We start from the raw sequence: 115,343 nt of genomic DNA, 5'->3' as shown, positions 1-115,343 counted from the left end.
ACCACTTGGTGACGCCTTCATCAAGTTGATCAAGATGATGATCGCTCCGGTGGTGTTCTGCACGATCGTCACCGGTATCGCCGGCATGAGCGACAAACGCTCACTCGGGCGTCTGTTGAGCAAGACCATGCTGCTGTTCCTGGCGCTGACCGTGATCAGCCTGATCATCGGCCTGGTGTCGGTCTACCTGTTCAAACCCGGTGTGGGCATGAATATTGACCCTGCCCACTTGAGCACCGAGGGACTGTCGCAGTACACCGATTCTGCCGCGAAGCTGGGAGTGGTCGAGTTTTTCATGCACATCATCCCGGAAACCTTCATTGGTGCTTTCAATAAGGGTGAAGTGCTGCCGGTGTTGTTCATCGCGGTGCTTTGCGGTTTTGCGCTGTCGGCCATCGGCGAGCGCGGCAAGCCGGTACTGGATGTACTGGAATCTGCCTCGCACATGGTGTTCAAAATATTCTCCTATCTGATGCGCTTCGCTCCGATCGGTGCATTTGGCGCTTTGGCGTTCACCGTAGGCCAGTACGGTATTACATCGTTGGGCTCCTTGGCCAAGCTGATCATGACCTTGTACGTAGCCTGTGCCTTCTTCGTCTTTGTGGTGCTGGGGAGCATTTGCCGGGCCAATGGCTTCAGTCTCTGGAAGTTGCTGCGCTACTTGCGCGAAGAGTTCCTGGTAGTGCTCGGGACTTCCTCCACCGAGCCGGTGATGCCGCGGATGTTGGAAAAGCTGCAAGCCCTGGGTTGCAAGAAAGGCGTGGTGGGGTTGGTGCTGCCAACGGGATACTCGTTTAACCTCGACGGTACGGCGATCTACCTCTCCCTCGCAGCGGTATTCATTGCTCAGGCCTGCAACATCGAGCTAAGCCTGACACAGACCGTGACCATGCTGGCCATCATGCTGTTGTCCTCGAAAGGGGCCGCAGGTGTGACCGGAGCCGGTTTTGTCGCACTGGCTTCGACACTGACTGTGATCCATGACATTCCCTTGGCCGGCCTTGCCTTGCTGATCGGAATCGACCGCTTCATGTCGGAAGCCCGGGCCTTGACCAGTCTGGCAAGCAATGCGGTGGCTACCGTGGTGATGTCCATCTCGGAGAACGCTTGCGATCGCGAGACACTGATGCGGACTCTTGACGGCGAACCGTCGTCCGCCCAGACCCAGACCCAGAGTGAAAACTGGGATGGTCGCAAGGCCACAGAACACGTCTGACCGGACACGGCTAAAAAACCCAGCAATTATTTCATTCAATTCCCCGCCAGGTTGATCCTCCCGTCTGGCGGGTTCGAGGCCGTGCGCCTGCGCATCGGCCACGCTACTGATAAGAACAAGAGAACTGACCTATGCTCGCATTTCTTGGTTTGGCCATGGTGGTGGTTTTCACCTACCTGATAATGTCGAAACGCCTATCGCCGATTGTCGCCCTGACTGTGGTGCCGATTGTGTTTGCGGTGATTGGCGGTTTTGGCGGCACTACGGGCAAGATGATGCTCGACGGCCTGAAGATGGTTGCGCCTTCGGCTGCGCTTCTGCTGTTCGCCATTCTGTTCTTCGGACTGATGATTGATGCCGGGTTGTTCGACCCGTTGATTCGCAAAATCCTCAAGCGTGTAAACGGCGATCCAATGAAAATCGCTATCGGCACCGCGCTGCTGTCACTGGTGGTCGCCCTCGACGGCGACGGCACAACCACCTACATGATCACCTGCGCGGCAATGCTGCCGTTGTATAAGCGTATCGGCATGAACCCGATGATTCTGGCGACCATCGCCATGTTGTCCTTGAGCATCATGAGTGGCATGACCCCATGGGGTGGGCCCGCAACAAGGGCGATCGCGGCGCTGGGCCTGGATGCCGGCGAGTATTTCGTTCCCTTGCTGCCGACCATGATCGGCGGCGCGATGTGGGTGGTGTTCACCGCTTTCCTCCTGGGCCGTGCCGAGCGTAAACGCATCGGCAATGTGCAGCTACAGAGCGGTGGCGGTAATTGCTACATCGACGCGATCCTGGGCGATACCCCGCACAAGCGGCCTAAACTTGCATACGTGAACCTGTTGCTGGTGATCGCGGTCATGGTCGCGCTGGTAATGGGGGTCATGCACTCGGCGATCCTGTTCCTGATCGGCTTTGTCCTGGCACTGATGATCAACTACCCGCAACTGGATATTCAGAAAGAGCGCATTCTCGCCCATTCCGGCAACGCCATGACCGTCGTACTTTTGGTGTTTGCTGCCGGTATCTTTGCCGGGATCTTCTCGGGCACCAAGATGGTCGACTCCTTGGCGCAAACGCTGGTGGACTGGATTTCGCCATCCTGGGGTCACCTGTTCCCACTGGTGGTGGCGATCACCAGCATGCCGTTGACCTTTGTTCTTTCCAACGATGCTTACTACTTTGGGGTGGTACCGATTCTGGCTAACGCGGCCGCAGCCTATGGCATCGACCCGGTTGAAATCGCCCGGGCCTCGATACTCGGACAACCTGTGCACCTGATGAGCCCTCTCGTGGCTTCGACGCTGTTGCTGGTGGGGATGGTTGACCGCGATATCGGCGATTTCCAGAAAGCCACCGTCAAATGGGCTGTGCTGACTTCCCTGGTGATCACGGCGATAGCTCTATTGACCGGTGCGATTAGTCTCTTCACCTGATTCAACCACGCCACCTGTTTCTCCTGACGCGCCTCACCAGTGAGGCGTGCGCTGTTCTGCACTCCAAATAACAACAATGAGTAGTTCGCTATGACCACTTTGTTTACCCAACGGGCGCTGTTTTCCTTTCTCGGTTTGTTGCCGCTGACCAGCGCCAGTGCAGAAGGGCTTATCAATGACAGCAAGCTTAAGCTGCAATTGCGCAACGTCTACTTCAATGAGAATTTCCGCGACGAGCATGGTTTAAGTGCCAGATCAGCAAGGACGGCGAAGAGCGAACGAACCGAGTGGGCCCAGGGATTTCTGTTGGATTACCAGTCGGGATTTACGCCTGGCACTATCGGGTTTGGTGTTGATGCCCTCGGCCTGCTCGGGGTCAAGCTCGATTCCGGCCGTGGTCGCAGTGGCACTGGCTTGTTGCCCGTGCATGATGACGGTCGTGCGGCTGACGAATTCGCAAGTCTGGGTATGAGTGCCAAAGCCCAATTGGCCAAGACCACAGTTAAATACGGCACCTTGTTACCCAAGACACCAGTGCTGATCTACAACGATGCGCGTCTGTTGCCGCAAACGTACCAAGGCACACAGATCAGTAGCGTCGACATCGAGAACCTCACCCTCACCGGGGGCTACCTGGATCGATTCAAACTGCGAGATTCCAGCGACAGCATGCCGATTGTGCCCGACGGTTACGGCGGAGATAAATCAGGCGACTTCAGCTATGCAGGCGCCGAATACAAGCTGGGGAAGAGCATTCGTTTGAGTTACTTCTACGGCGAACTGGAAAACTTTTACCGACAGAATTTCGCAGGTATCCAGCACGACCTACCCCTGGGAGGCGGCGTACTGACCAGTGACTTGCGCTATTTCAACAGTGTCGATACCGGCTCCGCCTACGGCGGCAAGATCGACAACAACATGCTGAGCGGGCAGCTGTCCTACGCCATCTCTGGTCATACCTTCGGTGGCGGATACCAGACCCTCGATGGCGACGCCAGTTTGCCCTATATCAGCGGTGCAACGGTTTACTCGTTCAGCAACGCCGGTATAGGCAAGTTCATCGAGGAGGACGAGAAGACATGGATGCTCAACTACGGCTACAACTTTGTCGCTCTGGGCGTACCCGCTTTGACGTTTTCCACCCGGTATCTGAGCGGCAACGACGGTAAGTCCACCACCACGGTAAAAGAATGGGAACGTGACGCCGAACTGGCTTACGTCGTGCAACAAGGCACCTTCAAAGGTCTGGGTGTGCGGTTGCGTAACTACGTTTACCGCTCTGAGTATTCCCGTGGCCGAGATAGCAACCGGATCTACTTTACCTATGACATCGCCCTCTGGTGATCCCCTGATTGCTGCCTCCCGATTTTCCCAGGCCGCCTTTTCAGTGGCGGCTTCATAGGATTGGGTGAAGAGGGTCGGCTTTGCGGTCCGGACACCTCAGATCGTACAACGTGGACTTGGTAAAATTGATTTTCATGGCCATAAGGGTGCCTCATTTCCTAAGTGATTGATTCTGGTTTTGTTTTAGGGTTAAATCGGCGCCTGCTTTTGCATTTCCCATGCCCCGATGGTGAAATTGGTAGACACATCAGACTTAAAATCTGCCGCCGCAGGGCGTGCCGGTTCGATTCCGGCTCGGGGCACCACTTCAAATCCGCTGCATTTTTCCAATCCCATCCCTGTCACTAGCGTCTAACCGACTCTGGTGTTTTTTTGCTGCGGTCTGAACGGAATCAAAGAGCGCGAGGGATTTTACTGCGCCGCGATGGATGTCTTGGCGCTGGGCCAGTATCGCTTCAATCAGCAATTGCAATGAATAGAGCTACGCTTGTTTGCAGTGGAGGGACTTCGCACGGTCCTTCATTGGGCAGCGGAGCCAAAAGACATGGGTATTGAACAGGATGTTTATCCTGCCGCCACCGTTCTGGTGGTCGATGACACGCCAGACAATCTGATGCTGTTGGCCGACCTGCTCAGCGACAGGTATCGGGTCAAGGCTGCCAACAGTGGCGATGCGGCGTTGCGGGTATTGCAAAACAGTCCACTGCCGGATCTGATCCTTCTCGACATCATGATGCCAGGGCTGTCGGGTCATGAGGTCGCCCGGCAGTTGCAACAGGATCCTCGCACTCGCACTATCCCAATCATTTTCCTGACCGCAATGGCGTCAATGGAAAACGAAATCCAGGGCCTGGAGTTGGGCGCGGTCGACTACATCACCAAGCCCATCAGCCCGCCATTGGTCCTGGCTCGGGTGCAGACCCAGCTGAAGATCAAGGCCGCAGCTGACTTTCTTCGCGATCAAAACGATTTTCTGGAGCAGGAGGTCCAGCGCCGCACCCGTGAGGTGGTGGCGATACAGGACGTCACGATCCAGGCCATGGCTTCGCTGGCGGAGACACGCGACAACGAGACGGGCAACCATATCCGTCGCACCCAACATTACGTCAAGCTGCTGGCCGAACTGCTGCGCAATCATCCTCGTTTTAATCCATTCCTGAACGATGACAGCATCCGCCAGCTGTTCAGGTCGGCACCGCTGCACGATATCGGCAAAATCGGTATTCCTGATCACATCCTGCTCAAGCCGGGGCGTTTCACCCCGGAAGAATTCGAGATCATGAAGACCCATACCACCCTGGGCCGTGATGCTATTCAGCGTGCCGAAGATCAGTTGGGAATTTCGGTGGACTTCCTGCGCGTGGCCAAGGAAATCGCCTACAGCCACCAGGAAAAGTGGGACGGCAGCGGCTACCCGCAGGGGTTGGCTGGCGAACAAATTCCGATCAGCGCCCGATTGATGGCAGTGGCGGATGTGTATGACGCGCTGATCAGCCGGCGCGTGTACAAGGCGGGGATGCCGCATGAACAGGCCCTGGACATCATTCGACAGGGGCGCGCGACTCACTTCGATCCAGATGTCTGTGATGCATTCCTTGCCAGTGCCGAGCAATTCCACGTCATTGCGGAACGTTTTCAAGACAGCGATCAGGACATGGCCATGCTGATGGACCTGCACCGCACTGCCCAGAAACCCTGAACGGTCGACTCGCCGGTTTTTCATCAACAGGAATTGCTATGACCAGAGTGCTCGCTTTGCTGGAACGACTGCCGCTGCGAATCAAGTTGATCCTCGGCTTCGCGGCGTTAGGCGCGCTGGTTCTGGTGCTCGGCGTGCAGAGCCTGCGAACCCAGGACTCTTTGAAAGCGGATATGCGGCGGCTGTATCAGCAAGAGTTGGCGGGCATGGAACACTTGCAGGAAGCGAGGGTGCAGATGCCGCATCTTGTGCAGGGTTTGCAGCATGCCGTCAACGGCGACAGCGAAGTTGTTCGTAGCAAGGGCGTCGAGCAATTTCGTGAGGCTCGAAAAAATCTTCAAGAAGCGTTGCAGCTGGCACAACCGACCCTCTGGCGCCAGGAGAACCAGGAGCGGTTCGCCACGTTCGAGGTTTTGTTGAAACGTTTGCTGCAAGACGGTGAGGCAGCACTGCAACTGGCCGGTGCAGGGGATCAAGCGCAAGCCTCGCGGCTGATCAATAGCGTCCTGTTCCAAGGGCTGGATGAGCGCGTGGACGACTTGCTCAAACAAATGGCGAGAGCCAAACAAGCCTCCATTCATGACACAGCTAAACAGATCGCAGAATTTGCCGGGCGCAGCACCCGGCTCACTTATCAATTGTTACTGGGCGGCCTGACTCTGGCGTTGCTGATGGGCTGGTTGATCAGTCGCTCGATTCGCCTGCCCCTTTACCGGGTTCGCGCCGCCGTTGACGAGCTGACCGCCGGCCGACTGGACGGGACGATTCCCCATACCGATCTGCAAAATGAAACTGGCGATCTGGCGCGTGCCATCGCAACGCTACAGACCGAGTCGCAACAATTGGAGCGCCAACGCTGGGTCAAGGCGCAAGCCGAACTACTTCAGACCAACCTGCCGCAAGCAGAAACCCCTCACGAGCTGGCTCAGGTCTTTTTGCGGCATATGGCGAGCATGCTCGGCATCGGCCGGGGCGTGCTCTATAGCGTGCAAGAACATAATGAAAGCCTGCAACTGATTGGCAGTTACGCGACCGATCCTGATTCCCCGCCGGCGTCCACGGTGACTTTCGGAGCCGGTCTCCTGGGGCAATGTGCGCTGGATCGAGCGCCCCGTGAATTGCAGGGGCTGATGCAGTCATTCGGACGCTTGCATTCGCAGCTGGGGGAAGTGCCCGCCAGCTATCTGCTGGTGCAACCAGTTGTGCGTGGTGAACGTCTGCTCGGCGTGCTCGAACTGGCGGGTCATCAACCGCTGGGCCCCCGTGAACAGTCGCTTTTGCAGGAGGCCATGCCACGCCTGGCCGGGGCCATGGCGGTGATGGAGCGTCATCTGGCGGTGCAATCCTTGCTGGTCGAAACTCGGCGCCAGGCCGATGAAATGGGCGAACAGGCTTTGCGGCTGGAGCTGCAATCGAAGGAACTGGAAGCGCAGCAGAGCGCATTGCGTGCCACCAAGGCCTGGTATCGCGCGATTCTCGAGGCAGCACCGGACGGCATGATCGTCATCAATGCCGAAGGCGAGATCCTGATAACCAACCCGCAGCTGGACACGCTGTTCGGTTATGCCCCGGGCGAATTGGTGGGCGAGGCCATCGAACGGCTGGTGCCTGACGCGGCGCGCGGGCAGCATGTGGCTTTGCGCAATGGTTTCATCGCCCATGGCAGCACCCGGCAGATGGGCGCGAAACTGGATGACCTCAAAGGCCTTCGCAAGGATGGCAGTCTGTTTTCCGTAGAGATCGGCCTGTCGCACTTGCCGCTGCTGGAGGGGCGTGGCACGTGCATTTGCGCTTCGGTCCGCGACGTCAGTGAGCGACGGCAAATGCAGGCGGCGCTCAAGTCCAGCGAAACGCAGTTGCGTGCGGTATTGGACAGTAGCCCGGTGGCTATGCTGATCCGTGACGATGAGGGTCGCTTGAGTTACTGCAACCCGGAACTGGAGAGTCTGTTCGGCGTCGACCGCGAGCAGTTTGGTGAGATGGATGAAAATCTCTTCTGGTGCGATGCACAAGCCCACAGCCGATTCCTGGACGCTGCCGCCAAAGGGGCGGTTATAAATTTCGAGGCCAGCCTGCAGCGCAGCGCAGGAGAACGTTTCGACGTTTTGCTCTCGGCCGTACCCTTGATTCCCGGCGAACGCAGCAGCGCCAGTTGGTATTACGACATCACGGACCGCAAAGCCGCCGAGGCGCAGGTTCAACTGGCCCGGGAAATCGCCGAAGAAGCGACACGCGCCAAGAGCGAATTCCTCGCCAACATGAGTCATGAAATCCGCACGCCCATGAACGCCATTATCGGCATGAGTCATTTGGCACTGCGCACCGAGCTCGATAATCGACAACGCAACTACATCGTGAAGGTGCATCGCTCGGCGGAGAACCTGTTAGGAATCATCAACGACATCCTCGATTTCTCCAAGATCGAGGCCGGCAGGATGGATCTGGAACTAATACCTTTCCGTTTGGAAGACGTGCTGGAGAATTTCACCAATGTGGTGGGCCTGAAGGCCGAGGATAAAGGCCTGGAGCTGCTCTACAGCACGGTCGCCAATCTGCCGACCGCACTGATCGGCGACCCGTTGCGGCTAGGCCAGGTCCTGGCCAACCTGGGCAACAACGCGACGAAGTTCACCGAACACGGTGAAATTGTTCTGGGCATCGAACGAGTTGGGAGTGAGGAGGGCAAGGTCGAGCTGCATTTCTGGGTGCGCGATACGGGGATCGGCATGAGCGAAGAGCAATGCCAGAGGATTTTTCAGTCCTTTATCCAGGCCGACAGTTCCACGACTCGCAAGTACGGAGGGACTGGTTTGGGCCTGTCGATTTCCAAACGTCTGGTGGAACTGATGGACGGGCGCATCTGGGTCGAAAGTACACTGGGCGTCGGTTCGACGTTTCACTTTTGCGTGAGTCTGGGCATCCAGGCAGAGGCGCCTGTGCGGCGCATGTTCACCGCCGATGAGCTGCTAGGCATCCGCGTGTTGGTGGTCGACGACAACGCAAGTGCCCGTGAGATTCTTTCGGTCATGGCACACAGTTTCGGTGTGGAGGTGGATGTGGCCGAAAGCGGTCGCATGGCGCTGCGCATGTTGGTGCAGGCCGAGAAAGCTTCGTTGCCTTTCGACCTGGTTCTGATGGACTGGCGGATGCCAGGCATGGATGGGGTGGAGACCGTCCGCCAGATGCGTTCCAGCAACCTGACGCGCACGCCGTCAGTCATCATGGTCACTGCCCTTGATCGCGAAGAGTTGCTTGAACAGGCCAAGCTCCAGCACGTGCAGTTGCCGGTGGTGCTGACCAAGCCGGTGACTCCGTCCACCTTGCTGGAATCCATCGGCACGGTGTTCGGCAAAGTGCCGCAAACCGGTACCCGCGCCAGTGAGCGCAACGAGCAGAGCGCTGACCACATGGCGCGCTTGAAAGGCGCGCGCCTGTTGTTGGTGGAAGACAACGAACTGAACAGGGAGCTGGCGTGTGATTTGCTGCAAGGGGCCGGCATCGAGCTCGAACAGGCCTTCGATGGTCAGCAGGCACTCGATTTGCTGGCGCGTGACAGCGATTTCGACGGCGTACTGATGGACTGCCAGATGCCTGTGATGGATGGCTACACAGCGACCCGCAGGATTCGCCAGCAATCGAACTTCGCGGCATTGCCGATCATCGCCATGACCGCCGACGCCATGGCAGTGGATCGCGAACGCGCCCTGGCCTGTGGCATGAATGACCACCTGTCCAAGCCATTGGACGTAGACGCCATGTTTGCCACGCTGGCCAAGTGGATCAAACCACGGCTCGGTCGTAGCGGGCAGGCGCAAGAGTTGAACGATCCCCAAATATCCGCATCGTTGCCCACTGAGCTCGAAGGTATCGATAAGGTCGCCGGGCTGACCGCCTGTTCGGGCAAGGAGGCCCTTTACTTGCGACTGTTGCGCAAATTCCATGCGACTCAATTTTGCTTCGTCGAACAATTTCAAGCGGCACTCGCTGACCCTGATCCAACAGCAGCCACGCGCATGGCTCATACCTTGCGCGGTAACGCCGGGAACATCGGGGCCAAGTCTGTGGCGCAGGCGGCCGCACAGCTTGAGCAAGCGTGCCGGGCCGGCGAACCGAGTAAGGTCGTGCAGTCGAATTTATCCGAGGTTGAGCAGCACTTGATGCCCGTGTTGAGTGCGTTGTCGCGGTTGGGTGAGGTAAATCCAGCATCAGTCGAGCAGGCGCTGCCGTCCGGGCCGACAATCAGTGGACGGCTCGCCAGGCTCCGGCGGCTATTGGCTGACAGCGACACCGCTGCCATTGGAGCGCTTGGTGAGATGCGTGGCCTGTCGCTCGGTGATGCGCTAGCCCAGCGTTTGGACCTGGTCGCTCAGCAACTTGAGCGCTTTGACTTCGAGCGTGCCTTGGAATTGCTGCAAGGCGAAATACAACACTTCGTCTCCACCGACGACGATAACGTGGGGGAGATTGAATAGATCCCAGCCGTTTGTACGCGGCTGAGTGCAACTGCCGTCACTGGGTCTGAGTGACGGCTGTCTGCTTGACATACCCTTAGCGCATTGTTGGTGCCGATCATTATTTACTCTGGATCCTGATCGACGGTCACTTCCTTCCAGCTGTTATCCGGATCAAACAACTTCATCGATTTCGCCAGCTTGTCACTGTCGGGACCTAGGTCCTTCTCGAACACTTGGCCTTCATGGCTGATCAGGAAGCTCATCACGCCGGTGTCATCGTATTTCGCCGGCCAGGCGACCAGCGCGAAGCCGCGGCTCATTTTGTCCCCGATCATATAGCTGTAGGCACCGCCCGGCGCCGAGGGGCCTTGTCCCTTGAGAATGCGAAAGTGGTAACCGTGCCAGTCGTCACCGCCGGCGGCCTCGCCGAACAATGGGCCAAGCGGGCTGACCTGACCACTATCGTCGTCCGCCCAATAGAGTCCGTCGTGTGTGCCGGGTGTACTCAGGATGTTCTGTGCGTATTCGAGCGCACCGTCATCGTCATTGTCCACCGACGCATAGTCCATCTGGGCATCGTGATAGGTCAGCACAGATTGCACCGTGTAGAGTTCGTTACGGCCGATACGGCGTGCGCGGATTTCATTGCTGCCGGCCTTCATGTCGAACTGCCAACCGTTTGCCCCTTTGACCAGGGGGATAGGCAGGGTCCAGCGGTCACTGCCGACCGACAGAGTTGCCTTGCGGTCAGTGGTTTTTTCGATGTGGTGTTGCTCGTGATACTGCTTCAAAAACTCATCGACATCGCTGCGTTGTACACCTTCGCGGGGAATGACCTGGCGCCAGTCTTTTCCCAGCAACTCTGTCAGGCGTACCTGATCGGCCTTTTCCTTTCCCAGTGCCATGACGAACGCTTCAACAGCCTTTTCCGGCGTTGAGAATGCCTGCTGCGCCATCGCCATGCACGACCACGCCAAGCCCGCGATGATCGCCAAAGCCGGAGGCAACAGATTCATGAATATTCTTCCTCGACGTTGGCTTTTCACCGACGACCCCCTCTCGAACGCGCTGGACTGGATGGCCGACTGATTTGATTGCCGGAAGAACGCATGCTGCTGGGACGCTGGGCGGAAGCCTGGCTAGTGCGCCCGCGAGAGGCTTGGGCATTGGACTGGGACGGTGAACGCACCCCGGCGAATGCATTGTTTTTGGCACTGCCTGGGCTGGCAGCCGGTCGTTTTGTCGTACTCTGACGCGCCTGAGAGGTGTCCTGCCTACGTTGATTCACCTGGGCAGTCTGTTTGCGAGGCTGCTCGTTTTCGCGAATATTTCTGGCGTTACCCTGGCTTCTGTCAGCCGTTTTCGGTCTGTCCGCGCCTGCCTGCGTTCGATTGCCTGCCGAGATTCCCGACTGCGCCTGGCGTGCTTGTTCACGGGCTTGTCGGTTGCTGGTGGCGGGTCTCTCGACACCGCTCCTGTCCATGGCGCTACGCGCATTCTCACGAGCCTTGGCGCGCTGGGCATCGTCTCCGCGATAAGCCTGGCGCTGGTTGGCACCGTTGAGTTGACGACCATATTCCTGCCGGCTTCTGTTGTCTCGATAGGGAACGCCATCGCGATGTACTGCGTTGTGCTGCCACTTGTTCTGATTATTGGTTATCTGGTTGTTGCGATTGATGTTGTTGTATCGATCGACGTCGATGTCGATGTCGTTATTGCCCCAGTCACAGTCGCCCCATAGCGAGCCGATTATCGCTACGCCGGTGCCGAACGCCAACCCGGCCAGCAAAGCCGAACCCGGATAATAAGCGGGTGGCGGTGGATAGTAGACAGGGGGCGATTCTGGATAAGCCCAAGTGCCGTAGGTGGTTGTCGGGTTGTAAGTGGGAACGTACACCACCTGCGGATCTGCGGGCTGGATGATGATGGTGGAGGAGCTGGCTGGGGCTGAGGATGCGGCCGTCGATGGCGATGCAGTTGTTGGGGCGGGAGCGGTCACATTTTGAACAGTCACATTCTGATACTGATTGCTCTGCAGGTTGCCGGCGGCCTGCGCTTGACGCCGCAAGCGTTGCACGCCCTCCATCACCTCATCGGGCTGCGCCAGAAAGGCATCGCCCAGTCGCTGAACCCAGACAAGATCCTGCCCCACGGTCGCCAGCAATTGGGGAAAGGCGACCAGCGCTTGAACACTTGGGTCCCAGGGTTGGGTTGCCACTTGTTTGACCGCCTCATCGCCTTTGGCTTCAGGATGCGCTTTCGACCAGTTAACGGCCTCGGCGACTTCCCCAGGGTAGGTGCTGGCCATCAGCATCTGTGCAAGAAGCGGGTCTGGATAAAGCGCAATGGGAGCCAGCATCTGATCCAGTTGCTCTTGAGTAAAGACTGCATCCTTGACTGCCGCTGCAGCGGGTGGCGTTTGGGCAGCGGTGGCATTCGATGGCTGCGCCTGGGCGGCAGAACCATGCAAAAACAGTACAGCTGATATCGCGTAAAACAGAGGAATGCGCATTGCGCCCTCCATGTGCCAGCCAGGCTGGCGAAGATCGGATTAGGCTGCGTCATCATCAAAAAGACAGATACTGTCATTTGATCTGTCATCTCGAACTGAAGCCCTGTTTTTCGAGCCCAAGGTTTATCCGCGTATACCGCTTGGTTTCATGGCGTTGCATTCCTTAATAGTTGTCTACGAGCCAAGGCTGTTGTGGGGCCTGGGAATCCCGTTGTTTTCGGCAGTTATTGACCCTGGCTGCTAATCCCTGGATTTGCGCCGCGTCGATCTTCGCCTGAAGGGTTGCCGATATTGAGAAGCCGTCTCTCGATCAAGACATTTTGAAGGGCCTGGCGGGCTTCAGCGTCCAGCTGGTGCTCTCTCTCCTTGAGTTCAAGCAGGATTGGGCTGGACCAGGTGCGATAGGTTTTCTCTGTCTTGCGAATTGATGTCATCTGTCCCCTCCTTGATCAGTGCCCGCCAACACCGTTGGCGTAATTTGGATTCGATAGAATCCTAGTTGAAGAATCTGTTCGCCGCCAAAAAATAGCAGGGCAATGTAAAGCCCCCCATTGCAGACATCGCTATTGTTCTTATCGTTAAAAAATATATCGATCAGTTCGGGGGGAGCTAATCTTAAAAGTTGCGTTGCCTGTATATAAGCAATTATCAGTGGCTGCCATTGCTATAACGTTCTTTCTAGTAGCCCTACGACTCCAAATAACGCCCATGCCCGTGCCTGCCTGCAGGGCGAAGCGATTGCAGGAGGCATTCATCAGGTGTTGAAGGGGCGTGATCTCAACAGGAAAGCCGTCAAAGACGAGCCGCTCCCGGAAACACTGAATGCTGGTAGAGCAGTGTTAATAAAACCTCTGCCTACAAAGATTTAGAGCAATTGTAAGTTGCAGGTGATGTGATCTACGTCACCTATAAAGCTAGGGGAAGTCATGCGCAGTGACGGCGTTTCAGTTTGTCTTGCAGATCAATTACAAAGATAACTAACAATAAACTCAGTATCCAATATCTATGTCTTGTGCGCCCCGAGGCAGGGCGAGTTCTGGTCGAAGCTTTCAAGTGTTGGATGTCATGCGCCAGCGGCTGGCCCGAATGAATTCGATTCAGCCGCCGATGCTGTCAGCTAAACGAAAGGCTGACCGGTAAAACCACGAGGCAATCGTTGCAGTCCTTTCATGGCAGTGAGCCGTTCGACCCAGGCCGCTCGCCAGTCATTGGCGCTATGCGTAACTTTGGCTTTGCGTGCGGCGCGGCGTGCAGCGTTGCGCTGGTCTTTGCGCGCATCCTTGAACGCATCGGTGTTGCGGCAGCTTCTGCATTTCACCCGGGTCAGTTCGCTGGTTGAAACGAGTTTGCTGCCTTTGTGACCGCAGGCCAGATGCCCGCCTACTTTGAAGTGAGTAACCATCAGACGCCTCCTTGGTGACGTGTGATCGTTTGACCTCAAGCGTACGGCGACGTTCGTTGTCTGCGTAATAGTCAAAAAAAAGCCCGCGTGCGGGCGGGCCAGGGGATTCTTCAAAGGAGTCCGGTCAATGTAAAGCCTGAGATGTGAATGCCGTGTGAAATGGATTGCCCAGGCATAAAAAAACCCGGCGCCAGGCTGGGTTGGGGATGTAGCAAGAAACGCTCAGGCAAGGACGCACCCGGTGACGATAAGGTCGCCGTTCATGCGTCCTGAAGCAGGCCGTGTCCTTGAGGATGTCCAGATCGAATCATCTGAACCGCGGCAGGGGGCGGTCGACAGGTTTGAGCGACGACAGCGTATTGCGAATCAGTGGTGTGTCCTTCTCGATGTCGTTCAGGCGATCACGGATTCTGAGGGCTGTCGGGTGCCCGCCTTGATGATCGACCCAGTCGGCGATTTCCTTGCATGCCGCTGCCAGGCGAACCTGACGGGAGTCGAGCAGGGTGAGCAGGGTGGTGATGGACTCTTTTTCGGACATGGCAAACACCTCCGTTCAAGAAACCTGTTACTGGCAGCAAAAAGCCCGCAGGGGAGCGAGCTGTTTGCTGATGGGGTCGCTGATCCTTCAGCTGTTTTTCAGTATAGACCCGCGCAAGGCAGGTAGCATCAGCCTTCCCGGGCCGTCACTTGCGACCTGGCATTCAGCTGCCGGCATTCGCGCCGGGCGTCTTCTTCACGATCGAAACCGTCGCCGATGAAGCCGCGGGTTCGAGTATCGGCGATGCGATACCAGACGGCGGCGGCAGGTGGTGGATGATCGGTTTCTCCGGCTCGGCGACCATGGATGATGATCTTGTTGCATCGTTTCACAACGAAAATGTCTTCCATGGCGTCACCGTAGCTAATTCAGGTTCACAACTACTATAGAAGCCATTTGCGATCGTGCAAAAAATAGACAGGTCAGTTCGTCGCTTCAACACTAGCGATCATCTTCTCTAAAAACACCGCAAGCCCGACTTCCTCGGCCCTCAGCCCTTTACGCGCTCGAGGACGGGGCAGGTCAGCCAACGCTCCCAAAAGAAAGCCATCGAGCACCGCCGGGTGGATGTAGCACTTGCGGCAGACGGCCGGTGTGTTACCCAGTTGTTTGGCGACGTTCTTGACCATCTCCACCACATGCCGCTTCGCGTCCGACTCGGACTCCCACTGCAGTTCCCGCAGAACCGCCAGCGCCAACGCGCTGCCAGCCCAGGTTCGGTAGTCCTTGGCAGTGAAGTCGGCACCGGTGAGTGTCTTCAGGTAGGCGTTGACGTCGGAGGAACTGACGGTGTGTCGCTCGCCGTTTTCATCCAGGTACTGAAACAGGTTTTGCCCGGGAATTTCCAGGCAGCGTTTGATGACCCGCGCCAGGCGTCGGTCTTTCACGGTGATCTGGTGCTCGACACCGCTCTTGCCACGGAACTGGAACTGGATTGCGTTGCCGTTGATCTCGACGTGACGGTTACGCAGGGTGGTCAAACCGTACGACCGATTGTCCCGAGCGTATTGGGAGTTGCCGACCCGGATCAGCGTCGCATCGAGCAAGGTGATGACCGTGGCCATGACTTTGTCGCGACTGAAGCCGGGAGCCGCCAACAGCGTTTCAAGCTGTTTGCGCAGTTTCGGTAGCGCTAACCCAAAGTCCCGCAAGCGTGAATATTTGTCGGCATCGCGCACTTCTCGCCAGCGCGGGTGATAACGGTATTGCTTGCGACCTCGGGCATCACGACCGGTAGCTTGCAGATGGCCGCGCGGGTCGGCGCAGATCCACACATCCGTGTAGGCCGGGGGCACGGCGAGGGCATTGATACGTTTGATCTCATCCTGATCGGTAATGCGTTGGCCCGCAGGGTCGAAATAGCAGAACTTGCCGCGCAGTTTCTTGCGGGTGATGCCGGGCTGGGTGTCATCGACGTAATGCAGGTCGGATGGCAGCACATCGGGCAGCGCGGTATCGGGCATGGCAATAGTCCTGGGCGGTGGATCAGGGGCCGTTACAGCCATTGACCGCACGTTGTTGCAGTCGTGCCAGCGGATTTACGCCAGCACCGCCACCGCCTTGATCTGTGCCCAGAGTTGCTGGCCAGGGTGCACGCCCAATTGGTCCCGGGAGTAGCGGGTGATCCGCGCCAGCAGCGGTGTGCCGGCAGCGTCCAGACGGATCAGCGCGTGGGCGGCATTGTCCGCGCCCATTTCACTGATCACGGTGACCGGCAGGCGATTGAGGATGCTGCTTTGCTCGACACTTTGCAGGCTCAGGCTGACATCCCGTGCCTGAACCTTGCAGCGCAGCGCCTGACCCGGGGTCATCAGTGAGTGAGCCACGCGAATGTTCAGGGTCGTGTTCGGCAGTTGCAGGGTCAGCAACTGATAGTCGGCGTCATAGGCAATGACGTGCCCCTCGATCACCACGCCGGCATCGTCGCCCAGCGCCAGGGGCAGGTCCAGGCGGGCCAGCGTTTCGCCAATAGCGCCGCTGGCCAGTGCCTTGCCATTGCTGAGCAGAACAAGGTGATCGGCCAACCGCGCGACTTCATCCTGTGAGTGGCTGACGTACAGCACCGGGATGTCCAATTCATCATGCAGTCGTTGCAGGTAAGGCAGGATTTCGTTTTTGCGCTGGCTATCCAATGCCGCCAGCGGCTCGTCCATCAGCAACAGTTTCGGGCTGGTGAGCAGGGCACGAGCGATGCCAACCCGCTGCCGTTCACCGCCGGAAAGGTGCTGCGGATGGCGATCCAGCAAATGGCCGATTCCGAGCAGTTCAGTCACGTGTGCCATGTCGACCCGCCGCTGTTGGCGAGGAGTGCGCTTGAGGCCGAACTGCAGATTGGCCAGCACCGACAGATGGGGAAACAGGCTGGCTTCCTGGAAGACGTAACCCAGCGCCCGCTTGTGTGGCGGCACGAAAATCTTCCTGTCGCTGTCCTGCCAGACTTCATCGTTGACCTGGATGAAGCCCTCATCGGCCTTCTCCAGGCCGGCAATGCAGCGCAGGCAGGTGGTCTTGCCCGAACCGGAATGACCGTAAAGAGCAGTGACACCGCGGCCGGGCAATTGCAGGTCCACCTCCAGGGCGAACCCTGAGTACTTCAGTTTCAGACGCGTATGAATCATCGGTCAGCTCCAGCCTGCTTTGGTTTTACGGCTGGAGTAGAGCGCCAGCAACACAATAAAAGAGAACACCAGCATCGCCCCGGCCAGCCAATGGGCCTGGGCGTATTCCATGGCTTCGACGTGATCGTAGATCTGCACCGAGACCACCCGGGTCTTGTCGGGAATGTTGCCGCCGATCATCAGCACCACACCGAATTCCCCGACGGTGTGGGCGAAACCGAGAATGGCAGCGGTGATGAACCCAGGGCGGGCCAGCGGCAGGATCACGCTGAAAAACGTGTCCCAGGGATTGGCACGCAAGGTCGCAGCCACCTCCAAGGGGCGAGTGCCGATGGCAGAAAAAGCATTTTGCAGCGGCTGGACCACGAACGGCATCGAGTAGAGCACCGAGCCGATCACCAGCCCCGCAAAACTGAAGGTCAGGGTCCCGAGCCCCAGTGATTGGGTGAAGTGGCCGACAAACCCGTTAGGGCCGAGCGCCAGCAACAGATAAAAGCCAATCACCGTTGGCGGCAGCACCAGGGGCAGGGCGACGATCGCCCCGACCGGGCCGCGCAACCACGAGCGGGTGCGCGATAGCCATAACGCAATCGGAGTGCCGATGACCAGCAGGATAACTGTCGTCAGGGACGCCAGTTTCAGGGTCAGCCAAATGGCGGAAAAGTCGGCACTCGATAGCGTCATTAGAGTTGGTAACCGTAGGATTTGATGACAGCGGCGGCTTTCGGACCTTTGAGGTAGTCAACCAGCGCCTTGGCAGCCGGATTGTCCTTGCCTTTATTGAGGATCACCGCGTCTTGTTTGATCGGATCGTGCATGTCGGCTGGAACGATCCAGGCCGAGCCGCCGGTGACTTTGCCGTCTTTGTAGATCTGCGACAAGGCCACAAAACCGAGTTCGGCATTACCGGTGGAGACGAACTGGTAGGCCTGGGTGATGTTCTGGCCTTCAACGATCCTGGTCTTGACCTTGTCGGTCAGGTCCAGCGTGGCCAGCACCTGCGTGGCGGCGAGACCGTAAGGCGCGGCTTTCGGGTTGGCGATGGACAGATGCTGGTATTCGTTCTTTTTCAGCACTTCGCCCTTGGCATCGACATAACCTTCTTTCGCCGACCACAGCGCCAGGGTGCCGATGGCGTAAGTGAAGCGCGAGCCTTTGACGGTGTCGCCTTCGGTTTCGAGTTTTTGCGTGGTGGTGTCGTCCGCCGAGAGGAACACTTCGAACGGTGCGCCGTTCTTGATCTGGGTGTAGAACTGGCCGGTTGCACCAAAGGAGGTGACCAGTTTATGCCCGGTGTCTTTTTCGAAATCCGCGGCGATCGCCTGAATCGGCGCAGAGAAGTTGGCTGCGACGGCGACCTGGACTTCGTCCGCCAGGGCGGAGCCGACAGCGAACACTGCGAACAGGGTTGCCAGGAAGGTGGGGGCAAAACGTGAGGCACGAATGATCATGAAACGGCTCCGTTGTAGGCAGATGCAACGAGGAGGGCAAGCGCTATATAGTGGAATATATAGCGAAATGCCTGCAAACGGAACGTGTTGAATGCGCGTTATTGAGGTCACGCAGGTGAATGCGTTACCGACGAACTAACCTGGCCAATCCTTCCTCAGCCAGCTTCCGCGTCAGTTCAGCCGTGGTCATTTCAACGCCCAGGGTGAATGCCTGGCCCGCCCAGAGATTGCTGAAATCCGCTTCTCCCTTGGCCCGCAACGGCATCAGCGCACCACCCGCAAGCGGGAAGGCCGGTGCTTTTGCACTCATAGGCCCGAGTTCGCGCATTACCCGATTGAGAATGCCGCGTGCCGGGCGTCCGGTGAAAATGTTAGTGATGGCCGTTTCGCTTTCCTTGGCCGTGCGCAACGCCTTGTGATGAGACGCGCTGACCTTGGCCTCCGGTGTGAACAAGTACGCCGTGCCCACTTGCACCGCCGAAGCCCCCAACAGGAACGCTGCCGCGACGCCTCGTGAGTCGGCAATCCCGCCCGCAGCAATCACCGGCACTTTCACCGCATCGACGATCTGCGGCACCAGCGCAAAGATCCCTACCTGGGTGCTCAGATCATCACTGAGAAACATGCCCCGATGGCCGCCGGCTTCATAGCCCATGGCAATGATTGCGTCGCAACCGTGCTGCTCGAGCCAAATGGCCTCTTCGACCGTGGTAGCCGAGGAGAGCACTTTCGCTCCCGTGGCTTTCACACGGTCGAGCAAGGACTTTTCCGGCAGGCCAAAGTGGAAACTCACCACTTCGGGACGAAATTCCTCGACCACTTCGCAGGCCGCATTATCGAACGGTGCTCGATTGGACACCGGCGTCGGCGCGTCGAAGTCCACGCCAAGTTCCCGATAGTAGGGCTCCAGCAGATTCTTCCAGTCTTGAGCGCGTTGCTCATCGGCGGCGGGTGGCTGATGGCAGAAGTAGTTGACGTTGATCGGGCGCTGCGTGTGCTGGCGAATCGTTTTCAGCTCTTCGCGCAACTGATCGATGCTCAACATGGCTGCCGGCATCGAACCCAGGCCTCCGGCGTTACTGGCTGCGATAACCATGGCCGAGTTGGTCGCGCCGGCCATGGGCGCCTGGATGATCGGCAGTTCAATGCCGAGCAGGTCAAGAATGCGGGTATCTGGCCATTTGCTCATTTGAAGGGTTCTCCGACGTCATAACAGGGCAGGGACGGTTGGACCGATTTTGTATCAGCTATGACGGACATAAGGCCAGCCGAGTTTTCCTTTCGTGTGCCACTCTTGGCTTAATGTCGAGTACGGTGAAAAATTGCGATGTGTTTTCAACTGCACGACAACTGAGTGATTCCATTAGGAGGCCGTAATGTTCAAAGGCATTTTGATCGACAAAGACGACAGCGGTTACCGGGCCACGCTGCAAGAGATCAATGACGATCAACTGCCCGAAGGCGATGTGACTGTGCGTGTGGCGTATAGCACGTTGAACTTCAAGGATGGCCTCGCGATCACCGGCAGCAGCCCGGTGGTGCGAAAATTCCCGATGGTGCCGGGGATCGATCTGGCAGGTACCGTCGAAGTCAGTACGCACCCGGACTACAAGATCGGCGATCAAGTCGTACTCAATGGCTGGGGTGTTGGCGAAGGGCATTGGGGCGGACTGGCGCAGAAGGCTCGCTTGAAGGGCGACTGGTTGATTCCACTACCCAAGGCGTTCACCGCGGCCCAAGCAATGGCGATCGGCACGGCGGGTTACACGGCGATGCTGAGCATCCTGGCGCTGGAACACAATGGCGTGACGCCCGAGCAGGGCGAAGTATTGGTCACCGGCGCCAATGGCGGCGTAGGCAGTTTCGCCATTGCACTGCTGAGTAAGCTCGGCTATCGGGTGGTCGCGTCCACCGGCCGACCTTCCGAGTACGACTACCTCAAGCAGTTGGGCGCCAGCGAAATCATCGAGCGCGCCACGTTGTCCGAGCCGGGCAAACCCTTGGCCAAGGAGCGTTGGGCGGCAGTTATCGACTCGGTCGGCAGCCACACGTTGGCCAACGCCTGTGCCAGCACCAAGGCCAACGGCACGGTCGCCGCGTGTGGCCTGGCGCAGGGCATGGACTTTCCGGCTTCAGTCGCGCCGTTCATTTTGCGCGGCGTAACCCTGGCCGGGATCAACAGCGTGACTCAGCCCAAAGCCAAGCGGATACTGGCCTGGAGTCGTCTGGCCAAGGATCTCGACTTCGCTTTGCTGCCGTTGATCAGTCACGAAATCGGTTTGAGTGAAACGATCGAGGCCGCACCGCGTTTGCTCGCTGGTCAGTTACGTGGTCGGGTGGTGGTCGACGTTAATCGTTGACTGTTGCACCATAATTCAAACAGACAAATGACAGAGACAAGGACTATCGACCATGGATGTTAAGCAGCGTGAAGTGCGGCCCTTTAGCGTCTCGGGCCTGCAAGTGCGCACCTGCAATGCCGCCGAGCAGCAGCCAGACACTGCGCGCATCGGCCCGATGTGGGAACAGTTTTTCGTTGAGGACATCTTCGACAAGATCCCCCACAAACAGCCGGACTCCTTCATGTACGGCGTCTATTCCAACTACGAGTCCGACGCTTCTGGCCATTTCGATGTGACCGCGGGTGCGGCGGTCACCGCGCCCTCCGAGGACTTTGCGCAGATTCAGGTGCAAGGAGGCGACTACCTGGTGTTCAGCGCCAACGGGGCGATGCCGGACTGTGTCATTCAGGCATGGGGCCTGATCTGGGCTTACTTTAAGGACAACCCGCAGGTTTGCCGCTCGTTCGCTACAGACTTTGAGGTCTATACCAGTCCGGATTCAGTGTCGGTCTATATCGGCATTCAGGACTCAGACGGGTTTTCGCGCTCAAGCAACTGACGCTTGCGTTCCACACCCCAGCGATAGCCCGACAGGTTGCCGTCGCTGCGCACCACGCGGTGGCACGGAATCGCCACGGCGATATTGTTCGCGCCACAGGCTTGAGCCACGGCGCGCATCGCTTTTGGCGCGCCGATTCGTTGAGCGATATCGGCATAGCTGGCGGTGCAGCCGACGGGAATTTCCCGCAGGGCTTGCCAGACCCGTTCTTGAAAAGCGGTGCCACGAACATCCAGCGGCAAGTCGAGGCCAAGGGCCGGTGCTTCGATAAAACCAACCACCTTGGCGATCAGTTGCTCGAACGCTTGGTCGGCGCCAATCAGGTTGGCTCGCCGAAATTTGTCCTGTAGATCGCAAACCAGTTGGTGCGGGTCATCGCCCAGCAGGATCGCGCAAACACCACGCTCACTCTGCGCCACCAGAATCGCTCCCAGGGAGCACTGGCCGACGGCAAAACGAATGTCATTGTTCTGACCGGCGGCGCGGTAATCACCGGGTTTCATGCCCAATAGCTGATCGGCGGCTTCATAGAAACGGCTGTTGGAGTTGAAGCCGGCGTCATACAGCGCATCGGTCACCGAGTCTCCGTCCGCGAGGCGCTCCCGGACCCTGCGTGAACGATGGGCCGCAGCGTAACCTTTAGGCGTCAGACCGGTAATCGCTTTGAACACCCGATGGAAGTGAAAGCTGCTGAGGCCCGCGGCAACAGCCAGTTCGCTCAGAACAGGCAGACTTTCCGCGGTTTCGATCTGGCGGCAAGCGGCCGCCACGGTCGCAGCATGTTGCGCGGCGATCTCACTTTGATCTTTCGCGGCGCGCTTGCTTGGGCGATAACCCGCCGCCTGGGCCTGTTCGGCCGTGTCGAAGAATTCGACGTTCTGTGGTTTTGGCAAACGCGCCAGGCTGCTGGGGCGGCAGTAAATGCCGGTGGTTTTCACGGCATATACAAACTGCCCGTCTGCCCGGGGATCACGCGCGATAACGGCGGCCCAGCGAGGGTCGTTCTCGGTGGCAATCTTTGTCGAATGGCTTGTCATGGCTTCATGTCCGTTGATCCGTTTCATGCAGATTAACCAGCCGACAGGGTCGCCGCACTCCGGGTCTTGCGGTCGAATTCGAAGGCTTCATCCGGCGGTGCGAAAGGTGAAGTTGATCCGCTGTTCGCCCAGTCGCGGGTGTTGGCCATCCTTGATCGGCAGGACCCCGTGATAACGCAAACGATCCACGCCACCCCAGACCACGATGTCGCCATGCAACAGCGGCACGCGTTGGCTTTTATCGCTGCGCTCGAAGCCGCCGAACAGGAACATCGCCGGCAGTCCAAGGGACACTGAAACAATGGGCGCTGCGTAGGAAACTTCGTTTTTGTCCTGGTGCAACGACATCTTCGCTCCAGGAACATAGCGGTTGATCAGGCAGGAATCCGGCACGAAATCCGCAAACCCCGCTTGCCGCGCCGCCGCTTGTGCCAGTTCAAGAAACAGCTCGGGCATTTTCGGCCAGGGTTGCCCGGTCAGCGGATCCTCGCGGGTATAGCGATAACCGCTGCGGTCGGTGGTCCAGCCAAGCGTGCCGCAACTGCTCAAGGCGACCGACATGGTAAAGCCCCCGGGCGTGATCATCTGCCGAAACGGTGCGGACGCCAGAACCGCGTCCAGCGCGGGAAGCAACTGATCCAACCAAGGCAGGGCAAAGCCTCTGAGGACGCAGGACTGGTCGCCGATACGATCGAGCCTGGGTTGCTGCTCGGGTTCCACGTCGGCAAACAAGTCGAAGGTGGTCGGGTTCATGGGGTCATAACGCGTCGTGAAAGATGATTCCGAGGGTATGCCGTTTTCCGCTGTGCAGGCGACTCACGCCGTGGCGCAGGGTCACTCGGTAATAGCCACGAACGCCTTTGACCGGTCGTTGGTTGACGGCAAAGATCAGAGCGTCGCCTTTCTTCAGGCCGATGACCTGGGGGCGCGACTGCATTCGCGGGCGCTGCTCCGTCAGCACGAACTCACCACCGGTGAAGTCGTCTTCCGGCTCTGACAGCAGAATTGCCGCTTGCAGCGGGAATACGTGTTCGCCGTACAGGTCCTGATGCAAGCAGTTGTAGTCCTGCGGTCCATATTGCAGCAACAGCGGCGTCGGGCGTTCCTGACCGGCGGCATGACAGCGGTCGAGAAATGCTTCATGGGTTTGCGGGAAACGGGTTGGCAGGTTCATGTGCTCATACCAGCGATTGGCAACGGGCACCAGTCGAGGATAGAACGCACTGCGCAAACGGGCGACGACATCTGGCAACGGGTATTTGAAGTATTTGTACTCGCCACGGCCAAAGCCGTGACGAGCCATGATGACTTGCGAGCGAAACGGTTCGGGACGGGCATACAGCGCGCTGATTTCATCGCACGTCTCGTGGCTTAAAAGCGACCTGATAACCGCGCAGCCATCCTGATCGAGCTGCTGCTCTAGCATGACCCAGTCCAGTCCATCGAGAGAGCGCTCGCTCATCGCTGCGCTTCACGATCCGGCAATTGCCGTTTACGCTCCAGCCCCCAACGGTAGCCGCCAAGGCTGCCATCCGAAAGATCGCGTTCCAGCATTACCAGGTCATCACCGATCAGCAGCGCACATAAACCCTCGGCGCTGAACGCCAGCAGCAAGACGCCAAGGCTGGAAGTGCCGCTGATGAAGCGAATCGAGGAAGTAGGCATGTTCTGACTCCTAAACCAAAGGTTGAGGTGGCCAGTCTGGGGAGCTGGGATTGCGTTGACACTCCGGCGCTTGCGGTTGAATTCCGGAGGCAGGAGCAGACGTCCATGTTATCGCTCCGGATCCCGTTACAGCGCTTTGCTGACATTGATGTCGCTAATGACATCGTCGCTCGAACCATGAAGAGCATTCAGCGCAGCCTTGGCTTCTTCTTCGGTGCCGTTTTCAAGCTGGGCAAATTCGAAGCGGCGCTCACCGTTGAGTTTGTATTTGATGACGTACTTGGTCGTTTGGGCCACGGTCATACCTGCTTTTCCTGGTGTCTGGATGTCACTCAGCTCAGTTTCGTGCTGGAGCGGCGGATGATCTTGATGGTGTGAGTCAGGGTCGGTTTGCGAGTAACGCTGATCGGCCGACGGTTCACCGTGTCGATGGTGATGTTCCAGAAGCCGGTGCTCGGCGCGGTAATCCGGGCCGGGAAGGTGTCGAACGCACCGCCGTGGTAAGTGTGGCGGCCGCCATTCTTGAAGCTGCGAAAATTGGCGTCGTTCATCAAACGGATATTGCATGTTTGGGAGCATTGAATGACGACGATGTCGTCTTCGTTGAGGTGCTCGCGCTGGTGGATAAATTTCATGAGGCGCCTCCAGAAGGGCTTTTTCTACAAAATCAAAACGATAGCATGTGCGATTGGCGCAGTTTATCAGCCCGAACGGGTTATTATCCGGCCGTCGAGGTCTGGTTTGACAATTAAAAACAGTTATACGGAATTCTATGAGCGATAAACCCAGCATGCCTCGGAGAAAAACAGCATTTGTACTGTCGGAGTGTCTTTATCGGAGGTGTTGTATGAAGTGGGGTGTGGTGTTCCTGCCTATGGCGATAGCGATGAGTGGTTGTGCGAATGTCTCGGAGATCAATGAGTCACTACCGACCATGAGCGTGATTTCAGGCAAGAAGCCTCACGAGTACGCGCAATGCCTCACCGAAAAACTGTCCAGCAGCCGGGGAGCGCTGCAAGTCGAGCCGCACAAGGACGGTGTGCGAGTCATCGTGCCGCAGAAGTTCTCCTCGGGGCCGGCCGCGGTATTTGATATTGAAGACCGCTCCACTGGCAGCAGCATCAAGTTGCACGAGCGCATTTCCAATGTGCCGTTGCGCCCCATGGATGTACGCAATGCCGCTACGGCGTGCATTTCCGGCTGATAGACTGTCGCCCGTCAGCACCGATGCCGCCAAAGTAGCGCTTTGGCGGCATTGTCATTTCTGGAGTCGAGCATGAAGCGAGAGCAGGTACAGGAGCGCCATGCAGAGGGTCACATCTCTGCCACCCACGTGATTCAGAATCCGGCGAATCCGGGAGAATGGATCGTGTTTTTCAAGAAAAGCGCCGGGCGCAGTTATTTTTTGGTCGATGAGAATGATGAAGTCGAATCCTTCAGCAGCCTCGACGATTTGATCGAGACGGTGCGCAGCCTCGGGATCAAGTTCGCCGAAATTCACATGTAGGGCAGAGCGCCTTACTTGCAGACCACCACGACGCTGCGGTTCTTGAAGTTGCCGACGTCAACGCCCAGGGTCTTGTCGCTTTCCTTGGTCGAAGGTGTTCCGTCGGTTCCTACGATCCGATAGCCGGTGCCAGCGCATGAGGCATCGGCTTTTTCGTAGCAGGTGGCCCAGGAGTTGGCTTCCCCGGAACAGTCGATGGTCAGGCCTTGCTCGCCGTTGTTCAGGTAGGTCGTTTCGGAAGTGGCGCAGCCGCTCAGGGCCAATGCCGCAATCAGGGGCAAAAATTTATTCATGTCGTTGTCGTCGTCAGGATGAAGGGGCTGAGCCTATGACAGCGCTGGCATCAAAAGGTTATAGCGAATGGCCACTTGTTTGCGGGCAATCACAAAAAAGCCCTGCGCAAGGCAGGGCTTGGGTCGAGTCCGGTGCTTCTCAGGACTTGTCCTTGCCGCGACGCTTCGGAGCTGGGTGTTCGAGCTCCAGAACGGATGCCACTTCAATCGCCGACGCTTCGGTGGGAAAAGGCCCGGCGATATTTTCGCCGCCTGCACTGTCTACCCACCACTGACCGTCTTTCGCCTGATTGATCAGGAACCCATTGACACTTTTTGCTTCCGACATCTATCTGCCTCGTTGACTGGTTCAATCGCGCAATGATAGCGCCAAATGCACTCAACGGGTGCTGATGGTGTAGGATTCGCAGCCGTGCAGAACTGATGGTCTGTGCTATCTATAAGGCTGCGGAGTTATCTCGGGAACTATCCGCGAGAATATTTCTCTATGATGGCATCGGTTAGCCAGCGCGGGGGCATTGTAAGGTGCACGCCGCCTGATTAGACTGCGCCGAAACTCGTACACACAGCCCTATCAAGGACTTTTATGATCAAGAAATGCTTGTTCCCAGCAGCCGGTTACGGTACTCGCTTCCTGCCAGCGACTAAAGCCATGCCCAAAGAAATGCTGCCGGTGGTAAACAAGCCACTGATCCAGTACGGCGTCGAAGAAGCACTGGACGCTGGGTTGACCGAAATTTCCATCGTTACCGGTCGCGGCAAGCGCGCTCTTGAAGATCACTTCGACATCAGCTACGAGCTGGAAAACCAGATCAAAGGCACCGACAAGGAAAAATACCTGGTCGGTATCCGCAAACTGTTGGACGAGTGCTCGTTTTCCTACACCCGCCAGACCGAAATGAAAGGCCTGGGCCACGCTATCCTGACTGGCCGTCCACTGATCGGTGACGAACCGTTCGCGGTAGTGCTGGCGGACGACTTGTGCGTCAACCTCGAAGGCGACGGCGTCCTGACCCAGATGGTCAAGCTGTACGAGCAGTACCGCTGCACCATCGTTGCGATCCAGGAAGTGGATCCGATGGAAACCAACAAGTACGGCGTGATCGCCGGCGAGCTGATCGCTGATGATTTGTATCGCGTTCGCAACATGGTCGAAAAACCAGCTCCGGAAGACGCACCGTCGAACCTCGCGATCATCGGTCGTTACATCCTGACGCCGGATATTTTCGAGCTGATCAAGCAAACCGAGCCAGGCAAAGGCGGCGAGATTCAAATCACCGACGCCCTGATGAAGCAGGCGAAAAACGGTTGCGTGATTGCCTACAAGTTCAAGGGCAAGCGTTTTGACTGCGGTGGCGCTGAAGGCTACATCGAAGCTACCAACTTCTGCTTCGAGAACTTCTACAAGACTGGCAAGGCTTACTGATAGCCTCTGACCCACTTGTATTGAAAAGCCACCTTCGGGTGGCTTTTTCATTTTCCGTCCCCATATCGTTCGCAGCGCTTGCCCAACGGATGTCTGCGGGTATGCTTGTGGACTGCCGAGGAGATTGAAAATGGCCTACGATTTTGACCTTTATGTGATTGGCGCCGGTTCCGGCGGTGTGCGGGCTGCGCGTTTTGCTGCCGGTTTTGGCGCGAAAGTGGCCGTGGCCGAGAGCCGCTATCTGGGCGGCACTTGTGTGAATGTCGGCTGTGTGCCGAAGAAGCTGCTGGTCTACGGCGCACACTTCGCCGAAGACTTCGAACAGTCGCAAGGTTTTGGCTGGACGCCGGGCGAAGCGAAGTTCGATTGGGCGACACTGATCGCCAACAAGGATCGCGAGATCAATCGACTGAACGGTATCTATCGCAATCTTCTGGTTAACAGCGGCGTGACCTTGCATGAAGGCCACGCCAAAATCATCGACCCGAACACGGTCGAGATCAATGGCGAGCGCCACACCGCCAAGAACATCCTGATTGCTACCGGTGGCTGGCCACAGATTCCGGAAATTCCGGGGCACGAGCACGCGATCAGTTCCAACCAGGCGTTCTTCCTTAAAGAGTTGCCCAAGCGCGTTCTGGTGGTAGGCGGTGGTTACATCGCCGTCGAATTCGCCGGGATCTTCCATGGTCTGGGCGCTGAAACCACGTTGCTGTATCGCGGTGAGCTGTTCCTGCGCGGCTTCGACGGTGCGGTGCGTAAACACCTGCATGAGGAGTTGATCAAGCGCGGCATGAACCTGCAATTCAACGCCGACATCGAGCGTATCGACAAGCAGTCCGATGGCAGCCTGAAGGTGACCCTCAAGGATGGCCGTGAGCTGGAAGCGGATTGTGTGTTCTACGCCACCGGTCGACGTCCGATGCTCGATAATCTTGGGCTGGAAAACACCGGCGTCAAACTCGACAAGAAAGGTTTTGTCGAAGTTGACGAGCAGTATCAGACGGCTGAACCGTCGATCCTGGCGCTTGGCGATGTAATCGGTCGGGTTCAGCTGACGCCAGTCGCTCTGGCCGAAGGCATGGCCGTGGCACGACGTTTGTTCAAGCCTGAGCAATATCGGCCGGTGGATTACAAGATGATCCCGACCGCGGTATTCAGCTTGCCGAACATCGGCACGGTCGGTTTCACCGAGGAAGAGGCCCGGGAGGCCGGTCACGATGTGGTGATCTTCGAAAGCCGCTTCCGTCCAATGAAGCTGACCCTGACCGAATGCCAGGAGCGCACCCTGATGAAGCTGGTGGTGGACGCCAAGACCGACAAGGTTCTGGGCTGTCATATGGTCGGTCCGGATGCTGGAGAAATTGTGCAGGGCTTGGCAATCGCCTTGAAGGCGGGTGCCACCAAACGCGATTTCGATGAAACCATCGGCGTGCACCCAACTGCCGCCGAAGAGTTCGTCACCATGCGCACGCCGGTCGCGGGTTAATCGTCCTTTTGAGGCTCTGATGCGTCTGGCGCTGTCGCAATGACGGCTGCCAGGCGCACGGTCTCATCAAGGCTCGCCTGAGTCTTGATCAGCTCAATTTCCAGCGCTTTGTTTATCTGCGACTGCTCATCGACGTTCTGTTTCAGTGACTGGCTTTCCAGTAGGGCAGCGCGCAAGCGTTCCTGGAGGAGGGTGCGTTCGCTGTCGATGCGGTTGACCTGTTCCAGCAGCTGATCCTGTCGAGCGTTGGTTTGCTTGAGTTGATCTTGCAGCAGGCTCAACTCTCTCAGGGTGCCACGGTTCTCCGTCAACAAACGTTCGTTGTCGCGGTGCAGTTGTGTGATCTCATCCTGGCGCACCAATGCGCTTTGCTGGGCCTGGCGCAACTCCATTTGAATCTGCTGCACCTGGCCTTCGTGGCGGCGCTGCTCCTGCTCGCGCTGTTCTTTGACGGCATTGCGGTAATGCTCCAGGGCATCGCGAGCGTGCAGGTGCTTTTCTTCCAATGAGCGGATCTGCTCATCCTTGTCTTGCAAGCGTAATTCGAAATCGGCCAGTGCCTGGTTCAGTCCGGCGTTGCGGGTTTGCTCGGTCTGCAGCATGGCGCTTGTTTCCAGCAGGGCTTCGGACTCTTGAGTCAGTGCCAGGCTTTGAATCTCGTACTGCTGCTGTAGTTGCGTGTTGGCTTGTTGGGCCTCATGCAACTGCGTGTCCAACGCTTTCTTTTGTTTATCGAATTGTTCGCGGGCCTGATCGATGGGCTCCTGAGCCTGCTCCTTGAGTCTTTGTGCCAACCGCGAGACCAGTCCCGCCAACTCGTCATCAATCGGTTCTGGCGCTACCTCGATGCGCTCGGCACCGTCATCCAGCTCCTTCAAATAGCGATGAATCGTGGTTTTCGAGCCAGTGTTGCCCATCTCGATCCGTACCGCATCGATGCTTGGGTTTTCACCACGCGCCAGAATTGCCAGGCGCGCCGCTTGCACCACCGCTTTGTTTACACCGCCACGAGCCATGAGTTCTCCTACGATTTCGTACTGTGGTACATGCCACTTAAGTACGCAATGTACCACGCCAAACCAAAACTTAAAATACGACAAGTATTCATGCGGGATATACTGGTATTACCCCGTGTGATGAGCCCTGTGGCGGGTTTCACCCGCCAAAGCGGTACGTTTTAGAGAGTTGAGCCCATGACTGAGCTGGATCGTTACCTGCAAGCCGCCACTCGCGACAACACCCGTCGCAGCTACCGGGCGGCCATCGAGCATTTTGAAGTCAGTTGGGGCGGTTTCCTGCCGGCGACCAGTGACAGCGTGGCGCGATACCTCGTTGCGCATGCGGGAGTGCTGTCGATCAATACCCTTAAGTTGCGTTTGTCAGCGCTGGCGCAATGGCACAACAGTCAGGGTTTTCCCGATCCCACCAAGGCGCCGGTGGTGCGCAAAGTCTTCAAGGGCATTCGCGCGCTGCACCCGGCTCAAGAAAAACAAGCGGAGCCATTACAGCTTCAACATTTGGAGCAAGTGGTTGCCTGGCTGGAGCAAGAAGCGCACACCGCAAAATCTGAACAGGATCAACCGGCTCTGTTGCGGGCCAGGCGCGACAAAGCGTTGATCCTCTTGGGCTTCTGGCGCGGTTTTCGTAGTGATGAGTTGTGCCGGTTACAGATCGAGCACGTGCAAGCAGTTGTCGGCTCAGGCATCACCCTGTATTTGCCGCGAACCAAGAGCGACCGCGAAAACCTCGGCAAGACTTACCAGACGCCAGCGTTGCAGCGCCTATGCCCGGTGCAGGCGTACATCGACTGGATCACCGAAGCCGCATTGGTCCGTGGACCGGTATTCCGGGGTATCGACCGTTGGGGCCATCTGAGCGAGGAGGGACTGCACGCCAATAGTGTGATCCCGTTATTGCGCCAGGCGCTGGAACGCGCCGGCATCCCGGCCGAGCATTACACCAGTCACTCCTTGAGGCGCGGCTTTGCCACATGGGCGCATCAGAGCGGGTGGGACTTGAAGTCGTTGATGAGTTACGTGGGTTGGAAGGATATGAAGTCCGCCATGCGCTATGTTGAAGCCAGCCCGTTTCTCGGGATGACACCGCTCGCGGAAAAAACCATTGGCGCCGCCAAGTAAGTTTTCTTCTATTAATACGTTCGGCTAATAGCGAAAACCAATGAGCAGCATGAGCTTTGCCAATGAGCCATCCGGCAATCGAGTCGGTAGGATTCACGCCATCAACTTCTCAACCAAACTTTTCAACCCTGACGGAGAGTCATCGATGCCTATCATCAACAGCCAAGTTAAACCGTTCAAAGCTACCGCCTACAAAAATGGCGACTTCGTACAAGTGTCGGACGCTGACCTGAAAGGCAAGTGGTCTGTCGTGTTCTTCTACCCAGCCGACTTCACCTTCGTTTGCCCGACCGAACTGGAAGACCTGGCTGACAACTACGACGCGTTCCAGAAGCTGGGCGTCGAGATCTACAGCGTTTCCACCGATACCCACTTTGCCCACGCTGCCTGGCACAACACCTCGCCTGCCATCGGCAAGATCCAGTACACCATGATCGGCGACCCGACTCACGCCATCTCCCGCAACTTCGACGTGCTGATCGAAGAAGCTGGTCTGGCTGACCGTGGCACCTTCGTGATCAACCCTGAAGGCCAGATCAAAATCGTTGAGCTGAACGATGGCGGCGTTGGCCGTGACGCTTCCGAGCTGCTGCGCAAAATCAAGGCTGCTCAGTACGTCGCTGCTCACCCAGGCCAGGTTTGCCCAGCCAAGTGGAAAGAAGGCGAGGCCACTCTGGCTCCGTCCCTGGACCTGGTCGGCAAGATCTAAGTCTGTGGATCGCATCATCAGGGCGGGTTTCCGCACCTAAGTAAGCTGCAACCGCCCAATAAAAACGCCCGGGCGAGATTCGCTCGGGCGTTTTTTTTACGAAATGAAAAAAGGAAATCGCCCGTATGTTGGACGCCAATCTTAAAGCCCAGTTGAAGTCGTACCTGGAACGGGTCACCCAGCCGATCGAGATCGTTGCCTCCCTCGACGACGGTGCGAAATCCCAGGAAATGCTCGCTCTTCTGGAAGACGTTGCCAGTCTTTCCAGTCAAATTACCTTGCTCGATAACGGTGACGATGCACGTAAACCATCGTTCTCGATCAACCGCCCGGGTGCCGATATCAGCCTGCGTTTTGCCGGCATCCCGATGGGCCACGAATTCACATCCCTGGTGCTGGCCTTGCTGCAAGTCGGCGGTCACCCTTCGAAAGCCAGCGTTGAAGTGATCGAACAGATCCGCTCGCTCAAAGGTGAGTTCAGCTTCGAGACTTACTTTTCGCTTTCCTGCCAGAACTGCCCGGACGTGGTCCAGGCACTGAACCTGATGGCTGTGCTGAACCCGAACATCCACCACGTCGCCATTGACGGCGCGCTGTTCCAGGCGGAAGTCGATGACCGTCAGATCATGGCTGTGCCAAGCGTTTACCTGAACGGCGTGACCTTTGGCCAAGGCCGCATGGGCCTGGAAGAAATTCTCGCCAAGATCGACACCAGCGGCATCGAGCGTCAGGCCGAGAAGATCAGCGCCAAAGAAGCTTTTGACGTATTGGTCGTCGGCGGTGGTCCGGCCGGTGCTTCGGCCGCGATCTACGCTGCCCGCAAAGGCATTCGTACCGGTGTGGCGGCTGAACGTTTTGGTGGGCAGGTGCTCGACACCATGGCCATCGAGAACTTCATCTCCGTGCAGGAAACCGAAGGGCCAAAACTGGCCGTAGCACTGGAAGAACACGTCAAGCAATACGACGTCGACATCATGAACCTGCAACGCGCCGACAAGTTGCTGCCGGGCAAAAATGGTGAGTTGCACGAAGTCCACTTCGCCAGCGGCGCGACCCTGAAAGCCAAGACCGTGATCCTGGCGACCGGTGCGCGGTGGCGTGAAATGAACGTCCCGGGTGAGCAGCAATACCGCAACAAAGGCGTTGCGTACTGCCCGCACTGCGACGGTCCGCTGTTCAAAGGCAAGCGCGTGGCGGTGATTGGCGGCGGTAACTCCGGCGTCGAAGCGGCCATTGACCTGGCGGGTATTGTGTCCCACGTAACGCTGCTGGAGTTCGACGTACAGCTGCGCGCCGATGCGGTCTTGCAGCGCAAGTTGCACAGCCTGCCGAACGTCACCGTTATCACCAGTGCGCAAACTACTGAAGTGTTGGGCGACGGCCAGAAGGTCAACGGCTTGCGTTACAAGGATCGTCAGTCGGACGAGTTGCGTAGCGTCGAGCTGGAAGGGATCTTCGTGCAGATCGGTTTGCTGCCCAACACCGACTGGCTCAAAGGCACAATCGAGTTGTCGCCTCGCGGCGAGATCATCGTCGATGCCCGCGGTGAAACGTCGATGCCGGGTGTGTTCGCTGCCGGTGACGTGACTACCGTGCCGTACAAGCAGATCGTGATTGCGGTGGGCGAGGGCGCCAAGGCTTCCTTGAGCGCATTCGATCACCTGATCCGGACCTCGGCTCCGGCATAAATCCTCGGTGCTGAAAACACAAAAAAACCCATGAGCGATCATGGGTTTTTTTTGTGCCTGAAACTGATCGTGGGAACGATCAGTGGCAGCAAACTTTTTACATTGGTGCGGGCTGGATGATCTCGACCCAGTAAGCATCCGGGTCTTTGATGAACGCCAGGCTCTTCATACGGCCGTCATTCAGGCGTTTCTGGAAGTCGCAGCCCAACGCTTCGAAGCGCTCGCATGCAGCGACGATATCCGGCACCGAGATGCAGATGTGGCCAAAACCACGTGGGTCGGTGTTGCCGTTGTGGTAAGCGAAGTCCGCGTCGTTTTCGGTGCCATGGTTGTGGGTCAACTCGAGAATGCCGGGAATCGACTTCATCCACTCGGTGCGAGCAGCAGCGTCGGCCGGAATCTGGTTTTTATCAACCAGTGCCAGGAAGTACAGGCTGAACTCGGCTTCCGGGAAGTCGCGTTTTTCCACCAGCGAAAAACCCAAAATGCGCGTGTAGAAATCCAGCGACTTGGTGATGTCCTTGACTCGCAACATGGTGTGGTTGAAGACGAACTTCTGGGTGGCGGTGTCAGGTTGGGCAGTCACGCCTGGGAAGGTGTTCAATTCGTGCAGGCTCATGGGCCCTCCGGAAAATAAGTGGGGCTAACGAATGGCGACAATGATACGCAAGGGTTCTGACATCACCAAACTCAAACAGTCGGCTCTTGCCTGACCGACGGGCGAGGCTCAGACTTTGCGGCTCAATCCGTGAGTGTTCATTGCAATGATGCGTATCTGTAAATCGATGTTCGTCCTGATCTGCGTGCTTGCAGGTATTAACAGCGCTCATGCAGGCGAGCCAATCATGACCTGGCCCAACGGCTGGGAGGTTGAAGCTGTCCCGCAAGCTGACGCCAAAACTCAGGTGTCCCGTCAGCGCGCGGTGAAAAACGATCAGGACGGCACGCCGGTGATGGTGATGGAATTGACCATGTCCCAAGTGGAAAGCGGACATCACGTGAATCTACAGGGCGTGTTGCTGGAGATGCGCAAGTCGGTGCAAAAGGATTTCTTTCAAGGCGGTTATCAAAGTGTCTGCAACAAGATTCACCCGACGACCTTGAGCCGCTTATCAGCGCTGGAAACTACCTGCACGATCACGCAGAACGGGAGGCATGTGCTCTCTCAAACATTGGTTGCCGCCGTGGACGGCGATAAGGCCTATGTTCTTTCCTACGCGGGGCAGGCAGAGGTTTATAAGGCAAGTCAGGATGAAATAGAGGCGGCCCGTAACAGCCTGAAACTTTAGTTAAAGATTTCAATGGCTGCCGATTTCAGCGCATTCTGAAATTTTTAGATACCCAAATGGATTAAGCACAAAGTTATTCAACAAGTAGCGAGTTGATCGACGCCAATCGTTGCATTTAGAAGGCGTCCATGAAAAAGCCCTGCATCGGCAGGGCTTTTTTGTCACCGCGAGTGCTTAGCCACGCAGCCAGGAATCAACGGTAGCTGCACCGTACTGTTCCTTCCAGGCTTTCAGGCCGCGGTGGTTGCCACCCTTGGTTTCAATCAGTTCACCGGTGTGCGGGTTCTGATAAACCTTGACCACGCGAGCGCGGCGGGTTTTGGGTGTTGCCTGTTGCAGACCGGATTTTGCCGGGTTCGGATCGAGAATGGCGATGATGTCGCGCAGGCTCTTGCCGTAGGTTTTCATCAGCCCCTGGAGCTTTTCTTCGAATTCGATTTCTTTCTTGAGCCCGGCATCATTCTTCAGGGTTTCCAGCTGTTTTAGCTGCTCTTGAAGGGCCTTTTCAGCTGCACGAAATTCAGCGAGTCTGGACAATATCTTTACTCCAATAGTGTGTTTGGCTGATACCAACCGCAAACAAAGCTATAAGCCAAGAGCCTTGAAGCGACCCGGTGATAATGGCTCACCTGCCAATCTAGCGCAGGCATGAAAAATTGTAGTAGTTAATTGGCCAAGAGTAAATCCTGTCTTTTTCTTCATGTAACAACAGTAGTCTTTTGATTCAAATTGGTGCGTGATTTCTTGTCAGCGTCGCTGAGCGCCACTAGTTAATGGTGACTTAATGCGTTAATGAAGACCGTGCCAGCATCGGCCGGCCGAACAGATAACCTTGCAAGAAGTTCACGCGGTGAGCGGTCAGATAATCGGCAGGACCGGACGCCTTCCAAAAAGAGTTCAGGTAGAGGCCATGATAGTTGGCCCTCGGTAAGTGTGCCGCTTAGCGGTAGTTCAGACGTTCGGCCAGCTTGATGAAAGCCAGCGCCGCAGGGGATGACTGGCGTTGATCGAGGACTGCCAGACCGACCTGACGGGCGACCGCTGGCGACAGCGGTTTTTTCACGTAGCGATTGTCGCGGTCGTCCGGCAATGAGCTTTCGGCGACGACCGTCAGCGCGTCACCTCGCCCAACGGTATCCAGCGTGCTCAGTAGCTGTGAGCAGCGATAACGGATGTTCGGTGTCAGCCGCGCGGCACTGAATAGCCGCGATACCAGTTCCGACGAACCGGCCTCGGTCAAGACAAAGGGGTCGTTGCACAAATCGCTCAAGCTCAGGCTGTCGTGGTGGGCCAGCGGATGATCGGCGGGCAGCAGCGCGACCATTTGGTCCTCGATCAGCGCAAAGGTGTCGAACCGTTCCTCGGGCAATACCACGAAGCCGATATCGATACGCCGCTCCTCCAGCCATTGGATCACCTGCCGGTCCGGGCCTTCATCTATATGGACCTCGATGCCCGGGTGAGCCGCGCGATAGTGCTGCAGGATCTGCGGCAGCAGTTTGATCGATGAGGTCGGGCCGAACGAGCCGATACGCAACGTGCCGCGTTTCATTCCGCGTGCATCGGCCGCTTCCTGACGCAAGGTATTGGCCAGGCCCAGCATCGCCCGGGCGCGCAGCAAAAGCTGTTGGCCGATGTCGCTGAGTTCGACCCGGGACTGATGTCGGCGCAGCAGCTCGACGCCCAGTTCCTGTTCCAGAGACTTGAGGGCGTGAGAGACCGCGGATTGGGAAATCCCCAAGCGATTGGCTGCAGCGGTAAAACCGTTCAGCTCGGCGACCAGGGAAAATATCTCCAGTTGAGTAAGGGTCATGAGTTTTTGCTCATTTTACAATGAGAGGGTATTAGTCGAATGATACGTCATCTCTCCCAATTCTCCGTCCTGGAAACTTATGACGACTTATGAGCAAAGCTTGTCCAACCCGTCGGACATCCCGGTTTATCTGAAACTGGCTGCCGTCACCATGATCTGGGGCGGCACCTTTGTCGCCGGGCGGTTTCTGGCCGACAGCCTCAGCCCCTTGTTTGCCGCCAGCCTGCGATTCTTGCTGGCCAGCGGGGCGTTGCTGGTGTTTCTGCTATTGGCCCGGGTGCCACTTGCAAGGCCCGCCCCCAGGCAATGGCTGCAATTGGCGCTGCTGGGGTTCTTCGGGATCTTTTTCTACAACCTGTGCTTCTTTTATGGCCTGCATTACATCAATGCTTCACGGGCGTCGTTGATTGTGGCGTTGAACCCAGCCGTGATCGGGCTGGCGTCGTGGCTGTTGTTCAAGGAACGCTTGAGTCGCATAAAGGTTTTCGGAATCGTGATCTGTATTGCCGGGGCGAGCCTGGTGATCGTCAGCCGTAACCCGCAATTGCTCGCCGGCAATCCCGATGCCTGGATCGGCGATCTGTTGATCTTCGGCTGTGTGCTTGGCTGGGGCGTTTATTCGCTGTTCTCCAAAGATTTGAATCAAACCCTGGGGCCGGTGCAAACGGTGACGTATTCGATTCTGTTGGGCACGCTGATGCTGTGGGCGACCACTGCGGTTCGCGGTGAGTTGAGTGTGGCTGCACTCGCCAGCCTCGGACCAACCCAATGGATGAGCCTGATGTACCTGGGCGTGTTGGGTTCGGCGCTGGCCTATATCGGCTATTACGACGGCATTCGCAAAATCGGCGCGACGCGTTCAGGCGTGTTCATCGCCCTGAACCCGCTGACGGCGGTGATCCTCGGTGCACTGTTGTTAGGCGAGCAGTTGACCCTGGCGATGTGCCTGGGGGGAGGGCTGATCCTCGTGGGGATTTTCCTGTGCAACAAACCCCTTGCGCGAGCAGGGAAAAAGGGGATTTGATACAGAAGGCGGACAAACCTATTTACGCTGTGTAGAATCGTGTTACGCATATAAGAATAATCGTCTTCTGCAAAGCAGAAGCCTCGCCCGCAAGAGCCTTGGGTCGACAATGAAGAGTTTTGGGTTTCAATTGATCTACGGTGACTTCCTCGCCCGCAGCGTGCGGGGCATCTCCTGCGCGCCACCCGCCGTTCTCAGCATTGCTAGCAACTAACGATCCGTTAATTGACAAGAAAATGATGAGGCGCCAACCATGGCAGATTTATACGAAAACCCAATGGGCTTGATGGGCTTTGAATTCATCGAATTCGCATCGCCGACCCCGAACACCCTGGAGCCGATCTTCGAGATCATGGGCTTCACCAAGGTCGCGACCCATCGTTCCAAAGATGTGCACCTGTATCGCCAGGGCCAGATCAACCTGATCCTCAACAACGAACCCCACAGCGTTGCTTCGTACTTCGCGGCCGAGCACGGTCCGTCCGTGTGCGGCATGGCATTTCGCGTCAAGAATGCCCAGCAGGCGTTTGCCCGCGCCCTGGAACTGGGCGCCCAGCCGATTCACATCGAAACCGGCCCGATGGAACTGAACCTGCCCGCGATCAAGGGCATCGGCGGCGCGCCGCTGTACCTGATCGACCGTTTCGGCGAAGGCAGTTCGATCTACGATATCGACTTCGTGTTCATCGAAGGTGTCGACCGCAATCCGGTCGGTGCTGGCCTGAAAATCATCGACCACCTGACCCACAACGTTTATCGCGGTCGCATGGCCTACTGGGCCAACTTTTACGAGAAGCTGTTCAACTTCCGCGAAATCCGTTACTTCGACATCAAGGGCGAATACACCGGCCTGACCTCCAAGGCCATGACCGCGCCAGATGGCATGATCCGCATCCCGTTGAACGAAGAATCGTCCAAGGGCGCCGGGCAGATCGAAGAGTTCCTCATGCAGTTCAACGGCGAGGGCATCCAGCACGTTGCCTTCCTGTCCGATGACCTGATCAAGACCTGGGATCACCTGAAAAGCATCGGCATGCGCTTCATGACCGCGCCGCCGGAAACCTATTACGAAATGCTCGAAGGTCGTTTGCCGAACCACGGTGAGCCGGTTGATCAACTGCAGTCGCGCGGCATTCTGCTGGACGGTTCGTCCGAATCAGGCGACAAGCGTCTGCTGTTGCAGATCTTCTCGGAAACCCTGATGGGCCCGGTGTTCTTCGAATTCATCCAGCGTAAAGGCGACGATGGTTTCGGCGAAGGCAACTTCAAGGCGCTGTTCGAATCCATCGAGCGCGATCAGGTTCGTCGTGGTGTACTCTCCACCGACTAAGCCATTTCAGATGTAAAAAAGCCCGGTCAGCAGCAATGCTGGCCGGGCTTTTTCGTGCCGGTTCTACATCGATTTACGTCGATGCCGGACCAGATGCTTGAACCCTTCGAACACCAACACAACCACCGCCAACCAGATCGGAATGTAGGTCAGCCACTCACCGGGCTTGATGCTTTCCCCCAGCAGCAACGCAACGCCGAGCAACAGCACCGGCTCGACGTAACTCAACAACCCGAACAGGCTGAACGGCAACAACCGGCTGGCGATGATGTAAACCACCAGCGCCGAAGCACTGATGATGCCAAGCACCGGGATCAGCAGCGAGAGCCACGGGTATTGATCGAACACGTTGAAACCCTGTTCACCGCCCTGAACGAACCAGAGCGCCACCGGCAACATCAAGGCCATGTCCATCCACAAACCGCCAAGGTTGTCGGTCGCCAGTCGTTTGCGCAGGATGAAATAGAGCGGATAACCGATGACGACCAGCAAGGTCGCCCAGGAAAAACTGCCGACCTGATACAGCTCGTTGAGCACCCCGAGGGACGCAAAAAACACGGCAACTTTTTGCAGGTAAGACAGGCGCTCGCCATAGGCGAACCGCCCGGTCAGCACCATGGACAGCGGCAACAGGAAGTAGCCCAGGGACACGTCGAGGCTATAGCCATTGAGCGGCGCCCACATGAACAACCAGAGTTGCAGGCCAAGCAGGGTCGCGGAAACGATCAGGCCGGCAAGCAATTTTGGTTGAGCAACCAGCCGCCGGAAAAGGGCGATTACGAGTTTCCATTCACCAGAGACCACCATGAACACTGTCATGCAAGGCAGGGTCAGGAGCATTCGCCAACCGAAGATTTCCACGCCGCTCAAAGGCGTGAGCAACGATGTGAAGTAATACATGACGGCAAACAGCACCGAGGCTGAAACCGATAGAGCGATACCTTTAGACAAACTGTCCTCGCGAAGTTGAACGTGAAACGGCTGCGGAGGATACGTGGTTTTCGAGTTGAATATTGATCAACAGAGCCTGATCGTTCCCACGCTCTGCGTGGGAATGCAGCCCGGGACGCTCCGCGTCCCTTTCGAGAACTGGAACGCGGAGCGTCCCTTGAGGCATTCCCACGCAGAGCGTGGGAACGATTAAGCATCAAGTGATCAAGGGATAAATCTCAAGCCAGGTGTGATTTGCGTCCCGATACAAAGTGGCTCACATCATTAAACCCCGGTGTCGACGCGTGCCCAGGCACAACCAGCGAATCAATGAACGCTTCATCCTCAGCCGTAATCTTCACCGCTTGCGCCTTGGTGTAGGCATCCCATTGTTCTTCAGTACGCGGCCCTACGATGGCCGAGGTGACGGCGCTGTTATTCAGCACCCAGGCGATGGCGAATTCGACGATGCCCACGCCGCGATCCTGGGTGTACTGCTGGATCTGCTGCGCAATGCGCAGGGATTCGACGCGCCATTCGGTTTCCAGAATGCGCTTATCGGCGCGGCCGGCGCGGCTGTTGGCGTCTGGCTTTACGTCCGGGGCGTATTTACCGCTGAGCACACCACGCGCCAGCGGGCTGTAAGGCACCACGCCCAGGCCATAGTTTTGCGCGGCGGTGATCTGCTCGGTTTCCGCCTGACGGTTGACGATGTTGTACAGCGGCTGACTGATCACCGGCCGGTCGACGCCCAGTTGATCGGCCACACGAATCACTTCGGCGATGCGCCAGCCACGGTAATTTGACAAACCCCAATAGCGAATCTTGCCCTGGCGGATCAAGTCGCCGATGGCCGACACCGTGACTTCCAGCGGCGTGTTGTGGTCTTCGCGGTGCAAGTAATAGATGTCGAGATAGTCGGTGCCTAAACGCGTCAGGCTGGCGTCGATGCCATTGAACAGGTGCTTGCGGCTCAGGCCGCTGCGGTTCGGAACGCCGTCCACCGGGCCGAAACCGACCTTGGTCGCCAGCACCCATTCGTGACGGTTACCGGCAATCGCTTCGCCGACGATCTCTTCGGAGCGGCCGTTGGTGTAAACGTCCGCGGTGTCGATGAAGTTGATGCCCTGGTCCCAGGCCTTGTCGATGATCCGCAGGGAATCTTCGGTGCTGGTCTGTTCGCCGAACATCATGGTACCCAGGGTCAGGGTGGAAACCTGTAAACCCGAATGACCCAGCGTGCGGTAGCTCATGACGAAATCCTTTTACCGGTGGGAGAAAGGCTCAATCAAATACCAGAACGACTGTCCAGAGCAAACGCAAATCTCGAACATCCGGTGCCGATCGTTCCCACGCTCTGCGTGGGAATGCCTCAAGGGACGCTCCGCGTTCCAGCTCTCGAAAGGGACGCAGAGCGTCCCGGGCTGCATTCCCACGCAGAGCGTGGGAACGATCAATCAAGGGACCCTCGTCAGACGCGCAGGGTGCGGGTCATGCGTAGCGCCAACAAACTCCCGCAAACAATCACGCCCGCCAGCAGGTAAAGCGCGGCATCGGTCGAGCCGGTGCTGTCCTTGACCCAACCCACCAGATACGGACTCAGGAACCCGGCCATCTGCCCCATGGAGTTGATCAGCGCCAGACCACCCGCCGCAGCGCCCGCGCTCAGCAGCGCAGTCGGCACCGGCCAGAACATCGGCAGGCCGGTGAGGGCGCCCATGGTGGCGATGGTCAGGCCAAGGATGGCGATGGCTGGCGTAGTCGCAAAGTTCACCGCGATCAGCAAACCGACCGCGCCCATCAGCATCGGCACCACCAAGTGCCAGCGACGTTCTTTGCGCAGGTCCGCCGAGCGGCCGACCATCAACATGAACAGCGCTGCCAGCAGGTACGGAATTGCACTGAGCCAGCCGATTACCAGGTTATCGCTGAAGCCCAGGTTTTTGATGATCGACGGCAGCCAGAAGTTGATCGCATAGACGCCGCTCTGGATGCAGAAGTAGATCAGACCGAAGGCCCAGATAGCGGGATTCTTGAACACGGCCAGCAGCGAGTCGGTAGTGGTTTTCGGTTTATTGGCGAGGTCGATAGCGTGGTCGGCTTCCAGCACGGAGCGCTCGAACGGTGTGAGCCATTTGGCGTTGGCGTAACTGTCGCTGAGCAGGAAGTAGGCGAGGGCACCGAGGATCACGGTCGGAATGCCTTGCAGCAGGAACATCCACTGCCAACCTGCCAAACCACCTTGGCCAGCAGCGAAGTGGTTGAGAATCCAGCCGGAAAACGGGCTGCCGAGCAGGCCGGACACTGGGATCGCGGACATGAACAGCGCCATGATGCGGCCACGGCGGAAGGTCGGGAACCACTGCGAAAGGTAGAGCACCACGCCCGGGAAGAACCCGGCTTCAGCCGCGCCCGTAAACAGACGCAAGGTGTAGAACTCGGTCGGGGTGGTGACGAACAGCAAGCAAGTCGAGAGCGAGCCCCAGACGATCATCATCAGCGCGATCCAGCGTCGCGGGCCGAATCTGGTCAGGGCCAGGTTGCTGGGGACGCCGCACAACACGTAACCGATAAAGAAGATCCCGGCCCCGAGGCCGTACACGGTTTCGCTGAATTTCAGCGCATCGAGCATCTGCAGCTTGGCAAATCCAACGTTCACCCGGTCGAGGTAGTTGAACAGGTAGCAGATGAAGATGAAGGGGATCAAACGCAAGGTAATGCGTTTGTAGACGGCGTTTTTTTCGTCAACGATGGCCTGGGTAGCGGCGGCGCTCTGTGACATGGCGGGCTCTCTCTTTATTATGATTTTTTGCGATGCAAGGGTAACGTTGACCGCCCGGTGAGTCTCGGCCACCGCTTGGGTCATTGTCTTTGTGCCTGAGCACAGGGTTTGCAACCAAGGCCTGTGCGGGTGAACAATCCGCTCCATCACGCTTTCAAGGATCCGCGCTATGTTCGAACTCGATCACGACCTGGCCCAGGACATCGTCGACCGGGCAATGGCTATCCTGCCGTACAACGTCAACGTCATGGACAGCCAGGGCCTGATTCTTGGCAGCGGCGAACCGGAGCGGGTCAACACCCGGCATGAAGGCGCGCAACTGGTGCTGGCCAATGGGCGGGTAGTGGAAATCGACGCCCAGACGGCGATTCATTTGAAGGGCGTGCAGCCGGGCATCAACCTGCCGCTGTTGCTCGATCAGCGTTTGATTGGCGTGCTGGGCATCACCGGTGAACCCGAGCAATTACGCACCTATGCCGAACTGGTGCGGATGACCGCGGAGATGCTGGTCGGCCAGCGCAATCAGCAGGCCGAACAGCAATGGCGGCGCCAGCGATGCGACGATCTGCTGGCATTGCTGCTCAGCGAGGCCGGGGATTCGCCACGGTTGATCGATGAAGCGCAGCAGCTGGGGCTCAAGCCGCAGATGACGCGGGTGCCTTATCTGTTCGAGTTAGGGATGGAGCATGGTCCGGGGCAAACCGTCGAGGCACTCAGCGCCTGGCTGACCTCGCGCTACCCGGACAGTTGGTGCGTGAGTTCAGCCAAGTCATCGTTGCTCTGGTGCCGACCGGCGGCGCAGGCGATCGAGAATGACCGGTTGCTGGAAAAACTCGACGGCCTCGGCTGGAACATTTTGCGCATCGCCGTAGGCGGGCAGGCGGATGGATTGTCCGGGCTGCGTCGTTGCTATCGACGCGTCGGCGACTTGCTGGCCTATGGGCGAGAGGTGTTGCCACACTCGCGTTTGCTGACGCTCAACCGTTATCGGTTGCCGGTGATGCTCTGGCGCCACCGCAACGACGACGCGCTGGACGAGTTGCTCAAACCGCTGCGTAAAGTCATCGCCAAGGATGGCAACGGCCAACTGCTGGCGACTCTGCGCTGTTGGTGCGATCACGATGGCCAGAGCCAGGCTTGTGCCGATGCGCTGGGCATCCATCGCAACAGTTTGCGTTACCGGATGGAGCGGATTGCCGAGCTCAGTGGTGTTGATCCGCTAAGACTCGACGGGATGCTTGCGCTCTACCTAGGTGTCCAGCTACTCCCACAAACCGACGCACCGAACACCAACCTGTAGCAGCGCCACAACGGCAGCTGCTACAAGGAATGTGTAGGGACAGATAGGTTTTGTGGAAATGAACAATAAACGCCACACCGGCTTGTGCAGCGGACCGGCGTTATTGTTCTTGCCTGCTGGCAGCATGGAACGCATTGGAACTGGAGAATTCGCATGAAAATCGTCATCGCCCCCGATTCGTTCAAGGACAGCCTGAGTGCCCAGGGTGTGGCCGATGCCATTGCGCTGGGGTTGGCGCAGGTTTGGCCCGATGCGCTCCTGGTCAAATGCCCAATGGCGGACGGCGGGGAGGGAACCGTCGAGTCTATTCTGGCGGCGTGCGAGGGCGAACGGCGCCGCACCCAAGTCCGTGGGCCGCTCGGCGCAACGGTTGAGGCCGCTTGGGGCTGGTTGCCCCAGAGCCACACCGCGATCATCGAAATGGCCGAGGCCAGTGGCCTGCAACTGGTTCCGCCGGGCAAGCGTGATGCCTGCATCAGCAGCACGTACGGCACCGGCGAGTTGATCCGCGCGGCACTCGATGCCGGGGCGCAAAGGGTCATTCTGGCGATTGGCGGCAGCGCCACCAACGATGGCGGGGCGGGTGCGATGCAAGCTTTGGGTGTCAAGCTGCTGGACGCCCAGGGCCAAAAACTGGCACCGGGCGGCTTGGCCCTCGCGCAACTGGCGCGAATCGACATAAGTGAAATCGACCCGCGACTGGCCGAGGTGCAATTCGACATCGCCGCCGACGTCAACAATCCACTGTGCGGCCCTCACGGTGCCTCAGCGATTTTCGGTCCGCAAAAAGGCGCATCGCCCGAGCAAGTCCAACAACTGGATCGCGCCCTCGGGCACTTTGCCGAACGCTGCGCTCAAGTCTTGAACAAAGACGTCCATGACGAACCGGGTAGCGGTGCGGCAGGCGGTCTGGGGTTTGCTGCCAAGGCGTTTCTGGGGGCGCAGTTCAAGGCCGGGATCGAAGTGGTCGCCGAACTGGTTGGCCTGAACGATGTGGTCAAGGGCGCCGACCTGGTGATCACCGGTGAAGGTCGTTTCGATGCCCAGACCTTGCGTGGCAAGACGCCGTTTGGTGTGGCGCGTATTGCTCGGCAGCACGGCGTTCCGGTGATCGTCCTCGCGGGGACACTGGGCGAGGGTTATCAGGCGCTGTACGAACATGGCATCGATGCCGCGTTTGCCTTGGCCAGTGGGCCGATGACGCTGGAACAGGCGTGTGCCGAGGCACCACGGTTGTTGCGGGAGCGGGCGAGTGATGTAGCGCGGGTCTGGCAAGTGGCCGCTCGCAAAACCTGAAGACCCCCGCGATCCTGTAGCAGCTGCCGAGCTTGCAAGGCTGCGTTCGGCTGCGCAGCAGTCGTAAATCCGGTAGCCGGTTTTTCCTGACACAACGCGGCGCATGACTTCACGACTGCTTCGCAGCCGAACGCAGCCTCGCAAGCTCGACAGCTGCTACATGGAGCTAGAGTGTTTCATGGATGAAACACTCGCAACCTCCTGAAATTTATTTCTCAACGCCCCGCAGGAAACCTCATCCCCCGCCGATACAACCAATAGGCCCACACAAACCTATTCCAACAGTGGCGCCAAACTGACGCGCGTGCGCCGCCGCCCGCCCTTCAGCGATCACGCAAGGATGCTCGTAGCCTCATCACCCGAGAATCATCCTATGTCACTGCGTAATCTGAATATCGCGCCTCGAGCTTTCCTGGGTTTTGCCTTCATTGCCTTGCTCGTCATCGTGCTGGGTGTGTTTGCCGTGAACCGCATGACGAGCATCCACCAAGCCTCCATCGAAATGGAAACCACGCAGCTGCCCAGCGTCGGGTTTCTCGGAAACCTGACGGAAAACGTCCTGCGCATGCGCATTCTCTCGTTTCGGGTGTTGGTCAACCGTGATCCGGCCGCGTTGCAGGAAGCCCAGACGCGTATCGGCGTGCTGGTCGACAAGGTTCGCAGCGCCCAAGCCAGTTATGCCGCGTTGTCGGCCTCGCCGGAAGAAGCTGCGCTGTACAAGACGTTCACGGTAACGCTGGACAACTACATGCAAGCCCAGAACCAGATGCTGGAACTGTCGCGGCAGAACAAGCTCGACGAGATGCGCACGCTGATCAACACCCGGATCAAGGAAGGTACGGACCAGATGGGCGAGCAGTTGAACAAACTGGTGGCGCTGAATAATTCCGATGCGAAAACCGCATCGGCCGCAGCGGGCGATCTGTACCGCAGCGCGATTACCGGCATCGTCGCCGTGGCGGTCATCGCGGCGCTGATGACTGTGCTGCTGGCCTGGTTGTTGACCCGCAGCATCGTCACGCCGCTGAACCGCGCGTTGCTGGCGGCGCAAACCATTGCCGACGGCAACCTGACCAATGTCATCGAGGTCGACGGCACTGACGAACCGGCCCGCTTGCTCAATGCCTTGTCCGCGATGCAGGCCAGCCTGCGCAAAACTATCGAACAGATCGCCGGTTCCGCCACCCAATTGGGTGCGGCCGCGGAAGAACTCAGTACGGTCACGCATGAAGCGTCCCGCGGTCTGCAACAGCAGACCAACGAAATCGAACAGGCCGCCACTGCGGTCAACGAAATGACCGCCGCCGTGGAAGAAGTGGCGCGCAACGCAGTGTCGACGTCCGAAGCCTCGAACCAGTCGACCCAGGCCGCCCGCGAAGGTCGCGACCGTGTGGTGGAAACCGTCGGCGCGATCCAGACCATGACCCACGATGTGCAAAACACCTCGGTGATGATCGAAGGCCTGGCCGCTCAGGGGCGCGACATCGGCAAGGTGCTGGACGTGATCCGCGCCATCGCCGAGCAAACCAACCTGCTCGCACTGAACGCCGCCATCGAAGCCGCCCGTGCCGGTGAAGCCGGGCGCGGTTTTGCGGTGGTGGCGGACGAGGTCCGGGCGCTGGCCCATCGCACCGCGCAATCGACCCAGGAAATCGAAAAAATGGTCGCCGGCATCCAGAACGGTACCGGCCAGGCCGTCTCGTCGATGCAACAAAGCAATCAACGCACTCAAAGCACCCTCGAGATGGCCCGCGCCGCGGGTGTGGCGCTGGAGCAGATCACTCAGTCGATCCAATTGATCAACGAACGCAACCTGGTGATCGCCAGCGCGTCCGAAGAACAGGCCCAGGTGTCCCGCGAAGTCGACCGCAACCTGGTGAACATTCGTGACCTCGCTACCCAGTCTGCCACTGGCGCCAACCAGACCAGCGCCGCGACGCACGAACTGTCGCGCCTGGCCGTGGATTTAAATGCCATGGTGGCGCGTTTCGTGATTTGAAGGCCTAAAGCTGGAGCGACTCAACGCTCCAGCTTTAGTGGAACAGTAGCGGTATAAGCTGGAAGAAATGAAAGAGTGCTGTTAGTTCTACAAGGCTCTCTACAACCGTTTTGTTTTTACATTCCACTCACTCTGATTGGCTGATACCGAGAATTGCGTCCTTCGTTACCGGCGCGGTCGTTCAGCGAATAGAACGCGAAGTGGTCTCCATCGCCTTTCGCACGAATAATGTCCCCTTTGAGTTTGAAAACCGTGTCGGAAGCTGAGTCATGGACGGATATCTGCAGACCATTATTTTCGGTCGCAGCGCCAAAATAGAACGTGATGACGTCGCACGGCCGTTGACCTAAATAACGTGCGATGGTGACTTCCACCTCGTCGTTGTGTGCTACCAGGTATTCGGGAGTGATGGTGCGTTCAATCAAATCCTGTGGAAACAAAGGCAATGGGCCAGGATTACCTAAGTTTGGTGGAGTCCTATCGACGGTGAAGGTGTTGAGGTGCGACACGTACTCATTTCCTCCGATATCTAACTTATAGTGGACTTCGTATTCGCCCTCCTGCGAAAAAAGCTGGGGTGCAATTTCTGCGGTATAGGGGAACAGGCCGGGGTTGATTGGTGGTTCGAAATAGTATTCTGTGACTGGCAGGGTTTGCCCATTCCAGCCTAACCAGAGTGTCAGAAATGCGGGAGATTCCAGCTCTTGCCAGGTGGGAATGGCCACTTTAAGCGGCTCGAAAAGCAATGCCCTTGGCAGCAGATTATTTTCACTACCTGGAAAATTGGGCAATGCTCCAATAATTTCGGGGCGCGCCAGTTCAAGGACTCCATCATTCAAATTCGACATGTCGATGCTCCATCGTTAGGTAGTTTTCGGCAGGAAACTGCATCGGGAAAACGAAATTCCTGACGTCATTGAGCCGCCCGATAACACCCTCGTCTACTGTCAGATCTGTCAGGTAGACGGCCCACGAGAATGCAGCCAGATTAGTGGGTTTTACACCGCGAGCTGCGGGTGATGCCAAATAGCTGGCGCGTTTCGTGATTTGAGATAGGGTTGTGGCTTGGAACCCGCGCGACTGGAGAATTACATGCGCTATTCAGCCTTGACCAAACGAATCGCCGGTGACGGCGCTGCGGCCTGGCAGATTCATGATCGAGCACTGGAACTAATTGAGCAGGGTGTTGATGTGCTGTTGCTATCGATCGGCGATCCCGACTTCGATACACCGCAGCCTATCGTTCAGGCGTGCATCGATAGCTTGTTGGCCGGTGACACCCACTACCCGTCAGTACGTGGTAGTCGGGGCTTGCGCGACAGCATTGCCAACCGTCATCGACGTCGCAGTGGTCAAGCGGTGGAGGCCGATCATGTGATCGTGTTGCCGGGCGCGCAGTGTGCGGTGTATTCGGTCGCGCAGTGCCTGCTCGATCCGGGCGATGAAGTGATCGTCGCCGAGCCGATGTACGTGACCTATGAAGGCGTGTTCGGTGCCTGTGCCGCCAAAGTGGTGCCGGTGGCAGTGCGCCCCGAGAATGGCTTTCGGGTCGATCCGGCGGACGTCGCGGCGCTGATCACACCCAAGACCCGCGCCATTTTGCTCAACAGTCCGAACAATCCTTCCGGCGCCAGTTTGCCGCTGATGGTCTGGCAGGAACTGGCATCGCTGTGTCTTCGTCATGACCTGTGGCTGATCAGCGACGAGGTCTACAGCGATCTGTTGTACGAAGGCGAGCACATCAGCCCGGCGAGCCTGCCGGGCATGGCCGAGCGCACGGCGACCATCAATAGCCTGTCCAAATCCCACGCCATGAGCGGTTGGCGCGTGGGCTGGGTGATCGGGCCGAAACCTTTGGCCGAACACTTGGTGCACCTGTCGTTGTGCATGCTGTTTGGCATTCCGGATTTCATCCAGAACGCCGCGCAATTGGCGCTGGACGAAGATCTGCCGGAAGTGGCGTTGATGCGCGAGGAGTATCGCCAGCGTCGCGACCTGGTGTGCGCGAGCCTGAGTGATTGCCCGGGCATCCGGCCGATCCGGCCTGATGGCGGGATGTTCGTGATGATCGATGTACGCCAGACCGGGTTGTGTGCCCAGGGTTTTTCCGAGCGGCTGCTGGAAGGTTATGGTGTGTCGGTGCTGGCGGGTGAAGCGTTCGGCCCGAGTGCGGCGGGGCATATTCGATTGGGGTTGGTGGTGGATCAACTGAAACTGGCGGATGCGTGCCGACGGATTGCGTTGTGTGCGGCGGACCTGCTGGAGGCGCGTCGGGCCTGAAAGTCTGTATTGCCATTGCCGGCCTCTTCGCGAGCAAGCCCGCTCCCACAGGGATCTCTGGCGTTCACAAAACCCTGTGGGAGCGGGCTTGCCCGCGAAGGCTGCCTGACAGGCGCCGAATTTCTTAAGCCTTCCACGCCCCGACATTCACCAGATTCTTCGGCCGCTCACCCGCCAGCGCCGCCAGTAGATTGTCCACCGCGCACGTGGCCATCGCCTCCCGCGTCTCATGGGTCGCCGAACCAATATGCGGCGTCGCCACCACATTGTTCAGCTGCAACAGCGGCGAGTCGGCGTTAAGCGGCTCGCGTTCGAACACATCCAGCCCCGCTGCGCGAATCTGCCCCTCACGCAAGGCCCGGATCAGCGCCGACTCGTCCACTACCTTGCCCCGTGAAATGTTGATGAAGATGGTTTCCGGGCGCATCAGAGCGAATTGCTCTGCGCCGATCAGCCCTTCGGTTTCAGCGGTCAGCGGCAAGGTCAGACAAACGAAATCCGCCTGCTGCAACAGCTCCGGCAAGCTGCGGTATTGCGCATTGAACCGCTGTTCCACCGCCGGTTTCGGCGAGTGACTGTGGTAAATCACCGGCATGCCAAACCCGAAATGTCCACGCTGGGCCAGGGCCTCGCCGATCCGCCCCATGCCAATGATGCCCAGGGTTTTACCGTGTATATCGGTACCGAATTGCGCGGGACCGACATTGCGCGTCCACTGGCCGGCACGAACCATGTTCGCCAGTTCCACCACGCGCCGGGCGGTTGCCAGGATCAGTGCAAAACCGGTATCGGCCGTGGTTTCGGTGAGTACGTCCGGGGTGTTGCTGAGCAGGATCCGTCGTTCGGTCAGGTAGTCGATGTCGTAGTTATCGACCCCCACGGAGACACTGGCAATGGCTTCCAGGTCCGGTGCCAGATCCAACAATCCGGCATCCAGTTTCAGGCTCGCACCGAGCAACCCGTGGGCGCGGGGCAGGGCTTCGCGCAGCGTTGCCAGGCCATCGGCATTGAGGTTGTCGATCAGCGTGACCTCGGTCTGCTCGTGCAGGCGAGCCATCAGCAGCGGCGAGAGTTTCTTGTACAGCACAACCTGCTTTTTCATCGTCATCATCTCAACTTCAATTCAGGAATGAGCGGCCGTAGACCGTTGCACAGCGGCCTTGGCCACGACCCGGTCACTGGCGCCGGGCTTGAGGAAAATCGTCAGCACCACCGAGAGCATCAAGGCGCCGCTCATCAACAGATAAGAAGCCCCCGGCGAGCCGGTGGAGCTGTTCAGGTAACCGACCAGATACGAACCACCAAACGAACCGAGCGCGCCCATGCTGTTGATCAGCGCCATGGCACCCCCGGCCACGTTGGCTGGAAGGATTTCCGGAATGATTGCGAAGAACGGACCGTAAGGCGCGTACATGCAGGCGCCAGCGATCACCAGCAGGGTGTAGGACCACCAGAAGTGTTCAGCGCCCAAGGCGTAGGAGCCATAGAAAGCAATCGAGGCGATCAGCAGCGGCGGCCAGACGAAGCGTTTGCGCTTCTGCATTTTGTCCGAGCCCCAGGACACCAGCAGCATGCCAATCACCGCCGCCAGATACGGCAGCGCCGAGAGCCAGCCGGCTTCGATCATGTCCATCTGTGCGCCAGCCTTGAGGATCGACGGCAGCCACAACACGAAGCCATAGACGCCGATGCTCCAGCAGAAAAACTGCAAGGCGAGGATGATCACCTTGGGCGAACGGAAGGCCTCGGCGTAGTTTTTCACCGCTTTGATGCCCACCTGTTCGGCGGCCAGGGCGCTTTCCAGATCGTGCTTTTCCTGGTCGCTCAGCCACTTGGCCTGGGCAGGACGGTCATCGGCCAGACGCCACCAGATAAACGCCCAGAGCACCGCCGGTAAACCTTCGATGATGAACATCCAGCGCCAGCTGTAATGCTGCACCAGATACCCCGAGACCACCGACATCCAGAGCATGGTCACCGGGTTGCCGAGGATCAGGAAGGTGTTGGCGCGCGAGCGTTCGGCACGGGTGAACCAGTGGCACAGATAGATCAGCATCGCCGGCATCACCGCCGCTTCGACCACGCCGAGCATGAAGCGAATCACGATCAGCCAGTAGGCGTTGGATACGATCCCGGTCAACGTGGCCAGGCCTCCCCAGAGAATCAGGCTGACGAAAATCAGCTTCTTCACGCTGTGCTTCTGGGCGTAGATCGCGCCCGGCACCTGGAAGAAGAAGTAGCCGAGGAAGAACAGTGCGCCGAGCATCGACGACAGGCCCGGTGTGATCATCAGGTCGGCAGCCATCCCGGAGGCGGCGGCGAACCCGTAGTTGGCGCGGTCCAGGTACGCCAGGCTGTAGGTGATGAACACGATCGGCATGATGTACCACCAGCGGCGGGCGGCGAGTGTTGCGGTTTTCATAGTGGTGCTCCTGAGCTTGTTGTTTTTGTCGCAGCAGGTAACGGTATTCAGTGATCGTTCCCACGCTCCGCGTGGGAATGCCTCTAGGGACGCTCCGCGTCCCCTGTGACGCGGAGCGTCACGGGCTGCATTCCCACGCAGGAGCGAGGGAACGATCGGTTAAGGGGAGTGGCAGTTCTTCCCGGGTCGGCAACCCCTCCATATCCCCACGGCTCTGCACCGCGCGGCTGCCAATCCAGTTGGCACGCTTCACGGCGTCGGCAAAGCTGTGGTTTTCCAGCAGGGCGCTGATCATGCCGACGGCAAAACCATCGCCGGCACCGACGGTGTCGACCACCGTTTTCACCGGCACGCCCGCCACGAAACCCTGGTCCAGATGAGTGCGGTAATACGCACCGTGCGGGCCCAGTTTGATCGCCACGGCTTCGGCGCCTTGGTCGAGGTAGAACGCTGCGATGTCGGCCGGGTCTTCGAAACCGGTCAGCAAACGGCCTTCACTCAACCCCGGCAGCACCCAATGGGCGAGGGCGGCGAGACGGTTGATCTCGGTAATCATCTGTTGCTCGCTGGCCCACAGGCTCGGGCGCAGGTTCGGGTCGAAAGACACGCTGCGCCCGGCATCGCGCATGCGGGTCATTAATTCGAAAGACATTTCCCGAGCCGTTTCGGACAGCGCCGGGGGAATGCCGGTGGCATGCAAATGACGGGCATTCAGTAATTCAGGCGCGATCGACTGCCGCGACAGATGACTCGCCGCCGACCCACGGCGGAAATACTCGACCACCGGATCGTTGCCATCGTCGGTGCGCGACTTGAGTTGAAAACCGGTGGGGTGCGCGGTATCGATGGCGACGTTACTGCAATCCAGGCCTTCTTTTTCCAGGGTGTCGATCACGAACCGTCCCAGCGAATCAGCGCCCACCCGGCTCAACCAAACCACGTTGAAGCCCAGCCGCGACAAGCCAATCGCGACATTGCTGTCAGCGCCGGCAATGCGCTTGTGGAAACGATCTACATCGGCCAAATCACCGTTCCGCTCGGCGACGAACATGGCCATGGTTTCGCCGAACGACAGGATATCGATCTCAGACATGAGCGCTCTCCAACCGGGTTTGACCGAGGCGGGCGAGGGTGGCGACGTGCTCGGTGGTCAGCTGCACCAGGTCGTCGCCTTGCAGCGGATATTCCGCCGCCCGCATCACGCCTTGGGCCATGTGCCGCAGCAGTTGCTCCCACAGATGCAGGTCACTGACGGCCGGCGGTATGGCGACCAGTTTGCCGTCCGCCCGGCGCGTCACGGCTTTGCAGTGCACATAACCGACGTGGCGACCGAGCAACCGCGCGGCGCTGGCGGCGGACTGGTCTTGCCAATGCCAATTGCCGATGTCGAAGGTCATTTTGACCGGCAGCTTATGTTGCTCGATTTCAGTGAAAAAGCGCTGGAACGGTTCGATGCGGCCACCGTGCAGGGTTTGATCGTTTTCCACCAGCAACTGCACCGCACTTTTGCCCAGTACGCGGGACAAGGCCTGGAGGTCGCTGTTGTCGGTGAAATATCCCAGGGACACTTTCAGCCATTTGGCACCGAATGCCTGGGCGCGCTGGAGCGCAGAGATCAGTTCGGGATTGGGTCTGGACTGGCCGGCCAGCCACAATTCCATCGGTGAGGAATACACGCTTTCGAGGCCTTGGGCCTGAGAAGCTTCGGCCAGTTGCGCGGGGTCTTCGACCGTCAGCAGCTCTTCGCGCCATTCGATACGCGTGGCGCCCGCGGCGGCCAATACGTCGATGAAGCTGCCTTGGCCGCGTTGACGAACAAGGTCGGCGCCGTAGCTCGACAGGCTGATGGAAACGGGTGGTTTATTCATTGTTGTATACCTCTGAAACCGGTTTCATTTTTGTTCAAAAAAAAGGTTGATGACCTTTAGGACTCTTCGCGAGCAGGCGCACTCCCACACTGGTTCTGTGAGCGCCGTAGGCCCCTGTGGGAGCGAGCCTGCTCGCGATGAGGCCAGAACTGTCACCGAGAATTTCCAAGGGTCGACCCCCGCACAATCAACCGCGCCGAAAAATCCAGGGTCCGCACCGGCCCGTCATCACCGCGCAAACGCTTGAGCAAACACTCAAACGCGCTGGCACCAATCTCGGCCGTCGGCTGGGCGAGGGCGGTGATCCCGCTACCCACCAGCGGATACCAATCCAGATCATCGAGGGCGATCAGGCCGACATCCTCGAAAAGATTGCACTTCAGTTCACGCAACGAATGGGTGCTGGCCAGCGCGGCGATACCGTTGGCGCAGAACAGCGCTTTCGGGCCGGGGCCGGGTGTGTCGAGGAAGGTTTTCAAACGTGTGCTCAGATCGCTGCCGGTCTCGGCGATGGTCCCTTGAAGCGTCGGACGTTGCTCGATCTGCGCCTTGAAACTGCTGACCCGCTCGATCCGCGAACTGGTGCCGTCATAGGGTTCTGTGACCAGCAGCACATCGCGATAGCCGCGTTCTTGCAAATGAGCGAGGGCCATTTCAACGGCGGCCGGATTGTCCAGGCCGACCAGATCACTCTCCAGCTGCTCGACCTTGCGATCCACCAGCACCAGCGGCATTTCCCGGTGCAGTTCACGTAACTCGTCGCGGTGATGGCCGAGGGTGTTCACGATCAAGCCTTCGATGTTGTACGAGCGCAACAGGGCCAGGTGCTGGCGTTCCTGCTCGTCATCGCGGTCGGTGTTGCACACCACCAGGCTGTAGCCGTGCTGACGGCAGGCGGTTTCCACCCCGTGCATCACGGCAATCGAATAAGGGTTACGGATATCGGCCACCAGCATGCCGATCAGGCGAGTGCGTCCGCGCTTCAAGCCACGGGCCATCTGGTTCGGGCGATAGCCGAGTTCGGCAATCGCCTGCTCGATGCGCAAGGCAATGGCATCGGAAAGCAGAGCACGGTCATCGCCGATGAAGCGCGAGACGCTGGCCTTGGAGACGCCGGCGTGTTCGGCGACGTCGAGCATGGTCACGCGGCTGCGTTGGGCGGCGGAGAAATCGTTCATGGCGTTGATTTTCTTATTGTCGGAGTCTGTTGCGTAAATTCATGAAACCGGTTTCAGGAAACATCAATCCACACATCGCCGTCAAGAAGGATTTGATGTGGGAATGGACAAAAGCCCGTTCAAAACCGACGAACGGTATCTAAACCTGTCACATCTGACAGTAGGCAAGTGCAGAGTCTGAGCGCTTAATCTCCCCAGAAGCATCTCAAGTCTTTCGCATAATTAAAGTGAATGGGCGAGTACATCATGACGATGAAGAAGGCGACCGATAGAAGTATAGGGATTCTAGCGAGCCCGCTATCGGTGGAAGGTATTGACGATAATGATCTCGACGGATACGTGCCGCGCAATATTTTGCTTAATGGTACTCGAATCATTATTCCTTACTGGCCAGGCCCGGAGCCACTGGACGAACTTTGGATTGAACTGGATCAGGGTGGCACTGTTACAAGGCTCTACGAAAAATTCTACAGTCCACCACAACCACCTTTTCTCTATTTCAATTTGACGCCAGCGCACCTCGCAACTGACGGCGTTGCGCTTTTGTCCTACCTGGTTTGGAAAGGAGGTGGGGGCATCCCGGATTGTTCACCAGAAAGAAAACTGACGATAGATCACACGCCCACCCTTGTTCTGAATGAACCTACGTTTTGCCATGCAACGATTTGGGGTTACTTGAATAATAAGACAGTACCGCCATTGACCTCGGGAGCAACCGTTCTGATACCTACTGCCAATAGCCCTGCGGCAGTTGGTGATAAAGCCAAATTATATTGGCAAGGGTATTCAAGTTTGAATGGAAGTGGTCCACCAGTGCCGGATACTTACGGTGACTGGGAAATAACGCTGGAGCAGAAGCATATGAATGGACATTGGCTGTTTGTTGTTCCGTTTGACTCCAATCTCAGACCACTTATTGAAAATGCTTCAGCTATTGCACACTGGCAGTTGTTTAAAGGTGGGCGACTTGTCGGTGAGTCGAAAAAAGGTTTGGTGAAAATAGACAGGGTAACACCTGGCGAAAGCGGCCCTTTCGGCCTAAATACACAAGGAGATGGAAACATGGCTATAAAAATCGTACCGAGAACTCCAAGACCTGAATTCAACGGTGTCAAGAATATTGGCCCTTTGGCTGATATTGCGATAGACACACTTGCAGACGGTCTGATCGCCAAAAGCGTACTGGATACCGGGTTTGTGACGATTAACTTTACCCGCGCTGCAGAAGAGTTTGACGAGGATGAGCTGGAGCTGGAACACGGTGTTAAAGGCCAGGCGCTGACATTGTGGGATCAAAAAATTCAACTTGGTCCGATTGCTGGTCGGCCAGTTGGGACTATACCGATCCAGTTGCCAGCAAGCTTGTTTCCAGAACGTCCAACGCCGGCAACCCCTACCACTTATGAAGTTATGTTTCAACTCTACAAACAGGGGGCGGTATTAATGAACCCTCCAATGTGTTGGAGTTTGTTATCGACAAGACTGCACCGTTTGGTTCGAAAAGGTCAGATCTCAATGGGAATACCGTGGTCTCGCTAGTCGCACCAACGCCAACCCCTGTGTTCGTTAATCAACCCTCGGATGCGCAACGCACAATTACCGAAGCCTGGTTGGCGGATCCGGCTAACGCCGAGCTGAAATTCACCGTGAACGTTGGTTATCCGCTGCGTCGTCTTGACGATAATCTTCGCGTCTGGTTGATTTCTGGCACTCAGCGAGTCGAGGTGTGGAACGATGCAGTGCCCGCTAGCGGCGAATTCACTATCGCCAACACCGTGTTACGCACATTTCCAAACGCCCGCGTCAGAATTCAGTATCAATGGAAAGATCTGCCTGGTAATGAAAGTCTGGCGTCTGCCACAATTGACGTGCTGACACTGGCATTGGCACAACCTCCAGTTTCAACAAAAGGTCCTCTGGTACCGAAAACCGATCCGAACTATACCACGGCACTTTATCTGGACGATTTTGCCGGCGGGATAACCGCGATCGTTGAAAGCGCCTTCATCACGAACGCAGAGCCAGGTGATGAAATTTTCATCACCATTGAAGACGCCACTGACGCAACTAACTCTGTAAATCTCACTTCCCAACCGTGGGTCGCCAATACCAATTTAACGTTTGCCCTGACATACACGGATCTCTCCAAAATATTTAACGATGCCGATAAGCCTAAAATGGCCAATATCTGGTATGAGATCGTTCGAACCGGTATTCCAAACGCTGAATCTCCGGTTCAACTCATCACGTTGGCATTCGACTATGCGGGACCCACGAACCCGGACCTTCCGGATCTTACTAACCGAGATATGGTGTTGCCTGTAGTGACGGGTGCCTCGAACACGCCTAACGACTTGCGGCCCGGTGACAGAAACAGTCCGGGAAAATTTAAAGTTACCCTTGCAATCGGTCAGCCTCCTGTTACTTCGGCCGAGTTAGCGAAGTGTTACATTAATGGTCTGCTTGTAGGTGAATTTAATCCATTTGTTGATGTGGATGAATTTGAAGTTACTATTAAGGCAGATATCATATCCAGGCTGCCCATTGGCACAGTAGATGCCTACTGGACCATTCAGAAGGCAGATAGTGATAAAAACGTAATGAAATCCCGTAACCAACCGGTGACCGTTGCTGGTGCAGAAGTACCTTTGCCTCTACCTACAATCCGGGTCCGCACTCCAGCCTTGCGTGATTACATCGAATGTTACGGCATGATCAGTCCAACCAGTAACATGGTTCTAGGCTTGCATATTCCAAAAGACCCGATTCTACTGCCTCCAGGCAAAACGATTACAGCACGGTTCGCAGCTTACAGGGATCAGGCAGGGACTGATCTGATTTCTGGTACTGAAGACTCGAAAGATTATGTGATAAAAGCTGCAAATGAACCTGATGTCGCGCCAGTGGCCAGTTCTGCCATTTTCAAATTGGCGCAACCTTTCGTCGGAGCAATAGCGTACGGCAAATATTGGTACACGACCGATATCAATGGACAGCAATCGTCTAAGCCAATAATCAAACGAGTAGACAATATCACCAGCAATTTTAACTATTGCGATATGACACCTGTTCCGACTGCTCCTTAGTTGGCGTATTAGCTGATCGATATTGCGAAAGAGACACGGATGTTTCTTTCGCGATTACCCGTGTTAACGGCAAGGGAACGGTAAACACGCTACAGTCGGCGAGGATAATTCCTCTTTTGATGAAGACTTTTCCTACATTAAAGTCTCGATTTTCTCATTAAGGTGTCGAACGTTTTTTTGGTGGGAGCTTTCAATACTGCCAAAAAGCAATGTCAGTAGTTGCGCAGTTTGAGGAATTCCCCATGCATTTTTGTTTTAAATCTCCGCCCTCTGTGACTTTTCAGAAGTTAGTGATTGCTGCGGCACTTCTATCCTCCAGCGAGGCCTTCAGTCGAACGCTAAATCCAGGTGAGAGCGCAGTCGTCACGAACCCACCCGCACCGGAAGCCTGGGCGGTATCCCAAGGGGGCACGCTAACCATTGATAACGCACAGGCACTGACCATCTCGTCGTCAAATGCCAACGTCGTTTTCAATGGCGGTCAAAGCGCCCGTATCGATGCCAACACTTCAGTGGTAAACCTCTCTGGTGCGACTGTAAACAGCGCGGCTGGCAGGGGGGCGATACAACTGATCGACAGCAGCGCCATCATCGACAACAGCACCATCGTCAGCACCAACAGTTTCGGTCTTCTCTTGGGTCGCAATACCACTACCCCGGCGTCTTCGAGCGCGACGGTCAAAGGAGGAAGCACGATCATCGGCCTGAATGGCGCGGATGCGGTGGGTTTTGCCGTATTAAACGTCGAGAACTCCACCATCCGAGGTACGGGTTCGGACAGTTATGGTGTGAGGCTTGGCGGGGCGACGCTTTCGGCCAACGGCAGCGTTCTGTCCGGAGAGAAGAACGGCCTGCAAATCAACACTGATTTAACCGGTGTCAATGCCAACACTGTGACGTTGAACAGTACCCGTGTAACGGGGGGAACAGGATCAGCCATCTTATTGGGCTCTTCGGGTGCTGCCGGTACAGTTGCGAATATCAATATTTCTGGCACCAGCGAGCTGATCGGTGGCAACGGTAACCTGTTGCAAGCGACCAATCGCTCCACCGCCAATCTCACCATTGAAGGCAGTGCTCTGGATGGCAATGTCGTTGCCGATACCGGCAGCACCGTTGCGCTGTTGATGAAAAACGCAGCCTCCATCAATGGCAATTTGCAGAATGTCACTCAGGTCAGCCTTGATTCCAACAGCACGTTGAATGGCAATGTGCAGGCTGTTGCAGGTACCGCTGCGACAGTGAAACTGGATAATGGTGCGGCGATCAATGGCAATGCTGTCAATGTTGCTACTGTCTCGCTGGATAACAATTCAGCCTTGAATGGCAACGTTGAAAATGTTTCCAGTCTGGTATTGAACAACGGCAGCCGTCTGACCGGTGATGTATCGGGCGCGGCCAATGGCAACGTATCAATGGACAACGGCTCGGTGTTAACCGGGCAAATCAATAACACTTCCAACGTGTCCATCAGCAATATGGCGCAATGGCAGATGACCACGGATAGCACCGTACAGCGCCTTGCTCTGGATAACGGCGTTGTTCGCATGGGCACAAACGAGCAGTTCCAGCAACTGAACGTGGGTGATCTTTCCGGTAAGGGCACGTTTGTGATGGGCACCGATCTGGGCAATGGTGACACCGATTTCCTGAACGTCACCGGCAACGCGAGCGGGCAACATCAACTGCAAATCACCGCTACCGGTACGACACCTGTCACGGCCGAAGCGGTGAAGGTCGGTAATATCGCCACTGGCGACGCGAGCTTCTCGCTGGGCGGTCGTGAAACCGTGGACGCAGGTACGTTTGTGTACCGATTGGCCAAGGAAGGGCAGGGCTTGTACCTGAGCCCGGACAAGGAAACCGTCAGTACTTCAAGCAATACCGCACTGGCATTGGCCGGCAGCGCCCGCAGTGTGCTGAACGCCGAGGCCGCGATGCTCAGTGATCAGTTGGGTGACCGCAGTCTCAGCATCCGTCCCGAAGCCTCGTTGCGTGCGATGGATGACAGCTCGGTGAAGCTGAGCAACAGCGTATGGGTTCGCAGTTACGGCAACCAGTACAACGTCGATAACGCTTATGGCGATGGTTATACCCAGAACCAGACCGGCATTACCGGCGGTGCCGATACGGTCGTGGACTTCGGGGGGCGCGCTTGGGTGCTGGGTGGCTTCGTCGGGGCGAGCCATACCAAAATGGATCTCAAATACGGCTCCAGCGCCACTGTCGACAGCCTGAATGCCGGTGTTTACGGCAGCACGTTCGATGTTGAAAGCGGTGTGTTCGTCAATGTCATGGCCAAGATCAACCAGTTCGATAACAAGGCCAAAGTGACTATGAGTGATGGCACCCGGGCCAAGGGTGATTACAAGGCCTTGGGCGCGAGCGGCTCCGTGGCGGTAGGCAAGCATATTCGTCTCAAGGATGACTATTTTGTCGAACCTCAAGTCCAGCTCTCGACGGGGGTCACCCAAAGCGATAGCTACAGGCTCGACAATGGTCTCGAAGTAAAAGCCGATACCATGCGTTCCTTTCAAGGCAAGGTGGGTGTTCGTGGCGGGCGTGTCATCACGCTCGATAATGGCAGCCTGCTAGAGCCGAGCTTGTCCACAGCGGTCAATCATGAGTTTGTGAAGACCAATGAGGTCAAGATCAACGACGACAGCTTCGATGATGATCGCGCCAGCAGCGCTATCGAATATGGCGCCGGCTTGAAGTGGACACCGGCGCAACGCAACTGGCAGGTTTCCGGTCAGGTGGGTGGCAGCAAAGGTACAACGGTTAGCCAGGATTGGAGCGGGAGCTTGAGGCTGAGTTACTTCTTCTAATAGAGGGAGCGTCTTTCCAGTCATTCAACACGAAAATGCCCCGAATGTTTCGGGGCATTTTTGTACCTGTTGTGCAGGCGCAGGGCGTCAAGTCAGCGTGAACCAGGCAGAACCGAGTAGCAGCAGTGCCATTGCCTGATTAAAACGCTGGATAGCTTTTGCCGAACCAAACCACCTCTTTGCTCCCTTTCCCAGCAATGCCCAAACACCCAGGCACGGCAGCGAGACCAGGAAGAACGCCAGCGACAGGCAGACAATTTGAAGTTGACGATTATCGCCGGATCCGGCAAATACGCCGACCACGGCAAATGCCATCATCCAGGTCTTGGGATTGACCAGTTGTAAGCCAGCGGCCGCCCATAATCCAAACCTTTGCTTGCCACCTTCATCAACATCGAAGGTCGTGACTGGTGCATGAAATATTTGCCAGGCCAAGTAACTAAGCCAAGCGATTCCGCACCATTGCATGAGCGATTGCACTCTGGGTAGCCCGGCAAGCGACTGACCAACACCGCTGCCTACTAACAACACAATCAATGCCGCGCTCGTGCAAGCTCCAAAAATAAATGGCAATGCGGCTTTGAAGCCGTACCTCGCGCTGTTGCTCAGCACCAAAATGTTTGTCGGCCCCGGCGTAATCGAGGCGACGAAAGCGAACAGTAAAAATGGCAGCAACGTGGGAAAGGTGGACAACATGGCAGCGGACTCCGTGAATGATCTCAGGAGCTGATGCTCACAAAGTCCGGGTCATGCGTCTGGAAGATTTGAGCAGCGCTTGCGGTACAACGCCGGCGTCAAGCCATAGGCCCGGACGAACCAGCGGCCCAGGTGGCTCTGATCGGCAAACCCCAGCTCCATCGCCACCGTCGCCGGTTGCTCGCCACGGGCAAGCATCCGTCGGGCGGTCGCCAGGCGCAATTGCACGAGGTAAGCGTGCGGTGCGATGCCATAGGCGGCCTTGAAGGCGCGGGTCAGGCGGAAGCGATCAACGCCCGTTGCTGCGGCCAGGTGGTCGAGGCCGATGTCGTATTGTGCGTTGGCGTGCAGGTACTCCCGCGCCTTCTGCGCCACCAGCGGCAGGCGCGGATCCTCGCCATAGCGGGCGCGCCAGTGCAGGTGACTGGTCAGGCGTTCGAGCAAACCGTCGAGGGCGGTCTGGCGGACGATTTTCAGCTCACCGTGATGCAGGGTTTGAAACGCCAGGCTGGTGGCATGGGCGAGTCGCGAGTCGCTGGCCAGGGTGTTGGCGAAACTCAGTTCACTGTTGTCGGGGGCATTGTCGAAGACTGCGCTGAGTTCACGTTTCAGCCACTGCGGGTCGAGGTACAGCATGCGGTAGGTGAAACCGTCTTCGGTCGGTGCTTCGCCGTCGTGGATGTCGCCCGGTTCGAGCAGAAACACCTTGCCCGGCGTGCTTTGATGCTTCGCCCGGCGGCAATTGAACTGCTGAACGCCTTGTTCGGTGACGCCCACCAGGTAGCTGTCATGCCAGTGCGGGTCGTAGGCATGGCCTTCGAAATGCGCACGCAGGGTCTCGATGCCGGTGTCGGCGTCCTGGGCCAGGTCGATCCAGTTGTGAGAAGTCATGCTGCACCTGCGAGACGGGTTACCGACTTATTTAACGCCGCACCAATGGGGATGACTAGAACGTTTGTGCAGGGATCAATTGAACAGTCCCGCGGCGATGTTGATCGAGAACCCCAGAATGGCCGTGTTGAACAGGAAACCGATCAGCGTCTGCGCCAGGACAATCTTGCGCAAGTCCCGGGTCGCCACGCCGACATCGGACGTCTGGACCGCCGCGCTGATGGTGAAAGAGAAATACAGGAAGTCCCAGTAGTTGGGCGTTGTCAGATTTTCAGCAAAACGCAGCGCAGGGTCTTTGCCGGCCCAGGTGTAGAACAGACGGGCGTAGTGCACACTGAAAATCACCCCGATCAGCAGCCATGAACCGATCACGGTCAATGCCGTAAAGCCGTAGTGCAACAGTTTGCGGGTGGTTTCCAGTTCTCTGCTGCCGGCCAGTTCAATGGCGATGGTCGCCAGGCTCGCAATCGCGGCGATGCTTACAATAAACAGCACCAACCCGGCGTTTTCGTCTTCGACCTCGGCAATGCGTTTCACATCCGGCGCTTTTGCGCGTGTAGTGAGCCAGAACATCAGGACCAGGTAAATCCAGACCCCGGCGTTCCAGCCGAAGAGGATTTTGCTGATGATCGAGTCGGACGGCGCCAGGATGCCCACGGCAATGCCAAGCGCGGCGGCAGAGGTGAGGCGAGGGTGGGTGCGGGCGAGGAAGAACATGGAGGCTCGATGCGTCAGGGCTTTGCAAACACCTTAGCCCAGCGCGTCCTGTTGTGACCATCAAGGTGAGATCGAATGTGAGCAAGCTTGTTCGCGATGGCGGCCTTAATCGCAGTAACAGATTTACACTCCCATCGAAATCACCCTTGCGAATGCCTTTTCATTCACCCACACCCGTTATCCCCTCAGTTAACAAAACATAACGTGGCGTCGATTGTCAGACCTTTCCAAACCCCGATAGGATAAGCCCAGCTTCCGAAGTGGCTCTAGATTGCGTATTTCAGGACTATGCTCCAGAAAAGGCAATCCAAAACAGCAGCCCTTACGGCGCCCAGAAAGGTTGAACGACCTAACAATAATAATGGGGGAAGGTCTATGAGTGAGCCTGTCATGGGTGTGGGTATCTGCCGCCCGCCGGCATTACGCAAATTCGCGTTGCTGGCTACAGCGCTCTCGCTGTTGGGCTGTGCCATGCTGTCGGCACCTGTGCTGGCCGCTGCTGCGCCAGCATCCGACATTGTCTATTCCGTTGAATCTGCCAAAGCCAGCAAAAGCCTGATGCTCGACGTCGTTCACGCCGGCAAGCGTCTGGTGGCGGTCGGTGATCGCGGGCACATTTTGTATTCCGATGACCAGGGCGCGACCTGGACCCAGGCCAAGGTGCCGACGCGGCAACTGCTGACGTCGGTGTATTTCGTCGACGACAAGCACGGTTGGGCCGTCGGCCATGATGCGCAGATCCTCGCGAGCGAGGACGGCGGCGTCACCTGGGCCAAGCAATTCGAAGACCTGAAACGCGAATCGCCGCTGCTCGACGTCTGGTTCCAGGACGTCAACAGCGGCTTTGCCGTAGGCGCTTACGGCGCGTTGTTGGCCACCACCGACGGCGGCAAGAACTGGGAAGATGTCAGCGATCGCCTCGACAACGAAGACCAGTACCACCTCAACGCCATCACCGCGGTCAAGGATTCCGGTCTGTTCATCGTCGGCGAGCAGGGCAGCATGTTCCGCTCCGCCGACTGGGGCCAGAGCTGGGAGAAGCTTGAAGGTCCCTATGAGGGCTCACTGTTTGGCGTGATCGGCACAGCTCAAGCCAATACGCTGCTGGCCTACGGACTGCGGGGCAATCTGTTTCGCTCCACCGATTTCGGTACCACCTGGGAGCCGATTGAGCTCCAGGCCGCTCGCGGCGCACTGGAATTCGGTCTGTCTGGTGCGACGCTGCTCGACGACGGTTCCATCGTGATCGTCGGCAACGGTGGCTCGGTGATCCGCAGCAACGACGACGGCGAAACCTTCAGCGTGTTCAACCGACCGGATCGCATTTCCGTTTCGGCAGTCACCGCAGCGGGCAACGGTAATCTGATCCTGGCAGGACAGGGTGGCGTTCGCGTCACTTCGCCAACCGGCGCCGGCGCAGAGAACGGAAAAAATGGGTCGTCCAAATGAGCCGGGCAAATAATAAGAAGGCGGGTCTATGACATCCTTGAGCACTCATCATCAAGACAAGGCGACGTTTCTCGAACGCCTGATTTTCAACAACCGTCCGGCAGTGATCTTCATCTGCCTGCTGGTCAGTATCTTCCTGTTCTGGCAAGCGACGCTGATCCGGCCGTCCACCAGTTTCGAAAAAATGATCCCGCTCGAGCATCCGTTCATTCAAAAGATGATGGAGCATCGCAACGATCTGGCGAACCTGGGCAACACGGTGCGCATCTCGGTGGAAGCCACTGATGGCGACATTTTCTCCAAGGAGTACATGGAGACTCTGCGTCAGATCAATGACGAGGTGTTCTACATTTCCGGTGTTGACCGTTCCGGTCTGAAGTCACTTTGGAGCCCCAGCGTACGCTGGACTGAAGTGACAGAGGAGGGCTTCGCCGGGGGCGAAGTAATTCCGCAGAGCTACAACGGCTCCCAGCAAAGCCTCGACCTGTTGCGCAACAACGTACTCAAGTCCGGCCAGGTCGGACGTCTGGTGGCCAACGACTTCAAGTCGAGCATTGTCGATATCCCGCTGTTGGAGTCCTACCCGGACCCACAGGACCAAGGCAAGTTGCTGGCGCTGGACTATCGCAAGTTCTCTCACGAACTCGAAGACAAGATCCGCAACAAGTTCGAAGCCCAGAACCCTAACGTGAAGATCCACATCGTCGGTTTCGCCAAGAAAGTCGGCGACCTGATCGATGGGCTGGTCATGGTGGTGATGTTCTTCGGCGTCGCCTTCGTCATCACGTTGGTCCTGCTCTACTGGTTCACCAACTGCATGCGCAGTACCGTGGCGGTGTTGAGCACCACGCTGGTGGCGGTGGTCTGGCAGCTCGGTTTGATGCATTTCTTTGGTTTCGGGCTCGATCCCTACTCGATGCTGGTGCCGTTCCTGATCTTCGCCATTGGTATTTCCCATGGTGTGCAGAAGATCAACGGTATCGCCTTGCAGTCCAGCGAGGCAGAAAACGCCTTGACTGCGGCGCGGCGCACGTTCCGTCAGCTGTTCCTGCCCGGCATGATTGCGATCCTTGCGGATGCGGTAGGTTTCATCACGCTGCTGATCATCGACATCGGCGTGATTCGTGAACTGGCCATCGGCGCGTCGATCGGCGTGGCGGTCATCGTGTTCACCAACCTGATCCTGCTGCCAGTGGCTATTTCCTACGTTGGCATCAGCAAACGCGCAGTCGAACGCAGCAAGAAAGACGCGCACCGCGAACACCCGTTCTGGCGCCTGCTGTCGAATTTTGCCAGCCCGAAAGTGGCGCCGGTGTCGATCATCCTGGCCTTGTTGGCCTTCAGCGGCGGCCTCTGGTACAGCCAGAACCTGAAAATCGGTGACCTGGACCAGGGCGCTCCGGAACTGCGTCCGGACTCGCGTTACAACAAGGACAACAACTTCATCATCAGCAATTACTCCACCAGTTCCGACGTGCTGGTGGTGATGGTCAAGACCAAGTCCGAAGGATGCTCGCGCTACGAGGCCATGGCGCCGATCGACGAGCTGATGTGGAAGATGCAGAACACCGAGGGCGTGCAGTCGGCGATCTCGCTGGTGACCGTGTCCAAGCAGATGATCAAGGGCATGAACGAAGGCAACCTGAAATGGGAAACCTTGTCGCGTAACCCGGACGTGCTGAACAACTCGATCGCTCGGGCTGATGGTTTGTACAACAACAGTTGCTCCCTGGCGCCGGTGCTGGTGTTCCTCAACGATCACAAGGCCGCCACGCTGGATCGCGCCGTGCATGCGGTGCAAGACTTCGCCAAGGAGAACAACAAGGAAGGCCTGGAATTCATCCTGGCGGCCGGTAACGCCGGGATCGAAGCGGCCACCAACGAGGTGATCAAGGAGTCCGAGCTGACCATCCTTATCCTGGTGTACATCTGCGTGGCGACCATGTGCATGATCACCTTCCGTTCCTGGGCCGCGACCTTGTGCATCGTGCTGCCGCTGGTACTGACTTCGGTACTCGGCAACGCCCTCATGGCCTTCATGGGCATCGGCGTGAAAGTCGCGACCTTGCCTGTCGTGGCGCTCGGGGTGGGGATTGGCGTGGACTACGGGATCTACATCTACAGCCGTCTGGAAAGCTTCCTGCGTGCAGGTCTGCCGTTGCAAGAGGCGTACTACCAGACGCTGAAATCCACCGGTAAAGCCGTGCTGTTCACCGGCCTGTGCCTGGCGATCGGCGTGTGCACCTGGATCTTCTCGGCCATCAAGTTCCAGGCCGACATGGGCCTGATGTTGACCTTCATGCTGCTCTGGAACATGTTCGGCGCGCTGTGGCTTTTGCCGGCGCTGGCACGCTTCCTGATCAAACCGGAGAAACTGGCGGGGCAGAAAGGCAACTCGCTGTTCGCTCACTGATTCCAGGCTGTAATAGAAAAGCCGCAACCTCAGGGTTGCGGCTTTTTTATGGGTGCCAAACGCGGATCAGCGTGGTTCCAAGGGTAGAAAGCTTTGCTCGGCCAAGGATTTAGTGATGAATCCATGATGTATTTCGATCTTTTGTTTCGGGTCCTTGGCCTTCGCCAAGGCCGATTCATAGGTTTCGTAGCGTTGTTCCCTGGTTTTCAAGTGTGCCTGGGTGTAGTTCGCCTTGGCATCGTTGGCCTTTGCATAGTGAAAATGACCATACCACCAGGGTTGGTTTTCACGGTTGAGCAAGACGTACTCCTGCACGAAATCCTTGCGCCCGGTTTTCAGCTGGACCCGTGCGCCAATGATTCGCGCGTAAAGTTGGTTGTGATGTTGCAGGTATTCCAATCCCTCGCTGGTGGGAGCCTGGTACAACGTCATGCGGGTGCGCAGTTCCGTTGCCTTGTTCTCCAGAACCCGGGCCTTGTCCCGCAGTTCGGTGAGAAGTGTGGCGTCTTTTTCGCCGGTTGACGGGGCGTGCTCATGGTTTTCCAGCTTGTCGGCGAAATGCATGAGCTTTTGCGCTTCACGTTGCAACTGCTCTTCGATTTCCTTGGGTGAGCTTGCACGTTGTGCGTAGCCCTCGATCTTCCTGACCTGCTCATCGACTTTCGCCAACGCTTTGCGGGCGTCGCCCTTGAGTTGCGGGTAGGGGCGGGAGGTGGCTTTGGGTTCCGGTGTTTTGGCTGCAACCATTTCGACCCAGACATCGGGCGAGTCTTCACGGAAAGACGTCAAGGGGCTGTCTTCCATAGGCCCTTTTATGTCAACGATTTCGCCGCCCTGATTGTCGGTGTTCGGGCGAACGTCGCCAATCAACATACCTTTGGACGTTTTGATCACCTTTTTCCGGCTGGCCGTGGAAGGCTTCCTGCCACCGGCTGTTCCTTTCGAAGTACCCGCTTCTTGCGTGGATGATTGCGCCTGTGCGGGTGACGACCTTTGAAGTTCATCGGCCAGGCGCTGCTCGGCATCGACGCGCAATTGCTCGATGATCTCGCGCAAGCGGTTGAATGCCGGCATATGTAACTCATCGGCGCTGAAGATTTCGATACTCCCCAGGGCGTCCTGCGCCTTGTTGTAGCGGTCGACCAGGTTGTCGAGCACAGCGATGCGGTCCGAGGATTCATAAACATGGGCAGACTGTAATTCCGCATGGGACCGGGACAGCATCACCAAGGGGTCGATGGCTGCTTCCAGGGCGGTGGTGGTGTCGCTCAGGAGTGTCTGGACGCTGAGGATTCGCAGGGTAATCAGTTGAAAAATCTTGACCCTTAGGGCTGTCAGCTCGTTTTCCGGTCGACCCTTGTTCAACTCTTCCAGCGCTTGCGCACCCAGCTGGGGGATCTGTTCAAGTTCTTGCAGCCGCTTGTCCACTTCTTCATAGGACTTGATCATGACTTCATTGATTTCGCTGGTTGTGCGTACAAAGTCGAGGTAGCGATCCCAGAGTCCTTCGTCCCCGGTAATCAGCGCCTCATAAAGTCGCCCTGCAGTGCTGAACTCAGAGGAGTTCGCGTTGGCGGCTTCACGATCATGGTCAGCCATGACAATCCGTTTACGTTCATTTTTGATGATGTTGCCCAGCAATACGCTGCGCATTTTTTCGTCGACAGGTAGGCCCGTCAAAGCGCTTTTTTCCTTGATGCCGGCGATTAGCGTTACGTAGCTTTGAGTCTGGATGTCCAGCTCCTGGACGTACCGCTGGCGGAAAGTGGAGCGCTCTTGCTCAGTGCTGGAAGGGCTCTTGAGTTTCAACTGTGCCAGGTTGTCGGCAATGTCGACGCGTCTTACCGTGCGATCCTGCTGATCGAGAAAGTCCTGAAACTGCTGCTCCAGCTCCCCGATTCGCTGTTGTTGTTGCTCGCGCAACGCATCAATTCTTTTCTTGCGGCCACCGCCGAGCAGTTTCAGCCCTTGGTCCAGGGTCCATCTGCCTTGGCCATCGGACTTCAGTTTGAAACCGGGATGATCAGGATGTTCAGGGTGTACCAGATAGACCTCGCCAAATCCCGGTACGGTGCTCACGCGAAAAAACAGGGCTGCGACGGTGGCGTGCCATTTGTCGTTGATTCGGTACAGCCCTTTGAATGGGCCGGAGGCAATCGGGTCTGGCAGCTTAGCCGGCCACGGAACCCGCACGGCCTTGAGTTTTTCGAACAATCGGGCCGAGGCTGAATCGCGAGCGGTAGACAGGTTGAAGTCCAGCAGGGTGTTGCCACTGCCCGGTGGCTCGGAGGGTAATCCCGGCGAAGCCTCGGTGATTTCAGCCCTGGTTGTATCGAAGGGGTGCGCGGTGGGCTGACGCAATGGGGCCAACACCTGCGCAAACTCTGGGGCAGCGTTGGGGGGGAGTGCGTTGGGGCTGGCTTCGCGAAGTGGCGCATGCAGCAGTAACAGCCCAATGTTAAGCAACACATCGACCCAGGCTTGCTCCCGCGACATGGCGTCATTGCTGTCCAGCGCTGGCAGGTCCTGGATCAGGCTATGGGTAATTTGCAGCATCCAGCCCACCAGCATGGCGGGGCCGCGCGCCAGGGGTAAAAGCAGGTTGTTGAACAGCAGCCAGCCACCTTCGAGGATGATCGCCCAGCGGCTCTCGGCATTGGACACCGATTGCCGGTCAGCCAGTTCGACCAATGCACGGGCATTACTATCGAACAGTTGCATTAGCAACCGACCGTGTTCCAGCGCCGCGATCCAGTCGGCGGCGGCTTCGTTGCCTGCCAGAATCGCCGGTTTCGGCTTTTGAAGTGGTACGAAATCATCGCCAACGTGGAAGTGAATAATGTGTGGTTCGTTGAGTCCGTTGTTGTCGTAGACAGGTCGTGCACGGTCCGTCAGCCACGTCAGTACGCTGCTCTGCAATTGACCCGGTTGCGCAATGGCGCGCCACAGGGCCTGGCGGGTCGGGAATTGCTGGAGCGCCGGAACATACAGCGGCCGGTAGAGGATGTGCGGACCATCGGCGCGCAGATCACGGGGCTCGATGATGAACATGTTGCTGACCACGTCGCATTCGGCCTGTGGCTTTCTTTGGAAAGCCAGGGGGCGCAGGACAACTTCCTGCTCGTCCACGAATCGCTCAGCCGTGGTGCCGTGCATCAACGCTTCGACGTAGCGATAGCCCTGACGAGTGAAGCCTTGTTCAGCCTTGATCGCCTGTTCCAGGGCCAACATCGGCAAGTGAACGGCAAGCTCCAGGCCGAACAGTCGCTGGCGTTCCCGCGCTTGCGGGGTGTCGTCAAGCAATTGGGCCTGAATTAACTCAGGGTACTGTTTGCCGATATTCACCCGGTTGACCAAATCCAACAGATAAGCCTCGGTGACCCAGTCTTGAATCACCAGGCCTGCGGTGTGACGGATGGTTATTCGGCCATTGGGTCTACTGGCCAGGTTATTGATTGCCAGTTGGGTCAACGACATTTTGGTCCGGTGAATATAACCGCTGCCCAAGTCGCCGACGGGTACATGGAAGGTGAGCTCCAGCTGATCGGCGTCATAGTCGGGGGCGGTGGGTCGATCTTCGCTCATCTGCTGACGCAGGGCTTTTTTGGCGAAGGTATGAAGGTCGTCGATACCCGTCTGAAACGAGCGGCCTGCCGCCTGTTGCTTGAGGCTTGCGAGGGCCAGCACCTGTTTGCGATAGGCCATGCGGTCGGTAGCTTCGGCCTTTTGCAACCACTGGGGAATCGTTTCCTGTATCAGGGGAAGGTGAGTGAGGTCTGTTCCAATGCTCGCCTGGGCGCCAATGAATCGCGTGGCCGGATCGGTGATGGCCTCGTAGCGTTTTTCCAGGTCGTCCAGGCTAGTGCGTGCCGGCAGCGTCAGCGCGGCCAGGTCTTCGAGCTGTTGGTTCAGCAGCAGGGCTGCCTGGGTGTCGAAAAGGTTGCCGTCAGGTTCGTAACGTTTCCAGGCAATGGCATCGGCCATCAGGCCCGGTTCAAACCGTGCGCACCAGGCCCGCCCGAACGCCTCAAGGGACGGAAATGATTCGATGTCACCGGACACGCTGCACAGCAGACGGGTTTCACCGCAGATCAGCAAAATGTCAGGACTTTGCAGGCTGACCGACAGCTGATCTTTGCTCAACGTGGTTTCGATGAAGCAGGCGTGGATCCTGCCTTTGGACCCGGGAGCCTCAAGGCGCTGCTGTTTATCGGGGTTGTTGCAGAGCTCGGTGAGGAGGTCGGCTTGCAGGCTGTTGGTTGACGAGTGGCGAACAGAGGAGGTTTTCAGCACGCCGGCCAGCAAATCAGCAATCCATTGCCAGCGACTGACGCTATTGTCGGTCGCTGCGTTCCAATAGGCACTGAGGTCTTCCTGGAAGCCGATATGAACAGTGGCAGTCAATTCAGCCATGATGCCCGCGATAATTTGCATATCAGGTTCACGACGGCGGGTGCTATCGACCGACAGGCGCACGGGCGCTTTGTTGGTTAGAAAACACTGGCGACCGTACTGTTCGTCCAGCCGCGGTGCAGTGCCGCTCGCCAGGTAGTTGAGCGCCACGTCGAGCAACAGGGTGAGCGTCCAGCCGCCCCCGGAGAACGGCTGTGCGAGACGAGTGCGCTCGGGATCGAAATCCAGTGACGGATATTTTTCCAGTAGGCTGCTCTGGAGCAGGCGGGCGGTTACCGAGCGTAAGGTCGGACGAGTGCCAAACTGTGCACTGACCGCGCGGGCTGTGACGTCGGTATACGCCGTGGTGTCCGGCGATGGAGCTGTAGGCATGATGCAATCCTTTGCATGATTGGAATCATGAGCCTACGGGACAGGCGATTGCCGGGTGCGGTAGCCGCATACCGCACCCTCATTGGTTGAACAGGGTCGTGCCCCTGACTGCTGATTACTCGGGATCAGCGCCCAACACCGCATTCAACGCACTCCGCGCATCATCCAGCTGCACCAGCGTCGCATGCCGCGCACCCAGCGCATCCCGGTTCTCGATCGCCGTCAGAATCGCCTTGTGCCGGGGCAATGCCAATTCATGCAGATTCGGTCGCTGGTTGGAATGCTTCAAGGCTTCGGCAATCGCCACCGATAGCATGTTGCACAGGTTGGCCAGCAAGTCGTTATGGGTCGCATCGGCAATCCGGCTATGGAAATCCAGGTCCGGTTGCAGCAGCGCTTCCGGTGTCGGCGCCGCTTCCATGCGTTGGTAGGCTTCACCGATGGAGGCGATGTCCGCGTCCGTGGCGAACTGTGCGGCGAGGGCGGCCGCGGCGGGTTCGATGATGCTGCGTACGCTGGTCAGCAGGTCGAAGAATTCATTTTGCGGGCTGCTTTGCATCAGCCAGTGCAGCACATCCGGATCGAGCATGTGCCATTCCTTGCGCTGCTTGACCACCGTGCCCACGCGCGGACGGGAATACACCAGGCCCTTGGCGACCAAAACCCGGGTGGCTTCGCGCAGGACTGGGCGACTGACCGCGTACTCTTCGCATAACAAGGCTTCGGCAGGCAGTTTGTCGCACGGCTTGAAGCGTCCGGAAACGATCTGCATGCCCAGTTCCTGGACGATGCGCGAGTGCATGCTTTTTCGGTCGGAGGGTTTGCGGTAATCCATGGGGAGCGGCGCGATCCTGTGGGGTGGGGTGCCGCGCATGATAACAGGCGCGCGGTGATCGTTCCCACGCTCTGCGTGGGAATGCATCAAGGGACGCTCTGCGTCCCACGCGGGAAGTGACGCGGAGCGTCACGGGCTGCATTCCCACGCAGAGCGTGGGAACGATCAACGGAAGGTGTTAGTGGGAGTGGCGCGGTACTTCAGAGCCACGGCAGCCGACCAGGAAGTCGAAATCGCACCCCTGATCCGCCTGCAACACATGATCGATGTACAGCTGACGATAACCCCCCACGATCAGTTGCTGCGGCGGTTGCAGATCGGCCATGCGCGCCGCAAGTTCGGCGTCGGGAATGTCCAGGTGCAGACGACCGTTTGCGCAATCGAGTTCGATCCAGTCACCTTCTTTCACTGTCGCCAAAGGTCCGCCAGCGGCCGCTTCCGGGGCGACGTGCAGAACGACAGTGCCGTACGCCGTGCCGCTCATGCGCGCATCGGAAATGCGCACCATGTCCGTCACACCCTGGGCCAGCAACTTGGCCGGCAAGCCCATGTTGCCGACTTCGGCCATGCCCGGATAACCCTTTGGACCGCAGTTCTTCATCACCAGAATCGAGTTGGCATCCACCTCAAGCTCCGGATCGTTGATCCGCGCCTTGTACATGTCGAAGTTCTCGAACACCACCGCACGCCCGCGATGTTGCATTAGTTCAGCACTGGCGGCGGAAGGCTTGAGCACCGCACCCAGTGGTGCGAGGTTGCCGCGCAACACACAAATGCCGCCGTCGGCACGGATCGGGTTGTCGAGGGTGCGGATCACTTCGTCCTGCCCATAGATCGGCGCGTCCTTGGTGTTCTCGCCAAGGGTCTTGCCGTTGACGGTCAAGGCATTCGGATGCGGAATCAGGTTGGCCTCACCCAGACGACGCAGCACCGCTGGCAGGCCGCCAGCGTAGTAAAACTCTTCCATCAGGAAACGCCCGGACGGTTGCAGGTCGACGATGGTCGGCATACCTCGACCGATGCGGGTCCAGTCATCCAGATCCAGCTCGACACCGATGCGCCCGGCAATGGCTTTCAAATGGATCACGGCGTTGGTCGAACCACCAATGGCAGCGTTCACGCGAATGGCGTTTTCGAAGGCTTCTTTGGTGAGGATTTTCGACAGCTTCAAGTCTTCGCGAACCATCTCCACCGCGCGCATGCCGGACATGTGCGCCAGCACATAACGACGCGCATCGACCGCTGGAATCGCCGCGTTGTGGGGCAGGGAAGTGCCCAGTGCTTCGGCCATGCAGGCCATGGTCGACGCGGTGCCCATGGTGTTGCACGTGCCGGCCGAACGGGACATGCCACCTTCGGCCGCAAGGAAATCGTCAATAGTGATGGTGCCCGCTTTTACTTGTTCGCTGAGCTGCCAGACCACGGTGCCCGAGCCGATGTCCTGGCCCTTGTGTTTGCCGTTGAGCATCGGCCCGCCGGTGACGACGATCGCCGGCACGTCGCAACTGGCCGCGCCCATCAATAACGCCGGGGTGGTTTTGTCGCAGCCGGTCAGCAGCACGACACCGTCAATCGGGTTGCCGCGAATCGCTTCTTCGACGTCCATGCTCGCCAGGTTGCGGGTGAGCATGGCGGTCGGACGAAGGTTCGATTCGCCGTTGGAGAACACCGGGAATTCCACGGGAAAGCCCCCAGCTTCGATCACCCCACGTTTGACGTGCTCCGCAATCTGGCGGAAATGCGCGTTGCACGGGGTCAGTTCCGACCAGGTGTTGCAGATGCCGATGATCGGCTTGCCATGGAACTGGTGGTCAGCGATGCCCTGATTCTTCATCCAGCTGCGGTACATGAAGCCGTTCTTGTCGGCAGTGCCAAACCATTGGGCGGAGCGCAGGGTGGGTTTCTTATCAGTCATGATCGGTTCTCTTATTGTATGACTATATTGTTCGAGCTGAGGCGTAACATAAGCGCAAATTCGCCTGTTTGGAAGTGTTGTTGCGTAAATAGTATTACTATATAGTCCAGTTCAACGGAGGGATTGCCCTGGCGGTTTTCCGCGAGAGGCGTCCCCCGAGGTTCTATAACAACAACAATCGGAGACCGATCTCATGAGCCAGGAACTGCGGCTTATTCGTCGCATCACGCTAAAACTCATTCCTTTCCTGATCCTGCTGTACCTGATCGCCTATGTGGATCGCTCTGCCGTAGGCTTCGCCAAGCTGCACATGGGCGCCGACCTCGGCATCGGTGACGCCGCTTACGGGCTGGGTGCCGGGCTGTTTTTCATTGGCTATTTCCTGCTGGAAATCCCCAGCAACCTGATGCTCGAACGCTTCGGCGCACGGCGCTGGTTCGCGCGGATCATGGTCACTTGGGGCGCCATCACCATCGGTATGGCCTTCGTCCAGGGGCCGCACAGTTTCTATGTGATGCGCTTTCTGCTCGGTGCGGCGGAAGCCGGGTTCTTCCCGGGCGTTCTCTACTACATCACCCAGTGGTTCCCGGTGCGCCATCGCGGCAAGATCCTCGGGCTGTTCATCCTGTCGCAACCCATCGCCATGTTGATCACCGGCCCGGTGTCCGGGGGGCTGCTCGGCATGGACGGGATTCTTGGCCTGCATGGCTGGCAGTGGCTGTTCATCGTCATCGGTGCTCCGGCGATCCTGTTGACCTGGCCAGTGCTGCGTTGGCTGCCGGACGGTCCGAAACAGGTGAAGTGGATGGACCAGGCTGAAAAGGACTGGCTGACTGGCGAACTGAAAAAGGATCTTGAAGAATACGGGCAGACTCGCCACGGCAATCCGTTGCACGCCCTCAAGGACAAACGCGTGTTGCTGCTGGCTTTGTTCTATCTGCCGGTGACGCTGAGCATCTACGGCCTGGGCTTGTGGCTGCCGACCTTGATCAAGCAGTTCGGTGGTACGGATCTGGTGACCGGTTTCGTGTCGTCGGTGCCGTACATCTTCGGGATCATCGGGTTGCTGATCATTCCGCGCAGTTCCGACCGCTTGAATGATCGCTACGGCCACTTGGCGGTGCTTTACGTGTTGGGTGCCATCGGCCTGTTCCTCAGCGCCTGGCTGACGGTGCCGGTGCTGCAACTGGCGGCGTTATGCCTGGTGGCCTTCTCGCTGTTTTCCTGCACCGCGGTGTTCTGGACTTTGCCGGGCCGCTTCTTTGCCGGCGCCAGTGCGGCGGCCGGAATCGCGTTGATCAATTCGGTGGGCAACCTCGGCGGCTACATCGGTCCGTTCGTGATCGGCGCGCTCAAGGAATACACCGGCAACCTGGCTTCGGGTCTGTATTTCCTGTCGGGTGTGATGGTGTTCGGGTTGGTGTTGACCGGTGTGGTTTATCGCCTGCTGGAACGCAAGCACGTGCTGCCGGCCGATCAGTTCGCCGCCAGTGCGCGTGGGGCTACCCGCACCTGACCCACATATTGTGATGACCACCATCCCTGTGGGAGCGGGCTTGCCCGCGATAGCAATCTACCTGACACATCATTTGTGAATGTGCCGCCGTCATCGCGGGCAAGCCCGCTCCCACAGGGATCGGTGGTGTTTTGAATAACAGGAGAAGATTCATGCGTTTAGTTCAGTTCGAATTGAGTAACGGCGAGCGCCGGGTGGGCGTTGTCGAAGACGGTCGGGTGCGCGAAGTGCAAGACGCGCGCACCGTTCGCGACCTGGCGTTGGCCGCGATAGAGGCCGGGGTCAATCTTGAGCAGCAGGTGAAAACCCTGGGCCTGGGCATCAGCCATGACTATGCCGAACTGCTGGCCAAGTTGCGCATCCTGCCGCCGCTGGATCATCCGGACCCGGCGCACATGCTGGTCAGCGGCACGGGCCTGACCCATCTGGGCAGCGCGTCGGCCCGGGACAAGATGCATCAGCAAGTCGGCGATGAAGCCGCGATGACCGACACCATGCGCATCTTCAAATGGGGCGTTGAGGGCGGCAAACCGACAGCGGGGCAGGCCGGCGTACAACCGGAATGGTTCTACAAGGGCGACGGCAGCATCGTCGTGCGTCCGGGCCAACCGTTCCCGCTGCCGCCGTTCGCCGAAGACGCGGGGGAGGAGCCGGAACTCAGCGGGCTCTACGTCATCGGCCACGACGGCAAACCGTATCGACTCGGTTTTGCCGTGGGCAACGAGTTCTCCGATCACGTGATGGAACGCAAGAATTACCTGTACCTGGCCCACTCCAAATTGCGCAGCTGCAGTTACGGACCGGAACTTCGCGTCGGTGAATTGCCGGAGCATCTGGCAGGCACCAGCCGCATCCTGCGTGACGGCGAAGTGCTGTGGCAGAACGAGTTTCTCAGTGGCGAGGCCAACATGTGCCACAGCCTGGAAAACCTCGAGTACCACCATTTCAAGTACAGCCAATTCCTGCGCCCGGGCGATGTACACATTCATTTCTTCGGCACCGCGACCCTGTCCTTTGCCGACGGCATTCGCACCCGGCCGGGTGACGTGTTCGAGATCAGTCAGGCCGAGTTCGGTGCACCGTTGATCAACGGGATTGCACCGGTTGAAGCAGCGTTCGAGCCCGGCACCGTTACCCCCCTTTAAGGAGATAGGCATGACCCGAATTCTTGGTCACAACTACATCGGCGGTCAGCGCAGTGCGGCCGGCCAACACAAACTACAGAGCGTCGACGCCAGCACGGGCGAAGCCCTGCCGTATGATTTCTCCCAGGCGACCCCGGAGGAAGTAGATGCCGCCGCCAAGACTGCTGCCGCGGCTTACCCGGCCTATCGCAGCCTGAGCGCCGAACGTCGGGCGCAATTTCTCGACGCGGTTGCCGATGAACTGGACGCGCTGGGCGATGACTTTGTGGCGCTGGTCTGCCGCGAAACCGCGCTGCCCGCCGCTCGGATTCAAGGCGAACGCGGTCGCACCAGCGGTCAGATGCGTTTGTTCGCCAAGGTGCTGCGTCGCGGTGATTTCTACGGTGCGCGGATCGATCAAGCGTTGCCTGAACGCCAACCGTTGCCGCGTCCGGACCTGCGTCAGTACCGCATCGGCCTCGGCCCGGTGGCCGTATTTGGTGCCAGCAACTTTCCGTTGGCGTTCTCCACAGCTGGCGGCGACACCGCATCGGCATTGGCCGCCGGATGCCCGGTGGTGTTCAAGGCCCACAGCGGTCACATGGCCACGGCCGAACAGGTGGCCGACGCGATCATCCGCGCCGCCGAGAAAACCGGTATGCCGGCCGGCGTGTTCAACATGATCTACGGCGGTGGCGTCGGCGAAGCGCTGGTCAAGCATCCGGCAATTCTGGCGGTTGGTTTTACCGGTTCGCTCAAGGGCGGCCGGGCGTTGTGTGACATGGCCGCAGCACGTGCGCAGCCCATTCCGGTGTTCGCCGAGATGTCGAGCATCAACCCGGTAATCGTGTTGCCGCAGGCGCTGCACGTTCGCGCCGAATCGGTCGCTCGTGACCTGACTGCTTCGGTGGTCCAGGGTTGTGGTCAGTTCTGCACCAATCCCGGCTTGGTGATTGGTATTCGTTCGCCTCAATTCACCACATTCGTGCAACAGGTGGCGGGGCTGATCGGCGATCAGCCGGCGCAAACCATGCTCAATGCCGGGACCCTGAGCAGCTATGGCAAAGGCCTGCAAAAACTCCTCGCTCACCCCGGCATCGAGCACCTGGCCGGCAGTGCGCAACAGGGCAATCAGGCGCAACCGCAGCTGTTCAAGGCCGATGTCAGCCTGTTGGTCAATGGCGACGAAGTGCTGCAGGAAGAAGTGTTCGGCCCGACCACGGTGTTCGTCGAGGTCGCCGATCAGGCGCAACTCAGCGCCGCGTTGAACGGCCTGCGCGGCCAGCTGACGGCGACGATCATTGGCGAGCCGGCGGATTTTGAGCAGTTCGCTGAGCTGACGCCGTTGCTGGAACAGAAGGTCGGTCGGATCCTGCTCAACGGCTATCCGACCGGCGTGGAAGTCTGCGATTCGATGGTCCACGGCGGGCCGTATCCGGCGACCTCCGATGCACGGGGCACCTCGGTGGGTACGCTGGCGATCGACCGTTTCCTGCGCCCGGTGTGCTTCCAGAACTATCCGGACAGCCTGCTGCCGGAGGCCTTGAAGAATGGCAATCCGCTGCGTATTCAGCGGTTGGTGGATGGCCAGCCTTCGCGCGAAGCCCTCTAAACCTGTGACTGATCGTTCCCACGCTCTGCGTGGGAATGCAGCCCGGGACGCTCCGCGTCCCTTCAAAGCCGAACGCAGAGCGTCCGAAGAGGCATTCCCACGCAGAGCGTGGGAACGATCATTGCGGTGTGATGAGCTATCATTGCGTCTTTCCCATTCAAAGATTGACTGCCATGACCGCCCCAACAGACACCTTGCTCGCCACCCTCGAACACTGCGATATGGTGGAAATCGACGGGCTGCACGCCTTCGAATTCTCCCTCGATGAAGACGACAACCTGCACATCGAATGCCTGGACGGTCGTGTGTCCAAGCACTGGGAATTCACCCCCGCCGAGGTCGAGGCCGCGACCTTCGATCCAGACCTGCAAAGCTGGTTGATCACCGGCAGTTCCGGTGAGCACCGCTTGGTGTGCATGACCGCGTTCCGCGGTGATGACGACGAGGAAGAAACGAATGAGGATGCGTAAGCTCTGGCCACTGTTGATGGTCGGCAGCGTCGGCGCAATGGGTTTTCAAGTTGCGTCGGCTGACGACTATCAGTTGCTGGTCGGTTCCTACACGGCCGGTCAGAGCCAGGGAATTTATCGCCTGAACTTCGACAGCGCTACCGGGCTGATCGACGCCAAGCCGTTGCAAGTGATCAAGAGCGAAAACCCATCCTGGCTGACCCTGTCCAAGGATCAGCGTCAGCTGTTCGTGGTCAACGAAAACGGCCCGGGGCAGACCGATCCGGTAGGGCGCGTCAGCAGTTATGCGATCGATCCGAAAACCCATGAGCTGAGCCTGATCAATCAGGTGCAGAGCCTGGGCAACGAGCCGACGCATTCGGGCCTCAGCGCTGAAGCCAGTCATCTGTTTGTCAGCAACTATTCGGTGTCTGAAGATCCGGGCGGCACCCTGGCGGTGTTGCCGGTGGACGCTGATGGCAAGCTCAAACCTGTGGTGCAGATGAGCAGCCATCCATCGAGCCGGGTCAATCCTGAACGGCAGATGTCGGCGCACGTGCATTCCACGGTTTCCTCGCCGGACGGCCAGTATGTGTTCTCCAATGACCTGGGCGCCGACAAGGTCTTTGCCTACCGCTTCGACCCCAAGGCCAACCCGGAACTGCCCTTGACCGCGGCTACACCGGCGTCTGTCCAGATGCCACCCGGCAGCGGTCCGCGTCATCTGCTGTTCAGCGCCGATGGCAAGCACGCGTGGCTGACCATGGAAATGAGCGCGCAGGTTGCGGTGTTCGATTACAAGGACGGCCAACTCAAGCAAACGCAGATGGTCGAGTTGGCGACGGGGCAACCCGTTTCGGACAAGGCCGCCGCTGCGCTTCACGCGTCGAGCGATGGCAAGTTTCTCTACGTCAGCAACCGTGGCACCACCAATCAGCTGTTGGTATTCGCCATCGATCCTGTGACCGGGCACCTCAAGGAACTGCAGCGCCGTTCCGTTGAAGGTGATCACCCGCGCGAGTTCAGCCTCGATCCGAGCGGCAAGTTCGTGTTGATCGCCAATCAGAAAAGCAACCAGATTGTCGTCGTCGAGCGCGATTCAAAGACAGGCCTGCTGGGTAAAACCGTGCAAAAACTGCCGATGGATGCCCCGAGCGACCTCAAGTTCCTGGTGCGTCAATAGGCCGCAGGCCCCGGTTGATGGGGCCTGCATCCTTCTATTAATGACGCTGATATCTGCTAATGCTACAAAAGATTTCAAGGTGCCAACCTCGACGGTTAAGTTTGCTTCACGGCCCCACCGGGCAAGCAAGCCAACTGAATCCGAGGAACAGCGCCATGAACTTCAATCTCTTCTCCGTAATCGCCGCTTCCGCCATCTCTGCCACCGTTGCGTTGCCAGCCAACGCCAACATTGAAATCAGCGATAAAAAATCCCACGCCCAAAGCTACACCCAGAAATACCTGCAACAGAGCGCTAACTTTTACGCCGCACTGGATCACAAGACCCAAGCCTGAAAGTTGAACCCTGCACCCTTTATGCAGGAGCGAAGTCACTTGCGCCGATCGAGCTGAAGCTTCGAGAAGCGTGAGTGATGTCGCTCCTGCATAACGCATTTACGACAGCATCATATTGCTATCAAACTAGTAATTGATATCACGGGGCCATTAGTTTAAATTTGACGCTGATTTTTTGACTCCTTCTCCTGATAAGGATCGACAGCATGGCAATGCGTCTGGCCGTGGTTCTTCTGTTTCTCTATTCCACCCCCATTCTTTCGGCTGCCCAGCCCGTTCCATCCGAGCCGGATGCGGCCCGCGAGCGCCTGATGAGTTTTATTGAAGACTGAGATAGTTTGGTTTAATGATTAACGAAGCTGATGGTTACTATGGATAACCCTGAGTGGTTATCACCGCTTTCTTGATCGATTCTGTGGGCATCGAAACATGCCTGCGGAGAACATCATGGTCAGCGCAATCATCACTTCTGCCAAACACGGCGCCTACCTGGCTATCGCTCTTTACGTGATCCTGGTGCTGTTTGTCAGCCTCTCGCCTCAATCGCGTCAACCTCTTGAAGCGCCAATTCAAGTCGCTCATCCCGGCATCCAGTTTGAACACCGTTCGCACACCGCGATGGTCGATCAGGCTGAACTCGCGGGAGTCGCCGGGGAATGAAAGGGCACAGACTTTGGGTCATCGCCTTCCTGGCGTTCATGACCAATGGATCTTCCTTGTTGGGGATCGGACAGGGCTCAGCGGGGTCGGTGGCACGGACTATCGAAGCCAATCACAACCTTGCTCGTAACATTGAAACCGCGAAGGCCCTGGGTCTGCTGACCGGCAATCCGCCAATCGAACGCCAGAACGATTTTTTCGGGCCGTTCCAGGTGGATTGCTCTGCGTTGCAGATGTGTGAAGTGTTGGCGTGAGTCGCCTAGACGACGCATCTGGTAGCAGCTGGCGAAGCCTGCGTTCGGCTGCGCAGCAGTCGTGAAACCAGAGTACGCGGTCTTCCAAGTAGATCTGACATACAGAATTTACGACTGCTGCGCAGCCGAACGCAGGCTTCGCCAGCTGCTACAGGGATCGGTGCGGCTACTTGCGCATCACGTCAGTAAATAGCTCCGACTCCAGAAACCGCTGCAACCAGGCCTGCAAACGGTGATAGGGCGATTGCCCGAACCACTCGCGATCCACATGGGCGAATTGCCGCACGAACGGCATCAGTGCCACATCCGCCAGGCTCGGATGCTCGGCCAGCAAGTAGTCGCGTCCCTCCAGCAACTCATCGAGCCTGCGCAAAAACACCTCGCCCTCAGCTCGATAAACCGTCATTGGCTGCTCGGGGTATCGCTCGGCGTACTTGTAGCGATTCAGGTGAACCTTGAACACCTGGTCGTTTTCTTCAATCAGCTCGGTGATCAGTTGCTGGCCGACAGGATCATCCTTGAGCAACCAATCCTGCGGATCGTTCTGCGCAAGGGCCCAGTGCATGATCGCCAGGCTTTCATCGATCACCTGACCGTCGACGCTCAGCACCGGCACCGTGCCTTTGCTCGACAGCGCGAGCATTTCGGCAGGTTTGGCCTTCAGGCTGACCTCGACAATGTTCACCGCAACCCCGGTGTAGCGCAGGGCCATGCGCGCCCGCATCGCGTAGGGGCAGCGGCGGAAGGAATACAGCGTATTCATTTCACCTCCAGCGTACTCAGGCCGTTGCCCTGACGGCGCACCTGAATCTGCACCGGAATCCGTTCGTGCATTTCCTGCACGTGTGAAATCACCGCGACTTTTCGTCCCTGCGCCTGCAAGCCGTCGAGCGCATCCATGGCCAGTTGCAGGGATTCCGGATCGAGGCTGCCGAAGCCTTCGTCGATGAACAACGATTCAATTTTCAGCGTGCTCGATGCCATCGATGCCAGACCGAGCGCCAGGGCCAGCGATACCAGGAACGTCTCGCCGCCGGACAACGAATGCACCGAACGCAGTTCATCACCCATCTCGGTGTCCATCACCAACAACCCAAGCATGCTGCCGCCACGCTTGAGGCGATAGCGCCGCACCAGTTGCCGCAACTGAACATTGGCGTGATGCACCAGCAGGTCGAGGTTGTAGGCCTGGGCGATCTTGCGGAAGGTGTCGCCCGTGGCCGAACCGATCAGTGCATTCAAACGTGCCCAGCGCTGGTATTCGGTGTAGGCGTCGGCGATCTGCTGCGCAAGGGCCTGATTGGCGTTTTGCCGGCGCTGATCCTCGGCCTGTTGGGCGCGGAGTTCGGCGCAACGGTGTTCGCTGGCGGTGAACAGGTTTTGCAGCTCGACAAGCGCTGTCGCCAGTTGTTCGGCGTCGAGATTGCCGTTGTGTTGTGCCTGGTGATTGAGCAGACGTTGATCGCGTTCCTGCAACAGGACTTTGGTCTGTTCGATGGCTTTTTCGCTTTGCTGCAATTGCTGGCGCAGTTCGCTGACCTGCTGGTCGTCGACACTCAGCAGAGCTTCCAGGCCACCGTCATCCAGTTCCGGATGCAAAGCGCGCCAGTCGGCGATCTTGCCGCTCAGCTCGCGATCTTCAGCTTCCAGTGCCTGCGCGCGTTCCTGCTGGGCCTTGAGTTCGGCGCCCAACTGCACCAGCCGCGTACGCACGGCTTGCAGTTCCTGATTGGCGGTCGCCTCGGCATTGCGCGCCTGTTCGACGGCTTGATCCAGTTGCTGCTGCCACTGCTCGGCGCTGTTGTGTTCGCCGAGCAATTGCCTGAGTTTTTGTTGGCAGGCCTGTTGCTGGTCGGCGAGGGCGGTGAACTGCTGGCGGGCCGTTTCCAACTGCTGGAGGCGAGTGAGTTGGCGGTCCTGTTCTTTCTCCAGCGTCTGCTGCCGTTGTTGCTGTTCGCCCAGTTCATCGCGTTGCTGATCGAGTTGCTCCAGGCGCTGGCTGATCTGCCGGTCCAACTGCATGAAGGTCGCGGCCGGTTCGTTGCGCAGCGCTTGCAGCGTATCGGCCGGGAGCAGGGTGCTGAACGCCGTCAATTCCTCGTCCAGACGCTGGCGATCGCTGCTCAACTCACGTTGCTGGTTGGCCAGGTGTTGGGCTGCTTGTTGGCTCGCCGCTTCAGCGCTACGCAGTTGCTGTTGAAGGCGCGCGGCGTCTTGCTGCAAGGTGAGCAGGGCGGTTTGCCGTTGTTCGTCTTGAGCGATGCTTTGGTTCAACTGATTGTTTTGCTGCATCAGCCAGGCATCGCGTTTAGCCGCATCCTGCGTGAGCAGCTGCGCAGCTAACGGATGTGCTTCAAGGCTCGGCGCCAGGCTCTGTTGCTGGGTCGCGAGGTGTTCTTGTTGCTGCAGCAACTCCTTTTGCTGGGCAATCACGCCGCCCACTTCAGCGCGCAGGTCAGTGAGCTGTTCTTTCAGCAGGTCGACGGCTTTTTGGGCGTTGGCCTGTTCGCTTTCATCATGCCGGCCAAGGCTCTGCAGCAGGGCTTCGGGCTGATGATAAGGATGGTCGGGGCTGCCACAAACCGGGCATGGCTGATCGTCCTGCAGCTGCTCGCGCAGTTCTTCGACGCTGGCGCTGCGAGCCAGGCGCTGGCGTTCCAGCAGTTCGCGGGTGACGGTCAGGGTCTGTTCGGCGACGAGCAATTCGCTCTTGGCTTTCACACCCTCCTGGGTCAGACGTTCTCGTTCTTGCTGAGCGATCATCTGACGCTGCTGGAGCTCGGACGCGCGTTTGTCCAGTTCCTGCTGACTGGCCCACAGGCGCGTCAGTTCCTCTAAGGCCCGCTGCTGCTTGCGGTTATCTTGCAACAGACTCCCGAGAATCTGGATCTGCTCGGCCACCGCTTCCGGTTCGGCGCCGGCCTCCTTGTACAGCACTTCAAGGTTCTGGCGCTGAGTGGACAGGTCCTCGGCAGCGCGAGCGGCGCTTTGTTCCAGGGCGGCCAGTTCGGCCTGGCCCTTGTTCAGGCGATTGCCGATCAGCATCAGCTGTTGCAGGCGATCACGGTAGGCGTTCCAGGCATCGCTCAAGGGCGCCAGAGGGGTGCTTTGCTCAAGCTCCCCGGCAATCCGCTGCAAACGTTCGGCGACCTGTTTCTGTTGGTCGAGCAAGCCTTGGATCGTGTTTTGGCCCTGAGTGCAGGCCAATTCCGCCTGCTGCTTGAGGTCGGCACTGCGGCTGGCATCCTTGACCAGACGGGCGAGGGTGCTTTGCTCTTCGAAGGCCTGACGCAGCAGCGGAGCGCTTGAGGTGTGTTGGCTTTGCGCCTCGACCAGCGCGGTCTGCGCAGTGCTGAGGCTGTTTTCGAGTTGCGTCTGGCGCTCGTTCAGCTCGGCTTGCTGTTGAGTGTGTTGCTGAATTTGCGCTGCCAGCGGTGTGAGCTGGGCGGTGAGCTCAGTCTTGCGGGCGAACTGGTGCCGTTGCGGGGCCAGTTGTTCCAGGCGAGTCAGCTTCAAGCGTTCGCCGGACAGGCCCTCCCAGTGCTGCCGGGCCGCTTGCAGTTGTTCGGTGGCGCTCTGTTGTTCGTCCTGTAACTGACGCAAGTCCTTGAGCCAGGTGTGTTGCAGTTCCAATTGCTTGAGTTGCGCTTGCTGGGTCTTGAGTTGTTGCTGAGCCTCGTTGAAGCGTTCATCGAGTTCCGCCCGGGCCTCCGGCGACAACGGCGTCACGCCGGTGGCCTGGTCCTGCAACAGTTTGTGGGTGTCGCGAGCCTCTTTGGTTTTGTCGAACGCCCGGCGACCGAGGCGCGTATACAACGCGGTGTCGGTGAGTTTCTCCAGCAGTTCGCTACGTTCGTTGTCGTTAGCCTTGAGGAACGCACTGAATTCGCTTTGAGCCAACAGCACCGCACGGGTGAATTGCTCAAAGTTCAGGCCCAGTACAGATTCGAGCTGGGTTTTGAATTCAACTTTCTGACTGGCCAGCAGTTGATCCAGATCGATGTCGCGCAAACTCTGACGGCTGGCTTGCAGCTTGCCGCTGGCCTTCTCGCGGGCGCGATTAGCTTCCCAGCGAGCGCGGTAGCGACGGCCATCGATGCCAACGAAATCGACTTCGGCATACCCTTCACCTGTGCCACGACGCAGCAACGTGCGCGGGTCGCCGGTGCTGATCTCGCCGTCGGCATCTGGCGCTTTGGCAGACACCTGGGCATTGCTCAGCCGAGGCACAGCACCGAACAGCGCCAGGCACAAGGCGTCGAGCAAGGTGCTTTTACCGGCGCCGGTCGGCCCGGTGATCGCGAACAGACCGGCGCTGGCCAGCGGCTCAGCGGTAAAGTCGATTTCAAAAGGCCCGGCCAGTGAGGCGAGGTTTTTCAGGCGGATCGCGAGGATCTTCATGGTTGTTCGCTCTCCATCTGCACGTCTTGCAACAACTCGGCGAAGTCCTTGAGGGTTTGCTCGTCGACCTCGCTGCCGTAGTTGTCCTGCCAGGCGCGGCTGAACAACTCCTGAGGTGAGAGCTGGTCAAGCTCGATCAAGGTCGCGCCGTCATCCACGCCATCGCGGCTGCCGTTGCCGGCGTATTCAGCGGCGATCCGCACCAGGCGCACGGCTTTGCCTTGCAGGGCGGTTTCCACTTGATATCGCAAGTCCGGTTGCGGTTCATCGAGGCGCACCCGAACTTCCAGCCAAGGCTGGCGCTGGATATCGGCCAGCAGGTCGATGTTCGGCAGGTCGGCCAGTTGCAGGAGGATCTCCGCCAATGGCGCGGGACCGATGCGTTGCAGATTCACCGCCCGGGGGATCAGCTTGGGTTCGACGCTGACCAGGGTTTCGCCTTTCAGTGTGATGTCGAGAATCTGGTGCTGATAGCCAATCTCGGAGAACGACAACGGAATCGGCGAGCCGCTGTAGCGGATGCGCTCTTCACCATTGACCTTCTGCGGCTTGTGCAAGTGACCGAGGGCGACGTAACTGATGCTTGGCCCGAACAGGCTGGCGGGCAGTGCTTCGGCGTTGCCGATGATCAGGCTGCGCTCGGAGTCTTCCGACACCGAACCGCCGGCCATGTGCGCGTGGCTGATGGCGATCAGCGCTTGTCCCGGTTTGCGCTTGGCATTGGCCGCTTCGATCAACCATTCGTGAACCTGACCGATACCGCGCAGGTAGTTGTCACCCAAATGCGCGCCAGTCACCTCGGCGGGGCGCAGGAACGGCAGCGCCAGGCACCAGGCGACGGTTTTGCCTTTGGCATCCGGCAATGGCAGCAGCAGGCGTTCAGCGTCGAGTTGACCGTCATCCAGCCACAGCACACGACCCAGCGCATGCGTACGCAAACGTCGCATCAACGGCGCGGGCAGTTCGATCCGCGAACCGGAATCGTGGTTGCCGGCGATCATCACGATGGTCAGCTTCGGCTGTTGTTCATGGGCGCTGACGATGAAATCGTAGAGGCGTTCCTGGGCTTTGACCGGCGGGTTGACCGTGTCGAAGATATCGCCGGCAATCAGCAGCACGTCAGGCTGGTCCAGCTTCAGCTGGCGCAGCAGCCACTCGAGAAAGCAGGCGTGTTCGAAATCGCGTTCCTGGCCGTGCAGGTTTTGCCCAAGGTGCCAGTCGGAGGTGTGAAACAGACGCAAGGTGAACTCCGTAGGAAATAAGGTGATGGCCGCGAGGAAAATGATGGCGGCTAAAGGGGAGGGAGTTTACTGGCAAACACGTTGCAGGTGGTCAACACCACAACCCTGTAGCAGCTGGCGAAGCCTGCGTTCGGCTGCGCAGCAGTCGTAGAACCAGCTTGCATGGCTTGTCTGATACACCGCATGTGCCGATTTTACGACTGCTGCGCAGCCGAACGCAGGCTTCGCCAGCTGCTACAGGGAATGCGGTGGCAGTGGTTATTTGGGGTAGAGCGGCGGGAGGCCACTGTCGCCCACCGGGTCCTGAACCCGCTCGGCAATTGGAATCGCCTTGATCGCCCGCCACAGGTCTTCACCTTGCCAATGCTGGCCGGTTTCGCTGTAGAGCGCACCGTTCAAGCCATCGAGGGCGTCGGACAACGGCACAAAGCGTGCCGCCATATCGGCCAGGGTTTCCGGTTGTTGGCGGGCCCAGGCGTCGAGGGCCTGGCGGGTGGCGTGGGAGTCGTTGGCCTGACAGGCGCGCTTGAGATCGTCGAGTACGGTGCGCGGGCTCGGGCCGGTCTGCGCCGCGCGCAGGATTGCCGGTTGCCAACGGGCGCGCCACCAGAGGCCGAAGCCCAGCAGAGTGGTGCAGGCCAGGATCAAGGTGCTGAGTTTCCACCACCAGAGGGCTTCGTTGTCGGCCGCGGAAAAGACTTGAGGCATGCCGGTCGGGGTGTCGACCATCAGGCTCGGATTGTTCGCCACCGGTAGGGTTTGAGCCGGCAGGCTGCTGTGATCGAGGTGGTCCTCGAAGGTGTTCCACCAGACGACTTCGACCGCTGGCAACTCGATTGCGCCAGCACGCGTTGGCACCAGGGCTTCGCGGTCTTCGCGGCTGCCGATCAGGCCGCGCTCGCTGTTCTGATTGCCCAGCACCGGTTGATCCGGGTAGCGGCGCAAGCCGTTGACGTCGGTGGCAGGCAGCGGCGGCAACTGCGAACTGTCCAGGCCTTCAGCCTTTACGGTCAGACTGCGGGTCAACGAATCACCCACCTGCGCATGCCCCGGTTCTGGGTTCCAGCTTTCGCTCAGGCTGAGGCTACGGGCCGGCAGCCACGGCACGTCGGCCGGGTAGGAGGCGGGTTTGGCCTTGACCGTCAGCAGGATCTCGGCGGAGCTGACACGCATCAGTTTGCCGGATTTCGGTGCCTGCGCGACGGCGTCCTTGGCAGGCTGTGCGTCCACCAGTGCGGCATTGAATACCTGCGGTGGAATGACCAACTCACCGCTGTGTTGCGGGTAGATCGCGTAGCGCTTCTCGATAACGCCGTGACGCAGGCCATTGATGTCTTTTTCGTAGGTGCGCGCCTCGCCCAGTTGCTCGATGCGCACATCGGGGATTTGCAAAGGGGGCAGGCTGCTGTCGTCGTACAGCGACACCGAATGGTAGATACGCAGGGTCAGGATCGCCTGGGCTTGTACGTACACGCTGTTTTGATCGAGGCTGGCGTCGATGAACACCGGAGCCTGTTTGGTCGGGCTGTCCTGGGTTTCGGTTTCGACCACTTGCACGCTAATCGACTGGCTCTGTACGTCCCCCAGTTGCAGTGACGGAATCACCACGCTGCCGTTCTGCCGAGGTAGCAGGGTAATGATCCAGCGAGTGGTCGCACGGTTATCGCCGTTCAGGGTGGTCAGCTGGTTGACCTGACGGCTGCCGCGCACTTCGAACAACGCCTCCAGCGGTGTCAGATCAGGCTTGCCGAACTGCGTGACATCGTTGGTTTCCAGGGTCAGTTCAACCGTTTCGCCGCTGTTCAGGCGACTGCGATCCACACTGGCGACCAGCCCCGCAGCCTGGGCCTGAACAGTGCAGAGCAGCAATGCGAACGAGAAAGTGGTGAAGCGGGTCATCGAGTTTTTTCCTGATCCTGATGTTGTTGCTGTTCGTACCAGAATTTGCGCCTGAGCAATTCACCCGGGTCATCCGGGATCTTGCGCAGCCATTGTTCCAGCGCCTGGCGCTGTTCGCCCTCGATGCTATCGTTGGCCGGGCGCATTGGTGGTCGGGTGCTGTCTTCATTCCCCAGCTCGCTGCCCGGGACTTCGTTGGTGCCGGTTTTCGGCGGCGTTTTGCTCTGTGGGTCTGAGTCCGCCGTGGTTTGTTGGCCGTCGGTTTTCGGTTCGCCCTCATCCAACGCTTGCGTGGCCGCGCCCGGCGGCGGTTCTTGCGTGGGGGGCTCGGTCTGGTTGTCAGTGTTTTTGTCCGGATCAACGGGCGGTGAAGTGTTTTTCTGCTTGAGCAGGCTTTCCACCAACGCTTTGTTGGTCAGGGCCGGACGCAAATCCGGTTGACGCTCCAGCGCTTGATCGTAGGCATCCAGCGCGGCTTCCAGCTCACCGCTTTTGGCCAGGGCGTTGCCACGATTGTAGTGGGCGTGGGCGTCGCTGCCTTCGGCGAACCGCTGGGCGGCACCGCTATAGTCGCCAGCTTCGTAGCGCGCGACACCTTGCCATTGTCGATCTTCGAAATGCTGCGCAGCCTCGGCCGGGCGCTTCTGCTTGAGCAAGATCAGACCTTGTTGGTCTGCTCGCAGCCACAAATCTTTGAAGTCGAAGGCATAACTCGGTTGTGGCAGTAAAAACAGCAGGGGCAGGCAGAACAGCCAGCCGCGACGACCGGCGCACGCCGCCAGCAGCAGCAACGGCAACAATAGCCAGTAACCCTGATCGGCCCATGTATCGAGGCGCAAGGTCTGGCCGTCGTTGCGCAGCATGCGTGGCCCCTCGAGCAAGCCGAGGGCGCGCAGGTCGGCATCGTCCAGGCGTGCGTGGGTATAGCGTCCGTCCAGGTCGTTGGCAAAGGCTTTCAGGCTTGGCTCATCCAGATGCGGCACCAGAATCGCGCCCTGATCGTCTTTCAGAAAACTGCCGTCCTCCTGGGTAATCGGCGCGCCTTCGGCAGTGCCGATGCCAATCATCAGAAATTGTGTCGACTTGCCGTCCAGCGCCTGCTGGATCCCCTGGCGTTCCAGTTCGGTCAAGGTTGAGCCGATCAGCAGGATCCGCCCCTCGCCGAGGGCACCCTGTTCCAGCAGGGCAAGAGCCTTGGTCACCGCCAGATCGGCGCGATGTCCCACTTGGGGCATCAGCGAAGGCTTGAGGGCATCCAATAGATTGCGGCTGGTCGACAGGTCATCCGACAGTGGCACCAGCGTGTGAGCGCTGCCGGAGTAGACGATGATCGCGGTCTGGGCATCGCTGCGGTTTTCCAGAAGATCGAACAGCTTGCGTCGGGACTGCTCCAGCCGGTTGGGGGAGACGTCGGTGGCGAGCATTTCCGGGGTCAGCTCCAGGACCACGACCAGCGGATCGGCGGGTTTCTGGCTGGCTTGCTCGACACGTTCCCAGCTGGGTCCGATCAGCGCCAGAACGGTCAGCACCCAGGCACATCCCAGGATGACCCACGGCAATTTGCTGTCGCGACCGTTGCCGCCACTGAGCAACGCGGCATGGAAGGCCGGCGGCAGAATCATCTGCCAGCGCCCGGCGCGTTTCTGCCGATGCCAGAGTTGCCAGAGCAACCAGCCGAGTAATGGCAATAACAGCAACCACCAGGGGCGGAACAAGTACGGCCAGAGCGCGCTCATCGGCGCCTCCGCAGGCGCAGGCGCTTGAGCCGCTGGCGCCAGTCAGGCAGTTGAGTTTGCAAAAGATCCTTGGTGAACAGTCGCCGCAACGGGTTATCAGGCCAGCGCTCGCGAACCACCAGCAGCATGCTCAATAGCAACCCCATTGCCAAAGGCCAGTGGTACAACGCCTGAGCCGGGCGGGCCTGAGTCGGTTGCTGGGTTACCGGCTCCAGTTTGTCGAGGGTGTCCTTGATCGCTTGCAGCTCCTTGTCATCATGGGCGCGAAAATACTGGCCACCGGTGGCTTCGGCGATCGCCATCAAGGAGGGTTCGTCGAGGTCGAGGCTCGGGTTGACGCCCAGAAAACCCAACGTGCCGCTTTGCTCCGGATCGGCGCCGATACCGATCGTGTAGATTTTCACGCCTTCGCTGGCTGCCAGCCGCGCCGCCGTGAGCGGGTCGATTTGGCCACCGTTGTTGGCGCCGTCAGTGACCAGGATCAGTACGCGACTTTGTGCCGGGCGTTGGCGCAGGCGCTTGAGGGCCAGGCCGATGGCATCGCCGATGGCGGTGTTCTTGCCGGCGATGCCGATCCGCGCTTCGTCGAGCCACACGCGCACCGTGTGCCGGTCGAATGTCAGCGGTGCTTGCAGATAGGCCTGGCTGCCGAACAGGATCAGGCCCACGCGATCGCCGTCGCGACTTTCAAGGAAATCACCGAGCAAATGCTGCACCAGTGTGAGTCGACTGACTTCTTCGTCCTGCCATTGCATGTCGGGGAAGTCCATCGAGCCGGACACGTCGACCGCTACCAGCAGATCGCGACCGCTGGCGGCGATGGGCAGCGGTTCGCCAAGCCATTGCGGGCGCGCCGCGGCGATCAGCAGCAACAGCCACAGCAGAATGAACGGTGCCTGTTGGCGCCAGGCGGGCAGGTTGGCCCGGGCGCGGCGGCGGACCAGGCCTTCGAGGTCGCCGAGGAAACTGACTTTGAGCGCCGGCTCGCCGCTGTCGGCGACAGGCAGCACGATGCGCATCAGCCACGGCAGCGGCAACAGGGCAAAGATCCACGGCCAGGCGAACTCAAACATGTTTACGAATCCAGGTGTCGACCGCTTGAGTCAGGCCGGCGATGGCCTTGTCGTCGAGTTTGCATTCAGGTTTGTAGGCGCCTTCAACCAGTACCATCCAGCGGGTCAGGCCGGCGGCCGGGCAGCGATTGTCGAGGAATGCCAGCCATTTGCGCCCATTGAGGGTGTGGCTCTGGCTGTAGGGGTAATGGTTGCGGCACAGGCGTTTGAGCAAACCGTTGAGCTGCTGCAACCAGGCACCGGCCGGGGCACCGTCGTAGGGTTTGGGCATCCGCGCCAGTTCTGCCAGCGCGGCGAGGCGTACCGGGTCCAGTGGTTGTTCGGCGCGCACGATCGGGCGTTTGTTCAGAAAGAAACGCCTTGCCTTCCACAGACCGAAACCGACGAGCGGCAGTAACAGCAGCAACAACCACCAGCCTGGTGCCGGTGGCCAGAATTCGATGGGAGGCGGGGAGATCAGCGGTTGCAGTTGATCGAGGCTGCTCATCGGCCTTTCCCCGGTTTCTGCGGGTTCAGGTACTCGCGCAGTTGTTCGACCATCTCGCTCTGGGTGCTCAAGGGCATCAGCAATACTCGCAGCTTCTGCGCCAGCAATTCCCAGCGAGCGAGGCGCGCTTCGGCCTGGGCGCGATAGGTCTGGCGCAGCTCGAAATTCAGGGTGTCGAGTTCCAGTTGCGCACCGCGTTCGGCGAAACGTAAAAGTCCGGCGGCGGGCAGGGCGTGATCGAGAGGGTCGGATACCGGCAGCAGTAACAGGTCACAATGCCGCGACAACAGGCTCAGCTGTTGTTCGGCGCCCTCGGTCAGGGTGCGTTCGTCGCAGATAATGATCACCAGGCTGCCGGGACGCAGGACTTCCCGGGCGCGACGCAGGGCAATGTTGAAGGCGTCCCGGTCCGGCTCGTTTTCCGTGTGCAGCGACTGATTGACCCGCACCAGACGATTGAGCAATTGCAGCAGGCTCTGTTTGCTGCGTCGTGGCTTGATTTCATAGTGCTCGTTGTTGCCGAACACCAGTCCGCCGACCCGATCGTTATGACCCAGTGCGGCCCAGCCGATCAGGCTCGCGGCCTGGGCGGCGAGCACCGATTTGAACATCAGCCCCGAGCCGAAAAACAGCCGGCGACTTTGCTCGACCATGATGAAAATCGGCCGCTCGCGCTCTTCATGGAACAGCTTGGTGTGGGGTTCCTGGGTGCGGGCGGTGACGCGCCAGTCGATGCTGCGCACGTCATCGCCGGCCTGATAGACCCGCACCTGATCGAAATCCACCCCGCGCCCGCGCAGTTTCGAATGGTGCAAGCCAATCAGCGGGCTGCGCTGGCTCGGTGTGGAAAACAGTTGCACTTCACGCACGCGATGGCGCATCTCGATCAGCTCGGCGAGGCTGACACGGATGCCCGGTTCGGGCGGCAGGATGGCTTTCATCGAGGTCAAGCGACGGCTACGACGTCGAGAATCCGCTGGACCACCCGGTCCTGGTCGATGCCCGCGGCTTCGGCTTCAAAGGAAAGAATGATGCGGTGGCGCAGTACGTCGAACAGCACCGCTTGAATGTCTTCGGGGCTGACGAAGTCGCGCCCGGCCAGCCAGGCATGGGCCCGGGCGCAACGGTCAAGGGCAATCGAACCGCGCGGGCTGGCGCCATAGGCGATCCATTCGGCCATCTCCGGGTCGAACTTGGCGGGGGTGCGGGTGGCCATGACCAGTTGCACCAGGTATTCCTCCACAGCGTCGGCCATGTACAAACCGAGGATTTCCTTGCGCGCGGCAAAAATCGCCTGCTGGCTGACCCGGCGCTCGGGCTTGGTTTCGCCGTTCAGCGCTTCACCACGGGCCTGTTGCAGGATCCGACGTTCGACGGCGGCGTCCGGGAAGCCGATTTTCACGTGCATCAGGAAGCGGTCGAGCTGCGCTTCGGGCAATGGATAGGTGCCTTCCTGCTCGATCGGGTTTTGTGTGGCCATTACCAGAAACAGCGGCGACAGCTCGTACGTGCTGCGCCCGACGCTGACCTGGCGCTCGCCCATGGCCTCGAGCAGGGCCGATTGAACCTTGGCCGGGGCGCGGTTGATTTCGTCCGCCAGCACCAGGTTGTGGAAGATCGGGCCTTGCTGGAACACGAAGCTGCCGGTTTCCGGGCGATAGATCTCCGTACCGGTGATATCGGCGGGCAGCAGGTCGGGGGTGAACTGGATGCGATGGAACTGTGCTTCGATGCCTTCGGCAAGTTCTTTGATGGCCTTGGTCTTGGCCAGGCCCGGAGCGCCCTCGACCAGCATGTGGCCGTCGGCGAGCAAGGCGATGAGCAAGCGCTCGATGAGTTTTTCCTGGCCGAGAATCTGCGTTGAAAGAAAGGTTCGCAGCGCTAGCAGCGCTTCACGATGTTCCATCGATGACTGTTCCTGGAAAGGTGACCGAAGACGTTCGAATAACGCCAGGGCTGGGGGCGTTACTTTAATCTATCGCGGGGGGCGGCGACTAACGGCATTTTGTGCAAAGTGCGGGAATTGATTGGCGAAATTGTTTGAATTTTGTAGGACCCAGAGGCTGGTGGTGTTCTTTCGGGCCTCATCGCGAGCAGGCTCGCTCCCACATTGGAATTGTGCTGGACGCAAATTTTGCATCCGCGGGAGCCCCCCTGTGGGAGTGAGCCTGCTCGCGATGAGGCCGGTTCAGGCGCCCGAGATTCTGAAGCTCAGAGCTGGCTTATATAGGTGCCAGTGCCCTTGAGAATGTTCTGCAATGTCTCTTCCACTTCAGCCAGATCGCTCGCATCAGTGCTGTGAATGATTTCCAGCGAATCATCACCATTGAGCGCATCGGCGTCAGCGGCGGCGATTTCGATCAGCAGGCGGGTAGGGCTGAGGGTGACTTTTACGCCGTCCAGCGTTGAAGGCTCGTCGCCGAGGCTGATGTCCAGCGCATCCTCGTCCGGGTAGCGGGTCATCAGGAACATATCGCCCTGATCGCTGTGGCAGCAGAGCATGGCCATGTTGTCTTCTTCGTCGTCGCACGGGTTGACGATCAAGAGGGCGGTGGTCATTTGCATGGGGAATTCCTGGCTCGACGAGCGTTGTGAAGACGAACAAAGGGCGATTCTGCCAGCCCTCGGGAATTTCTGCTCGCCTGAGTGTCTGAGGATGTGTCATGAGCATCCAGGGTGTCGCTGGTCATTTCTGGTACGGATGTGCCGCAAAACCGGGCTTAAACCCCCCGTTTTGCCGTGCGGCTGCTAGTGTTGTTCGATGCACAAGGCGCAAGCTGCGTACCGATGACCGAATATGTCGCAGCGCTGCAAGCACGGGCCTTGCCGCACTGGTTAAGCTGCGCAACGGATGAGCACCTGTAAAGGCATTGCGCTGTACCTTGCCCAGTCGTTTTTGCAGATGCCCATTCTTGGAAGGTGAATGTGACCTGAGTGTCTCGTCCAGCTTCACCCACCTGTCATCCTGTTTCCTCTGCCCGAGAATCAGGAACAGGGTGACGGATTGCCCCGAAAGGGGTTTGCACGCGACGCTTCCATCAATAACAAGCCCAAGCGGAGTACCACAGATGGCGTTCTTCACCGCAGCCAGCAAAGCCGACTTCCAGCACCAACTGCAAGCGGCACTGGCCCAGCACATCAGTGAACAGGCACTGCCACAAGTGGCGCTGTTCGCGGAACAATTTTTCGGCATCATTTCCCTGGACGAGCTGACCCAGCGTCGGTTGTCCGACCTCGCCGGCTGCACCCTTTCTGCGTGGCGCCTGCTTGAGCGCTTCGATCACGCGCAACCGCAAGTGCGCGTCTACAACCCCGATTACGAACGCCACGGCTGGCAGTCGACCCACACCGCGGTCGAAGTGCTGCACCACGACTTGCCATTTCTGGTGGACTCGGTACGCACCGAGCTGAACCGTCGCGGCTACAGCATCCACACCCTGCAAACCACTGTGCTGAGCGTGCGTCGCGGCAGCAAGGGCGAGCTGCTGGAAATCCTGCCGAAAGGCACCCAGGGCGACGACGTGCTGCAAGAGTCGTTGATGTACCTGGAAATCGACCGTTGCGCCAACTCGGCGGAACTGAATGTCCTGAGCAAGGAACTGGAACAGGTTCTCGGTGAAGTCCGCGTTGCGGTCGCCGATTTCGAACCGATGAAAGCCAAGGTCCAGGAAATCCTCACCGGCCTGGACAACAGCCAGTTCGCTGTCGATGCTGAAGAAAAAGCCGAAATCAAAAGCTTCCTGGAATGGCTGGTGGGCAACCACTTCACCTTCCTGGGCTATGAAGAGTTCGTGGTTCGCGATGAGGCCGACGGCGGCCACATCGTCTACGATCAGGACTCCTTCCTCGGCCTGACCAAATTGCTACGCACCGGCCTGACCTACGATGACCTGCGCATCGAAGACTATGCCGTGAACTACCTGCGCGAACCGACCCTGTTGTCGTTCGCCAAGGCTGCACACCCAAGCCGTGTACACCGTCCGGCTTACCCGGATTACGTGTCGATCCGTGAAATCGACGCCGACGGCAACGTCATCAAGGAATGCCGTTTCATGGGCCTGTACACCTCCTCGGTGTATGGCGAGAGCGTGCGGGTCATCCCGTACATCCGCCGCAAGGTCGAGGAAATCGAACGTCGTTCCGGCTTCCAGGCCAAGGCTCATCTGGGCAAGGAACTGGCGCAGGTGGTTGAAGTTCTGCCGCGCGATGACCTGTTCCAGACCCCGGTCGACGAACTGTTCATCACCGTGATGTCGATCGTGCAGATCCAGGAGCGCAACAAGATTCGCGTGTTCCTGCGCAAAGACCCGTACGGTCGTTTCTGCTACTGCCTGGCCTACGTGCCCCGCGACATCTACTCCACCGAAGTGCGCCAGAAGATCCAGCAAGTGCTGATGGATCGCCTGAAAGCCTCGGACTGCGAGTTCTGGACTTTCTTCTCCGAGTCCGTGCTGGCCCGCGTGCAACTGATTCTGCGTGTCGATCCGAAAAACCGTCTGGACATCGACCCGGTTCTGCTGGAAAAAGAAGTCGTGCAAGCCTGCCGCAGCTGGCAGGACGACTACGCAAGCCTGGTGGTCGAAAGCTTCGGCGAAGCCCACGGCACCAACGTGCTGGCCGACTTCCCGAAAGGCTTTCCGGCCGGTTACCGCGAGCGTTTCGCCGCGCATTCGGCTGTGGTCGACATGCAGCACCTGTTGAGCCTGAAAGAATCCAATCCGCTGGTGATGAGCTTCTATCAGCCATTGGGTCAGGTTTCCGGCCAGCGCGAGTTGCATTGCAAGCTGTATCACGCCGATACTCCGCTGGCATTGTCCGACGTGTTGCCGATTCTGGAAAACCTCGGCCTGCGCGTGCTGGGTGAGTTCCCGTATCGCCTGCGTCACAACAATGGCCGCGAGTTCTGGATTCACGACTTCGCGTTCACCGCCGCTGAAGGTCTGGAACTCGACATTCAGCAACTCAACGACACCTTGCAGGACGCGTTCGTCCACATCGTGCGTGGCGATGCCGAGAACGATGCGTTCAACCGCCTGGTGCTGACCGCCGGCCTGCCATGGCGCGACGTCGCGCTGCTGCGTGCCTACGCCCGTTACATGAAGCAGATTCGCCTGGGCTTCGACCTGGGTTACATCGCCAGCACCCTGAACAACCACACCGACATCGCTCGCGAATTGACCCGGTTGTTCAAAACCCGTTTCTACCTGGCGCGCAAGCTGACCGGCGACGATCTGGAAGACAAGCAGCAACGCCTGGAGCACGCGATTCTCAGCGCACTGGACGACGTTCAGGTACTGAACGAAGACCGCATCCTGCGTCGCTACCTGGACCTGATCAAGGCCACCCTGCGGACCAACTTCTACCAGACCGACGCCCACGGTCAGAACAAGTCCTACTTCAGCTTCAAGTTCAACCCGCACCAGATTCCAGAGCTGCCGAAGCCAGTACCGAAGTTCGAAATCTTCGTTTACTCGCCACGCGTCGAAGGCGTGCACCTGCGCTTCGGCAACGTTGCTCGCGGTGGTCTGCGCTGGTCTGATCGTGAAGAAGACTACCGCACCGAAGTCCTGGGCCTGGTAAAAGCCCAGCAAGTGAAGAACTCGGTCATCGTGCCGGTGGGCGCCAAGGGCGGCTTCCTGCCGCGTCGCCTGCCACTGGGTGGCGGTCGAGACGAGATCGCGGCCGAGGGCATCGCCTGCTACCGCATCTTCATCTCGGGCCTGTTGGATATCACCGACAACCTGAAAGACGGCGCGCTGGTACCGCCGGCCAACGTCGTGCGTCATGACGACGATGACCCGTACCTGGTGGTGGCAGCGGACAAGGGCACTGCAACCTTCTCCGACATCGCCAACGGTATCGCCATCGACTACGGCTTCTGGCTCGGCGATGCGTTCGCATCGGGCGGCTCGGCCGGTTACGACCACAAGAAGATGGGCATCACCGCCAAGGGCGCGTGGGTTGGCGTTCAACGTCACTTCCGCGAACGCGGCATCAATGTCCAGGAAGACAACATCACGGTAGTTGGCGTCGGCGACATGGCCGGTGACGTGTTCGGTAACGGCTTGTTGATGTCCGACAAGCTGCAACTGGTCGCAGCGTTCAACCACCTGCACATCTTCATTGACCCGAACCCGGAGCCGGCGAACAGCTTCGCCGAGCGTCAGCGCCTGTTCGACCTGCCGCGTTCGGCCTGGTCGGATTACGACACCAGCATCATGTCCGAAGGCGGCGGGATCTTCTCCCGTAGCGCGAAAAGCATCGCGATTTCCCCGCAGATGAAAGAGCGCTTCGACATTCAGGCTGACAAGCTGACCCCGACCGAACTGCTGAACGCCTTGCTCAAGGCACCGGTGGATCTGTTGTGGAACGGCGGTATCGGTACGTACGTCAAAGCCAGCAGCGAAAGCCACGCCGATGTCGGCGACAAGGCCAACGATGCACTGCGCGTGAACGGCAACGAACTGCGCTGCAAAGTCGTGGGCGAGGGCGGTAACCTCGGTATGACCCAGCTGGGTCGTGTCGAATTCGGCCTCAATGGCGGCGGTTCCAACACCGACTTCATCGACAACGCCGGTGGTGTGGACTGCTCCGACCACGAAGTGAACATCAAGATCCTGCTGAACGAAGTGGTTCATGCCGGTGACATGACCGACAAGCAACGTAACCAGTTGCTGGCGAGCATGACCGACGAAGTCGGCAACCTGGTGCTGGGCAACAACTACAAGCAGACTCAGGCATTGTCCCTGGCGGCACGCCGCGCCTTCGTGCGGATTGCCGAATACAAGCGCCTGATGAACGATCTGGAAGGCCGCGGCAAGCTGGATCGCGCCATCGAGTTCCTGCCGTCCGAAGAAGCGATCAACGAGCGTCTCGCGGAAGGCCATGGCCTGACCCGTGCAGAGCTGTCGGTGCTGATCTCCTACAGCAAGATCGACCTCAAGGAAGCGCTGCTCAATTCCCTGGTGCCGGACGACGATTACCTGACGCGCGACATGGAAACCGCTTTCCCGCCGACCCTGGTGAGCAAGTTCTCCGACGCCATGCGCCGTCACCGTCTGAAGCGTGAAATCGTCAGCACCCAGATCGCCAACGATCTGGTCAACCACATGGGCATCACCTTCGTTCAACGACTCAAAGAGTCGACCGGTATGAGCCCGGCGAACGTGGCCGGTGCTTACGTGATCGTGCGTGACATCTTCCACCTCCCGCACTGGTTCCGTCAGATTGAAGCCTTGGACTACCAGGTTTCTGCCGACGTGCAACTGGAGCTAATGGATGAGCTGATGCGTCTGGGCCGTCGCGCTACGCGCTGGTTCCTGCGCAGCCGTCGCAACGAGCAGAATGCTGCCCGTGACGTCGCGCACTTCGGTCCACATCTGGCAGCGCTGGGCCTCAAGCTCGACGAACTGCTGGAAGGCCCGACCCGCGAAGGCTGGCAGACCCGTTATCAGGCGTACGTTGCGGCTGGCGTTCCTGAGTTGCTGGCGCGCATGGTTGCAGGCACCACTCACCTGTACACCTTGCTGCCGATCATCGAAGCGTCCGACGTGACCGGTCAGAACCCCGCCGACGTGGCGAAGGCTTACTTCGCCGTGGGCAGCGCGCTGGACATCACCTGGTATCTGCAACAGATCAGCGCTCTGCCGGTTGAAAACAACTGGCAGGCCCTGGCTCGTGAAGCGTTCCGCGACGATGTCGACTGGCAACAACGTGCGATCACCATCTCTGTCCTGCAACAGGGCGACGGCACCCAGGACGTGGAAACCCGTCTGGAGCTGTGGATGGAAGAGCACGAAGGCATGATCGAACGCTGGCGCGCCATGCTGGTAGAAATCCGTGCCGCCAGCGGCACTGATTACGCCATGTATGCGGTGGCCAACCGTGAGTTGCTGGATCTGGCGTTGAGCGGTCAAGCGGTAGTGCCAGTCACTGCCACTAGCATTGCCAGCGCTGAGTTGGAGCCGGCTGCCTGATCAGGCGCTGAATGAAGAAGCCCCGCATTGAGAGATGCGGGGTTTTTTTTGCCTGGTATTTTTGTGGCGTTTGGTCGGGCCTCATCGCGAGCAGGCTCACTCCCACATTAGTTTGCATCGTACACAGAACTAATGTGGGAGCGAACCTGCTCGAGATGGGGCCATTTGCCTCAATACAACTTTTGACCTGTTGTGTTATCGATCATCGACACTTTATCTGTCGGCCTGGTCAATAAATTACTGAGCGACCGGTCAAACTTCTGCAGCGCCCGAACTTGCACATTCTGTTGTTCGTTTATATCGGCAACGATCTCTTCGCTGCGCTTATAGTCCGCCCATATCGGACTCAGTTCTTTAGCGTCATGACCTTGCGCAGTGCCGATGTAGTTGAAGTTGGAATCGTAGAACGACGCGCTGACATTCGCGCTGATATCCGAACTGCGCGAGGTCATCAATTGACTGCGCGTATCGACGATGGCGACCACGTCCGGTTTAGCGGCCCTTAGACTTTGCATGTCCGGGTACACCGTCACCGAGCCAAACTGACGTTGCAAGGATGCTTTGACCCAGTCCACCGCCAGGTCCGGTTTGGAGGTGGCGACGTAAGCGTCGTGAATCGACTGCACCAACAGGCTCTGGCCGAAACCGGTGCCGGCGTTGGCCTGGTAATCCTGAAGGTAGGCGCGGTTGGTTTGAGTGTTGCGGCTGTACACGATGCCCAGGGACACGTTGCTGCCATTGGTGATATGCGTGGCGCTGCTGCGGCCCACCGGCTCGGTGAAAATGCCGTCGAGCGAAGAAACAGCCTTCGGTGCAGTGGGAATAGAACAACCCGTTAAAAGAACCGTCATCGACAAGGTACTGACAAGTGCAAGTTTCATGGTGTTTCTCCCGTGAAACAACTTGAGTCGGAAAGTTAATAGGTCGGACACAGTTGGGGAGATTCCAGACTAAACCTATCGTCACTGAATGAGTTGGCCAATCACCGTACTTGTGAGGCGACTACTAGTTTTGTTTGGTTTAAAAGCCCCCGGTTAATTACGCCGGGAAATAAAAAGGCCCGAATGCTTAATTCGAGCCTGTTTATTTATGGCTGACGTAACAGCTATCAGTTTTCCAAAGGGATCAATATTTTTTCTTCTGGCGCTAACACCATAAACACCAACAGTTTGGCGGGTTTGCTGGTACTGGCATTTTTCGAGACCAAATGCTCCGAGCCGGCCGGTTCGTACCAGTATTCACCGGCCTTGTACGTGATCGCCTTTTCGCCTTTGACCTGGGAAATGATTTCTCCCGAAAGGACGTAAGCCATGGCCGTGCCCTCGTGCTTGTGGGCGATGGATGATTGGCCGGGTTTGTAATCGACTTCGATCATCAGCGCTTTTTTACCCGGTGCGTTTTTCAACATCTGGTCCTGCAACACGGTTACCTTTTCTGAAGGCGCGGCTTCGTGGGCGAATGCTGAGTTGCAAAAGGTCAGGGCCAGGGCGGCGAGGGGCGTAGCACAGTAGCGGAAGGCGTTCATGGGTTATCACCTGCTGTGGTTAGTGGCAGGGACCACAGTAAGTCTCGGCCGACGCCAATCAAACAGCCAATTTTCCTGAAGGCGAGGGGGCCAATCATGGGCGTTGAAACAACAAGATCGCCGCCTCCAGCCACTTCTGCAGAGGTACCCATAGCCCTGCAGGAGTAGCCGAAGGCGGCGATCTAATTTCTAAACGATAGGAAAGCTGTTGAAATCGACGCTGTTGGCCAGGCGGCTGTCGATCAGGCCGATAAAGCCTTGGACTTCAGGGCAGTTGAAGTGCATTTGCATGGCCGCTTCCGATTGCCAGCGGGCGCTGACCGTCCAGCGGTTGTCGTCCTCGGGGCAGCGGTCGACCATATAGGAATCACAGCCCGGTAGTTCGCGCAGGGTGTCGACAATCTTTTGCAGTTGCTTGCCCAGTTCGTCCGAGCGGCCGGCGGCGGCCTGCACCTTAACGGTATTGATCACTTCGTTGGACATTGCTCACACTCCTGAATCAGGCCGGACGAATCCTGCTCATTGAGGGATAACGTTTATGCAGGATAGGCCTGCATCCCCGGACCACCAATAGCCAATCGCGGGATAAAAACGCAGACCAATCCGTCAGGCAACCTGCTGCAAAATGTCCCGCAGGCGGTCCAGGGCGATGTCGATGTCGAGGGTTTCGATGGCGCCAAAACCGAGGAAAAGCCCGGACTGCGGCGCTTGTTGATAGAAAAAACTGTCGATGGGATACACCCCGACTTCGACCTTTTTCGCCAGGTCGATCACCAACGGAATATCGATAGACACTTTGCACATAACCACCATGTGGAACCCGGCAGTAGTCGGCACCGCCTCGAGCCACGGCGACAGATCGCCGGCCATGCGTTCGAGAATCCGCTCACGACGCCCGGCATAGATCGTATGGCAGCGCCGGATGTGCTTGAGCAGACAGCCTTCGGCGATGAACTTGGCCAGCGCCCATTGGGGCAGGGTGGAGGTGTGCAGGTCGGTGAGCTGCTTGGCGCGAATGACCGCGTCGAGAATCGCCGGTGGCAGGACCGCATAACCCAGGCGCAACTCCGGTAGCAGGGTTTTCGAAAAGGTCCCGACGTAGGCGACGATGCCGCGTTCGTCCATGCTTTGCAGCGAGTCGGTGGGCCGGCCTTCGTAGCGGAACTCGCTGTCGTAATCGTCCTCGATGATGATCGCGCCCAACTCATGGGCTCGTTCCAGCAGCGCCACCCGGCGCGCCTGGCTCATCGGCATGCCGAGGGGGAACTGGTGCGACGGCGTGACGTAGATCAGGCGGGTGCCGAGGGGGATCTTGTCCACCTGAATGCCTTCCGCGTCCACCGGAACGCCGATCACCGTGGCACCGTGGGTCCCGAACAACAGGCGAGCGGGCGGATAACCGGGGTCTTCCATGGCGACGATGCTGCCGGGACGCGTGAGCACCCGGGAAATCAGGTCCAGCGCCTGTTGCGCGCCATTGCACACCACCACGTCTTCGTCCTGACAATTGACCCCGCGAGAAAACGCGATGTGCCGGGCAATCGCATTGCGTAACGCCGGCAGGCCTTCGGGCAGGCTGTAGAAGCCCTTGGACGCGGCGATCTGGCGCAAGGCGTGAGCGGTGCAGCGCCGCCAGTCATCCTGGGGAAACTGGCCCTTGCTGGTGGCGCCACCGATGAAGTCATAGCGCAACGAGCCTTCCAGCGTCGGATGGCGCAGGAACACCGGCAGGTTGCGCCAGGACTCGATGACCTCGGCACTGGCCAGCTCCGAATGGCTCTGTTTGCGGGTGATTTTTGCCGGTCGGGCGTTGACGTAGGTGCCTTTGCCGATGACCCCAGTGAGGAAGTTTTCGTAGGTCAGTTGCGTGTAGGTATCGGAAATGGTCTTGCGCGAAATGCCCAGTTGTTCTGCCAGCAAACGGCTGGGCGGCAGCTGCGTCCCGGCTGCCAGACGACCGGATTCGATGGCGCTGCGCAGTTGGTTGTACAACTGGCCTGCCAGGTCCTTGCGGCCGTTGATGACAACGTGAAGTTCCATACCAGCGAGGCTCCTGGGGCGATTGAGGCGCGTGTGCGTCGGGCCAGATTACCCGCATGAACGCCTGCGCAAAAGTTGCGTGGGCGAAAAACCTCCGATTGGTCTGGTGCCTGAGTGGTCCATGGGTATTTCGCAGAATTGGATCTGTAACGCCTGTGTATCAACGCCTACCTTGAGGGGCACACATTCGATCCGCGAGGTCACTTCATGAACGTCCGCTGGATTACTACAGCGCATCGCCCAAGGCGATGAAAGCGATGATTGCCATGGAAGCCTTGACCAGCAACCTCAGCATCGAGCCGCCTTTGCTGCACTTGATCAAGATTCGTGCCTCGCAACTCAATGGCTGCGCCTTCTGCACCGACATGCATTCGGTGGATGCCCGGCGACTCGGCGAAACTGACCGTCGCTTGTATTCGATCGTGGTCTGGCGCGACAGCGGCTTCTTCAATGCGCGAGAGCGCGCGGCGCTGGCCTGGACCGAAGCCGTCACCTTGCTCGCTGAAAGTCATGTGCCGGACGACGTCTACGCGCAGGCTCGGGAGCAATTCAGCGAAAGCGAAATGGTCGACCTGACCATCGCCGTCACCACCATCAACAGCTGGAATCGCCTGGCGGTGAGCTTTCGACAAACCCCTGGAGGCTGAATCGATTTTCCACCCCGAGTGTCACGTCAGGTTCATAAACCCTGCGCAGGATGAGGCTTTCAAGGACAGATCGACAGGGAGTCAGCGATGCCATTCATGGAAACCACAAATCAACAAGTTGCCCAGTACCGCTCGCCCATAGAAAAAAGCTCATCCTGGCGCGCACAGGTGGCAGGGATCGATCCGGTACTGGCGCAGTCTTTTCGGGTCAGCGCCCGCTGCGGCTGTTTCATGCAGGCGGCTCGCAGTCTCAATATCAAGGCCACCCAACTGCGCAAACACTTGGCGCAACTTGAAACGCAACTGCAGTGTTCGCTGTTCAGCCACACAGAGAGTGGCGTTGCCCTGAGTCGGGACGGATTGCAGCTGCAATCGCAGTTGATTGCCTTGGCCCACGAACGCGACTTGCCGGTGATCGAACAGCCGTTGGTACGCCTGGCCGTCGCCGAATCGATCCTGCATGACATTCTCGGTCGCGATCTGGTTGCCTTGTTGCGCCGCAACGCCAGCGTGCGCCTGGACATCATCACCCTGGACAGTGAACTGTCCCTGCAAGCGGTCAGCGCCGATGTGGTGCTGTGGTTGGCCGGCACCGAATCACCGCTGCCCGGTCCGAGTTTTGCGGCCAGCGAGCCCCGGCGTCTGGCGCGGCTCGACTACCTGCCCCATATCGCCAAACGGTATTCACGGGTCGCATCGCGGCCAGACAGCCTCGACGACCTGGCGGACTTCCTGCTGGTGCAATGGCAGCATAACCGTCAGGTCGACAGTTTCCGACCGTGGAATAACCTCGTGGACCAGCGCCTGGCCGGGGTAGTGCAGTTGCATTCCTATGAGCTGATGCTGGAGATGATCCGTTGCAGCGCCTGCATTGGCCTGCTGCCCGGATACATCAGCCGCTTCGACCGCGGCCTGATTGAACTGCCGGGACTGTTCAGCCAACCGATGCAGCGTCAGGTGTGGATGGCGGTCAATGCCGAGTCCGAGGGGGCCGCGCAGGTGCAGATGATCGTTGAGCTGATCCAGAACACTTTCACTGAGCGTCGAGAGTGGTTTGAAGGTTGACCACTGTCCAAAATGTGGGAGCGAGCCTGCTCGCGATAGCGGCCGGATAGTCGACATCAATGTTGAATGTGATGGCCCCATCGCGAGCAGGCTCGCTCCCACACTGACCCTCGCCATATCGGAAGTAGACGGTATAGAGTGGGCGGCCATGTCTGTCTCAAGGATGAATCACCCATGCCCGCCACTGACGCTGTCATTACCCTCGAACGTTTCAACGAATCCCACATCGACGGCATTACCGCGCTTTACAACGACCCGGCCATCACCCGCCAGGTGTTGCAAATGCCGTTTCAGTCTGTGGAAATCTGGCGCAAGCGTCTGGCGCCGGACAATGAGCGTGTGGTGCAACTGGTGGCGCTGCATCAGGGGGCGGTCATTGGCAATATTGGCCTGGAGCAGTTTTCGCGGATCCGCCGCAGTCATGCCGGCAACCTCGGCATGGGCGTCGCGGTGGCCTGGCAGGGCAAGGGCGTTGGCTCGAAACTGCTGACGGCGGCGCTGGACATCGCCGACAACTGGATGAACTTGCAACGGCTCGAGCTTTCGGTGTACGCCGACAACGAAGCGGCTATCGGGCTGTATCGCAAGTTCGGCTTCGATACCGAAGGGCTGTTTCGCGACTACGCCGTGCGTGATGGCGGATGGGTCGATGCCTTGAGCATGGCGCGGCTGCGTCGCACGCCCAAGGCCGGTTGAGTCACTCGCCCAAGGCGAACGCCACCGCCGCCTGCGCATGCAGTTCGGTGGTGTCGAGCAAGGGCAGGGCGCTGTGCTCGGGTTTGATCAGCAGGCCGATTTCGGTGCAACCGAGGATGATTGCCTGGGCGCCACGTCGGGTCAGTGATTCGATGACCTGCTGATACATCTTGCGCGACGCCTCGCTGATCACCCCGACACACAACTCGTCATAGATGATCCGGTGGACGGCCTGACGTTCATCGGCGTCCGGCACCAAAACGGTCAGCCCCATCGAAGTCAGGCGTTCCTTGAGGAAATCCTGCTCCATGGTGAACGCTGTGCCGAGCAATCCGACCTTCAGAGCGCCAGCCTCGACGGCGGCCTGACCCGCCGGGTCGGCGATGTGCAGGAACGGAATACTGATCGCGTCCTGAATTTGCCCGGCCACTTTGTGCATGGTGTTGGTGCACAGCACCACGCAATCGGCACCGCCAGCCTGCAACCGCTGCGCCGCGTCCACCAGAATCGCCGCCGCATCATCCCAGCGTCCGGCGTGCTGGGCCTGTTCGACAGGGCCAAAGTCGACGCTGTACATTAGCAATTTCGCCGAACGCAACGGCCCGAGTCGGTCGCGCACCTGCTGGTTGATGAGACGGTAATACTCGGCGCTGGACTCCCAGCTCATGCCGCCGATAAGGCCGATGGTGCGCATGTAGTGCTCCTGTTGATGGCAACCCTTTATTTTTGAGCATGCCTTTATTTGAGAGTACCCGTGGCTCTTCATCGCGATCTATCAGGAAATTTCACATGCCAGCGGTGCTGAGCCAAGAGCTGCTGGACGGCAGGCTCTGCTTGCAGCTTTTGCCCCGCGCCGCTTACAGCGCGCGTGATCCTGTGCAATGGCAAACCCTTGGGGTGACGCTGGAACGTCAACAGGGCGTGCACGCCATCGATTCGGATCACCGGGTGGATTTCGACACCTTGCCTGGCGTGCTGGCTTACACCCCGGTCGGCGTGGAAGTGTTTTCCGAATCGGCCAGCGGTGGCGAGTATCTGCTGATGCGTCTGGAACCCTTGGCCCATCAGCATTTACCCTCGGTTGACCACCGTGTGCAGTCTTCAGGCAATCGCCGCGCGCTGATGCTGGGTCGAGAGCTGCGGCGCCTGTTGCTCGCTCCGCAACCGGACAGGCTGGCGCTTGAGCAAAGGGCGGTGGAATTCGTTGGTTTGATGAACCCGCAGGCCAATACCGCGCACCGTGTCATGCCCAGGGTTTTCACCCGAGTGCTGGACCAGATCGCCGCGCAGTTCCACGAACCCCTGACCCTTGGACAATTAGCCGCCACCTACGGGCAAAACGAGCTGCGCTTTCTGCGTGACTTCACCCGGGCCATCGGCCTGACACCCCACGCTTACCTCGTTGAGGTGCGGCTACAGGCGGCACGCCGGATGATCGAACACACCGACCTGGCCCTGGCCGACATTGCCCTGGACGCAGGCTTCGCCCATCAGTCCCACATGGGCAGTGCCTTTCGCAAATACCTGGCCATGACCCCCAGCCAATACCGTTCACGCTTTTAGTCGTACGCCGGCAGCGCGCATCTGCCATGCTCAAAGTCCGCAGCACCGCTTCAACAAAGGAACACCGCAATGGACGATGTACAGCAACTGGGTGAGATGCTTCGCCATTACGCAGAAAGCGAAGCGCACAAGAAACAACTGTTCGAGTCGCAATCGGCCGTGTGGGCGACGCGCATTGGTGAACTGTTCGGTCAGATCCAGCAATGGCTGGAACCGGTCCAGGCGCCGAATCTTCTGGAGGTGAGCCGCGAGGCTTATGTCGCCTCGGGGCCGAGCGTGCCGGTCGAAACATCGACCTTCAAGACTGAGAAACTGTCCATTGTGATCGCCGGCAAACCGGTGGAATTTGTGCCGGATGTGATGGGTGCCGGTGGTCAGATTTCACTGGCCGTGATGGGCCTGACAGCGGCGCGGTACGGCAGCATTTCGCTGGTGTGCCTGCCACCGTCCAGCAGCTGGCAATGGCGCAAGACCAATGGCTTGAAAGACCCGGATACCTTTGCGTTCGATGCGAACTTTCTGGCGCAGCAGTTGCAGAGCCTGATTCCCCGCGAGCGCAGTTGAAGTCACAGATCGTTCCCCACGCTCTGCGTGGGAATGCAGCCCGGGACGCTCTGCGTCCCATTGGAACGCGGAGCGTCCCTTGAGGCATTTCCACGCAGAGCGTGGGAACGATCATCGTGGCGTCAAATTTCGAGATTGCCCCAACCCGGTTTTGCTTCTTCCGGCGGCACCGCCTTCACGGTTTTCCCCGTCGCCAATTCCACCCGCCGCGCCACCTCCGGGTCATCGGCAAACGGAATCAAACTGGCTTCATCCAGACTCTCGGCCGTCTGGTGTTTCAGGCAGTATTCAACTGCCAGCCAAAGCCCCACGACGCCCAACACATTCAGCACGATCTCAATCATCTCAAGCCCCTTGCCTCAGGCAATCTGCGCTTCGCGGTGGGCCATTTCGATGTCCGAAACCCGCACCGTGCGCCAGACGTTGTAAGCCATCAACAACATGCCGCTGAGGAAGAACACGCCGCCGACGAAGCGCACCACGAATCCTGGATGGCTGGCCTGCAAGGCCTCGACGAAGGAGTAAGTCAGCGTGCCGTCATCGTTGATCGCTCGCCACATCAAGCCCTGGGTAATGCCGTTGACCCACATCGAGGCGATGTACAGCACGGTGCCAATGGTCGCCAGCCAGAAGTGCAGGTTGATCAGCGGCGTGCTGTACATCTGTAAACGCCCGAAGACTTTCGGGATCATGTGGTACAGCGCGCCGAAGGTGATCATCGCCACCCAACCCAAAGCGCCGGCGTGGACGTGGCCGATGGTCCAGTCGGTGTAATGGGAGAGGGCATTGACCGTCTTGATCGCCATCATCGGCCCTTCGAAGGTCGACATGCCGTAGAAGGCCAGGGACAACACCAAAAAGCGCAGGATCGGGTCGGTGCGTAATTTATGCCAGGCGCCCGAGAGCGTCATCATGCCATTGATCATCCCGCCCCAGCTCGGTGCCAGCAGGATCAGCGACATCGCCATGCCCAGCGACTGCGCCCAGTCCGGCAGCGCGGTGTAGTGCAAGTGATGCGGGCCGGCCCAGATGTACAAGGTGATCAGCGCCCAGAAATGCACGATCGACAGCCGATAGGAATACACCGGCCGCCCAACCTGTTTCGGCACGAAGTAATACATCATCCCCAGGAACCCGGTGGTCAGGAAGAAACCCACTGCGTTGTGCCCGTACCACCACTGCACCATGGCGTCGGTGGCCCCGGAGTACACCGGATAGGACTTGAACCAGTCCACCGGAATCGACAGGTGATTGACCACGTGCAGCATCGCGATCACCACGATAAACGCGCCGAAGAACCAGTTGCCGACGTAGATGTGCTTGGTCTTGCGCTGCACCACGGTGGTAAAAAACACGATCGCATAAGCGACCCATACCACGGTCATCCACACCGCGCCGGAGAACTCGATCTCGGCGTATTCCTTGGTGGTGGTGTAACCCAGCGGCAGGGTGATCAGCATCACCACGATCACCGATTGCCAGCCCCAGAAAGTGAATGCCACGAGCTTGTCGGAAAACAGCCGCACCTGGCAGGTACGCTGCACCGCGTAGTAACTGGCGGCGAACTGCGCGCTGCCGGCAAAGCCGAAAATCACCAGGCTGGTGTGCAGCGGGCGCAAGCGCCCGAAGGTGGTCCATGGCAGGTCGAGGTTCATTTCGGGCCACACCAGTTGCGAGGCGATCCATACCCCCATCGCCATCCCCACGACACCCCATACCACGGTTGCCACGATGAATTGGCGGACGACCTTGTAGTTATAGGCCTGTCCGATTGTTGCTGTACTCATGGTCAATGCTTCCACGGTTGCAAAGTCTTGCCAGGCCACCCGGACTGGCATGTCGTGCACTGTAGAAACCTTGCTGGAAACAAAACAGACTCAGGAAAACATCATTTATGCAGATCAGATTTGAGGTAACGCTGCGGCCATCTGGCACAACCTGATACGGTTTTTTAGCGTTCGGCTGAATCTGTAACGCGCTGCGTCGCGGGCCCATAGTCGCTACCACAAGCACCGCCAAACCCGTAGCAGCTGCCGAGCAGCGCGAGGCTGCGTTCGGCGGCGCAGCCGTCGCGAAATCAAGCGACTCGGTGGGTCAGGTAATCCGGGTACACAGGGTTTACGACGGCTTCGCCGCCGAACGCAGCCTCGCGCTGCTCGACAGCTGCTACAGACCTGGCGCAAGGCTTACTTCAGCGCCGGATCTCCCCTGTTCATTTTCTTCCAGCCCTGCAACAGCACCTGCGCCTTGGGTTCCTGCCCGTTATCCAGGTAGTACTGGATCAACGACAACCGAACATTGCGATTGGCCGGTTGCACTTTCAGCAACCGCTCCAGCTCTTCACAGGCCTCATCGACTTTGCCGCTGTCGTGCAGTGCCACGGCCAATACATACCCATACTGCGCGTTCTGAGGTTCCAATTGCGCGGCCTTGCGCAGGACCTGCATGGCCAGGGCTGATTTGCCTGCGCGCACCAGCGACAGGCCTTGAGTGTGTTGCAGCAGCGCAGCATTCGGGTGTTCTTTCAGGCTCTGCGCCAGCAGCGCCTGAGCTTCCTGGCTGCGTCCGTTTGCCTCCAGCCATTGCGCCAGCGTCACCAGCGCCGGGTAGAAATCCGGATCGCGCTGCAGGGCAGTGCGCAGCAACGCTTCGACTTCACCGCTCCGACCGTTGGCCTGATAGAGCATGGCCAGGTTGAGGTTGGCTTCGGCGCGTTCGCTCAGGTTCTTCTGGACCGCCTCGTATTCGGCGATGGCTGCATTCCAGTTGTCTTGGGCGCTGCCCAAGCCATTACGGGCCACGCTCAGCAAGTCCCGGGCTGCGGCTATCCGCACAGCTTTCACCGGGTCGGCCAGCAATGGCGTCAGTAGCGATGCGCGCTCCGGCGGCGGCAGGAACGCACTGATCGCCCGAACAGCGCTTTCACGCACTTGCGGTGCCGGGTGGCTCAAGTCCTGAGTGGCCAGTTTCAACGCCTGTTCGCTGGGATACAGCGGCAACTCGGCGAGTAGGGTCGCGCGCTGAATCGCTGGCAATTGGCTGCGTTGCAGCTGCTCGTACAAGGCTTGTGCCGCGCCAGGCTGACCGTTGCGAATCAGCCACAGGCTTTCGTCGTAACGCGGTGCCTGTGCGGTAGTGGTGTTCCAAAGCTTGAATTGCTCGGTGACCTTGTTGCCAGCCTTGCCTTGGTGGCAGGTCAGGCAAGCGTCCGGTGTACCGAGTTTTTTCGCCCGCTCAGGGTTGGGGATGCTGAAACTGTGGTCATGCCTGAAGTCATTACCCATGTAGAACTTGCCGGGCATGTGGCAATCCACGCACTGCGAACCCGGCTGGCCCATGGTGTGGCGGGTGTGTTCGATGGAATCGTAGTTCTTCGCTTGCAGCCCTTTGCCGTCGACGCCATCCACCGAGGTCTTGCCGGCGGTGTTGTGGCATTGCAGGCAGACACCATTGCCCGGTGTCTTGAGCTCGGTGCTGTGCGGGTTGTGGCAGTTGCTGCAACGCACACCCTTGTCGAACATTTTGCTCTGGGCAAAGGAGCCGTGTTCGAACACTTCGTCCTTGATCTTGCCGTCCAATGCGTACAACTCGCGGGTCAGGGTGCTCGGCAGATAGTCATCCATCAGACGCTTGCCGGCGGTGAAGCCGTCGCCCAATGGCGCGCGGCGCGAGTGGCAGCGGGCGCAGGTTTCGATTTCGACGGTGGCGTTCTTGTCCTTCAAGTCGACGGCAAAACCGGCATGGACCAGGTCACCTTTTTTTGCCGTCCACTCCAGGTGACTGGAGGCCGGGCCGTGGCAAGCCTGACAGCCGACACCGAGGCTGTTCCAGTGGCTGTCGAAGGTGTTTTTAGCAGCATCGAAATTGCGCTTGTAACCGGTGGTGTGGCACTCGACGCACATGAAGTTGGCATTCTGGCTCGGCTTGCTCCAGTGCAACGGGTCCTTGAAGTTCACCCCCTGGCCCGGATAGAGGTGAAACCAGCGATGCTTCTCGGTATCCCAGGCCACGCCGAGTGCCTGCAACCGACCTTCGCCGACCTCGATCAGGTATTGCTGCAACGGCGCGATGCCGAAGGTGTAGGCGACCTTGAAGTCGGCATTCTTGCCGTCAATCCCAGGGGTGTTGACCCAGAATCCGCCGTCCTTGCGCGAGAAACGGGTGGTTTCGTTTTCCGCCTTGAAGGTGACGTTATTGAAGTCGCCGAGCATCGTCTCGGCATTGGCCGCCTGCATCGCCAATTGGTGATGGGAACCTTGCCAGTCCTTGACCTGCTCGCTATGGCAGCCTTGGCATTGTTGCTCATCGACCATCGTTGCCGGCGCCACGACGACCGGTTGCGGTTTGACTGGGTGAACGGTCGGAGTGCTGACAGGTGCATAGCTCACGGGGGCCGGTTTGCTGCTGAACAGAAACCAGCCGATGCCCGCGATAGCCAACAGCAAAACGCCGAGGGTGACGGGAAACAGGTAACGGTTAATCAAGGTCGGTGGCGAATCAGGGGTTGGCTGTACTGCTTTATTTTTATGTTTCGGCATTGCGACTTCCATAGTACGGGTGCGTTTGCCGTCAGGCGCGCGTTCAAGCTCGATGCAGCTTTGCCGGATGGCCGGCGCCTGTCAAATGATGGTTGTGAGGTGCTGAGCAGCGTCCAGGTCATGAAGGCTGATGAAGCTCAAGTCCAAGTGATGCGTTGAGGCTGTGGGCCCCTTCGCGAGCAAGCCCGCTTCCACATTTGACCTCTGTTGTGTACAGAATGCGTGATCAACGCAGATCCAGTGTGGGAGCGAGCCTGCTCGCGATGACGGTCTGCCAGGCGCTGCATCACTCCCCGACAAACCACCGAAAATACGGATTCCCCCCATCCCCACGCATCACCTCGCGAATATCCCTGGCCCACGCGTCCCGGTCACCGTCATAAGCATGCAGACTCGCCCGATAGAACTGCATCAGGCGTTGTTGGTGTGCGTTCATTCGCTCGTTGAAACCTGCATCGGCATTCACCAGCGGTGGCGCTATACGCAGGTCCAACAGGGCTGGCAGTACGCGGCTGATCTCCTTGGCACGCACCCATGGCGCATATTCGATACGCGGCTGATCGTCGGTCACCGGTTGGGCGTCGGCGGCGAACCGCTCCAGGCCTGCACGATCGGTGACCCAGGTCGAGAGCAACGCAGGAGCGGAGCCGATGCCCACGTCCTGTAAGGTGCTGCGCACGGTGTCCTGTTGGAAGCGTTGGCTGATTTTCGCCGCGTCCAGTTCGATCGGTTCCATCGAGCCCACCAGCAGCATTTCGTGGAACTCGCTGGTCCACAGGGTGGCGTAGGGGAAGACGTCGAGAAAGCTGCGCACCAGTGAGCGCGAGTCGTCGATGTTCTGGGTGGGCAGCGGCAACCACTGAGCAACCAGGCCTTGTTTCTCCAGGCGACTGGCGGCCAACTGATAGAAGTCCCGTGAATACAAATTCACTACCCCGGCAGCGGAGGGCGGCGGCGGTTCGAGGGTGATCAAGTCGTAGCGCTGTGGGTTGCGCAGCAGCTCCTGCCGGCCATCCTGCAGGCGTACGTCAACGCCGGGGTCGGCGGCCGCATTGAAGTTGCCTTTGAACAACGGCGCGGCTTTGACCACCGATGGCAGCAACTCGGCCACGACACGGTGCTCCAGCCCCGGATAGCGCGTCAGGGCGCCAGCGGTGATGCCGGTGCCAAAACCGATCACCAGCGCCGAGCGCGGTTCGCCATTGTGGATCAGCAGCGGCAGCAACGCCTGAATACGCATGTAGCGCAGGGACGGCATGGCGTCGCCAGTGTTGGATACGCCCTGGATGTACAAGCGCTGGAACGCTTTTTGTCCTCTGCCTTGGGTGACCACGGCGACGGTCCCACCGCGTCCTTCCTCGTAGAACGCCAATTTCGCGTTGCGTGCACCGGGAAGCAGGCTGGCGAGTTTGTCCACTGGCGTAAAAACGGCCACCGCAATCGACAATAGTCCAATAGCGACCACCGCCTGGCGCCGGCCTTTCTTGACCCCATGACCCTTGCGCACCGCGAAGTAACCAATCCCGGCGGCGACAATCGCCAGCAGGCCCAGGGTTCGGACCAGCCCCAGTAACGGGATCAGCACAAAGCCGCAGAGCATCACCCCGACAATCCCGCCCAGCGTATTGAACGCCACCACCGCGCCGACCGCCTGACCGACCCGCTCGCGGCCGACGCTCAAACGCAGGGCCAGCGGAAATGCGGCGCCGAGCAACAGGGTCGGCACAAACACGATGCTCACTGCCGCCACCACAAACCGTGCGGTCATCCCCAGCAGATCACTCGCCCCCAACGACAACACCCAGGTTTCAGCCAGGCTTTGGGCGACCACCAGCCAGCGTCCGAGCAAGGTGATTTCCAGCAACGCGACGAGCCCGGCACCGGCAATCAACAAGCCGAATACTCCCCAGGGATCGCGAATGCGCTCAACCCGACGGGCCAGCAGCATGCTGCCGAGGAACAGCCCGGTGAGGTACGTCGCCAGCACCACCGCAAAGGCGTAAGTGCGAGTGCTCATGAACTGCACGATGGATTGCGACCAGACCACTTCGTAACCGAGGGCCACGCCACCGGCAATTGAATACAGCCACAAGGCAACGCGATCGGGGGC

General features: G+C 58.7%; 98 protein-coding genes and 1 tRNA gene (2 of these 99 only partly in view). 42 read left to right on the top strand and 57 right to left on the bottom strand.

Going from position 1 to position 115,343, the window contains the following annotated elements; all coding sequences use genetic code 11:
* The 6 genes from dctA to BLW70_RS20350 form a co-directional block, all read left to right on the top strand.
* Positions 1–1,216: the 3' portion of a C4-dicarboxylate transporter DctA gene (gene dctA / locus BLW70_RS20375; protein WP_074876982.1), read on the top strand. The gene continues 110 nt to the left of window position 1, outside the view; the window shows 1,216 of its 1,326 coding nt (coding positions 111–1,326); the start codon falls outside the window, past its left edge; the stop codon is at positions 1,214–1,216.
* Positions 1,217–1,347: 131 nt separating this feature from the next.
* Positions 1,348–2,652: a CitMHS family transporter gene (locus BLW70_RS20370; protein ID WP_074876980.1), complete on the top strand. Its 1,305-nt coding sequence runs from the start codon at positions 1,348–1,350 to the stop codon at positions 2,650–2,652.
* A 90-nt stretch (positions 2,653–2,742) separates the two neighbouring features.
* Positions 2,743–3,996, top strand: a complete 1,254-nt coding sequence (locus BLW70_RS20365; RefSeq protein WP_074876978.1) for an OprD family porin — start codon at positions 2,743–2,745, stop codon at positions 3,994–3,996.
* A 220-nt stretch (positions 3,997–4,216) separates the two neighbouring features.
* Positions 4,217–4,301: transfer RNA gene (locus BLW70_RS20360), tRNA-Leu, on the top strand.
* Positions 4,302–4,540: 239 nt separating this feature from the next.
* Entirely contained in the window at positions 4,541–5,695 is a 1,155-nt protein-coding gene (locus tag BLW70_RS20355) for an HD-GYP domain-containing protein (RefSeq protein WP_074876976.1), read from the top strand.
* A 38-nt stretch (positions 5,696–5,733) separates the two neighbouring features.
* Complete coding sequence (locus tag BLW70_RS20350) at positions 5,734–10,167, top strand: response regulator (RefSeq protein ID WP_074876974.1); 4,434 nt, start codon at positions 5,734–5,736, stop codon at positions 10,165–10,167.
* Between the two features lie 104 nt (positions 10,168–10,271).
* Here BLW70_RS20350 and BLW70_RS20345 read toward each other — a convergent pair whose 3' ends face one another.
* From BLW70_RS20345 to BLW70_RS20295, 11 genes are all read right to left on the bottom strand, one after another.
* Positions 10,272–11,165: a DUF2950 domain-containing protein gene (locus tag BLW70_RS20345; protein ID WP_074876972.1), complete on the bottom strand. Its 894-nt coding sequence runs from the start codon at positions 11,163–11,165 to the stop codon at positions 10,272–10,274.
* A gap of 26 nt (positions 11,166–11,191) precedes the next feature.
* On the bottom strand, positions 11,192–12,661 hold the full coding sequence (locus BLW70_RS20340; protein ID WP_074876970.1) for a DUF3300 domain-containing protein: 1,470 nt from the start codon (positions 12,659–12,661) through the stop codon (positions 11,192–11,194).
* Between the two features lie 224 nt (positions 12,662–12,885).
* Positions 12,886–13,095 carry a hypothetical protein gene (locus tag BLW70_RS20335; protein ID WP_074876968.1) on the bottom strand — a complete coding sequence of 70 codons (210 nt, stop codon included), beginning with the start codon at positions 13,093–13,095 and terminating at the stop codon, positions 12,886–12,888.
* Between the two features lie 683 nt (positions 13,096–13,778).
* Positions 13,779–14,063: a hypothetical protein gene (locus BLW70_RS20330; protein ID WP_074876967.1), complete on the bottom strand. Its 285-nt coding sequence runs from the start codon at positions 14,061–14,063 to the stop codon at positions 13,779–13,781.
* Positions 14,064–14,370: 307 nt separating this feature from the next.
* A complete protein-coding gene (locus BLW70_RS20325; RefSeq protein ID WP_056852777.1) occupies positions 14,371–14,601 on the bottom strand; it encodes a hypothetical protein in 231 nt (76 codons plus the stop codon).
* A gap of 128 nt (positions 14,602–14,729) precedes the next feature.
* Positions 14,730–14,951 (bottom strand): hypothetical protein, encoded by a 222-nt coding sequence (locus tag BLW70_RS20320; protein ID WP_074876965.1) that lies wholly within the window; start codon positions 14,949–14,951, stop codon positions 14,730–14,732.
* A 72-nt stretch (positions 14,952–15,023) separates the two neighbouring features.
* Positions 15,024–16,064, bottom strand: a complete 1,041-nt coding sequence (locus BLW70_RS20315) for a DNA topoisomerase IB (protein WP_074876963.1) — start codon at positions 16,062–16,064, stop codon at positions 15,024–15,026.
* 75 nt (positions 16,065–16,139) lie between these two features.
* Entirely contained in the window at positions 16,140–17,219 is a 1,080-nt protein-coding gene (gene modC / locus BLW70_RS20310) for a molybdenum ABC transporter ATP-binding protein (protein WP_074876961.1), read from the bottom strand.
* Between the two features lie 3 nt (positions 17,220–17,222).
* The gene (modB, locus tag BLW70_RS20305) at positions 17,223–17,903 is read right to left on the bottom strand and encodes a molybdate ABC transporter permease subunit (RefSeq protein WP_074876958.1); all 681 of its coding nucleotides are present in this window, start codon (positions 17,901–17,903) and stop codon (positions 17,223–17,225) included.
* The gene (gene modA / locus BLW70_RS20300; RefSeq protein ID WP_074876955.1) at positions 17,903–18,670 is read right to left on the bottom strand and encodes a molybdate ABC transporter substrate-binding protein; all 768 of its coding nucleotides are present in this window, start codon (positions 18,668–18,670) and stop codon (positions 17,903–17,905) included. The genes modB and modA overlap by 1 nt, the downstream gene beginning before the upstream one ends.
* A gap of 124 nt (positions 18,671–18,794) precedes the next feature.
* Entirely contained in the window at positions 18,795–19,859 is a 1,065-nt protein-coding gene (locus tag BLW70_RS20295; RefSeq protein ID WP_074876953.1) for an NAD(P)H-dependent flavin oxidoreductase, read from the bottom strand.
* A gap of 187 nt (positions 19,860–20,046) precedes the next feature.
* Here BLW70_RS20295 and acuI point away from each other — a divergent pair, with 187 nt between their 5' ends.
* Both acuI and BLW70_RS20285 read left to right on the top strand, forming a co-directional pair.
* Complete coding sequence (acuI, locus tag BLW70_RS20290) at positions 20,047–21,030, top strand: acrylyl-CoA reductase (NADPH) (protein ID WP_074876951.1); 984 nt, start codon at positions 20,047–20,049, stop codon at positions 21,028–21,030.
* Positions 21,031–21,082: 52 nt separating this feature from the next.
* Positions 21,083–21,571, top strand: a complete 489-nt coding sequence (locus BLW70_RS20285) for a GyrI-like domain-containing protein (RefSeq protein ID WP_074876949.1) — start codon at positions 21,083–21,085, stop codon at positions 21,569–21,571.
* On the opposite strand, the gene ada is transcribed toward BLW70_RS20285, so the two are convergent.
* The 6 genes from ada to BLW70_RS20260 all read right to left on the bottom strand — a co-directional run bounded on the left by ada (position 21,535) and on the right by BLW70_RS20260 (position 24,908).
* Positions 21,535–22,608, bottom strand: a complete 1,074-nt coding sequence (gene ada, locus BLW70_RS20280; protein ID WP_074880714.1) for a bifunctional DNA-binding transcriptional regulator/O6-methylguanine-DNA methyltransferase Ada — start codon at positions 22,606–22,608, stop codon at positions 21,535–21,537. The genes BLW70_RS20285 and ada overlap by 37 nt on opposite strands.
* A gap of 87 nt (positions 22,609–22,695) precedes the next feature.
* A complete protein-coding gene (gene alkB / locus BLW70_RS20275; protein WP_074876948.1) occupies positions 22,696–23,361 on the bottom strand; it encodes a DNA oxidative demethylase AlkB in 666 nt (221 codons plus the stop codon).
* A 4-nt stretch (positions 23,362–23,365) separates the two neighbouring features.
* Complete coding sequence (locus BLW70_RS20270) at positions 23,366–24,070, bottom strand: 2OG-Fe(II) oxygenase (RefSeq protein WP_074876946.1); 705 nt, start codon at positions 24,068–24,070, stop codon at positions 23,366–23,368.
* Positions 24,067–24,273: a hypothetical protein gene (locus BLW70_RS20265; protein WP_074876944.1), complete on the bottom strand. Its 207-nt coding sequence runs from the start codon at positions 24,271–24,273 to the stop codon at positions 24,067–24,069. Before BLW70_RS20265 ends, BLW70_RS20270 begins: the two co-directional genes overlap by 4 nt.
* Positions 24,274–24,399: 126 nt before the next feature.
* Positions 24,400–24,576 carry a hypothetical protein gene (locus tag BLW70_RS30730; protein WP_156886756.1) on the bottom strand — a complete coding sequence of 59 codons (177 nt, stop codon included), beginning with the start codon at positions 24,574–24,576 and terminating at the stop codon, positions 24,400–24,402.
* Between the two features lie 29 nt (positions 24,577–24,605).
* Positions 24,606–24,908, bottom strand: coding sequence for a DUF1883 domain-containing protein (locus BLW70_RS20260; RefSeq protein WP_024164534.1), 303 nt, complete (start codon positions 24,906–24,908; stop codon positions 24,606–24,608).
* A 212-nt stretch (positions 24,909–25,120) separates the two neighbouring features.
* On the opposite strand from BLW70_RS20260, the gene BLW70_RS20255 reads away from it, so the two are divergent.
* Positions 25,121–25,477, top strand: a complete 357-nt coding sequence (locus tag BLW70_RS20255; protein ID WP_074876943.1) for a hypothetical protein — start codon at positions 25,121–25,123, stop codon at positions 25,475–25,477.
* Positions 25,478–25,549: 72 nt separating this feature from the next.
* Entirely contained in the window at positions 25,550–25,780 is a 231-nt protein-coding gene (locus BLW70_RS20250; protein WP_074876941.1) for a hypothetical protein, read from the top strand.
* Positions 25,781–25,791: 11 nt separating this feature from the next.
* Here BLW70_RS20250 and BLW70_RS20245 read toward each other — a convergent pair whose 3' ends face one another.
* Both BLW70_RS20245 and BLW70_RS20240 read right to left on the bottom strand, forming a co-directional pair.
* Complete coding sequence (locus BLW70_RS20245; RefSeq protein ID WP_074876939.1) at positions 25,792–26,073, bottom strand: hypothetical protein; 282 nt, start codon at positions 26,071–26,073, stop codon at positions 25,792–25,794.
* Between the two features lie 139 nt (positions 26,074–26,212).
* Entirely contained in the window at positions 26,213–26,401 is a 189-nt protein-coding gene (locus tag BLW70_RS20240) for a hypothetical protein (RefSeq protein ID WP_074876938.1), read from the bottom strand.
* Positions 26,402–26,659: 258 nt separating this feature from the next.
* On the opposite strand from BLW70_RS20240, the gene galU reads away from it, so the two are divergent.
* Together galU and gorA are read left to right on the top strand one after the other, a co-directional pair.
* Positions 26,660–27,499, top strand: coding sequence for a UTP--glucose-1-phosphate uridylyltransferase GalU (galU, locus tag BLW70_RS20235; RefSeq protein ID WP_074876936.1), 840 nt, complete (start codon positions 26,660–26,662; stop codon positions 27,497–27,499).
* Positions 27,500–27,629: 130 nt separating this feature from the next.
* Complete coding sequence (gorA, locus tag BLW70_RS20230; protein WP_074876935.1) at positions 27,630–28,988, top strand: glutathione-disulfide reductase; 1,359 nt, start codon at positions 27,630–27,632, stop codon at positions 28,986–28,988.
* On the opposite strand, the gene BLW70_RS20225 is transcribed toward gorA, so the two are convergent.
* The gene (locus BLW70_RS20225; protein ID WP_074876933.1) at positions 28,985–30,004 is read right to left on the bottom strand and encodes a DNA-binding protein; all 1,020 of its coding nucleotides are present in this window, start codon (positions 30,002–30,004) and stop codon (positions 28,985–28,987) included. The genes gorA and BLW70_RS20225 overlap by 4 nt on opposite strands.
* Positions 30,005–30,181: 177 nt before the next feature.
* Between BLW70_RS20225 and BLW70_RS20220 the strand changes: the two genes are divergently transcribed.
* From BLW70_RS20220 to ahpF, 3 genes are all read left to right on the top strand, one after another.
* Positions 30,182–31,126 (top strand): site-specific integrase, encoded by a 945-nt coding sequence (locus BLW70_RS20220; protein ID WP_074876931.1) that lies wholly within the window; start codon positions 30,182–30,184, stop codon positions 31,124–31,126.
* A gap of 145 nt (positions 31,127–31,271) precedes the next feature.
* On the top strand, positions 31,272–31,835 hold the full coding sequence (ahpC, locus tag BLW70_RS20215) for an alkyl hydroperoxide reductase subunit C (protein ID WP_008155117.1): 564 nt from the start codon (positions 31,272–31,274) through the stop codon (positions 31,833–31,835).
* A gap of 125 nt (positions 31,836–31,960) precedes the next feature.
* Positions 31,961–33,523, top strand: coding sequence for an alkyl hydroperoxide reductase subunit F (gene ahpF, locus BLW70_RS20210; RefSeq protein WP_074876930.1), 1,563 nt, complete (start codon positions 31,961–31,963; stop codon positions 33,521–33,523).
* Positions 33,524–33,620: 97 nt separating this feature from the next.
* Here the strand turns inward: ahpF and gloA are convergent, their stop codons facing one another.
* Complete coding sequence (gloA, locus tag BLW70_RS20205) at positions 33,621–34,142, bottom strand: lactoylglutathione lyase (protein ID WP_033055156.1); 522 nt, start codon at positions 34,140–34,142, stop codon at positions 33,621–33,623.
* Positions 34,143–34,287: 145 nt separating this feature from the next.
* Between gloA and BLW70_RS20200 the strand changes: the two genes are divergently transcribed.
* A complete protein-coding gene (locus BLW70_RS20200) occupies positions 34,288–34,812 on the top strand; it encodes a DUF4946 domain-containing protein (protein WP_074876928.1) in 525 nt (174 codons plus the stop codon).
* A gap of 174 nt (positions 34,813–34,986) precedes the next feature.
* Here BLW70_RS20200 and BLW70_RS20195 read toward each other — a convergent pair whose 3' ends face one another.
* Both BLW70_RS20195 and BLW70_RS20190 read right to left on the bottom strand, forming a co-directional pair.
* Positions 34,987–35,349: a histone-like nucleoid-structuring protein, MvaT/MvaU family gene (locus BLW70_RS20195; protein WP_008155126.1), complete on the bottom strand. Its 363-nt coding sequence runs from the start codon at positions 35,347–35,349 to the stop codon at positions 34,987–34,989.
* Between the two features lie 403 nt (positions 35,350–35,752).
* Positions 35,753–36,625 (bottom strand): LysR family transcriptional regulator, encoded by an 873-nt coding sequence (locus BLW70_RS20190; protein ID WP_074876927.1) that lies wholly within the window; start codon positions 36,623–36,625, stop codon positions 35,753–35,755.
* Positions 36,626–36,704: 79 nt separating this feature from the next.
* On the opposite strand from BLW70_RS20190, the gene BLW70_RS20185 reads away from it, so the two are divergent.
* Both BLW70_RS20185 and hppD read left to right on the top strand, forming a co-directional pair.
* Positions 36,705–37,649: a DMT family transporter gene (locus tag BLW70_RS20185; protein ID WP_074876925.1), complete on the top strand. Its 945-nt coding sequence runs from the start codon at positions 36,705–36,707 to the stop codon at positions 37,647–37,649.
* 253 nt (positions 37,650–37,902) lie between these two features.
* Complete coding sequence (gene hppD / locus BLW70_RS20180; RefSeq protein ID WP_046054072.1) at positions 37,903–38,979, top strand: 4-hydroxyphenylpyruvate dioxygenase; 1,077 nt, start codon at positions 37,903–37,905, stop codon at positions 38,977–38,979.
* Positions 38,980–39,042: 63 nt separating this feature from the next.
* On the opposite strand, the gene rarD is transcribed toward hppD, so the two are convergent.
* From rarD to BLW70_RS20165, 3 genes are all read right to left on the bottom strand, one after another.
* Positions 39,043–39,930 carry an EamA family transporter RarD gene (gene rarD / locus BLW70_RS20175; RefSeq protein WP_074876923.1) on the bottom strand — a complete coding sequence of 296 codons (888 nt, stop codon included), beginning with the start codon at positions 39,928–39,930 and terminating at the stop codon, positions 39,043–39,045.
* Positions 39,931–40,148: 218 nt separating this feature from the next.
* Entirely contained in the window at positions 40,149–41,162 is a 1,014-nt protein-coding gene (locus BLW70_RS20170; RefSeq protein ID WP_074876921.1) for an aldo/keto reductase, read from the bottom strand.
* Positions 41,163–41,380: 218 nt separating this feature from the next.
* Positions 41,381–42,691 carry an MFS transporter gene (locus BLW70_RS20165; RefSeq protein ID WP_074876919.1) on the bottom strand — a complete coding sequence of 437 codons (1,311 nt, stop codon included), beginning with the start codon at positions 42,689–42,691 and terminating at the stop codon, positions 41,381–41,383.
* 169 nt (positions 42,692–42,860) lie between these two features.
* Here BLW70_RS20165 and BLW70_RS20160 point away from each other — a divergent pair, with 169 nt between their 5' ends.
* From BLW70_RS20160 to BLW70_RS20150, 3 genes are all read left to right on the top strand, one after another.
* On the top strand, positions 42,861–43,991 hold the full coding sequence (locus BLW70_RS20160) for a sugar diacid recognition domain-containing protein (protein ID WP_074876917.1): 1,131 nt from the start codon (positions 42,861–42,863) through the stop codon (positions 43,989–43,991).
* A gap of 153 nt (positions 43,992–44,144) precedes the next feature.
* A complete protein-coding gene (locus BLW70_RS20155) occupies positions 44,145–45,287 on the top strand; it encodes a glycerate kinase (RefSeq protein WP_074876914.1) in 1,143 nt (380 codons plus the stop codon).
* A 373-nt stretch (positions 45,288–45,660) separates the two neighbouring features.
* Positions 45,661–47,286 carry a methyl-accepting chemotaxis protein gene (locus tag BLW70_RS20150; protein ID WP_074876912.1) on the top strand — a complete coding sequence of 542 codons (1,626 nt, stop codon included), beginning with the start codon at positions 45,661–45,663 and terminating at the stop codon, positions 47,284–47,286.
* Positions 47,287–47,402: 116 nt separating this feature from the next.
* On the opposite strand, the gene BLW70_RS20145 is transcribed toward BLW70_RS20150, so the two are convergent.
* On the bottom strand, positions 47,403–48,134 hold the full coding sequence (locus BLW70_RS20145) for a hypothetical protein (RefSeq protein ID WP_074876910.1): 732 nt from the start codon (positions 48,132–48,134) through the stop codon (positions 47,403–47,405).
* Between the two features lie 244 nt (positions 48,135–48,378).
* Between BLW70_RS20145 and BLW70_RS20140 the strand changes: the two genes are divergently transcribed.
* Positions 48,379–49,566, top strand: a complete 1,188-nt coding sequence (locus BLW70_RS20140) for a pyridoxal phosphate-dependent aminotransferase (RefSeq protein ID WP_074876909.1) — start codon at positions 48,379–48,381, stop codon at positions 49,564–49,566.
* A 124-nt stretch (positions 49,567–49,690) separates the two neighbouring features.
* Here BLW70_RS20140 and BLW70_RS20135 read toward each other — a convergent pair whose 3' ends face one another.
* The 5 genes from BLW70_RS20135 to BLW70_RS20115 form a co-directional block, all read right to left on the bottom strand.
* Positions 49,691–50,668, bottom strand: coding sequence for a 2-hydroxyacid dehydrogenase (locus BLW70_RS20135; RefSeq protein WP_074880711.1), 978 nt, complete (start codon positions 50,666–50,668; stop codon positions 49,691–49,693).
* A gap of 21 nt (positions 50,669–50,689) precedes the next feature.
* Positions 50,690–51,988 carry an MFS transporter gene (locus BLW70_RS20130; protein WP_074876907.1) on the bottom strand — a complete coding sequence of 433 codons (1,299 nt, stop codon included), beginning with the start codon at positions 51,986–51,988 and terminating at the stop codon, positions 50,690–50,692.
* A 118-nt stretch (positions 51,989–52,106) separates the two neighbouring features.
* A complete protein-coding gene (locus tag BLW70_RS20125; protein WP_074876905.1) occupies positions 52,107–53,081 on the bottom strand; it encodes a sugar kinase in 975 nt (324 codons plus the stop codon).
* Positions 53,074–53,856, bottom strand: coding sequence for a sugar phosphate isomerase/epimerase family protein (locus BLW70_RS20120; RefSeq protein ID WP_074876904.1), 783 nt, complete (start codon positions 53,854–53,856; stop codon positions 53,074–53,076). Before BLW70_RS20120 ends, BLW70_RS20125 begins: the two co-directional genes overlap by 8 nt.
* Positions 53,857–54,008: 152 nt before the next feature.
* Positions 54,009–55,034 (bottom strand): LacI family DNA-binding transcriptional regulator, encoded by a 1,026-nt coding sequence (locus BLW70_RS20115; RefSeq protein WP_074876902.1) that lies wholly within the window; start codon positions 55,032–55,034, stop codon positions 54,009–54,011.
* A gap of 246 nt (positions 55,035–55,280) precedes the next feature.
* Between BLW70_RS20115 and BLW70_RS30390 the strand changes: the two genes are divergently transcribed.
* The 3 genes from BLW70_RS30390 (at position 55,281) to BLW70_RS20105 (ending at position 60,948) form a co-directional block, all read left to right on the top strand.
* Positions 55,281–56,573, top strand: coding sequence for a hypothetical protein (locus tag BLW70_RS30390; protein ID WP_139273403.1), 1,293 nt, complete (start codon positions 55,281–55,283; stop codon positions 56,571–56,573).
* A 20-nt stretch (positions 56,574–56,593) separates the two neighbouring features.
* Entirely contained in the window at positions 56,594–58,120 is a 1,527-nt protein-coding gene (locus BLW70_RS20110) for a hypothetical protein (protein WP_139273402.1), read from the top strand.
* A gap of 242 nt (positions 58,121–58,362) precedes the next feature.
* Positions 58,363–60,948 (top strand): autotransporter outer membrane beta-barrel domain-containing protein, encoded by a 2,586-nt coding sequence (locus BLW70_RS20105; RefSeq protein WP_083383377.1) that lies wholly within the window; start codon positions 58,363–58,365, stop codon positions 60,946–60,948.
* An 87-nt stretch (positions 60,949–61,035) separates the two neighbouring features.
* On the opposite strand, the gene BLW70_RS20100 is transcribed toward BLW70_RS20105, so the two are convergent.
* The 3 genes from BLW70_RS20100 to BLW70_RS20090 form a co-directional block, all read right to left on the bottom strand.
* Positions 61,036–61,644 carry a LysE family translocator gene (locus tag BLW70_RS20100; RefSeq protein ID WP_074876899.1) on the bottom strand — a complete coding sequence of 203 codons (609 nt, stop codon included), beginning with the start codon at positions 61,642–61,644 and terminating at the stop codon, positions 61,036–61,038.
* A 51-nt stretch (positions 61,645–61,695) separates the two neighbouring features.
* Positions 61,696–62,535: an AraC family transcriptional regulator gene (locus BLW70_RS20095; RefSeq protein WP_074876897.1), complete on the bottom strand. Its 840-nt coding sequence runs from the start codon at positions 62,533–62,535 to the stop codon at positions 61,696–61,698.
* Between the two features lie 75 nt (positions 62,536–62,610).
* Positions 62,611–63,252 carry a DUF1345 domain-containing protein gene (locus BLW70_RS20090; RefSeq protein WP_074876896.1) on the bottom strand — a complete coding sequence of 214 codons (642 nt, stop codon included), beginning with the start codon at positions 63,250–63,252 and terminating at the stop codon, positions 62,611–62,613.
* A gap of 375 nt (positions 63,253–63,627) precedes the next feature.
* Between BLW70_RS20090 and BLW70_RS20085 the strand changes: the two genes are divergently transcribed.
* Both BLW70_RS20085 and BLW70_RS20080 read left to right on the top strand, forming a co-directional pair.
* The gene (locus BLW70_RS20085) at positions 63,628–64,701 is read left to right on the top strand and encodes a WD40/YVTN/BNR-like repeat-containing protein (protein WP_074876894.1); all 1,074 of its coding nucleotides are present in this window, start codon (positions 63,628–63,630) and stop codon (positions 64,699–64,701) included.
* Between the two features lie 28 nt (positions 64,702–64,729).
* Positions 64,730–67,114, top strand: coding sequence for an efflux RND transporter permease subunit (locus BLW70_RS20080; protein ID WP_074876892.1), 2,385 nt, complete (start codon positions 64,730–64,732; stop codon positions 67,112–67,114).
* Positions 67,115–67,180: 66 nt separating this feature from the next.
* Here BLW70_RS20080 and BLW70_RS20075 read toward each other — a convergent pair whose 3' ends face one another.
* The 3 genes from BLW70_RS20075 to BLW70_RS20065 form a co-directional block, all read right to left on the bottom strand.
* A complete protein-coding gene (locus BLW70_RS20075; protein WP_074876890.1) occupies positions 67,181–71,899 on the bottom strand; it encodes a dermonecrotic toxin domain-containing protein in 4,719 nt (1,572 codons plus the stop codon).
* Between the two features lie 115 nt (positions 71,900–72,014).
* Entirely contained in the window at positions 72,015–72,734 is a 720-nt protein-coding gene (locus BLW70_RS20070; RefSeq protein ID WP_156886757.1) for a FadR/GntR family transcriptional regulator, read from the bottom strand.
* A 178-nt stretch (positions 72,735–72,912) separates the two neighbouring features.
* Positions 72,913–74,649 carry an IlvD/Edd family dehydratase gene (locus tag BLW70_RS20065; protein WP_074876886.1) on the bottom strand — a complete coding sequence of 579 codons (1,737 nt, stop codon included), beginning with the start codon at positions 74,647–74,649 and terminating at the stop codon, positions 72,913–72,915.
* 193 nt (positions 74,650–74,842) lie between these two features.
* On the opposite strand from BLW70_RS20065, the gene BLW70_RS20060 reads away from it, so the two are divergent.
* The 9 genes from BLW70_RS20060 to BLW70_RS20025 all read left to right on the top strand — a co-directional run bounded on the left by BLW70_RS20060 (position 74,843) and on the right by BLW70_RS20025 (position 81,782).
* On the top strand, positions 74,843–76,165 hold the full coding sequence (locus BLW70_RS20060; protein ID WP_074876884.1) for an MFS transporter: 1,323 nt from the start codon (positions 74,843–74,845) through the stop codon (positions 76,163–76,165).
* Positions 76,166–76,317: 152 nt separating this feature from the next.
* Positions 76,318–77,310 carry an AraD1 family protein gene (gene araD1 / locus BLW70_RS20055; RefSeq protein ID WP_074876882.1) on the top strand — a complete coding sequence of 331 codons (993 nt, stop codon included), beginning with the start codon at positions 76,318–76,320 and terminating at the stop codon, positions 77,308–77,310.
* Positions 77,311–77,320: 10 nt separating this feature from the next.
* Positions 77,321–78,901 carry an aldehyde dehydrogenase (NADP(+)) gene (locus BLW70_RS20050; RefSeq protein WP_074876881.1) on the top strand — a complete coding sequence of 527 codons (1,581 nt, stop codon included), beginning with the start codon at positions 77,321–77,323 and terminating at the stop codon, positions 78,899–78,901.
* A 173-nt stretch (positions 78,902–79,074) separates the two neighbouring features.
* Entirely contained in the window at positions 79,075–79,371 is a 297-nt protein-coding gene (locus BLW70_RS20045; RefSeq protein WP_074876879.1) for a DUF5629 family protein, read from the top strand.
* Positions 79,364–80,533 (top strand): lactonase family protein, encoded by a 1,170-nt coding sequence (locus tag BLW70_RS20040; RefSeq protein ID WP_074876877.1) that lies wholly within the window; start codon positions 79,364–79,366, stop codon positions 80,531–80,533. Before BLW70_RS20045 ends, BLW70_RS20040 begins: the two co-directional genes overlap by 8 nt.
* Positions 80,534–80,688: 155 nt before the next feature.
* Positions 80,689–80,868 (top strand): hypothetical protein, encoded by a 180-nt coding sequence (locus BLW70_RS20035; RefSeq protein WP_074876875.1) that lies wholly within the window; start codon positions 80,689–80,691, stop codon positions 80,866–80,868.
* Between the two features lie 206 nt (positions 80,869–81,074).
* Complete coding sequence (locus BLW70_RS31320; protein WP_256581124.1) at positions 81,075–81,200, top strand: hypothetical protein; 126 nt, start codon at positions 81,075–81,077, stop codon at positions 81,198–81,200.
* 115 nt (positions 81,201–81,315) lie between these two features.
* On the top strand, positions 81,316–81,528 hold the full coding sequence (locus tag BLW70_RS20030) for a hypothetical protein (protein WP_074876874.1): 213 nt from the start codon (positions 81,316–81,318) through the stop codon (positions 81,526–81,528).
* Positions 81,525–81,782 carry a hypothetical protein gene (locus BLW70_RS20025; RefSeq protein ID WP_074876872.1) on the top strand — a complete coding sequence of 86 codons (258 nt, stop codon included), beginning with the start codon at positions 81,525–81,527 and terminating at the stop codon, positions 81,780–81,782. The genes BLW70_RS20030 and BLW70_RS20025 overlap by 4 nt, the downstream gene beginning before the upstream one ends.
* 166 nt (positions 81,783–81,948) lie before the next feature.
* On the opposite strand, the gene BLW70_RS20020 is transcribed toward BLW70_RS20025, so the two are convergent.
* From BLW70_RS20020 to BLW70_RS19975, 10 genes are all read right to left on the bottom strand, one after another.
* Positions 81,949–82,545 carry a glutathione S-transferase gene (locus BLW70_RS20020; protein WP_074876870.1) on the bottom strand — a complete coding sequence of 199 codons (597 nt, stop codon included), beginning with the start codon at positions 82,543–82,545 and terminating at the stop codon, positions 81,949–81,951.
* A complete protein-coding gene (locus tag BLW70_RS20015) occupies positions 82,542–86,183 on the bottom strand; it encodes an AAA family ATPase (RefSeq protein ID WP_074876868.1) in 3,642 nt (1,213 codons plus the stop codon). The genes BLW70_RS20020 and BLW70_RS20015 overlap by 4 nt, the downstream gene beginning before the upstream one ends.
* Positions 86,180–87,424 carry an exonuclease SbcCD subunit D C-terminal domain-containing protein gene (locus tag BLW70_RS20010; RefSeq protein ID WP_074876866.1) on the bottom strand — a complete coding sequence of 415 codons (1,245 nt, stop codon included), beginning with the start codon at positions 87,422–87,424 and terminating at the stop codon, positions 86,180–86,182. Before BLW70_RS20010 ends, BLW70_RS20015 begins: the two co-directional genes overlap by 4 nt.
* A 258-nt stretch (positions 87,425–87,682) precedes the next feature.
* Complete coding sequence (locus tag BLW70_RS20005) at positions 87,683–89,323, bottom strand: BatD family protein (RefSeq protein ID WP_074876864.1); 1,641 nt, start codon at positions 89,321–89,323, stop codon at positions 87,683–87,685.
* On the bottom strand, positions 89,320–91,059 hold the full coding sequence (locus tag BLW70_RS20000) for a tetratricopeptide repeat protein (protein ID WP_074876862.1): 1,740 nt from the start codon (positions 91,057–91,059) through the stop codon (positions 89,320–89,322). Before BLW70_RS20000 ends, BLW70_RS20005 begins: the two co-directional genes overlap by 4 nt.
* The gene (locus BLW70_RS19995; protein WP_074876860.1) at positions 91,056–92,132 is read right to left on the bottom strand and encodes a vWA domain-containing protein; all 1,077 of its coding nucleotides are present in this window, start codon (positions 92,130–92,132) and stop codon (positions 91,056–91,058) included. Before BLW70_RS19995 ends, BLW70_RS20000 begins: the two co-directional genes overlap by 4 nt.
* Positions 92,125–92,619, bottom strand: coding sequence for a DUF4381 domain-containing protein (locus tag BLW70_RS19990; protein ID WP_074876858.1), 495 nt, complete (start codon positions 92,617–92,619; stop codon positions 92,125–92,127). Before BLW70_RS19990 ends, BLW70_RS19995 begins: the two co-directional genes overlap by 8 nt.
* The gene (locus BLW70_RS19985; protein ID WP_074876855.1) at positions 92,616–93,560 is read right to left on the bottom strand and encodes a DUF58 domain-containing protein; all 945 of its coding nucleotides are present in this window, start codon (positions 93,558–93,560) and stop codon (positions 92,616–92,618) included. Before BLW70_RS19985 ends, BLW70_RS19990 begins: the two co-directional genes overlap by 4 nt.
* Positions 93,561–93,565: 5 nt before the next feature.
* The gene (locus tag BLW70_RS19980) at positions 93,566–94,525 is read right to left on the bottom strand and encodes an AAA family ATPase (RefSeq protein WP_008150800.1); all 960 of its coding nucleotides are present in this window, start codon (positions 94,523–94,525) and stop codon (positions 93,566–93,568) included.
* 305 nt (positions 94,526–94,830) lie between these two features.
* On the bottom strand, positions 94,831–95,184 hold the full coding sequence (locus BLW70_RS19975) for a hypothetical protein (RefSeq protein WP_074876853.1): 354 nt from the start codon (positions 95,182–95,184) through the stop codon (positions 94,831–94,833).
* Positions 95,185–95,687: 503 nt separating this feature from the next.
* Here BLW70_RS19975 and BLW70_RS19970 point away from each other — a divergent pair.
* On the top strand, positions 95,688–100,595 hold the full coding sequence (locus tag BLW70_RS19970) for an NAD-glutamate dehydrogenase (protein WP_074876851.1): 4,908 nt from the start codon (positions 95,688–95,690) through the stop codon (positions 100,593–100,595).
* A 170-nt stretch (positions 100,596–100,765) separates the two neighbouring features.
* Here BLW70_RS19970 and BLW70_RS19965 read toward each other — a convergent pair whose 3' ends face one another.
* From BLW70_RS19965 to pdxR, 4 genes are all read right to left on the bottom strand, one after another.
* Positions 100,766–101,476 (bottom strand): ATPase, encoded by a 711-nt coding sequence (locus BLW70_RS19965; RefSeq protein ID WP_074876849.1) that lies wholly within the window; start codon positions 101,474–101,476, stop codon positions 100,766–100,768.
* A 227-nt stretch (positions 101,477–101,703) separates the two neighbouring features.
* Positions 101,704–102,120, bottom strand: coding sequence for a cupin domain-containing protein (locus BLW70_RS19960; RefSeq protein ID WP_074876847.1), 417 nt, complete (start codon positions 102,118–102,120; stop codon positions 101,704–101,706).
* A gap of 189 nt (positions 102,121–102,309) precedes the next feature.
* Positions 102,310–102,603: a putative quinol monooxygenase gene (locus BLW70_RS19955; RefSeq protein WP_008150809.1), complete on the bottom strand. Its 294-nt coding sequence runs from the start codon at positions 102,601–102,603 to the stop codon at positions 102,310–102,312.
* A gap of 123 nt (positions 102,604–102,726) precedes the next feature.
* Positions 102,727–104,160, bottom strand: coding sequence for a MocR-like pyridoxine biosynthesis transcription factor PdxR (pdxR, locus tag BLW70_RS19950; protein WP_074876845.1), 1,434 nt, complete (start codon positions 104,158–104,160; stop codon positions 102,727–102,729).
* Between the two features lie 248 nt (positions 104,161–104,408).
* Here pdxR and BLW70_RS19945 point away from each other — a divergent pair, with 248 nt between their 5' ends.
* From BLW70_RS19945 to BLW70_RS19935, 3 genes are all read left to right on the top strand, one after another.
* The gene (locus BLW70_RS19945) at positions 104,409–104,807 is read left to right on the top strand and encodes a carboxymuconolactone decarboxylase family protein (RefSeq protein ID WP_074876843.1); all 399 of its coding nucleotides are present in this window, start codon (positions 104,409–104,411) and stop codon (positions 104,805–104,807) included.
* An 87-nt stretch (positions 104,808–104,894) separates the two neighbouring features.
* Complete coding sequence (locus tag BLW70_RS19940) at positions 104,895–105,872, top strand: LysR family transcriptional regulator (RefSeq protein WP_074876841.1); 978 nt, start codon at positions 104,895–104,897, stop codon at positions 105,870–105,872.
* A gap of 174 nt (positions 105,873–106,046) precedes the next feature.
* A complete protein-coding gene (locus tag BLW70_RS19935; protein WP_074876839.1) occupies positions 106,047–106,568 on the top strand; it encodes a GNAT family N-acetyltransferase in 522 nt (173 codons plus the stop codon).
* Between the two features lies 1 nt (position 106,569).
* Here BLW70_RS19935 and BLW70_RS19930 read toward each other — a convergent pair whose 3' ends face one another.
* On the bottom strand, positions 106,570–107,262 hold the full coding sequence (locus BLW70_RS19930; RefSeq protein ID WP_074876837.1) for an aspartate/glutamate racemase family protein: 693 nt from the start codon (positions 107,260–107,262) through the stop codon (positions 106,570–106,572).
* Between the two features lie 95 nt (positions 107,263–107,357).
* Between BLW70_RS19930 and BLW70_RS19925 the strand changes: the two genes are divergently transcribed.
* The gene (locus tag BLW70_RS19925; protein ID WP_074876835.1) at positions 107,358–108,131 is read left to right on the top strand and encodes an AraC family transcriptional regulator; all 774 of its coding nucleotides are present in this window, start codon (positions 107,358–107,360) and stop codon (positions 108,129–108,131) included.
* 69 nt (positions 108,132–108,200) lie between these two features.
* Positions 108,201–108,695, top strand: coding sequence for a hypothetical protein (locus BLW70_RS19920; protein ID WP_074876834.1), 495 nt, complete (start codon positions 108,201–108,203; stop codon positions 108,693–108,695).
* A gap of 122 nt (positions 108,696–108,817) precedes the next feature.
* Here the strand turns inward: BLW70_RS19920 and BLW70_RS19915 are convergent, their stop codons facing one another.
* From BLW70_RS19915 to BLW70_RS19895, 4 genes are all read right to left on the bottom strand, one after another.
* Positions 108,818–109,039: a hypothetical protein gene (locus BLW70_RS19915; protein ID WP_074876832.1), complete on the bottom strand. Its 222-nt coding sequence runs from the start codon at positions 109,037–109,039 to the stop codon at positions 108,818–108,820.
* A gap of 15 nt (positions 109,040–109,054) precedes the next feature.
* Positions 109,055–110,482, bottom strand: coding sequence for a cytochrome-c oxidase, cbb3-type subunit I (gene ccoN, locus BLW70_RS19910; protein ID WP_074876830.1), 1,428 nt, complete (start codon positions 110,480–110,482; stop codon positions 109,055–109,057).
* Positions 110,483–110,881: 399 nt separating this feature from the next.
* On the bottom strand, positions 110,882–113,233 hold the full coding sequence (locus tag BLW70_RS19900; RefSeq protein ID WP_074876825.1) for a tetratricopeptide repeat protein: 2,352 nt from the start codon (positions 113,231–113,233) through the stop codon (positions 110,882–110,884).
* A gap of 286 nt (positions 113,234–113,519) precedes the next feature.
* Positions 113,520–115,343, bottom strand: partial view of a fused MFS/spermidine synthase gene (locus BLW70_RS19895; RefSeq protein ID WP_074876823.1) — the 3' portion only. 693 nt of this gene lie beyond the right edge of the window; only the last 1,824 of its 2,517 coding nucleotides appear in the window; its start codon lies beyond the right edge, outside the window; it ends in the stop codon at positions 113,520–113,522.

Source organism: Pseudomonas frederiksbergensis (genome assembly GCF_900105495.1).
Lineage (GTDB): Bacteria > Pseudomonadota > Gammaproteobacteria > Pseudomonadales > Pseudomonadaceae > Aquipseudomonas > Aquipseudomonas frederiksbergensis.
The sequence above is the reverse complement of the archived record's forward strand: the minus strand, read 5'-3'. Positions and strand labels throughout refer to the sequence as shown.

What these genes read in the sequence shown, in the direction of transcription:
- BLW70_RS20095 (WP_074876897.1), bottom strand. Translation starts at nt 62,535, where the DNA reads ATGACTTCTCACAACTGGATCGACCTGGCCCAGGACGCCGACACCGGC.
- BLW70_RS20065 (WP_074876886.1), bottom strand. Translation starts at nt 74,649, where the DNA reads ATGACTGATAAGAAACCCACCCTGCGCTCCGCCCAATGGTTTGGCACT.
- BLW70_RS20260 (WP_024164534.1), bottom strand. Translation starts at nt 24,908, where the DNA reads ATGAAATTTATCCACCAGCGCGAGCACCTCAACGAAGACGACATCGTC.
- BLW70_RS20050 (WP_074876881.1), top strand. Translation starts at nt 77,321, where the DNA reads ATGACCCGAATTCTTGGTCACAACTACATCGGCGGTCAGCGCAGTGCG.
- pdxR (WP_074876845.1), bottom strand. Translation starts at nt 104,160, where the DNA reads ATGGAACTTCACGTTGTCATCAACGGCCGCAAGGACCTGGCAGGCCAG.
- BLW70_RS20365 (WP_074876978.1), top strand. Translation starts at nt 2,743, where the DNA reads ATGACCACTTTGTTTACCCAACGGGCGCTGTTTTCCTTTCTCGGTTTG.
- modA (WP_074876955.1), bottom strand. Translation starts at nt 18,670, where the DNA reads ATGATCATTCGTGCCTCACGTTTTGCCCCCACCTTCCTGGCAACCCTG.
- BLW70_RS20270 (WP_074876946.1), bottom strand. Translation starts at nt 24,070, where the DNA reads ATGAGCGAGCGCTCTCTCGATGGACTGGACTGGGTCATGCTAGAGCAG.
- BLW70_RS20140 (WP_074876909.1), top strand. Translation starts at nt 48,379, where the DNA reads ATGCGCTATTCAGCCTTGACCAAACGAATCGCCGGTGACGGCGCTGCG.
- BLW70_RS20340 (WP_074876970.1), bottom strand. Translation starts at nt 12,661, where the DNA reads ATGCGCATTCCTCTGTTTTACGCGATATCAGCTGTACTGTTTTTGCAT.
- gloA (WP_033055156.1), bottom strand. Translation starts at nt 34,142, where the DNA reads ATGAGCCTGCACGAATTGAACACCTTCCCAGGCGTGACTGCCCAACCT.
- BLW70_RS20120 (WP_074876904.1), bottom strand. Translation starts at nt 53,856, where the DNA reads ATGAATAAACCACCCGTTTCCATCAGCCTGTCGAGCTACGGCGCCGAC.
- BLW70_RS19925 (WP_074876835.1), top strand. Translation starts at nt 107,358, where the DNA reads ATGCCAGCGGTGCTGAGCCAAGAGCTGCTGGACGGCAGGCTCTGCTTG.
- BLW70_RS20035 (WP_074876875.1), top strand. Translation starts at nt 80,689, where the DNA reads ATGAACTTCAATCTCTTCTCCGTAATCGCCGCTTCCGCCATCTCTGCC.
- ada (WP_074880714.1), bottom strand. Translation starts at nt 22,608, where the DNA reads ATGACAAGCCATTCGACAAAGATTGCCACCGAGAACGACCCTCGCTGG.
- BLW70_RS20345 (WP_074876972.1), bottom strand. Translation starts at nt 11,165, where the DNA reads ATGAATCTGTTGCCTCCGGCTTTGGCGATCATCGCGGGCTTGGCGTGG.
- BLW70_RS20075 (WP_074876890.1), bottom strand. Translation starts at nt 71,899, where the DNA reads ATGCCTACAGCTCCATCGCCGGACACCACGGCGTATACCGACGTCACA.
- BLW70_RS20220 (WP_074876931.1), top strand. Translation starts at nt 30,182, where the DNA reads ATGACTGAGCTGGATCGTTACCTGCAAGCCGCCACTCGCGACAACACC.
- BLW70_RS19940 (WP_074876841.1), top strand. Translation starts at nt 104,895, where the DNA reads ATGCCATTCATGGAAACCACAAATCAACAAGTTGCCCAGTACCGCTCG.
- BLW70_RS20225 (WP_074876933.1), bottom strand. Translation starts at nt 30,004, where the DNA reads ATGGCTCGTGGCGGTGTAAACAAAGCGGTGGTGCAAGCGGCGCGCCTG.
- BLW70_RS20325 (WP_056852777.1), bottom strand. Translation starts at nt 14,601, where the DNA reads ATGTCCGAAAAAGAGTCCATCACCACCCTGCTCACCCTGCTCGACTCC.
- BLW70_RS20040 (WP_074876877.1), top strand. Translation starts at nt 79,364, where the DNA reads ATGCGTAAGCTCTGGCCACTGTTGATGGTCGGCAGCGTCGGCGCAATG.
- BLW70_RS20080 (WP_074876892.1), top strand. Translation starts at nt 64,730, where the DNA reads ATGACATCCTTGAGCACTCATCATCAAGACAAGGCGACGTTTCTCGAA.
- BLW70_RS20020 (WP_074876870.1), bottom strand. Translation starts at nt 82,545, where the DNA reads ATGAATACGCTGTATTCCTTCCGCCGCTGCCCCTACGCGATGCGGGCG.
- BLW70_RS20160 (WP_074876917.1), top strand. Translation starts at nt 42,861, where the DNA reads ATGTTCGAACTCGATCACGACCTGGCCCAGGACATCGTCGACCGGGCA.
- BLW70_RS20320 (WP_074876965.1), bottom strand. Translation starts at nt 14,951, where the DNA reads ATGGAAGACATTTTCGTTGTGAAACGATGCAACAAGATCATCATCCAT.
- BLW70_RS19920 (WP_074876834.1), top strand. Translation starts at nt 108,201, where the DNA reads ATGGACGATGTACAGCAACTGGGTGAGATGCTTCGCCATTACGCAGAA.
- BLW70_RS20005 (WP_074876864.1), bottom strand. Translation starts at nt 89,323, where the DNA reads ATGACCCGCTTCACCACTTTCTCGTTCGCATTGCTGCTCTGCACTGTT.
- BLW70_RS31320 (WP_256581124.1), top strand. Translation starts at nt 81,075, where the DNA reads ATGGCAATGCGTCTGGCCGTGGTTCTTCTGTTTCTCTATTCCACCCCC.
- galU (WP_074876936.1), top strand. Translation starts at nt 26,660, where the DNA reads ATGATCAAGAAATGCTTGTTCCCAGCAGCCGGTTACGGTACTCGCTTC.
- BLW70_RS20090 (WP_074876896.1), bottom strand. Translation starts at nt 63,252, where the DNA reads ATGTTCTTCCTCGCCCGCACCCACCCTCGCCTCACCTCTGCCGCCGCG.
- BLW70_RS20105 (WP_083383377.1), top strand. Translation starts at nt 58,363, where the DNA reads ATGCATTTTTGTTTTAAATCTCCGCCCTCTGTGACTTTTCAGAAGTTA.
- BLW70_RS20060 (WP_074876884.1), top strand. Translation starts at nt 74,843, where the DNA reads ATGAGCCAGGAACTGCGGCTTATTCGTCGCATCACGCTAAAACTCATT.
- BLW70_RS19975 (WP_074876853.1), bottom strand. Translation starts at nt 95,184, where the DNA reads ATGCAAATGACCACCGCCCTCTTGATCGTCAACCCGTGCGACGACGAA.
- BLW70_RS20315 (WP_074876963.1), bottom strand. Translation starts at nt 16,064, where the DNA reads ATGCCCGATACCGCGCTGCCCGATGTGCTGCCATCCGACCTGCATTAC.
- BLW70_RS19935 (WP_074876839.1), top strand. Translation starts at nt 106,047, where the DNA reads ATGCCCGCCACTGACGCTGTCATTACCCTCGAACGTTTCAACGAATCC.
- BLW70_RS20015 (WP_074876868.1), bottom strand. Translation starts at nt 86,183, where the DNA reads ATGAAGATCCTCGCGATCCGCCTGAAAAACCTCGCCTCACTGGCCGGG.
- BLW70_RS20135 (WP_074880711.1), bottom strand. Translation starts at nt 50,668, where the DNA reads ATGAAAAAGCAGGTTGTGCTGTACAAGAAACTCTCGCCGCTGCTGATG.
- BLW70_RS19945 (WP_074876843.1), top strand. Translation starts at nt 104,409, where the DNA reads ATGAAAGCGATGATTGCCATGGAAGCCTTGACCAGCAACCTCAGCATC.
- BLW70_RS20115 (WP_074876902.1), bottom strand. Translation starts at nt 55,034, where the DNA reads ATGAACGATTTCTCCGCCGCCCAACGCAGCCGCGTGACCATGCTCGAC.
- BLW70_RS20165 (WP_074876919.1), bottom strand. Translation starts at nt 42,691, where the DNA reads ATGTCACAGAGCGCCGCCGCTACCCAGGCCATCGTTGACGAAAAAAAC.
- BLW70_RS20295 (WP_074876953.1), bottom strand. Translation starts at nt 19,859, where the DNA reads ATGAGCAAATGGCCAGATACCCGCATTCTTGACCTGCTCGGCATTGAA.
- BLW70_RS20000 (WP_074876862.1), bottom strand. Translation starts at nt 91,059, where the DNA reads ATGAGCGCGCTCTGGCCGTACTTGTTCCGCCCCTGGTGGTTGCTGTTA.
- BLW70_RS20265 (WP_074876944.1), bottom strand. Translation starts at nt 24,273, where the DNA reads ATGCCTACTTCCTCGATTCGCTTCATCAGCGGCACTTCCAGCCTTGGC.
- BLW70_RS20190 (WP_074876927.1), bottom strand. Translation starts at nt 36,625, where the DNA reads ATGACCCTTACTCAACTGGAGATATTTTCCCTGGTCGCCGAGCTGAAC.
- ahpF (WP_074876930.1), top strand. Translation starts at nt 31,961, where the DNA reads ATGTTGGACGCCAATCTTAAAGCCCAGTTGAAGTCGTACCTGGAACGG.
- ccoN (WP_074876830.1), bottom strand. Translation starts at nt 110,482, where the DNA reads ATGAGTACAGCAACAATCGGACAGGCCTATAACTACAAGGTCGTCCGC.
- BLW70_RS20350 (WP_074876974.1), top strand. Translation starts at nt 5,734, where the DNA reads ATGACCAGAGTGCTCGCTTTGCTGGAACGACTGCCGCTGCGAATCAAG.
- BLW70_RS19930 (WP_074876837.1), bottom strand. Translation starts at nt 107,262, where the DNA reads ATGCGCACCATCGGCCTTATCGGCGGCATGAGCTGGGAGTCCAGCGCC.
- BLW70_RS30390 (WP_139273403.1), top strand. Translation starts at nt 55,281, where the DNA reads ATGACGATGAAGAAGGCGACCGATAGAAGTATAGGGATTCTAGCGAGC.
- BLW70_RS20100 (WP_074876899.1), bottom strand. Translation starts at nt 61,644, where the DNA reads ATGTTGTCCACCTTTCCCACGTTGCTGCCATTTTTACTGTTCGCTTTC.
- BLW70_RS20150 (WP_074876912.1), top strand. Translation starts at nt 45,661, where the DNA reads ATGTCACTGCGTAATCTGAATATCGCGCCTCGAGCTTTCCTGGGTTTT.
- BLW70_RS19970 (WP_074876851.1), top strand. Translation starts at nt 95,688, where the DNA reads ATGGCGTTCTTCACCGCAGCCAGCAAAGCCGACTTCCAGCACCAACTG.
- BLW70_RS20145 (WP_074876910.1), bottom strand. Translation starts at nt 48,134, where the DNA reads ATGTCGAATTTGAATGATGGAGTCCTTGAACTGGCGCGCCCCGAAATT.
- BLW70_RS30730 (WP_156886756.1), bottom strand. Translation starts at nt 24,576, where the DNA reads ATGACCGTGGCCCAAACGACCAAGTACGTCATCAAATACAAACTCAAC.
- BLW70_RS20255 (WP_074876943.1), top strand. Translation starts at nt 25,121, where the DNA reads ATGAAGTGGGGTGTGGTGTTCCTGCCTATGGCGATAGCGATGAGTGGT.
- BLW70_RS20355 (WP_074876976.1), top strand. Translation starts at nt 4,541, where the DNA reads ATGGGTATTGAACAGGATGTTTATCCTGCCGCCACCGTTCTGGTGGTC.
- BLW70_RS20245 (WP_074876939.1), bottom strand. Translation starts at nt 26,073, where the DNA reads ATGAATAAATTTTTGCCCCTGATTGCGGCATTGGCCCTGAGCGGCTGC.
- BLW70_RS19980 (WP_008150800.1), bottom strand. Translation starts at nt 94,525, where the DNA reads ATGGAACATCGTGAAGCGCTGCTAGCGCTGCGAACCTTTCTTTCAACG.
- BLW70_RS20285 (WP_074876949.1), top strand. Translation starts at nt 21,083, where the DNA reads ATGGATGTTAAGCAGCGTGAAGTGCGGCCCTTTAGCGTCTCGGGCCTG.
- gorA (WP_074876935.1), top strand. Translation starts at nt 27,630, where the DNA reads ATGGCCTACGATTTTGACCTTTATGTGATTGGCGCCGGTTCCGGCGGT.
- BLW70_RS20240 (WP_074876938.1), bottom strand. Translation starts at nt 26,401, where the DNA reads ATGTCGGAAGCAAAAAGTGTCAATGGGTTCCTGATCAATCAGGCGAAA.
- BLW70_RS20070 (WP_156886757.1), bottom strand. Translation starts at nt 72,734, where the DNA reads ATGGATTACCGCAAACCCTCCGACCGAAAAAGCATGCACTCGCGCATC.
- BLW70_RS20030 (WP_074876874.1), top strand. Translation starts at nt 81,316, where the DNA reads ATGGTCAGCGCAATCATCACTTCTGCCAAACACGGCGCCTACCTGGCT.
- BLW70_RS19995 (WP_074876860.1), bottom strand. Translation starts at nt 92,132, where the DNA reads ATGTTTGAGTTCGCCTGGCCGTGGATCTTTGCCCTGTTGCCGCTGCCG.
- acuI (WP_074876951.1), top strand. Translation starts at nt 20,047, where the DNA reads ATGTTCAAAGGCATTTTGATCGACAAAGACGACAGCGGTTACCGGGCC.
- BLW70_RS19990 (WP_074876858.1), bottom strand. Translation starts at nt 92,619, where the DNA reads ATGAGCAGCCTCGATCAACTGCAACCGCTGATCTCCCCGCCTCCCATC.
- BLW70_RS20185 (WP_074876925.1), top strand. Translation starts at nt 36,705, where the DNA reads ATGACGACTTATGAGCAAAGCTTGTCCAACCCGTCGGACATCCCGGTT.
- BLW70_RS20155 (WP_074876914.1), top strand. Translation starts at nt 44,145, where the DNA reads ATGAAAATCGTCATCGCCCCCGATTCGTTCAAGGACAGCCTGAGTGCC.
- BLW70_RS20045 (WP_074876879.1), top strand. Translation starts at nt 79,075, where the DNA reads ATGACCGCCCCAACAGACACCTTGCTCGCCACCCTCGAACACTGCGAT.
- BLW70_RS20025 (WP_074876872.1), top strand. Translation starts at nt 81,525, where the DNA reads ATGAAAGGGCACAGACTTTGGGTCATCGCCTTCCTGGCGTTCATGACC.
- alkB (WP_074876948.1), bottom strand. Translation starts at nt 23,361, where the DNA reads ATGAACCCGACCACCTTCGACTTGTTTGCCGACGTGGAACCCGAGCAG.
- BLW70_RS20085 (WP_074876894.1), top strand. Translation starts at nt 63,628, where the DNA reads ATGAGTGAGCCTGTCATGGGTGTGGGTATCTGCCGCCCGCCGGCATTA.
- BLW70_RS20330 (WP_074876967.1), bottom strand. Translation starts at nt 14,063, where the DNA reads ATGGTTACTCACTTCAAAGTAGGCGGGCATCTGGCCTGCGGTCACAAA.
- BLW70_RS19965 (WP_074876849.1), bottom strand. Translation starts at nt 101,476, where the DNA reads ATGAAACTTGCACTTGTCAGTACCTTGTCGATGACGGTTCTTTTAACG.
- BLW70_RS19900 (WP_074876825.1), bottom strand. Translation starts at nt 113,233, where the DNA reads ATGCCGAAACATAAAAATAAAGCAGTACAGCCAACCCCTGATTCGCCA.
- modC (WP_074876961.1), bottom strand. Translation starts at nt 17,219, where the DNA reads ATGATTCATACGCGTCTGAAACTGAAGTACTCAGGGTTCGCCCTGGAG.
- BLW70_RS20370 (WP_074876980.1), top strand. Translation starts at nt 1,348, where the DNA reads ATGCTCGCATTTCTTGGTTTGGCCATGGTGGTGGTTTTCACCTACCTG.
- hppD (WP_046054072.1), top strand. Translation starts at nt 37,903, where the DNA reads ATGGCAGATTTATACGAAAACCCAATGGGCTTGATGGGCTTTGAATTC.
- ahpC (WP_008155117.1), top strand. Translation starts at nt 31,272, where the DNA reads ATGCCTATCATCAACAGCCAAGTTAAACCGTTCAAAGCTACCGCCTAC.
- BLW70_RS20125 (WP_074876905.1), bottom strand. Translation starts at nt 53,081, where the DNA reads ATGTCTGAGATCGATATCCTGTCGTTCGGCGAAACCATGGCCATGTTC.
- BLW70_RS19985 (WP_074876855.1), bottom strand. Translation starts at nt 93,560, where the DNA reads ATGAAAGCCATCCTGCCGCCCGAACCGGGCATCCGTGTCAGCCTCGCC.
- BLW70_RS20130 (WP_074876907.1), bottom strand. Translation starts at nt 51,988, where the DNA reads ATGAAAACCGCAACACTCGCCGCCCGCCGCTGGTGGTACATCATGCCG.
- modB (WP_074876958.1), bottom strand. Translation starts at nt 17,903, where the DNA reads ATGACGCTATCGAGTGCCGACTTTTCCGCCATTTGGCTGACCCTGAAA.
- araD1 (WP_074876882.1), top strand. Translation starts at nt 76,318, where the DNA reads ATGCGTTTAGTTCAGTTCGAATTGAGTAACGGCGAGCGCCGGGTGGGC.
- BLW70_RS19915 (WP_074876832.1), bottom strand. Translation starts at nt 109,039, where the DNA reads ATGATTGAGATCGTGCTGAATGTGTTGGGCGTCGTGGGGCTTTGGCTG.
- BLW70_RS20335 (WP_074876968.1), bottom strand. Translation starts at nt 13,095, where the DNA reads ATGACATCAATTCGCAAGACAGAGAAAACCTATCGCACCTGGTCCAGC.
- BLW70_RS20200 (WP_074876928.1), top strand. Translation starts at nt 34,288, where the DNA reads ATGATGCGTATCTGTAAATCGATGTTCGTCCTGATCTGCGTGCTTGCA.
- BLW70_RS19960 (WP_074876847.1), bottom strand. Translation starts at nt 102,120, where the DNA reads ATGAACGCCTTCCGCTACTGTGCTACGCCCCTCGCCGCCCTGGCCCTG.
- BLW70_RS20250 (WP_074876941.1), top strand. Translation starts at nt 25,550, where the DNA reads ATGAAGCGAGAGCAGGTACAGGAGCGCCATGCAGAGGGTCACATCTCT.
- BLW70_RS19955 (WP_008150809.1), bottom strand. Translation starts at nt 102,603, where the DNA reads ATGTCCAACGAAGTGATCAATACCGTTAAGGTGCAGGCCGCCGCCGGC.
- BLW70_RS20170 (WP_074876921.1), bottom strand. Translation starts at nt 41,162, where the DNA reads ATGAGCTACCGCACGCTGGGTCATTCGGGTTTACAGGTTTCCACCCTG.